Annotated in this window: 97 protein-coding genes and 5 pseudogenes; 54 read left to right on the forward strand and 48 right to left on the reverse strand. The window is 66.9% G+C overall.

Features of this window, described 5'->3' with window-relative positions:
* Nucleotides 1–315: 315 nt before the first annotated feature.
* Nucleotides 316–1,419: a hypothetical protein gene (locus tag AB0H93_RS31425; protein WP_358577402.1), complete on the reverse strand. Its 1,104-nt coding sequence runs from the start codon at nucleotides 1,417–1,419 to the stop codon at nucleotides 316–318.
* Between the two features lie 86 nt (nucleotides 1,420–1,505).
* Between AB0H93_RS31425 and AB0H93_RS31430 the strand changes: the two genes are divergently transcribed.
* Nucleotides 1,506–1,703: a hypothetical protein gene (locus AB0H93_RS31430; protein WP_358577404.1), complete on the forward strand. Its 198-nt coding sequence runs from the start codon at nucleotides 1,506–1,508 to the stop codon at nucleotides 1,701–1,703.
* A 650-nt stretch (nucleotides 1,704–2,353) separates the two neighbouring features.
* A pseudogene (locus tag AB0H93_RS31435) lies at nucleotides 2,354–2,583 on the forward strand (IS110 family transposase); the annotation flags it as partial.
* Here AB0H93_RS31435 and AB0H93_RS31440 read toward each other — a convergent pair.
* From AB0H93_RS31440 to AB0H93_RS31460, 5 genes are all read right to left on the reverse strand, one after another.
* On the reverse strand, nucleotides 2,581–3,399 hold the full coding sequence (locus AB0H93_RS31440; protein ID WP_358577406.1) for an SAM-dependent methyltransferase: 819 nt from the start codon (nucleotides 3,397–3,399) through the stop codon (nucleotides 2,581–2,583). The pseudogene AB0H93_RS31435 and the gene AB0H93_RS31440 sit on opposite strands and share 3 nt — an antisense overlap.
* 332 nt (nucleotides 3,400–3,731) lie before the next feature.
* Nucleotides 3,732–4,925 (reverse strand): ABC transporter permease, encoded by a 1,194-nt coding sequence (locus tag AB0H93_RS31445; protein ID WP_358577408.1) that lies wholly within the window; start codon nucleotides 4,923–4,925, stop codon nucleotides 3,732–3,734.
* A complete protein-coding gene (locus AB0H93_RS31450; RefSeq protein ID WP_358577610.1) occupies nucleotides 4,922–5,635 on the reverse strand; it encodes an ABC transporter ATP-binding protein in 714 nt (237 codons plus the stop codon). The genes AB0H93_RS31445 and AB0H93_RS31450 overlap by 4 nt, the downstream gene beginning before the upstream one ends.
* Before the next feature lie 5 nt (nucleotides 5,636–5,640).
* Nucleotides 5,641–6,687 (reverse strand): peptidoglycan-binding domain-containing protein, encoded by a 1,047-nt coding sequence (locus AB0H93_RS31455; RefSeq protein WP_358577410.1) that lies wholly within the window; start codon nucleotides 6,685–6,687, stop codon nucleotides 5,641–5,643.
* Nucleotides 6,688–6,722: 35 nt separating this feature from the next.
* The gene (locus AB0H93_RS31460; protein WP_358577413.1) at nucleotides 6,723–7,373 is read right to left on the reverse strand and encodes a hypothetical protein; all 651 of its coding nucleotides are present in this window, start codon (nucleotides 7,371–7,373) and stop codon (nucleotides 6,723–6,725) included.
* 103 nt (nucleotides 7,374–7,476) lie between these two features.
* On the opposite strand from AB0H93_RS31460, the gene AB0H93_RS31465 reads away from it, so the two are divergent.
* From AB0H93_RS31465 to AB0H93_RS31475, 3 genes are all read left to right on the forward strand, one after another.
* Nucleotides 7,477–8,163 carry a response regulator transcription factor gene (locus AB0H93_RS31465; protein WP_358577416.1) on the forward strand — a complete coding sequence of 229 codons (687 nt, stop codon included), beginning with the start codon at nucleotides 7,477–7,479 and terminating at the stop codon, nucleotides 8,161–8,163.
* An 80-nt stretch (nucleotides 8,164–8,243) separates the two neighbouring features.
* Nucleotides 8,244–9,671 (forward strand): ATP-binding protein, encoded by a 1,428-nt coding sequence (locus AB0H93_RS31470; protein WP_358577418.1) that lies wholly within the window; start codon nucleotides 8,244–8,246, stop codon nucleotides 9,669–9,671.
* Nucleotides 9,668–10,165, forward strand: coding sequence for a hypothetical protein (locus AB0H93_RS31475; RefSeq protein WP_358577420.1), 498 nt, complete (start codon nucleotides 9,668–9,670; stop codon nucleotides 10,163–10,165). The genes AB0H93_RS31470 and AB0H93_RS31475 overlap by 4 nt, the downstream gene beginning before the upstream one ends.
* Nucleotides 10,166–10,347: 182 nt before the next feature.
* Here AB0H93_RS31475 and AB0H93_RS31480 read toward each other — a convergent pair whose 3' ends face one another.
* Nucleotides 10,348–11,115: an IclR family transcriptional regulator gene (locus AB0H93_RS31480; protein ID WP_358577422.1), complete on the reverse strand. Its 768-nt coding sequence runs from the start codon at nucleotides 11,113–11,115 to the stop codon at nucleotides 10,348–10,350.
* A 476-nt stretch (nucleotides 11,116–11,591) separates the two neighbouring features.
* On the opposite strand from AB0H93_RS31480, the gene AB0H93_RS31485 reads away from it, so the two are divergent.
* The 6 genes from AB0H93_RS31485 (at nucleotide 11,592) to AB0H93_RS31510 (ending at nucleotide 18,042) form a co-directional block, all read left to right on the forward strand.
* The gene (locus AB0H93_RS31485; protein WP_358577424.1) at nucleotides 11,592–12,941 is read left to right on the forward strand and encodes an MFS transporter; all 1,350 of its coding nucleotides are present in this window, start codon (nucleotides 11,592–11,594) and stop codon (nucleotides 12,939–12,941) included.
* Between the two features lie 26 nt (nucleotides 12,942–12,967).
* Nucleotides 12,968–14,023 (forward strand): aromatic ring-hydroxylating dioxygenase subunit alpha, encoded by a 1,056-nt coding sequence (locus AB0H93_RS31490; protein WP_358577426.1) that lies wholly within the window; start codon nucleotides 12,968–12,970, stop codon nucleotides 14,021–14,023.
* Nucleotides 14,020–14,274, forward strand: coding sequence for a hypothetical protein (locus AB0H93_RS31495; protein ID WP_358577428.1), 255 nt, complete (start codon nucleotides 14,020–14,022; stop codon nucleotides 14,272–14,274). The genes AB0H93_RS31490 and AB0H93_RS31495 overlap by 4 nt, the downstream gene beginning before the upstream one ends.
* A complete protein-coding gene (locus tag AB0H93_RS31500; protein WP_358577431.1) occupies nucleotides 14,271–15,245 on the forward strand; it encodes a PDR/VanB family oxidoreductase in 975 nt (324 codons plus the stop codon). Before AB0H93_RS31495 ends, AB0H93_RS31500 begins: the two co-directional genes overlap by 4 nt.
* A 15-nt stretch (nucleotides 15,246–15,260) precedes the next feature.
* Entirely contained in the window at nucleotides 15,261–16,469 is a 1,209-nt protein-coding gene (locus AB0H93_RS31505) for a cytochrome P450 (protein ID WP_358577433.1), read from the forward strand.
* Nucleotides 16,470–16,971: 502 nt separating this feature from the next.
* Nucleotides 16,972–18,042 carry a glycoside hydrolase family 27 protein gene (locus AB0H93_RS31510; RefSeq protein WP_358577436.1) on the forward strand — a complete coding sequence of 357 codons (1,071 nt, stop codon included), beginning with the start codon at nucleotides 16,972–16,974 and terminating at the stop codon, nucleotides 18,040–18,042.
* Between the two features lie 76 nt (nucleotides 18,043–18,118).
* Here the strand turns inward: AB0H93_RS31510 and AB0H93_RS31515 are convergent, their stop codons facing one another.
* Together AB0H93_RS31515 and AB0H93_RS31520 are read right to left on the reverse strand one after the other, a co-directional pair.
* Nucleotides 18,119–18,955, reverse strand: a complete 837-nt coding sequence (locus tag AB0H93_RS31515) for an MBL fold metallo-hydrolase (RefSeq protein ID WP_358577439.1) — start codon at nucleotides 18,953–18,955, stop codon at nucleotides 18,119–18,121.
* Between the two features lie 37 nt (nucleotides 18,956–18,992).
* Complete coding sequence (locus AB0H93_RS31520; RefSeq protein ID WP_358577441.1) at nucleotides 18,993–20,276, reverse strand: MFS transporter; 1,284 nt, start codon at nucleotides 20,274–20,276, stop codon at nucleotides 18,993–18,995.
* 309 nt (nucleotides 20,277–20,585) lie between these two features.
* Here AB0H93_RS31520 and AB0H93_RS31525 point away from each other — a divergent pair, with 309 nt between their 5' ends.
* The 8 genes from AB0H93_RS31525 (at nucleotide 20,586) to AB0H93_RS31560 (ending at nucleotide 27,816) form a co-directional block, all read left to right on the forward strand.
* A complete protein-coding gene (locus tag AB0H93_RS31525; protein ID WP_358577443.1) occupies nucleotides 20,586–22,061 on the forward strand; it encodes a 2-hydroxymuconic semialdehyde dehydrogenase in 1,476 nt (491 codons plus the stop codon).
* Nucleotides 22,058–22,870 (forward strand): fumarylacetoacetate hydrolase family protein, encoded by an 813-nt coding sequence (locus tag AB0H93_RS31530; protein WP_358577445.1) that lies wholly within the window; start codon nucleotides 22,058–22,060, stop codon nucleotides 22,868–22,870. The genes AB0H93_RS31525 and AB0H93_RS31530 overlap by 4 nt, the downstream gene beginning before the upstream one ends.
* Complete coding sequence (locus AB0H93_RS31535; protein WP_358577448.1) at nucleotides 22,867–23,817, forward strand: acetaldehyde dehydrogenase (acetylating); 951 nt, start codon at nucleotides 22,867–22,869, stop codon at nucleotides 23,815–23,817. The genes AB0H93_RS31530 and AB0H93_RS31535 overlap by 4 nt, the downstream gene beginning before the upstream one ends.
* Entirely contained in the window at nucleotides 23,814–24,845 is a 1,032-nt protein-coding gene (gene dmpG / locus AB0H93_RS31540) for a 4-hydroxy-2-oxovalerate aldolase (RefSeq protein ID WP_358577450.1), read from the forward strand. Before AB0H93_RS31535 ends, dmpG begins: the two co-directional genes overlap by 4 nt.
* The gene (locus tag AB0H93_RS31545; RefSeq protein ID WP_358577453.1) at nucleotides 24,842–25,609 is read left to right on the forward strand and encodes a fumarylacetoacetate hydrolase family protein; all 768 of its coding nucleotides are present in this window, start codon (nucleotides 24,842–24,844) and stop codon (nucleotides 25,607–25,609) included. The genes dmpG and AB0H93_RS31545 overlap by 4 nt, the downstream gene beginning before the upstream one ends.
* On the forward strand, nucleotides 25,606–26,019 hold the full coding sequence (locus AB0H93_RS31550) for a RidA family protein (protein ID WP_358577455.1): 414 nt from the start codon (nucleotides 25,606–25,608) through the stop codon (nucleotides 26,017–26,019). Before AB0H93_RS31545 ends, AB0H93_RS31550 begins: the two co-directional genes overlap by 4 nt.
* 277 nt (nucleotides 26,020–26,296) lie before the next feature.
* Entirely contained in the window at nucleotides 26,297–26,818 is a 522-nt protein-coding gene (locus tag AB0H93_RS31555; RefSeq protein ID WP_358577458.1) for a 3-hydroxyanthranilate 3,4-dioxygenase, read from the forward strand.
* Nucleotides 26,819–26,820: 2 nt separating this feature from the next.
* Nucleotides 26,821–27,816, forward strand: a complete 996-nt coding sequence (locus AB0H93_RS31560) for an amidohydrolase family protein (protein WP_358577461.1) — start codon at nucleotides 26,821–26,823, stop codon at nucleotides 27,814–27,816.
* Nucleotides 27,817–27,951: 135 nt separating this feature from the next.
* Here AB0H93_RS31560 and AB0H93_RS31565 read toward each other — a convergent pair whose 3' ends face one another.
* From AB0H93_RS31565 to AB0H93_RS31575, 3 genes are all read right to left on the reverse strand, one after another.
* Entirely contained in the window at nucleotides 27,952–28,878 is a 927-nt protein-coding gene (locus AB0H93_RS31565; protein ID WP_358577463.1) for a LysR substrate-binding domain-containing protein, read from the reverse strand.
* A gap of 470 nt (nucleotides 28,879–29,348) precedes the next feature.
* Nucleotides 29,349–30,482, reverse strand: coding sequence for an acyltransferase (locus AB0H93_RS31570; RefSeq protein WP_358577466.1), 1,134 nt, complete (start codon nucleotides 30,480–30,482; stop codon nucleotides 29,349–29,351).
* Nucleotides 30,475–30,747: a hypothetical protein gene (locus tag AB0H93_RS31575; RefSeq protein ID WP_358577468.1), complete on the reverse strand. Its 273-nt coding sequence runs from the start codon at nucleotides 30,745–30,747 to the stop codon at nucleotides 30,475–30,477. The genes AB0H93_RS31570 and AB0H93_RS31575 overlap by 8 nt, the downstream gene beginning before the upstream one ends.
* A gap of 48 nt (nucleotides 30,748–30,795) precedes the next feature.
* Between AB0H93_RS31575 and AB0H93_RS31580 the strand changes: the two genes are divergently transcribed.
* Both AB0H93_RS31580 and AB0H93_RS31585 read left to right on the forward strand, forming a co-directional pair.
* Complete coding sequence (locus AB0H93_RS31580; protein ID WP_358577470.1) at nucleotides 30,796–30,984, forward strand: hypothetical protein; 189 nt, start codon at nucleotides 30,796–30,798, stop codon at nucleotides 30,982–30,984.
* A 228-nt stretch (nucleotides 30,985–31,212) separates the two neighbouring features.
* Nucleotides 31,213–32,004, forward strand: a complete 792-nt coding sequence (locus tag AB0H93_RS31585) for an SAM-dependent methyltransferase (protein WP_358577472.1) — start codon at nucleotides 31,213–31,215, stop codon at nucleotides 32,002–32,004.
* Nucleotides 32,005–32,123: 119 nt separating this feature from the next.
* On the opposite strand, the pseudogene AB0H93_RS31590 reads toward AB0H93_RS31585, so the two are convergent.
* The 6 genes and pseudogenes from AB0H93_RS31590 to AB0H93_RS31615 form a co-directional block, all read right to left on the reverse strand.
* A pseudogene (locus AB0H93_RS31590) lies at nucleotides 32,124–32,212 on the reverse strand (DUF397 domain-containing protein); the annotation flags it as partial.
* Between the two features lie 74 nt (nucleotides 32,213–32,286).
* A complete protein-coding gene (locus AB0H93_RS31595) occupies nucleotides 32,287–33,156 on the reverse strand; it encodes a helix-turn-helix transcriptional regulator (RefSeq protein WP_358577474.1) in 870 nt (289 codons plus the stop codon).
* A gap of 203 nt (nucleotides 33,157–33,359) precedes the next feature.
* Nucleotides 33,360–33,518 carry a hypothetical protein gene (locus AB0H93_RS31600; RefSeq protein WP_010694616.1) on the reverse strand — a complete coding sequence of 53 codons (159 nt, stop codon included), beginning with the start codon at nucleotides 33,516–33,518 and terminating at the stop codon, nucleotides 33,360–33,362.
* Nucleotides 33,519–34,349, reverse strand: coding sequence for a class E sortase (locus AB0H93_RS31605; protein WP_358577476.1), 831 nt, complete (start codon nucleotides 34,347–34,349; stop codon nucleotides 33,519–33,521).
* Nucleotides 34,350–34,447: 98 nt separating this feature from the next.
* Nucleotides 34,448–34,972 (reverse strand): DUF2020 domain-containing protein, encoded by a 525-nt coding sequence (locus AB0H93_RS31610; protein ID WP_358577479.1) that lies wholly within the window; start codon nucleotides 34,970–34,972, stop codon nucleotides 34,448–34,450.
* A gap of 387 nt (nucleotides 34,973–35,359) precedes the next feature.
* Nucleotides 35,360–36,511 (reverse strand): Dyp-type peroxidase, encoded by a 1,152-nt coding sequence (locus AB0H93_RS31615; RefSeq protein ID WP_358577481.1) that lies wholly within the window; start codon nucleotides 36,509–36,511, stop codon nucleotides 35,360–35,362.
* Nucleotides 36,512–36,593: 82 nt separating this feature from the next.
* On the opposite strand from AB0H93_RS31615, the gene AB0H93_RS31620 reads away from it, so the two are divergent.
* Nucleotides 36,594–37,916: a NosD domain-containing protein gene (locus tag AB0H93_RS31620; RefSeq protein WP_358577483.1), complete on the forward strand. Its 1,323-nt coding sequence runs from the start codon at nucleotides 36,594–36,596 to the stop codon at nucleotides 37,914–37,916.
* A 7-nt stretch (nucleotides 37,917–37,923) separates the two neighbouring features.
* On the opposite strand, the gene AB0H93_RS31625 is transcribed toward AB0H93_RS31620, so the two are convergent.
* On the reverse strand, nucleotides 37,924–38,637 hold the full coding sequence (locus tag AB0H93_RS31625) for a hypothetical protein (protein WP_358577486.1): 714 nt from the start codon (nucleotides 38,635–38,637) through the stop codon (nucleotides 37,924–37,926).
* A gap of 318 nt (nucleotides 38,638–38,955) precedes the next feature.
* On the opposite strand from AB0H93_RS31625, the gene AB0H93_RS31630 reads away from it, so the two are divergent.
* Nucleotides 38,956–41,394: an SdrD B-like domain-containing protein gene (locus AB0H93_RS31630; RefSeq protein WP_358577488.1), complete on the forward strand. Its 2,439-nt coding sequence runs from the start codon at nucleotides 38,956–38,958 to the stop codon at nucleotides 41,392–41,394.
* Nucleotides 41,395–41,693: 299 nt separating this feature from the next.
* On the opposite strand, the gene AB0H93_RS31635 is transcribed toward AB0H93_RS31630, so the two are convergent.
* From AB0H93_RS31635 to AB0H93_RS31650, 4 genes are all read right to left on the reverse strand, one after another.
* Nucleotides 41,694–43,352 carry a pyridoxal-dependent decarboxylase gene (locus tag AB0H93_RS31635; RefSeq protein ID WP_358577490.1) on the reverse strand — a complete coding sequence of 553 codons (1,659 nt, stop codon included), beginning with the start codon at nucleotides 43,350–43,352 and terminating at the stop codon, nucleotides 41,694–41,696.
* A 16-nt stretch (nucleotides 43,353–43,368) separates the two neighbouring features.
* A complete protein-coding gene (locus AB0H93_RS31640; protein ID WP_358577493.1) occupies nucleotides 43,369–44,730 on the reverse strand; it encodes a M20/M25/M40 family metallo-hydrolase in 1,362 nt (453 codons plus the stop codon).
* 397 nt (nucleotides 44,731–45,127) lie between these two features.
* Nucleotides 45,128–45,478 (reverse strand): hypothetical protein, encoded by a 351-nt coding sequence (locus AB0H93_RS31645; protein ID WP_358577495.1) that lies wholly within the window; start codon nucleotides 45,476–45,478, stop codon nucleotides 45,128–45,130.
* A 366-nt stretch (nucleotides 45,479–45,844) separates the two neighbouring features.
* Complete coding sequence (locus AB0H93_RS31650) at nucleotides 45,845–46,486, reverse strand: GntR family transcriptional regulator (protein WP_358577497.1); 642 nt, start codon at nucleotides 46,484–46,486, stop codon at nucleotides 45,845–45,847.
* A 116-nt stretch (nucleotides 46,487–46,602) separates the two neighbouring features.
* Here AB0H93_RS31650 and AB0H93_RS31655 point away from each other — a divergent pair, with 116 nt between their 5' ends.
* The 6 genes and pseudogenes from AB0H93_RS31655 (at nucleotide 46,603) to AB0H93_RS31680 (ending at nucleotide 53,892) form a co-directional block, all read left to right on the forward strand.
* Nucleotides 46,603–47,928 carry an MFS transporter gene (locus AB0H93_RS31655; RefSeq protein WP_358577500.1) on the forward strand — a complete coding sequence of 442 codons (1,326 nt, stop codon included), beginning with the start codon at nucleotides 46,603–46,605 and terminating at the stop codon, nucleotides 47,926–47,928.
* Entirely contained in the window at nucleotides 47,928–49,553 is a 1,626-nt protein-coding gene (locus AB0H93_RS31660; RefSeq protein ID WP_358577502.1) for an amidohydrolase family protein, read from the forward strand. The genes AB0H93_RS31655 and AB0H93_RS31660 overlap by 1 nt, the downstream gene beginning before the upstream one ends.
* A gap of 40 nt (nucleotides 49,554–49,593) precedes the next feature.
* Nucleotides 49,594–50,733 (forward strand): mandelate racemase/muconate lactonizing enzyme family protein, encoded by a 1,140-nt coding sequence (locus AB0H93_RS31665; RefSeq protein ID WP_358577505.1) that lies wholly within the window; start codon nucleotides 49,594–49,596, stop codon nucleotides 50,731–50,733.
* Between the two features lie 384 nt (nucleotides 50,734–51,117).
* Nucleotides 51,118–51,540 carry an SRPBCC family protein gene (locus tag AB0H93_RS31670; protein WP_358577507.1) on the forward strand — a complete coding sequence of 141 codons (423 nt, stop codon included), beginning with the start codon at nucleotides 51,118–51,120 and terminating at the stop codon, nucleotides 51,538–51,540.
* 337 nt (nucleotides 51,541–51,877) lie between these two features.
* Nucleotides 51,878–52,063, forward strand: a pseudogene (locus tag AB0H93_RS31675) (integrase core domain-containing protein); the annotation flags it as partial.
* 281 nt (nucleotides 52,064–52,344) lie between these two features.
* Complete coding sequence (locus AB0H93_RS31680; protein WP_358577510.1) at nucleotides 52,345–53,892, forward strand: hypothetical protein; 1,548 nt, start codon at nucleotides 52,345–52,347, stop codon at nucleotides 53,890–53,892.
* 134 nt (nucleotides 53,893–54,026) lie between these two features.
* Here AB0H93_RS31680 and AB0H93_RS31685 read toward each other — a convergent pair whose 3' ends face one another.
* Both AB0H93_RS31685 and AB0H93_RS31690 read right to left on the reverse strand, forming a co-directional pair.
* Nucleotides 54,027–55,169, reverse strand: a complete 1,143-nt coding sequence (locus AB0H93_RS31685) for a HAMP domain-containing sensor histidine kinase (RefSeq protein ID WP_358577612.1) — start codon at nucleotides 55,167–55,169, stop codon at nucleotides 54,027–54,029.
* 41 nt (nucleotides 55,170–55,210) lie between these two features.
* Nucleotides 55,211–55,867, reverse strand: coding sequence for a response regulator transcription factor (locus AB0H93_RS31690; RefSeq protein ID WP_358577512.1), 657 nt, complete (start codon nucleotides 55,865–55,867; stop codon nucleotides 55,211–55,213).
* 188 nt (nucleotides 55,868–56,055) lie between these two features.
* Between AB0H93_RS31690 and AB0H93_RS31695 the strand changes: the two genes are divergently transcribed.
* Nucleotides 56,056–56,460 (forward strand): hypothetical protein, encoded by a 405-nt coding sequence (locus tag AB0H93_RS31695; RefSeq protein WP_358577515.1) that lies wholly within the window; start codon nucleotides 56,056–56,058, stop codon nucleotides 56,458–56,460.
* A 284-nt stretch (nucleotides 56,461–56,744) separates the two neighbouring features.
* Here AB0H93_RS31695 and AB0H93_RS31700 read toward each other — a convergent pair whose 3' ends face one another.
* Nucleotides 56,745–56,888: a hypothetical protein gene (locus tag AB0H93_RS31700; protein ID WP_358577517.1), complete on the reverse strand. Its 144-nt coding sequence runs from the start codon at nucleotides 56,886–56,888 to the stop codon at nucleotides 56,745–56,747.
* Nucleotides 56,889–57,484: 596 nt separating this feature from the next.
* On the opposite strand from AB0H93_RS31700, the gene AB0H93_RS31705 reads away from it, so the two are divergent.
* From AB0H93_RS31705 to AB0H93_RS31730, 6 genes are all read left to right on the forward strand, one after another.
* Nucleotides 57,485–58,552 (forward strand): LacI family DNA-binding transcriptional regulator, encoded by a 1,068-nt coding sequence (locus AB0H93_RS31705; RefSeq protein ID WP_358577520.1) that lies wholly within the window; start codon nucleotides 57,485–57,487, stop codon nucleotides 58,550–58,552.
* A gap of 49 nt (nucleotides 58,553–58,601) precedes the next feature.
* Complete coding sequence (locus tag AB0H93_RS31710; protein WP_358577522.1) at nucleotides 58,602–60,230, forward strand: FAD-dependent oxidoreductase; 1,629 nt, start codon at nucleotides 58,602–58,604, stop codon at nucleotides 60,228–60,230.
* 88 nt (nucleotides 60,231–60,318) lie between these two features.
* On the forward strand, nucleotides 60,319–62,448 hold the full coding sequence (locus AB0H93_RS31715) for a hydantoinase/oxoprolinase family protein (RefSeq protein WP_358577524.1): 2,130 nt from the start codon (nucleotides 60,319–60,321) through the stop codon (nucleotides 62,446–62,448).
* A gap of 142 nt (nucleotides 62,449–62,590) precedes the next feature.
* Nucleotides 62,591–63,247: a hypothetical protein gene (locus AB0H93_RS31720; protein ID WP_235884087.1), complete on the forward strand. Its 657-nt coding sequence runs from the start codon at nucleotides 62,591–62,593 to the stop codon at nucleotides 63,245–63,247.
* 30 nt (nucleotides 63,248–63,277) lie between these two features.
* Nucleotides 63,278–64,546 carry a TRAP transporter large permease subunit gene (locus AB0H93_RS31725; RefSeq protein ID WP_358577526.1) on the forward strand — a complete coding sequence of 423 codons (1,269 nt, stop codon included), beginning with the start codon at nucleotides 63,278–63,280 and terminating at the stop codon, nucleotides 64,544–64,546.
* A 27-nt stretch (nucleotides 64,547–64,573) separates the two neighbouring features.
* Entirely contained in the window at nucleotides 64,574–65,557 is a 984-nt protein-coding gene (locus tag AB0H93_RS31730) for a twin-arginine translocation signal domain-containing protein (protein ID WP_358577528.1), read from the forward strand.
* Between the two features lie 176 nt (nucleotides 65,558–65,733).
* Here the strand turns inward: AB0H93_RS31730 and AB0H93_RS31735 are convergent, their stop codons facing one another.
* The 3 genes from AB0H93_RS31735 to AB0H93_RS31745 form a co-directional block, all read right to left on the reverse strand.
* Nucleotides 65,734–66,462, reverse strand: a complete 729-nt coding sequence (locus AB0H93_RS31735) for an alpha/beta fold hydrolase (RefSeq protein WP_358577530.1) — start codon at nucleotides 66,460–66,462, stop codon at nucleotides 65,734–65,736.
* A gap of 437 nt (nucleotides 66,463–66,899) precedes the next feature.
* Nucleotides 66,900–67,424, reverse strand: a complete 525-nt coding sequence (locus AB0H93_RS31740) for a DUF4232 domain-containing protein (RefSeq protein WP_358577532.1) — start codon at nucleotides 67,422–67,424, stop codon at nucleotides 66,900–66,902.
* Between the two features lie 564 nt (nucleotides 67,425–67,988).
* On the reverse strand, nucleotides 67,989–69,410 hold the full coding sequence (locus AB0H93_RS31745; RefSeq protein ID WP_358577534.1) for an MFS transporter: 1,422 nt from the start codon (nucleotides 69,408–69,410) through the stop codon (nucleotides 67,989–67,991).
* A 311-nt stretch (nucleotides 69,411–69,721) separates the two neighbouring features.
* On the opposite strand from AB0H93_RS31745, the gene AB0H93_RS31750 reads away from it, so the two are divergent.
* The 3 genes from AB0H93_RS31750 to AB0H93_RS31760 all read left to right on the forward strand — a co-directional run bounded on the left by AB0H93_RS31750 (nucleotide 69,722) and on the right by AB0H93_RS31760 (nucleotide 73,289).
* The gene (locus tag AB0H93_RS31750; RefSeq protein ID WP_358577537.1) at nucleotides 69,722–70,855 is read left to right on the forward strand and encodes a glycosyltransferase family 4 protein; all 1,134 of its coding nucleotides are present in this window, start codon (nucleotides 69,722–69,724) and stop codon (nucleotides 70,853–70,855) included.
* Between the two features lie 83 nt (nucleotides 70,856–70,938).
* Nucleotides 70,939–71,964 carry an NAD-dependent epimerase/dehydratase family protein gene (locus tag AB0H93_RS31755; protein WP_358577540.1) on the forward strand — a complete coding sequence of 342 codons (1,026 nt, stop codon included), beginning with the start codon at nucleotides 70,939–70,941 and terminating at the stop codon, nucleotides 71,962–71,964.
* Between the two features lie 32 nt (nucleotides 71,965–71,996).
* Nucleotides 71,997–73,289 (forward strand): D-arabinono-1,4-lactone oxidase, encoded by a 1,293-nt coding sequence (locus AB0H93_RS31760; RefSeq protein WP_358577614.1) that lies wholly within the window; start codon nucleotides 71,997–71,999, stop codon nucleotides 73,287–73,289.
* Nucleotides 73,290–73,386: 97 nt separating this feature from the next.
* Here the strand turns inward: AB0H93_RS31760 and AB0H93_RS31765 are convergent, their stop codons facing one another.
* Nucleotides 73,387–74,094 (reverse strand): DUF4232 domain-containing protein, encoded by a 708-nt coding sequence (locus AB0H93_RS31765; protein WP_358577542.1) that lies wholly within the window; start codon nucleotides 74,092–74,094, stop codon nucleotides 73,387–73,389.
* Nucleotides 74,095–74,500: 406 nt separating this feature from the next.
* Nucleotides 74,501–75,337: a LysR family transcriptional regulator gene (locus tag AB0H93_RS31770; RefSeq protein WP_358577545.1), complete on the reverse strand. Its 837-nt coding sequence runs from the start codon at nucleotides 75,335–75,337 to the stop codon at nucleotides 74,501–74,503.
* A 92-nt stretch (nucleotides 75,338–75,429) separates the two neighbouring features.
* Here AB0H93_RS31770 and AB0H93_RS31775 point away from each other — a divergent pair, with 92 nt between their 5' ends.
* Nucleotides 75,430–76,155: an SDR family oxidoreductase gene (locus tag AB0H93_RS31775; RefSeq protein WP_358577548.1), complete on the forward strand. Its 726-nt coding sequence runs from the start codon at nucleotides 75,430–75,432 to the stop codon at nucleotides 76,153–76,155.
* Between the two features lie 162 nt (nucleotides 76,156–76,317).
* Here AB0H93_RS31775 and AB0H93_RS31780 read toward each other — a convergent pair whose 3' ends face one another.
* From AB0H93_RS31780 to kdgD, 8 genes are all read right to left on the reverse strand, one after another.
* Nucleotides 76,318–76,545, reverse strand: a complete 228-nt coding sequence (locus tag AB0H93_RS31780; protein WP_358577550.1) for a hypothetical protein — start codon at nucleotides 76,543–76,545, stop codon at nucleotides 76,318–76,320.
* Nucleotides 76,546–76,845: 300 nt separating this feature from the next.
* Nucleotides 76,846–77,307 carry a RidA family protein gene (locus AB0H93_RS31785; RefSeq protein WP_358577552.1) on the reverse strand — a complete coding sequence of 154 codons (462 nt, stop codon included), beginning with the start codon at nucleotides 77,305–77,307 and terminating at the stop codon, nucleotides 76,846–76,848.
* A 103-nt stretch (nucleotides 77,308–77,410) separates the two neighbouring features.
* Nucleotides 77,411–79,060 (reverse strand): M24 family metallopeptidase, encoded by a 1,650-nt coding sequence (locus AB0H93_RS31790; RefSeq protein WP_358577555.1) that lies wholly within the window; start codon nucleotides 79,058–79,060, stop codon nucleotides 77,411–77,413.
* A gap of 49 nt (nucleotides 79,061–79,109) precedes the next feature.
* Nucleotides 79,110–79,889 carry an ABC transporter ATP-binding protein gene (locus AB0H93_RS31795; protein WP_358577558.1) on the reverse strand — a complete coding sequence of 260 codons (780 nt, stop codon included), beginning with the start codon at nucleotides 79,887–79,889 and terminating at the stop codon, nucleotides 79,110–79,112.
* 19 nt (nucleotides 79,890–79,908) lie between these two features.
* On the reverse strand, nucleotides 79,909–80,934 hold the full coding sequence (locus AB0H93_RS31800; protein WP_358577561.1) for an ABC transporter substrate-binding protein: 1,026 nt from the start codon (nucleotides 80,932–80,934) through the stop codon (nucleotides 79,909–79,911).
* A gap of 21 nt (nucleotides 80,935–80,955) precedes the next feature.
* A complete protein-coding gene (locus tag AB0H93_RS31805; RefSeq protein WP_358577564.1) occupies nucleotides 80,956–81,807 on the reverse strand; it encodes an ABC transporter permease in 852 nt (283 codons plus the stop codon).
* A gap of 248 nt (nucleotides 81,808–82,055) precedes the next feature.
* Nucleotides 82,056–83,678, reverse strand: a complete 1,623-nt coding sequence (locus AB0H93_RS31810; protein WP_358577566.1) for an aldehyde dehydrogenase (NADP(+)) — start codon at nucleotides 83,676–83,678, stop codon at nucleotides 82,056–82,058.
* 29 nt (nucleotides 83,679–83,707) lie between these two features.
* A complete protein-coding gene (gene kdgD / locus AB0H93_RS31815) occupies nucleotides 83,708–84,634 on the reverse strand; it encodes a 5-dehydro-4-deoxyglucarate dehydratase (protein ID WP_358577568.1) in 927 nt (308 codons plus the stop codon).
* Between the two features lie 110 nt (nucleotides 84,635–84,744).
* Here kdgD and AB0H93_RS31820 point away from each other — a divergent pair, with 110 nt between their 5' ends.
* On the forward strand, nucleotides 84,745–85,647 hold the full coding sequence (locus tag AB0H93_RS31820) for a LysR substrate-binding domain-containing protein (protein WP_358577570.1): 903 nt from the start codon (nucleotides 84,745–84,747) through the stop codon (nucleotides 85,645–85,647).
* 78 nt (nucleotides 85,648–85,725) lie between these two features.
* Here the strand turns inward: AB0H93_RS31820 and AB0H93_RS31825 are convergent, their stop codons facing one another.
* The 6 genes from AB0H93_RS31825 to AB0H93_RS31850 form a co-directional block, all read right to left on the reverse strand.
* Nucleotides 85,726–87,573 carry a ThiF family adenylyltransferase gene (locus AB0H93_RS31825; protein WP_358577572.1) on the reverse strand — a complete coding sequence of 616 codons (1,848 nt, stop codon included), beginning with the start codon at nucleotides 87,571–87,573 and terminating at the stop codon, nucleotides 85,726–85,728.
* A gap of 317 nt (nucleotides 87,574–87,890) precedes the next feature.
* Nucleotides 87,891–88,769 carry a cytochrome P450 gene (locus tag AB0H93_RS31830; protein WP_165968465.1) on the reverse strand — a complete coding sequence of 293 codons (879 nt, stop codon included), beginning with the start codon at nucleotides 88,767–88,769 and terminating at the stop codon, nucleotides 87,891–87,893.
* A gap of 450 nt (nucleotides 88,770–89,219) precedes the next feature.
* A complete protein-coding gene (locus AB0H93_RS31835) occupies nucleotides 89,220–90,323 on the reverse strand; it encodes a cytochrome P450 (protein WP_358577576.1) in 1,104 nt (367 codons plus the stop codon).
* 89 nt (nucleotides 90,324–90,412) lie between these two features.
* A complete protein-coding gene (locus AB0H93_RS31840; protein ID WP_358577578.1) occupies nucleotides 90,413–91,543 on the reverse strand; it encodes a terpene synthase family protein in 1,131 nt (376 codons plus the stop codon).
* An 82-nt stretch (nucleotides 91,544–91,625) separates the two neighbouring features.
* Nucleotides 91,626–92,924 carry an AMP-binding protein gene (locus AB0H93_RS31845; protein WP_358577580.1) on the reverse strand — a complete coding sequence of 433 codons (1,299 nt, stop codon included), beginning with the start codon at nucleotides 92,922–92,924 and terminating at the stop codon, nucleotides 91,626–91,628.
* Nucleotides 92,921–93,895 carry a 3-oxoacyl-[acyl-carrier-protein] synthase III C-terminal domain-containing protein gene (locus AB0H93_RS31850; RefSeq protein WP_358577582.1) on the reverse strand — a complete coding sequence of 325 codons (975 nt, stop codon included), beginning with the start codon at nucleotides 93,893–93,895 and terminating at the stop codon, nucleotides 92,921–92,923. Before AB0H93_RS31850 ends, AB0H93_RS31845 begins: the two co-directional genes overlap by 4 nt.
* 414 nt (nucleotides 93,896–94,309) lie before the next feature.
* Here AB0H93_RS31850 and AB0H93_RS31855 point away from each other — a divergent pair, with 414 nt between their 5' ends.
* Entirely contained in the window at nucleotides 94,310–95,605 is a 1,296-nt protein-coding gene (locus tag AB0H93_RS31855) for a lactate racemase domain-containing protein (RefSeq protein WP_358577584.1), read from the forward strand.
* Nucleotides 95,606–95,924: 319 nt separating this feature from the next.
* Here the strand turns inward: AB0H93_RS31855 and AB0H93_RS31860 are convergent, their stop codons facing one another.
* A complete protein-coding gene (locus AB0H93_RS31860; RefSeq protein ID WP_358577587.1) occupies nucleotides 95,925–96,779 on the reverse strand; it encodes an alpha/beta hydrolase-fold protein in 855 nt (284 codons plus the stop codon).
* Nucleotides 96,776–98,002, reverse strand: a complete 1,227-nt coding sequence (locus AB0H93_RS31865) for an amidohydrolase family protein (RefSeq protein WP_358577589.1) — start codon at nucleotides 98,000–98,002, stop codon at nucleotides 96,776–96,778. Before AB0H93_RS31865 ends, AB0H93_RS31860 begins: the two co-directional genes overlap by 4 nt.
* A 91-nt stretch (nucleotides 98,003–98,093) precedes the next feature.
* Here AB0H93_RS31865 and AB0H93_RS31870 point away from each other — a divergent pair, with 91 nt between their 5' ends.
* The 9 genes from AB0H93_RS31870 (at nucleotide 98,094) to AB0H93_RS31910 (ending at nucleotide 104,515) form a co-directional block, all read left to right on the forward strand.
* Nucleotides 98,094–98,690: a TetR/AcrR family transcriptional regulator gene (locus AB0H93_RS31870; RefSeq protein WP_358577591.1), complete on the forward strand. Its 597-nt coding sequence runs from the start codon at nucleotides 98,094–98,096 to the stop codon at nucleotides 98,688–98,690.
* Nucleotides 98,691–98,990: 300 nt separating this feature from the next.
* Nucleotides 98,991–99,437, forward strand: coding sequence for a hypothetical protein (locus tag AB0H93_RS31875; RefSeq protein ID WP_358577593.1), 447 nt, complete (start codon nucleotides 98,991–98,993; stop codon nucleotides 99,435–99,437).
* 135 nt (nucleotides 99,438–99,572) lie between these two features.
* Nucleotides 99,573–100,550 carry a hypothetical protein gene (locus tag AB0H93_RS31880; RefSeq protein WP_358577595.1) on the forward strand — a complete coding sequence of 326 codons (978 nt, stop codon included), beginning with the start codon at nucleotides 99,573–99,575 and terminating at the stop codon, nucleotides 100,548–100,550.
* A gap of 55 nt (nucleotides 100,551–100,605) precedes the next feature.
* Nucleotides 100,606–101,010 (forward strand): GntR family transcriptional regulator, encoded by a 405-nt coding sequence (locus AB0H93_RS31885; RefSeq protein WP_218157722.1) that lies wholly within the window; start codon nucleotides 100,606–100,608, stop codon nucleotides 101,008–101,010.
* A complete protein-coding gene (locus AB0H93_RS31890) occupies nucleotides 101,007–101,420 on the forward strand; it encodes an ATP-binding cassette domain-containing protein (RefSeq protein WP_358577598.1) in 414 nt (137 codons plus the stop codon). The genes AB0H93_RS31885 and AB0H93_RS31890 overlap by 4 nt, the downstream gene beginning before the upstream one ends.
* A 320-nt stretch (nucleotides 101,421–101,740) precedes the next feature.
* Nucleotides 101,741–102,097: a hypothetical protein gene (locus AB0H93_RS31895; RefSeq protein WP_358577601.1), complete on the forward strand. Its 357-nt coding sequence runs from the start codon at nucleotides 101,741–101,743 to the stop codon at nucleotides 102,095–102,097.
* 228 nt (nucleotides 102,098–102,325) lie between these two features.
* Nucleotides 102,326–102,754: an SsgA family sporulation/cell division regulator gene (locus tag AB0H93_RS31900; protein WP_358577616.1), complete on the forward strand. Its 429-nt coding sequence runs from the start codon at nucleotides 102,326–102,328 to the stop codon at nucleotides 102,752–102,754.
* Between the two features lie 181 nt (nucleotides 102,755–102,935).
* Complete coding sequence (locus tag AB0H93_RS31905; RefSeq protein ID WP_358577603.1) at nucleotides 102,936–103,556, forward strand: response regulator transcription factor; 621 nt, start codon at nucleotides 102,936–102,938, stop codon at nucleotides 103,554–103,556.
* Between the two features lie 323 nt (nucleotides 103,557–103,879).
* Nucleotides 103,880–104,515, forward strand: coding sequence for a DUF742 domain-containing protein (locus AB0H93_RS31910; RefSeq protein ID WP_358577605.1), 636 nt, complete (start codon nucleotides 103,880–103,882; stop codon nucleotides 104,513–104,515).
* On the opposite strand, the gene AB0H93_RS31915 is transcribed toward AB0H93_RS31910, so the two are convergent.
* Entirely contained in the window at nucleotides 104,427–105,623 is a 1,197-nt protein-coding gene (locus AB0H93_RS31915; RefSeq protein ID WP_358577607.1) for a PTS mannitol transporter subunit IICB, read from the reverse strand. The two genes, AB0H93_RS31910 and AB0H93_RS31915, sit on opposite strands and share 89 nt — an antisense overlap.
* A 612-nt stretch (nucleotides 105,624–106,235) precedes the next feature.
* Between AB0H93_RS31915 and AB0H93_RS31920 the strand changes: the two genes are divergently transcribed.
* From AB0H93_RS31920 to AB0H93_RS31930, 3 genes and pseudogenes are all read left to right on the forward strand, one after another.
* A complete protein-coding gene (locus tag AB0H93_RS31920) occupies nucleotides 106,236–107,153 on the forward strand; it encodes a glutaminase (RefSeq protein ID WP_358577618.1) in 918 nt (305 codons plus the stop codon).
* Nucleotides 107,154–107,229: 76 nt separating this feature from the next.
* Nucleotides 107,230–107,394: pseudogene (locus tag AB0H93_RS31925) on the forward strand (FAD-dependent monooxygenase); the annotation flags it as partial.
* A gap of 373 nt (nucleotides 107,395–107,767) precedes the next feature.
* Nucleotides 107,768–107,980 (forward strand): annotated as a pseudogene (locus AB0H93_RS31930) (hypothetical protein); the annotation flags it as partial.

Below are 107,980 nucleotides of genomic sequence, written 5' to 3' on the forward strand. Positions count from 1 at the left end.
AGATCGACGTTCGTCGCTCAAGGTTTATCCAGGCGCGATGAAAGTCCGGTGTTGTCTTGAAGAACAACGCACCACTTCCGGCGGACAACCCGAACGGGATTGCGAAAGATTCTCATGTGGAGAGCCGCTCGGGCCGTCGTCCGACGCGCCGCGCAAGCCATTCCGCGCAAGCTCTTGCTGCAACTGAACACGGGTGAAGTCTTTCTGCGGCGCGCCGAACTCACGGGTACCTGCCCGCGGTGCCGGATTTCGGCGAGTCAGATCGCGGGACTGGTGTTTCGCGTTGCCGGGGAAGTTGTCGGCTTCCCCGGCTGTTCAGCGGAGGTGGGGAAGGTCGAGCTCCTTCCACAGCTCTGCCAGTTTTTGCGTCTTCTCCTCGTTGCGCCAGTCGTCGACGTATTGGTGGAGCACGAGGATCAGTCTGCGGGCGCGTTCGTACCGTTCGTCGCTCCAGGCCTTCAACCGCTCCAGGGCTGCGTGCACCGGTTCGAAGTCCGCGGAAGCGGGGAACAGGTGGAGGCCGATATCGGCCAGTGCGGGCCGGCTCACCTTCTTGAAGCTGAGGGCGGATTCGAAGGGGAACCGGATCACGCTGCCCTCGCTCGTGTGGTTCTCCTCCACCTGGTCGACGACGATGTCCAGCCACGGGTTGCTCGCCAGGAACTCGCCGTACCGGATCAGGGCCCACGGGAGCAGTCCCTCGGTCCCGGAGCGGCTCGGGTGGGCCTCGTCGGCGGCGTAGAAGAGCGCCCGGCTCGCGCGTTCGTTCTCTCCCTGCTCGTGGAGCACGTGTCCTTCGAGATAGCTCGCGTAGGCCGCGAGCAGGCCGTCGCAATGCGATCTCGCACTGCTCAGCGGTTTGCGGGCCGCGGCCGAGTCGCCGGTCTGGATCAGGACGTTGCCCAGGAGGAGTTTGGTGATGTCCCGCTGGTTCAGGATGGCGCTGATGGCATCGTCGTCGTACTCGGACTCGTGCTCCCACGCTTCTTCGAGGTGGATGAGGGCTTGTTCGAATCCCTTCCGGGCGGCCGTCAGGTCTCCGGTGAGCTGGCTGGCGAGGTTGCTGAGCAGGGGCTCGGGTCCTGCGATGTGCTTCTCGAAGTCCGCGGAGAGCATCACCACGGCCAAGGGCCCGAGCCAGGGATCCTCGCCCGTGACGACCTGTTCCAGCCACTTCTTGCAGGTGGCGCTGAGGCCGTTCTCGGCGAGTTCGATCCCCGCCAGCGCCATGGCCGCGTGTCCGGACACGGCGGTGCGCCCCGATCCGGCGATCGTGCTCAGCGAGGTCTGCGCTTGCGCGACGTCGCCTGCCCGGTAGGCGGCCAGTTCGCGTTCGACTTCGTCCGGAATCGGGCTCAGGGGGTCGGGGGGAAGTGGCAGTGGTAATCGGTGGGAGTCCAGCAGGGATTGTTCGGTCATGCCGCTGCGTCCTTTCATCGGATCGTCGCAGCGCAGCTTGGCAGAACCGGCCGACAATCCGATCAACAATCGTCGAAGAAGCGGTGGTGCGATCACGGGCCACCACCAACCTGGCGGTGGGGATCGCGAAAGCGGCCGGGACGGAACTGCGTGCGTTTGCGGCGCACTTCGGGCTGACGCCGTCGACCGAGGCCGCCCTGTCCAAGGGGGCCGGGCGGCGACGAGGAGGACGACAACCCGTTCTGACCCGCAGCTGCCCGACGACGCCGAGCTGGCGCGGCTGAAACGCTCCCAGAGGTCGCCTGGTTCCTGCTCTCGAGCGGTGCCGGCGGAGCACCGTGTCCGGCCGGACCAGCAACCGCATCCGGTGCAGCACGTGCGTTGGCAGCTGGTGCAGTGGCGCGGCCAGGAAGGCGCGGTCGCCTGATTGGGATGGGTCCGCCGGTGGCGACAACGCAGCCGTGCAACGACAATCCCCTGCGCGAACCCCTCGATGACGGGGATCCGCCAGTGGGTGGGTGAGACCTTCTCAGAGCCTGTTGGTAGATAGCGCCTTCGGGGTCCACTCCCAGCAGATCGTCCATTTAGGACTCAGATCTACTGTTCGCCAACAGGCTCTGAGCCACTCGTCGCTAGGCATGTACGGCGTCAACCGGACTGGGATCGAGCCATCGCGGTCAGGGCGCTGTCGCGATGACTTAGCGCGGCGGCCACGAACGATGCGACCAGCGGTCGGCGGTCCCGCTCGTTCCAGGCGAGCACGAGGCGGCTGGACGTGCCGCTGTACCTCCTCCCGGGTGCACCTCCGGCGGAGCCGTGGCGAGTGCTCGAGGAGCGTCCCGAACTGCGGGGTCCTTTGTGGAGCTGGGCAGCGGAGACGGGCGGGCACGCCCTCCGGCTGGTTTTCGGCGGGGTCTTCGACAGACATCCCGGCGCGATGCCCGGTATCGGTGTCCTACTCGGCGCCGAATTCCTCGCCGCAACTGGAGACATGAGCCGATTCGCTTCTGCTGATCAACTCGCCAGCCTCGCCGGTGTAACACCGGTGCCCCGCGACTCCGGCCGTGTCAGCGCAACTTGCGCAGGCCCCAGCGCTACAGTCGGCCGCTGCAACGAGTCTTCTGCACCTCTGCCCTGATCAGCATCCAGACCTGCCCCGACTCAGGGCTTGCGGGAGATGGCGCCGTACATGGCGATGTCGGCCTCCGGGACGTCGAGGTCGGCGTCGGAGTCCGGGCGCCACTTGTGCATCTGGACGATCCCGGGCTCGACCAGTTCGAGGCCGTCGAAGAATCGGGCGGCCTGGGCCCGGGAGCGCCAGCGCAGGGTCTCGCCGTGCTCGTGGTAGGTCCGGCGGACCTCCGCCAGCATCTCCGGGGCGAAGTCGTCGGTGGCGATCGTGGCGGCCATGTAGCTGCCGGAGGGCAGCACGTCGATGATCCGCCGCACGACGTCCAGTGCCTCGTCGTCGTCTTCGATGAAGTGCACGACCGCGATGAGCATCAGCCCGATCGGCCGGCTCGGGTCCAAGGTCTCGCGGAACTCCTTGGAGGTCAGGATCGTGTCCGGGTCGCGTAGGTCGACGTCCACGTAAGCAGTGCAGCCCTGCTTGGTGCTGGACATCAGCGCGCGGGCGTGCACGAGCACGATGGGGTCGTTGTCGGTGTAGACGACGCGGGCCTCCGGCCGCACCTCCTGCACGACCTCATGCAAGTTCGGCGAGGTGGGAATGCCGGTACCGATGTCCAGGAACTGGTCGATGCCGCACTCGGCGGCCAGGTAGCGGCCGGCGCGGTGCATGAATTCGCGGTTGGCGCGCATGTGCACTGGAAGCGCGGGCCAGACCTGCTTGGTGGCCTCCGCGGCAGCCCGGTCGACGGCGTAGTTGTCCTTGCCGCCTAGGATGTAGTCGTAGATCCGCGCGCCGTGCGCCCGGTCGGTCCGCAGGTCGACGCTGCCGCGCCGAATCCCGTCGCTCATCGTGTTCCTCCCGATCGCAGCACCTCTGTGCTTTCAGCGATCAACATTTTCGTCCACGGATCCGATAGAGAGATGTGCTTGCCCGAGCAGCAACTCTACCGACGCGACTTGCACTCGTCGCAGCCTGCGATCAGGCAATGCGAAGAACGGTCAAGAGGACGCAGGTGTGTCGTGCGCTTGGTGTTGGTCGAGCGGCGACCTGGTCCTGGCCGCAATGACCGTCTGTCGGCTAATGCGGTTCACCAGATTGCCTGCGTGGGCGGGCGCCGGTCTTGGACTAGCCCCGCGCACGTTGGCGGGGCGGACACGCGGAGTTGGGCAGGTCCTGCGGTTCATGTGGTGTTGAGAGCGACCGTGGGATGCAGTCGTGAGGCGCGGATGGCCGGGTAGAGACCGGCGATGACGCCGATGACCAGTGTTGCCCCGATGCCGCCGCCCAGCGCCCACGCCGGGACGACTGCGGTCCATCCCTGTGCGGCGGCGAAGATGGCGGTTGCGATCGCTCCCAATGCCGCACCGGTCGCGCCGCCGAGCACGGACAGCAGCAGGGCTTCGGTGAGGAACTGCATCCGGATGTGGCCTTTGGTCGCGCCGAGGGCGCGACGCAGACCGATCTCCTGACGGCGTTCCAGAACGGAGATGATCATCGTGTTGGCGATGCCGACACCGCCGACGAGCAGCGCCACGGCGCCCAGCCCCAGCATGAGCGTGGTCAGTCCCTTGTCGGTGGCTGCGCGAGCGGCGAGCGCGTCGGAGGGCCGGCTGACGTGGACCGATTCCGGGGCGCCGGGGTTGACGGTGCGAGCGAGGACGCCGCGGACGGCTTCCACCGATTCGTCCGAGGATCGTTCGAAGACGGTGGTGGGGTGCCCGTCGAACCCGAGGTATCGCTCGGCGGCGGAGAACCCGACCATGGCTACCCGGTCCAACTGCGGCACGAGTTCAACCGGGGCGAGTACGCCGACGACGACGAACCAGGTGTCGTTGAGGAGGATTCTCTCACCGGCAACGGTCACCCCCAGGCGTTCGGCGGCGATGTGCCCGAGTACTGCTGCGGGCAGGTTCTCACTGGCCGGGGTGAACCAGGTTCCACTGTCAACCTGAGCGTTCAAGGCATCCAGCAGGTCCAAGCGAGCCGCTTGCACGGTCACGCCCGCGGGCATCTCCTTGGGGACCACGTCGCTGCGGCGTACCCGAGCATCGACTTCGGCGGTCGCGGTGGCCTTCTCGACAGGCCCGACCCGATTCACCATGGCGACCACGTTCTTGGGCAGTTTGACCGGATTGCCGTCCAGGTCCTTGCCTGCCTCGGCGGTGAGCAGGTTGGTGCCCAGCCGATCCAGTTGCGACATGAGATCCGCCCGGCTGGACGTGGACAGGCCGATGACGGCCACCATCGTCGCGATACCGATCGCGATGCCCAGGGCGGAAAGCACAACCCGGGTGCGCCGGGCTCGCAAGCCGGTCGCGCCGGTCCGCAGGATGTCGGCAGGCGACATGCGTGCGGCGGTAAGCCTCCCGCTCATCGGCTTACCTCCTGGCACGCGACAACCCCGGCGCCTGTGCACGCATCGGAGACGATCTCACCGTCCCGGAACCGGATCTGTCGTGGCATCGCATCGGCGATGTCGTTGTCGTGGGTGATCACGACGACGGTCGTGCCCGCCCGGTGAAGCTCGCGCAGCAGCTCCATGACCACCTCACCGGATGCGGTGTCCAGTGCGCCGGTGGGCTCGTCGGCCAAAAGCAGGTCCGGGGAGCCGACCAGGGCGCGGGCGATCGCCACCCGTTGCTTCTCCCCGCCGGAGAGCTGGTTCGGCTCGTGGCCGAGCCGGTGTCCCAGCCCTACCCGTTCCAGAGCGGTGCGGGCGCGGTCGCGACGCTGCCTGCGGGGGACGCCCGCGTAGAGCAGTCCGTCGGCCACGTTGGTCACCGCATCGCGTCCCGGGGCGAGGTGGAAGTGCTGGAAGACGAACCCGATGTGCCGGGCGCGCAGCGCTGAGAGCTCGGTGTCGGACAACCCGCCCACGTCGTACCCCGCGACCTTGACCTGGCCACTCGATGCCCTGTCCAGAGTGCCGATCAGGTTGAGCAGCGTCGACTTACCGGATCCGGATGGACCGACCATCGCCACCAGCTCGCCTTGGCACACCCGCATGTTCACGCGGCGAAGGGCATGGACGCCGCCGGGGTAGGTCTTGGTGGCTTCCCGCAGCTCGATGACGGCCGGTGCCAGGTTGTTCACGTCGTGGCCACCCCGACCTTCATACCTTCGGCCAAGCCTGGACCGGTCACTTCGATACGCCCGTCAGCGGTCATGCCGGGCTCGACCCGGACGACCCGAACCTGGTCGCCGGTCACGACCTGAAGTCCGTACCCGCCTTCCCGCAGCGCCACGATCGCCTCCACCGGGACCGTCAGTACGCCTTGGCGGCTTTCCTGGATGAACCGCACGCTCGCCGTGCCCTGGGCGCCTGCGTCCTGCACCGGCTCGGCCAGGGTGATCTCCACCTTGAGGCCCGACTGCGTGGAACTGCCGCTCGTCCCGCCGCTGCTGGGATCAGAGGTGGCGTCGGGCTGGATGGCTTTGGAGACCTCGCCGTGGACGGTCGTGCCTTCCGGCAGGGTGACCTCGACCTTGGTCCCGGTTCTGGCCAGGTCCTGATCGGACTGATCGAGGTCGGCCAGGATGATCGGTTGCGGAGATGCCACCGTGAGCACCGGCTTGTCCGGGCCGACCCGCTCGGCGAGCGGTGCGTCCGCGGACACCACCCGGACGGCCTCCGGCTGGAAGACGACATCGCCCTGGCCGACCACGCCGCTGGGATCGATGATGCCGAGGTCCTTCTGCCAGGACTTCACCGCGGCCTCGGTGGCGCCGTCGAACTCCTGGGTGGCCTTGAGCCCGCGGCCGTAGCCCAGAGCACGCAGGTTCTGGTTGAGCTGCCGGACATCCGGCCCTTTGTCACCGAGCTTCATGTCGCGGAAGACCGGCGTCGTGCCGTAGAGCAGCACGACCGGCCTGGCATTCAAGCTGTAGAGCGCCTGACCGCGCTCCACCGTCTTGCCCAGGGTGGCGGCCGTGGTCACGGTGCCGTCCACAGCCGCCTTCACCGCGCGGCGCGAGGCGAAGTCCCAGTGACCGTCCACGGTCTTGCTCTCTACCAGGTCGGTCCGGGTGATCTCGGTGGTGGAAGGAGGCAGTGCAGATGCCCTGTCCTCATTGGCCCCCCGGTTCCCGCAACCGGCCAGCACCAGCGTGCTGCCCCCCACCGCCGCTGCGGCCATCGCAACGGCGGCGCACTTGATTGCCGTGCGTCGATTCACTGCATGCCGTCCAGACCGTCGAGCAGCTTGTCCTTGCACGCCTCGCGAGCCTGCTTGTAGGCGGGCGAGTCCTGATCGATCGACAAGCCGGTGGGATTCGCGTCGCCACCGGGTATGACCTGGCCGCCCTGCATCGTGGGATTGGCGAAGGCGGACACGCCGTTGTTGCGCATGCACTTGGCGTGCTCCAACATCGACTCGTACTCCTGCTGGGCGTCCCGCTGGGGTTCAAGCGCATCCGCCGCCTGCATCTCCGGCATGCAGGTCCGCATGGCTTCAGTGAGCTTGTCCTGGCCCTGCCGGGCGTTCGGCCCGGACTGCAGTCTTGCCTGGACGACCTGGATCTTCGACCAGTCGGAATAGCCGCTCAGCTTGGGATCCGGCCAGTCCTCGATACCGCTCCTTCGCATGCACTGCACGTACTTGAGCTGCGCGTCGAAGAAGGCGCTCTTGCCGCCCTGCCGGCCAGTCGGGGCTGGCTCCCCAGCTGCCGGGGAAGTGGGCGGCGGGTCGCCGGCCGAGGCGATTCCGCCGCCGGGCTGGTCCTGCCCGCCGCATGCGGCCAGAAGCGTGGCAAGGGCGGCGATGATCAGGGTCGCAGCACGCAGGCCGGGGGGCTTGCGGCTCGCGCCGTCGAATCGGGTCATGGGATTCACCCTCGCGGCCCGATGTGATGGCACCTCCATGACGGTGTGATGAGCACGTAACAAAGATCGGAGGACGCAGGTCGTCGTGCCCATAATGGGCGTCATGCCGCACGTCCTGCTCATCGAAGACGACCACTCCGTGCGAAACGGCATAGAACTCGTCCTGCGCCGGCACAACCACCACGTGCACGCCGTCGGCACCGGTGAGGAAGGACTGGCCCTGCTGCGCTCACGGCCCGCCGGAAACCAGATCGAGATCGTGGTGCTCGACCTGATGCTGCCCGGTATGGACGGCTTCGAGGTGTGCCGCCGCACCCGGGCCCTGGGCGCGACACCGATCATCATGCTCACCGCCCGCAGCGACGACCTCGACATCGTCAGCGGCCTCGAGGCGGGCGCCGACGACTACGTCGTGAAACCGATCACCGCCCGCGTGCTGGAGGCTCGCATCCGCGCCGTGCTCCGTCGCGTCGAACCGGCCCGCACCGACACCACCGAGCTCGACGGCCTAGTGATCGACCGGGCCGCGCTGACCGTCACCAAACACGGCACGCCGATCGTGCTGCCGCCCACCGAACTGCGGCTGTTGCTGGAGCTCTCCGGTGCATCCGGCCGGGTCCTCGGTCGCGAACAGCTCCTCGAGTTGGTGTGGCAGCACGGCTTCCTGGGCGACTCCCGGCTGGTCGACGCCTGCGTCAGGCGGCTGCGCACCAAGATCGAGGACATCCCCGCACAACCCCGCTACATCCAGACCGTGCGCGGGTTCGGCTACCGCTTCGGACGGCCATGAGCCGGTTCGATTCCGGTCGAGGACTCCGCCCACGTGCACGCATCCGCTCCAGGCAGGCAGTCCAGGTGGCAAACCGGGCGATGCCGCTGCTCGGAAGCCTGCGCACCCGGCTGGTAGCCGCTTTCGTACTGGTCGCGGCGCTGAGCGCGATCACGGCCACCGCCCTGGCCTACCACGAGTCGCGGAACTTCATCGTGACCCGCACCCAAACCGCGCTCGAACAGGACTTCCGACAGCGCGTCAGCGGCCTCGCGCGGGAATTCGACGTTCCCCCCAGCCGGCAGACGCTCAAGCGCTTCGCCGATGACGTGTCCCAGGCCGGTCTCCGCGATGCCGACGTCATCGTCGGCTACCAGGGCCTCACCGCATCGTCCCGTCCCGGGGCGGACGAATCGCGCATCACGCCCGCCATGCGAGCCGCTGTCCGGACGGGGGACCGGCTCAACGTCCAACGCATCACGAAGGACGGGCGACCCTGGCTGGTGCTCGGCACCCCGGTCACCTTCGAGGAATCCCACCGCACGTCCGGACTCGAGGTCTACGCCATCGTGTCCCTCCAGGACGAGGAACGCGACGTCAGCGACCTGCTGCGCACGGTCCGCAACGGCACGATCCCCATCATCCTCCTCCTCGCCGCCGTCCTGGCTCTGCTTGCCGCACGCACCGTCCTGCGCCCGGTGCGGAACCTGGGCGACGCCACCCGCAGGCTCGCCGCCGGAGAACTCGGCGCCCGAGCCCAGCCGACCGGCCACGACGAACTGGCCGACCTGGCGCACACCTTCAACGCCACCGCCCAAGCCCTGCAGACCAGCGTCACCGACCTACGCGAGCAGGAGGCCACGGCACGCAGGTTCGCCGCGGACGTCTCCCATGAGCTGCGCACGCCACTCACCGCGATGACCATCGTGTCCAACGTGCTCGACGAAGAAGCCGACCAGCTCCCGCCAGACAGCGCGACCGCGATGCGCACCGTCAGCGCGGAAACCGCTAAGCTGGCACGACTCGTCGACGACCTCATCGAAATCTCCCGGTTCGACGCCAAAGCCATCCACCCCAATCGCAGTGAGATCGACGTCGGCGACACGATCCGCTCCACCCTCACCGTCCGCGGCTGGCATGACGATGTCCACACCGACCTACCCGACGAGAGCGTCCGCGCTCTGCTCGACCGCCGCCGCCTGGACGTGATCGTGGCCAACCTGGTCGGCAACGCCCTGCGCCACGGTGCGCACCCCGTCACCGTCACGCTGCGCGCATCCGACGCGGAGATCACCATCGAGGTCACCGACCACGGACCGGGGCTCAACCCGGAGGTCATCCGGCATGTGTTCGACCGCTTCTACAAAGCCGACACCGCACGCACCCGATCCGAAGGCAGCGGCCTGGGCATGGCCATCGCCCAGGAGAACGCCCACCTCCACGGTGGAACGATCCACGCTGACAACCGTCTCGAAGGCGGCGCCGTGTTCACCCTGCGCCTGCCCCGCAACGTGGAAGGAACACCGTGATCCGCAGTCGCGCAGTCCTGGCTGCCGTCGCCCCCCTCGTCGCGGCACTCGCCGGCTGTGGCGTCCAGCCCACCGACGTACTCGGTGCCGGCGAACCGGCCACCGGCCTTCCCCAGGGCATGCGCGTGTACTTCGCCTCCGATTCCGGACTGCGCGGCGTAGCGCGCCCCGGCGTGGAGATCAACGATCTCCGCGTGGCCATCAAACTGCTCCTTGGCGGCCCCAACGAGACCGAGCTGCACAGCGGGCTGTCCACCCTCTTGCGGGACGACCAGGAACTCCACGCGACCTCCGACCGAGGCCAGGTCACCGTCGAACTGCCCGACACGCCAGTCGAAACCTCCCCGGGAATCTTCACCGGGCAAGTGGTCTGCACCCTGGCCCGTGCCGAATCCCTCCTGCACGGGACCCGTCCCGACGAAGTCCAGGTCACCCTCGTCGGCCCCAACCGCACGGTGGGGCCGTACCGATGCCCCCAGTTCCTCACCCGTTGAACCCCACATGCCTCCCGCCGGGACCCCCTTCGGCAGGATGCGCAGTTCTCGCCGGCCAGGCGCAGCACCAGGGCGCGGACGGAGTCATGCCGAAGGAGTTTGGCTGCTGATCTGCCGATCAGCGGCCATTTTGGACGAGCTCTCCGGCGGTCGTGTTGGAATGCGTCGTTGCACCGCCGTTTTCAGGCTGGGCTGCTCAGCGCCCGGGAGATCGCGCGAGCACTCGTACGCACTAGCGGGACCAGGGCGTGCGGTGACGTGCCGCCGTTGCGGACGACCAGGGACACCGCGGCGACCACCTGCTCGTGTCCGCCGTAGATGGGGGCACCGACCGACAATGTGTCGAGTGAAATTTGCCCGTCACTGATGGAGAATCCATTCGTCCGAACGTCGGCGAGCATCCGGCGCAACTCGGCGGGGGCGGTGACCGTGTGGCTGGTGTAGCGCTCGATCGATCCGTTGATGACCTCGTCCTGCACGTCTGCGGGGGCGTGCGCGAGCAGGACCAAGCCGACACCGGTCGCGGTGAGTGCGAACCGTCCGCCCACCCGGGTCAGCACGGGCACCGCGCCGGAGCCCGCGATCCGCTCGATGAAGATGACCTCGGTGCCCTCCCTGATGGCCAGCTGTACGTTCTCCCGCGAGATTTGTGAAAGATCTTCAAGAAAGGGCAGTGCGAGTTCGCGCAGGCCCTGACCGCGCGGGGCGAGCGAGCCGAGCTCCCACAGCCGCAGCCCGATGCGGTACAGCCCGTCCTCGCCGCGTTCGAGGGCACCCCACCCGCACAGTTCGTGTATGAGCCGGTGCGCGGTGGCCACCGGCACCTCCGCCCGCCGAGCGATCTCGCTGAGGGACAGCTCAGGACGCTGCGCGCTGAACGCATCCAGCAGCCGCAGGGCACGGCCCACGACCGGGCCGGTGGAGCCGGCGGGGCGACCTCGACGCGCCACGTCACTCGTCCCCCATCAGATGACACGAACACCTTCGGCCGTGACCGGGTTCCGCTGCAAGGACAAGCCAGCGAGGTAGCCCGGTGAAAATCCGCTAGCGCAGGGACGGTACCAGGGGGCGAGCGCCGCCGGGTACCCCGTGACCAGGCAGTGCGTACCCGATCACCAGGTTTGATCGGTCCTGGGACAGCCGCGTAGGAGTCGACCACGCTCGGGCCGGCCGGCGGGCGAGCAAGCCTTCTGCCGTTGTCGCAGGGACGCGGTCCAGCTCACATTCGGTTTTTCATTTTATGGAAAGAGCGTTGGTTCGGGCGCTGCTCCCGAAGATGCTTTCCGGTACCGGATCGCAAGTCCATGAGCGACTACCCGGTCTCCGCGCCCGAACGGTGCGGCGGGAGTCGACGACCACGACGCAGTCAACAACGGAGTGCTGCCATGCGACTTTTGCCTCTGCACGGCTTCCGGAGTCCGATCCGATGACCGGCTCCCTGCGGAAAAGCCTCGACGAAGGCCCGATGAACCGCTTCCAGTGGGCGGCCGTTTCGGTCTGCGTGCTGCTCAACATGCTCGACGGGTTTGATGTGCTCGTCATGTCCTTCACGGGCAAGTCCGTCATGGCCGAGTGGGATCTCAGTGGCGCCCAGTTGGGTTTGCTGCTGTCGGCAGGACTGGTTGGCATGGCGGCCGGATCGATGTTGCTCGCGCCCTGGGCCGACCGCATTGGAAGACGCCCGATGATCCTGCTGTGCCTGGCGATTGCGAGTGCCGGCTTGCTGCTGTCCTCGGTTAGCCAGTCGGCGCCCCAGCTCGGTGCGCTGCGGATCGCAACCGGCGTCGGGATCGGTGGAATTCTGGCCAGCAGCAACGTCATCGCCAGCGAATACGCGTCCCGTCGCTGGCGCGGACTGGTGGTCAGCCTGAACTCGACGGGCTATGCGCTCGGCGCGACGTTGGGAGGTCTCGTTTCGGTCGTGCTGCTGGCCGAATTCGGCTGGCGAGCGGTGTTCCTGTTCGGGGGAGTGGCCACGGCTGTCGGGATTCCGGTGGTGTTCGCCTTGTTGCCGGAGTCGCTGGACTTCCTGCTCGCCCGCCGTCCCGCACGTGCACTTGACAAGGTCAACCAGTTGACCCGCAAGCTCGGCCTGCCGACGCTCGACCACCTGCCGGCGGCGCCCGTTGTTCAGGCCGGTGTCGGTGCCGGGTTCCGGAAGCTGCTGTCGCCCGATCTGCGACGCGCCAGCTTTCTGTTGTGGACGGCGTTCTTTCTGGTCATGGCCGGGTTCTACTTCGTCACCAGCTGGACGCCGACGTTGCTGACCAAGGCTGGGCTGTCCACCGCGCAGGGCGTTACGGGAGGCACCCTGCTCAACCTCGGCGGAATCTTCGGTGCCACGTTGCTCGGGTTGCTGGCCGCGCGCTTCGCATTGCGCTCGGTGTTGATCGCCTACGTGCTGTCGACAGCGGTCATGCTGGGTGTGTTCATCGCGGCCACGTCGTCTCTTGCCGCCGCGTTGGTCCTCGGTGCCGCTATCGGTGTGGCGGTCAACGGCTGCGTCGCCGGTCTTTACGCCCTCACGCCCATCATCTACGACTCCGGCATCCGTGCTACCGGAGTGGGCACCGCGATCGGGATCGGTCGTATCGGTGCCATCGCCGCGCCTGCGGTCGCCGGAGCGTTGCTCGACGTCGGTTGGACGCCGCAGAGCCTGTACCTGACCGTCGGTGTGGTTTTCGCCGCCACCGCCGTCCTCCTCCTGCTGCTCCGCCCGGCTGTTGCGGCCGAACCCAAGCCCGCGCCCGCGATCAGTGCGCAGAGCACGAACTGAGATTCCCCTTCGAAGAGGAGCTGATCATGTCAAGCATTCCGCGGAATCAGTGGTACGTAGCCGCCTACAGCTCTGAGATCGGTCAGGAATTGTTCTCCCGCACCATTTGCGGCGAACCGATCGTGTTCTGGCGCACCAGGAGTGGACAGGTGACCGCTGTGCCCGATCGGTGCGTGCATCGTCGATTCCCCTTGTCGCAGGCACCATCCCGGCTCGTGGACGACCAGGTGGTCTGCGGCTATCACGGATTCACCTACGGAGCTGACGGCAAATGCGTCTTCGTGCCCGGGCAGAGCCGGATTCCGCGCACGGCTCGGCTGCTGCCGTACCCGCTCGTCGAACAGGACTCGTTCGTGTGGGTGTTCATCGGGGACCCGGCGAAGGCCGATGTGTCGAGCATTCCGCGGGCGCCGTATTTGGCCTCGCCGGCATGCACCACCGTGGCCGGGATGGAACCGCTGCAGGCTCGGTTCTCCCTCTTGGTGGACAACCTTCTCGACCTCTCCCACGAGACCTACCTGCACGGCGGATACATCGGCACGCCGGAGGTCGCCGCGACCCCGATCACCACTGAGGTCGACGACGACGCCGGCATCGTCTACGTCTCCCGGCACATGGACGACGCCGAATGCCCGCCCTTCTACGCCAAGTCCACTGGTTTGCAGGGCCGCATCTCGCGCTGGCAGGACATCGAGTACACCCCACCGTGCCTGTACAAGCTGCACAGCCGGATCGCGCCGGTGGGGTCCGTTCCGAATCCCGACGGGAGCGACCCCGATGCTTTCCACGTCGAGGTGGTCTACGCGATTACGCCGGAGACCGAGCACTCCACGCACGATTTCTGGTCGGTGGCCCGAGACTTCGCACTCGGCGATGAGGAGGTCTCGAAGTTCCTCGCCGAGAACAACCGCACCGTCGTGCTGCAGGATGTGGAGGCCCTCAACGTGCTGGAGGGGGTCGTCTCGGCGGAACCCGCGGGCTACCAGGAGTTGTCGATCAACATCGATACCGGCGGGCTTGCGGCGCGTCGTTTGCTCCAGCGTCAGCTCGCGCAGCAGCCCACGTCTGCCGCGATCTCATGAGCCAGATCCCCGCCAATCTAACCATGCTCTCCGGCGACCGCGTATACCGCATCCATTGGGTGCTGGGTACTGATCGGTTGCGTGCCGTCTGCCACTGCGCCGCCGAGCGCGAGTTCGAGGACCCGGTGCAGCTCTGGGAATGGCTGCTGGCACACCCCGCCGGGCACCACCCTGCCGAATCCGGACCAAAACTTCCCGCAGGTGAACCGGTCCTGGTTCCAGCGGGAGATCAGGAAGAGAACATCCGATGAAGACCACCCCACATGACGAGCACGAACTGGACCTCGTGCTCGAACGAAAGGAAACCATCGCCGACGGCGTCGTCCGGCTCAGCCTGTGCCATCCCGACGGGAAGTCGTTGCCCTCCTGGGAACCGGGCGCGCATGTGGACCTCGTGCTCACCGAGGACCTGATCCGCCAGTACTCGCTGTGCGGGGACCCGCGGGATCTGTCCACCTTGCAGGTCGCCGTCCTCCGGGAGGAAGCCGGACGGGGAGGCTCGAAGCACGTCCACGACGAGCTGTCCGAGGGGCGACTGGTCCACGTCCGCGGGCCCCGCAACAACTTCCCTCTAGTGGACGCCAAGCGCTACTTGTTCATCGCCGGCGGCATCGGCATCACACCGATCCTGCCGATGATCGCTGAGGTCGCGGCGGCGGGGCGGGACTGGCGCCTGGTCTACGGTGGACGGACGCGGGATTCGATGGCATTCCGAAACGACCTCGAAACCCGGTATCCCGGCCACGTCGAGGTCCACCCGCAAGATGAACGCGGACTGCTCGACCTACCGAGTCTGCTCGCCGAGCCGGGACAGGACACCGCCGACACCGCGATCTACTGCTGTGGGCCGGAGGCCTTGTTGGCGGCCGTCGAGCAGCATTGCACCAGCTGGCCCGCCGGTGCCTTGCGCGTCGAGCGATTCACCCCGAAATCCGGCGCGACCGACGGTCCGCGGGAAGCCTTCGAAGTCGAGCTCACCCAGACCGGCGCAGTCCTGAACGTTCCTGCCGACCGATCCATTCTCGAGGTCGTCGAGGAGTCCGGCGTCGCCGTGCTCTCGTCCTGCCAGGAGGGCACCTGCGGCACCTGCGAGACCACCGTGCTCGACGGGATACCGGACCACCGCGATTCCGTGCTCACCGACGAGGAGAAGGCGGAAGCGGACACCATGATGATCTGCGTGTCCCGGTCGTGCTCCCCGCGTCTAGTCCTCGACCTCTGACCGACGGAGACACCGATGTCCACCACCGTCCCGAACAGCGCCGTCGCCGTCCTCGACGTCGATCCTTTCGCAGAACGCAATCTCGGCGATCCGTACCCGATGCACGAGCGCCTGCGTGACGCCGGCCCCGTGGTTTATCTCGACCGCTACCGGGTGTGGGCGATGGCCCGCCATCACGAGGTCTATTCCGCACTGACCGACCACGAGACCTTCTGCTCCAGCCGCGGTGTCGGGCTCAGCGATTTCCACGCGGAGAAGCCCTGGCGGGTGCCCAGCCTGCTGCTCGAAGCTGACCCGCCCGATCACACCGTCGCACGCCAGGCCATGGGCAAAGTGATTTCTGCGAGCACTGTGCGCGGTTTCCGCGACACGTTCCGAGCCGAAGCCGAGGCGCTCGCCGACGAATTGGTCGCTCGGGGGCACTTCGACGCTGTCACGGATCTCGCTGAGCGCTATCCGCTCAAGGTCTTCCCGGACGCGGTCGGGCTGCCGGCCGAGGGCCGGGAGCACCTGTTGCCCTACGGCGGGCTGGCGTTCAACGCCTTCGGCCCCCGCAACGATCTCCTCGAACAGGCTCTGGCCAAGGCTGCACCCGTTCAGGAATGGATCTGGGCCAGCTGCCAGCGAGATGCGCTTGCTCCAGGTGGCCTTGGAGCGCGTCTGTGGGATGCCGCCGACTGCGGCGAGATTTCCGCCGAGCAGGCACCCATGCTCGTGCGATCCTTGTTGTCCGCCGGTGTCGACACCACCGTCTACGGCATCGGCAACACCGTGCAGGCGCTTGCAGCCAACCCCGATCAATGGGCTCGGTTGCGCGAGAAGCCGGCGCTGGCGCGCTTCGCCTTCGACGAGGCACTGCGTTACGAGTCCCCGGTTCAAACCTTCTTCCGCACCACGACCCGCGAGGTCGAGGTGTCGGGTATCCGCATACCCGAAGGGGAAAAGGTCCTGTTGTTCCTGGGTGCGGCGAACCGCGACCCGCGCAAGTGGGGGCCGAGCGCCGACCGGATGGACGTCACCCGCAAAGCGGCCGGACATGTCGCCTTCGGCATGGGCATCCACCAATGCGTCGGCCAGCCCATCGCCCGGCTGGAAGTCGAACTCGTGCTCACCGCGCTCGCCCAGCGCATCGAAGGACTCGAACCGGCCGGCGCCCCGATTCCCAAGCTGAACAACACGCTCAAGGGCTGGAGCAGTGTGCCCGTCCGGGTCCACGCCGCTTGATCAACATCGCCCTGCCTATCGCAGAGCACTGGAGGCTTGACTGCGAGCACGCCCGGGCATCTCCGCCAGAGTCAATCCAACATAAATAAACATTCTGATGTAGGGGCGTGCGTCGCCGTCCACTGACTCCGCCGCATATGCGGATTGTCGGTATTTTCCTGTGGCAGAGCGGATTCCGTGTGTTGTGCCGGGTGTCCACGCTGCTTTCACTGTGGGAATTCCGGTAAATGTTGCCCGGCTTCGAACGGTTTGCTGATGTTGACCGTTGATCGGTGATGTGTGTGAATGGAGGTCTATGCTGACATGTCCTCGGTGAGGAGTGGCAATGAAGCTTGCGAAGCGCCCATTCGAAGAATCTCCGAGACGACGTAGGACTTGTGCTCGCAACAGACTGCTCGGTGGCCTGACCGTCGCCGTGCTGTGCAGTGCGGGACTGTCACTGGCCGGTCCTGCGCAGGCCGCCCCCGCTGAGGGCGGTGGCGGTCTCGCTTTGACGCCTCCCATGGGATTCAACAACTGGAACACGACCCACTGCGGGCCGGAGTTCAACGAGGAGATGGTGAAGGGGATCGCCGACATCTTCGTTGAGAAGGGGCTGAAGGACGCCGGCTACGAGTACGTCAACCTCGACGACTGCTGGGCGCTTCCCGTGCGGGACGTGAACGGCAAGCTGGTGCCCGACCCCCAGCGTTTCCCGAATGGCATCAAGGCCGTTGCCGACTACGTCCATTCCAAGGGGCTGAAGTTCGGCATCTACACCAGTGCCGGTACGAAGACCTGCAACGTGAACGGTTTCCCCGGTGGGCTCGGCCACGAGAAGTCCGATGCCCAGCAGTTCGCGGACTGGGGCGTGGACTACCTCAAGTACGACAACTGCAACAACTGGGGTGTGGACGCCCAGAAGCGCTACACCGACATGGCCAACGCGCTCAAGGAGACCGGGCGTCCCATCGTCTACAGCATCTGCGAGTGGGGCGAGAACAAGCCCTGGGAGTGGGCGGGAGATCTCGGCCAGCTGTGGCGCACGACCGGTGACATCAGCGACAGCTGGGACAGCATGCTGTCGATCATGAAGGCGAACCTGGAGCTCGACGAGTACGCGGGTCCCGGCCGCTGGAACGACCCTGACATGTTGGAAGTCGGCAATGGCGGGATGACCGACACCGAGTACCGCACGCACTTCTCGATGTGGTCGATCATGGCTGCGCCGCTGCTGATCGGCTCCGACCTGCGCCACGCGGACGAGGCGACGATGGAGATCCTGGGCAACCGCGAGGTCATCGCCGTCGACCAGGACCCGCTGGGCAAGCAGGGCAAGGTGATCTCCCAGCACGACGGCCGCTGGGTTGTGAGTAAGGAGATGCAGGACGGTTCCCGGGTGGTCGCCCTGTTCAACGAAACCGACGAGCAAGTGAAGATTTCCACCAAGGCCATCGATGTCGGTTTGCCGGTGGCCGACTCTTACGCGGTCCGCGACTTGTGGAAGCACGCGGACTCCACGGCGAACGGTGAGATCTCGGCCGACGTTCCAGCGCACGGCACGGTGCTGGTCCGCGTGGCGCCGCAGCAGTGAAACCCGGACTCGCCACGGACTCCTGCCAAATCCCCGAAGGTTGGCAGGAGTCCGCACCAGCGTCGGCTGTGGCGCCCTACTCGACGGGAATCCGCATCAGGTCCCGGGCGACGAGGATCTCGCCGTCGAAGTGGCGGCTCGCCTGCCTGATCCACTCGTCCTCGTCGAGGTCGTACGGGATGAGGTGCCAGAGGACGAGGGTGCGCACGCCCGCCTGCTTCGCGATCTTCCCGGCGCTTTCGGCATCGGTGTGCGCGCGGGCGAAGTGCCGCTGCAACTCGGCGACCCCGGCGTTCGTGCCCGCGAGCAGCCGGTCGAGGTGGTTCGGCGAGTACACCTCGTGCACGAGGACGTCGGCGCCCCTGGCGAGTTCGGCGACCTGCTCGGAGGCGGCGGTGTCACCGGACACGACCACCGAGGAGTCGTCGGCGTCGACCCGGTAGGCGAAGGCGGGCATCGGCGGATGCAGCGCCGTGCCGGCGGTGATGGTCATCGGCGGCGTGGTGATGACGACCCCGGGTTCCTCCACTTCGCGGAGGCGCAACAGCCCGGCGAGCTTCGGCCTGCCGAGCAGCTCGCGATGCTCGATGTCGGGCCTGCCGGCCTCCAGGAGCAGTTCGACCATTCGCGCCAGCGGCGGCGGTCCGCACACGTCGACGGGGCTGACCAGACCCGCGGTCCACGCCAGGTGGAGCAGGGCCCCGAGATCCGCGTTGTGATCGACGTGGTGGTGCGTCACGAGCACGGATCGAAGGTTCCGCAGGCGGAGGCCCGCCGCCACCAGCTGCCGCGCGACGCCGTTCCCGCAGTCGATCACGTGGATGTCGTCGCCGCGCACGATCGCCGTCGCGGGAGCGGATCGTTCGCGGTTCGGCTGCGGTCCGCCGGAGCTGCCCAGGATGACGAGTTCCATCTTCCCTCTTTCCAGAACGGTTGTTCGACGACGTGGTTCAGCGCACCTCGGTCGGAGCGCTCGCTTCGTGGACTGGTGCGGCATCCCGGCGCGGAATCGCGTTCGACGCCGCGAGGCTCACCACGGAGATCGCCAGGAGGTAGGCCGTCACCGACCACGACGATTGCGTCGTCGTGAACAGCGCGGAGGCCACCAACGGCGTGATGCCGCCGCCGAGCAGCGAACCGATCTGATAGCTGATCGAGGCACCGGAATATCTGACTTCCACGGGGAAGAACCCCGCGGTCAACGTGCCGATGGGTGCGTTGGTCACGGACAGGACGAGCCCCATCGACACCATGAACAGCAGGATGATCGGCTCGTTCCCGGTGTCGACGACGGGGAAGAAGGCCAGGCACCAGACGAGGCGGATGACCGATCCGTGCACGAACACGGCCCGCAGGCCGAACCTGTCACCGAGGCGCGCCCAGAACGGCACGGACACCAGCCACGCGGCCGAGCCGAGGATCACGCACCCGAGCACGAACGGCCGGCTCAGGTTCTGCGCAGTCGTGCCGTACGACAGCACGTAGACCATGAAGATGTACGCGGCGGTGCTGTTGCCGACGATGACGAGGGTCGCGTGGATGAGCGGCTTCCAGTGCCGGGAGAAGACGACCGCTGCCGGTGCTCGGTCGACCTGCTTGCGCTGCGCGGTCCGCACGTACTCCGGACTTTCCTGGACGTGCACGCGGAGGTAGAGACCGACCGCCACGAGCGCGATGCTGATCAGGAAGACGATGCGCCATCCCCATTGGACGAATTCCTCCTTCCCGACAACCGCGAGGCAGCCGAGGAACGCGCCGTTGGCGAGGATGAGCCCGGCCGGGGTGCCCAGTTGCGGGAACGAGCCGTAGAAACCCTTCCTGTCCTCGGGGGCGTGTTCGAGCGTGAGCACGATGGCTCCGCCCCATTCGCCGCCGAGACCGATCCCCTGGACCAGTCGCAGGAGCACCAGGAGGACCGGAGCCCAGATGCCGACGTCGGCATAGGTGGGCAGCGCTCCGACCATCGTGGTGGCCAGGCCCATGAGCAGCAGGGACACGATCAGCGTGTTGCGCCTGCCGGCGCGGTCCCCGAAGTGGCCGAAGATCACGCCACCCAACGGGCGAGCCAGGAATCCCGCGGTGAGCGTGCCGAACGCGGCGATGGTGCCCACTGCGGGATCCAGCTCGGGGAAGAACTGGCTGTCGAACACGAGCGCGGCCGCGGTGCCGTAGAGGAAGAAGTCGTACCACTCGATGGTGCTGCCGATCGCCGATGCCCAGGCGACCTTCCGCACTGAGCCGTTCCGCGATGTCGAGCGGCCGGGATCTGTTGTTGCCGAACACATCTCCAGGAACCTCCGTGGTGACGAGCCGGGATCAGGGAGCGTCGCCGGGTCGCGTCGAGGATGTGCTGAGGATCCGGCGGAAGCGAATGCCGATCTCGTCCGGCGCCATGTGGTGGATGCATAGCTGCAGGTCGCGACGATGTTGTCGGAGCGCCCGGGGCTGCCGTGGCGGCTTGACTTCCGGCTATGCGGACTGGGTATGGCTCGCGCTGAAAAGCGCATTTGATCGCTATGGGCACGGCGGTCAGATTGGAACGCATGACGGCACAGCACGGGCTCTGGACGCGCAACTTCGTCGACGGGCAGTTCGTCGAACCCGACACCGATCGGGGTTTCGAGCAGGTCGAACCGGCGACGGGGCGGCTGATCGCCCGCGTGCACGAGGCGGATGCCGCGCTCGTCGATCGCGCGGTCCAGGCCGCTCGCCGGGCCCTGGCCAACGGTTGGGCGGACACCGCGGTGCGCGAGCGGGCCGCGCTGCTGCGCCGCGCCGCCGACCGGATCGAGGAACGGTTCGAGGAGTTCGTCGCCGCGGAAGTCGCCGACACCGGCAAGCCCGTCACGCAGGCGCGAGAACTGGACGTCGCACGCGCGTTGACCAACTTCCGGACCTTCGCCGACGTGGTGGCCGCGGCGGGACTGGAATCCTTCCTCACCGATCTGGCGGGCGGCAGGCAGGCGCTCAACTACGCGGTGCGCAAGCCGCTGGGCGTGGTTGCGGTGATCGTGCCGTGGAACTTGCCGCTGTTGCTGCTGACCTGGAAGGTCGCGCCGGCGCTGGCGTGCGGCAACGCGGTCGTGGTCAAGCCGAGCGAGGAGACCCCTGCCACGGCGACGCTGCTGGCCGAGGTCCTCGCCGAGGTCGGACTGCCGCCGGGCGTCTACAACGTGGTGCACGGCTTCGGCCAGGACTCCGCCGGCGAGCACCTCGTCACGCACCCCGGCATCGATGGCGTGACCTTCACCGGATCATCGGCTACCGGTTCGCACGTGATGAAGGCGGTTGCGCCGCGGGTGCGTCCGGTGTCCTTCGAACTCGGCGGGAAGAACGCCGCGATCGTGTTCGACGACGCCGATCTCGACGAGGCGTTGACCGGGTTGACCAAGTCGGTGTTCACCAACACCGGTCAGGTTTGCCTGTGCACCGAACGGGTTTACGTCCAGCGAGGCGTTTTCGACGACATCGCGGCCGGACTGGTCGAGCGCGCCCGAGGGCTGCGGCTGGGACCACCGGAGGACCCGCAGACCACCACCGGCCCGTTGATCTCGCATGCGCACCGCAAGAAGGTGCTCGACTACTTCGCACTGGCCGAACAGGACGGCGCCACCGTGCTCACCGGCGGAGGGGTGCCCGCGCTCGGCACCGAACTCGGTGGGGGATCGTGGATCGAGCCGACCATCTGGACCGGGCTGACCAATGCCCATCGTCCCGTGCGGGAGGAGATCTTCGGCCCGGTGGCCGCGCTGATTCCCTTCGGCACCGAGGAGGAAGCGATCGCGCTGGCCAACGACACCGATTACGGTCTCGCGGCTTCGGTGTGGACGAACGACCTGCGCCGTGGACATCGGGTCGCGCAACGGATGGACGTCGGCATGTCCTGGGTCAACACCTGGTTCCTGCGCGATCTCCGGTCGCCCTTCGGCGGTGTCGGCCTCTCCGGCATCGGCCGCGAAGGTGGCGAATCCTCCCTCCACTTCTACACCGAACCGACGAATGTGTGCGTGCAGCTATGACAGTTCTCCATGCCGTGATCGACAACCGGATCGACGCGGCCGCAACGCGGTTGATCGCCGCGGCCGAAACTCGAACCCCGTGTTCACCGGTCCGCGACCTGGTCGGCGACACCGATGTCGACGCCGCCTACCAGGTGCAGCGCCGGGTGGTCGATGCCAAGGTCGACGCCGGTGCCCGGGTGGTAGGGGCCAAGATCGGTCTCACGGCCGCGGCCGTGCAGCAGCAGTTCGGCGTGTTCCAGCCGGACTTCGGCGTGCTGCTCGACGACATGGTGTTCGCCCACGCGCAGCCGTTGCCGAGAAGTCGTTTCCTCCAGCCACGAGCGGAGGGGGAGATCGCCTTCGTCCTCGGTCGGGGAATCGATTTTCCCGGCGCGACCGTCGCGGACGTGCTGCGGGCGACCGAATTCGTGCTTCCCGCGATCGAGATCGTGGACTCGCGGATCGCGAACTGGGACCTGACCATCACCGACACCGTGGCCGACAACGCGTCGAGTGGAGCCGTCGTGCTCGGGACCACGCCTTTTCCGTTGCTGGGCAAGGACCTGTCGCAGGTGGGCATGACGCTTGAGCGCGAAGGGGAGCCGGTCTCGTTCGGTGCCGGACACGCCTGCCTCGGTTCGCCGGTCGTGGCCGTGGCATGGCTGGCCCGCGAGCTGGTCCGGCGAGAACAGCCGCTGCGCGCGGGCGATGTGGTCATGTCCGGCGCGATCGGCCCCATGGTGCCGATCGACGAGCCGGGGCGGTTCCGGCTGAAGCTGGACGGGCTGGGCGAGGTCGAGGCCGTGATCGAAGAGGCAGGCGAATGAGCATCGACGCCGGCAGCATCCCGGTGGCCGTCATCGGATCCGGCAACATCGGAACGGATCTGATGTTCAAGGTCGTGCGGGTTTCCGAGACGTTGCGCATGGGCGCGATGGTGGGGATCGATCCGAAGTCGGACGGACTGGCCCGCGCCGGGCGCCTCAAGATCGCGACCACGCATCGTGGCATCGACGGACTGGTCGAACTGCCGGAGTTCGCCGACATCAAGGTGATCTTCGACGCCACCTCGGCCAAGGCGCATGTGCGCAACGCGGAGATCGCCCGCGAGCACGGGAAGCTGATGGTCGACCTGACCCCGGCCGCCCATGGCCCGTTCGTGGTGCCCCCGGTGAACCTCGACGAGCACCTGGACGCTCCGGACGTCAACATGGTCACCTGCGGTGGCCAGGCCACCATCCCGATCGTCGCGGCGATCGCCAGGGTCGCGCCGGTCGCCTACGGCGAGATCGTCGCGTCGATCTCCTCGAAGTCGGCAGGACCGGGTACCCGCGCCAACATCGATGAGTTCACCGAAACGACCAGCGAAGCCATCAGACTGGTCGGCGGTGCGGAGGTCGGCAAGGCCATCATCGTGCTGAACCCGGCCGACCCGCCGATCGTCATGCGCGACACGGTGTTCTGCCTCGTCGAGGGAGTCGATGCAGGGCTCGACGAGGACGAGATCGCCGCCTCGGTGCGACGAATGGTCGAGTCCGTGCGGGAGTACGTGCCCGGGTACCGGCTCAAGCAGGAAGTGCAGTTCGACGCGGTCGACACCTTCGTCCCCGCCCTCGGGCGAACGGTCACCGGGGTCAAGGTCTCGGTCTTCCTCGAAGTGCTCGGGGCCGGCCACTACCTGCCCGACTACGCCGGGAACCTCGACATCATGACCTCCGCTGCGCTTCGCACCGCGGAGCGGATCGCCGAACTCCGAGGATGGGTGCGCCCATGAAGATCTACGTGCAAGACGTGACCCTGCGCGACGGGATGCACGCCATGGGGCACATGTACACCGTCGACCAGGTCCGGGAGGTCGTCCGCGCGTTGGACGCCGCAGGGGTCGCGGCCATCGAGGTGGCGCACGGCGACGGCCTCGGCGGATCGAGTGCGAACTACGGATTCGGTGCGCACACCGACGAGCGGTGGATCGAGGCGGCGGCAGAGGCCGTCGAGAATGCGACGCTGACCACCTTGCTGCTGCCCGGAATCGGAACCATCGAGCACCTGCGCAGGGCGCACGCGCTGGGTGTCCGCAGCGTTCGGGTGGCAACGCACTGCACCGAGGCTGACGTCAGCGCGCAACACATCGCGTGGGCGCGGGAGCACGGCATGGACGTGTCCGGCTTCCTGATGATGAGCCACCTCAATTCGCCCGGCAAGCTCGCCGAACAAGCGTCGCTGATGGAGTCCTACGGCGCGCATTGCGTGTACGTCACCGACTCCGGCGGACGGCTGACCATGTCCGACGTCGCCGAGCGGATCGACGCATACCGTGAGATTCTCGATGACCGCACGGAAATCGGCATTCACGCGCACGAGAACCTCTCGCTCTCGGTCGCCAACAGCGTGACCGCGGTCGAACACGGCGCCTACCGGGTCGACGTCGCCCTGGCCGGGCAAGGAGCCGGTGCCGGGAACTGCCCGGCGGAGGCGTTCGTGGCGGTCGCCGACCTGCTGGGCTGGGAACACGGCTGCGATCTGTTCGCGCTGCAGGACGCAGCGGACGACATCATCCGGCCGTTGCGGAACCGACCCGTGCAGGTGGACCGCGAAACGCTCACCTTGGGATATGCCGGTGTTTATTCGAGTTTCCTGCTGCACGCCGAGCGGGCGGCCAGGCGCTACGGGCTCGACGCCAGGGAGATCCTGCTCGAGGCCGGCAGACGACACATGGTCGGCGGCCAGGAGGACATGATCGTCGACATCGCGCTCGATCTCGCCGCGCGGCGCGACGCGGCAGCAGCGGGGAGCAACGAATGATCTCTGCCGAGAAGGTCGAGGCACTGGCCGACCGACTGCACGCCGCGGAGGCGAACCGCCAGGACACGCCGAGTCTCGCGGACGACCACGAGTTCGGCATCGAGGAGGCCTACGCGATCCAGGCCGCGCTGATCGCCCGCCGGGAGTCGCGAGGTGAACGAGTCGTCGGAGTGAAGCTCGGTTTCACCAGCAAGGCCAAGATGGCTCAGATGGGCGTCTCCGACGTGATCGTGGGCAGGCTCACCGATGCCATGCGCATCGCGGACGGCGCCGACGTCGACCTATCCCGCTTCATTCACCCGAAGATCGAGCCCGAGATCGCCTACCGGCTGAGCCGCGACGTCGACGTGGACGACCCGACGACGGAGATCGAGTCCTGTGTGGACGCGCTCGCCCCCGCACTGGAGATCATCGATTCCCGCTACCGGGATTTCCGGTTCACCTACACCGACGTGGTCGCCGACAACACCTCGGCCTCGGCTTGTGCGGTGGGGCCCTGGCGTCCGCTCGAAGACGTGTCGAACCGCGCCGTGAAACTGCGGGTGGGGAACACCGAGGTGGTCGGATCGACCGCTGCCGTTCTCGGGAACCCCGTCCGCGCGTTGCACGCCTTGCTGGATGTGTGCCGCCGTCGCCGGATCCCGCTGAGGGCAGGACAGGTCGTGCTCGCCGGGGCGGCGACCGCGGCAGCAACGCTCACGCCGGGAGTCGCGGAATGCCGGGTTGCGGGAATCGGATCGGTATCGGTGAAGGGACGAGCATGAACACCGCACGCGTTGTCGAAGGACGTGCCAGACCGCGGGGGCGGTTTCCGCACGTGAAGGTCGTCGGGGACCTGATCTTCGTCTCCGGCACGAGCTCCAGGCGACCGGACAACACGTTCGCCGGCGTCGAGGTGGACGAATTCGGCACGACCAACCTGGACATCCGCGAGCAGACGAGAGCCGTGATCGAGAACATCCGCGAGATCCTGCGCGACGTCGGTGCGGACCTGTCCGATATCGCGCAGATCACCACGTTCCTGGTCTCCATGAACGACTTCGGCGGATACAACGAGGTTTACGGCGAGTACTTCGACGAGCAGGGCCCCACCCGCACGACGGTGGCCGTGCACCAATTGCCGCACCCGCACCTGCTGATCGAGATCCAGGCCATCGCACACCGGAAGCAATGAAGGTTTCCAGCCTCGATTCGCGTGGCGGTGCGGGTGGCGGAACCTCAGAGGCTCCCTGGTCTGTGGGTGCCCCTCCTGATGTATGTCCAATACACGGCGGAGGGGCCGTCCTCGCAAGGGAACCCCGGAGGGGTGGGCACCGTGAACCCGCGGCGGTGCCAGTGTCGTAGGTGGGCTATGCGCCTGCGGCGCATGCGACACCCCATCGACGTGCAGCTTTGCGACCCGCGACTGCGGGCCGACCAGGATTAAAAACGCTCAATGAGGAGAGATCGCTATGACGAGCCTGCCGCGGACCATCAACTTCCAAGAGTGGATCAAAGAGCACGAACACCTGCTCAAGCCGCCGGTGAACAACCGCACGATGGCGCTCGGAAAGGACTTCATCGTTCAGATCGTCGGCGGCCCGAACCAGCGGACGGATTACCACTTCGACCCGTACGAGGAATGGTTCTTCCAGGTCAAGGGCGACATGCACGTCGATGTCATGACCGAGGACGGGAAGGAGACGGTGCACATCCGGGAGGGCGAGACCTGGCTGCTTCCCGGAAACGTCCCGCACTCGCCGCAGCGGCCCGACCCGGACTCGATCGGACTGGTCATCGAACGGGTTCGAGAGGAAGGAACGCTCGAACGCTTCCAGTGGTACTGCCTCGAATGTGACTCGTTGCTCCACGAGATCGAGTTGCAGGTCCGGGACATCGTCGAGGACCTGCCTCCGGTGTTCGCCGAGTTCTACGCCGACGAGACGGCGCGGACCTGCCGGAAGTGCGGCGCGCTGCACCCGGGTAAGGGCTGATCGTGGACGGCATCATCGATGTGCACAGCCACTACGTCCCGAACGGGTGGCCGGATCTGACGACCGAAGCCGGCCCGGGTGCGCCATGGCTGAAGGTCGAATCGGAGTCCGAAGCGGTGATCATGGTGGGGACCGAGGAGTTCCGCCGGATCCGGTCCGACTGCTGGGATGCCGGGAGGAGGCTGGCCGACATGGACGCCGACGGCGTGCAGGCGCAAGTGGTCTCTCCGACCCCGGCGTTCTTCAACTACGGCCGCACCGGTGCGCAAGCCGCGAAGATCTCCCGCATCTTCAACGACCTGGCCCTGGACATCGTCGCGCCCGCGCCTGACCGGCTCATCCCGTTCTGCCAAGTTCCTCTGCAGGACACCGACGCGGCCTGCAGGGAACTGGAACGCTCCGTGGCGAACGGGCACCGCGGCGTCGAGATCGGCAACCACGTCGGAGATCTCGACCTGGACAGCGAAGGCGTCGTCACGTTCCTGCAGCACTGCGCCTCGTTGAACGTTCCAGTTTTCGTGCACCCGTGGGACATGGCCAGCTCGCCGCGGCTGGACCGCTGGATGGCGCAATGGCTCACGGGAATGCCCGCCGAGACGCACCTGTCCATCCTCGCGTTGATCCTCGGCGGCGTCTTCGACAGGATCGACGACAGCCTGAAGATCTGCTTCGCGCACGGCGGCGGGTCCTTCGCGTTCTGGCTCGGCCGGATGGAGAACGCCTGGCACGGCCGCAACGACATCATCGGCACGTCGGAATTCCCGCCGACGCACTACCTGGACCGGTTCTCCGTCGATTCGGTGGTGTTCGACGAGCGCGCGCTCCGGTTGCTGGTCGACACGCTGGGCACGGACGGGGTCATGGTGGGCAGCGACTACCCGTACCCACTGGGCGAGCGCCCGGTGGGGGACGTCGTGCGCAAGAGCGCGTTCCTCGACGACGCGGCGCGGGAACAGATCGTCAGGCAGAACGCCGAGCGATTCCTCGGGATTTCCTAGCCGAGCCGGTGTTCGGGGGGATTCCCGCGGACACTCGCGATACCAGTTCCCCGCCGAACCGTCCATACTGGACAAATGCCTGCTGTGGGATCAAATTCCCAACGTGGATCGTTGACGCAATCGCAGGGGTGGGGCCTACTTGTCGGCCATGGTCGCCGACACGCTCCGCAGCTCCGTCACCAACGCGAGGCCGGACGGGTTCAGCCGCCGTCCGGCCGAGAGGGTGATCCCCACGCTGTGGCCGACGTGCTCCAGCGTGACCGGCAGGGTGGTCAGCCGCATGTCGTCGCGCGGGATCAGCGTCGGCAGGGCCGCGATGACATCGGTTTCGAGCAGCAGGTGGCGCACGGTGAGGAACGAGGTGCACTCGACGCGGTTCTCCGGCAGGGGCACGCCGTGCCTGGTGAAGAACTCCTCCAGTTCGCGGCGCAGGGCCGTCTCGACTCCCGGCAGGATCCACGGGTAGTCCAACAGCTCGCCCAGGCCCGGCTCGCGCTTGGCGGTGAGCGGGTGCTCCGCGCGGACGACGAGTTGGACCGACTCGTGGTAGAGCGGCGTGCGGGTCACCGATTCGCTGCTCGGCGCGGTCAGGCGCCCGATTATCAGGTCGATCCGCCCGGCTTCGAGCTCGATCAGCAGGCTCTCCGGGGTGCCCTCCCGCACCACGACGGTGAGCAGCGGCCGTTCTGCTTTCAGCCTGGCGATCGCCGCTGGCAGCAGCACGTTCGATCCGGCCAGATGGGTGCCGACGACCACCGTGCCCCGGGATGCGTCGGCGAGCTCACCGACGTGGCGGCTGGCCTGGGTGAGTTGGGCGAGCACAGCGCGGGCGTGCTCGGTGAACGCCTCGCCGTACACGGTCGGCGTCACGCCCCGCGGGCCCCGCTCGTAGAGCTGCACCCCGAGGATCTCCTCGAGTTCGTGCAGACTCCTGGTCGCCACCGGTTGCGTAACGTGCAGAGCTGCCGCCGCACCCACCACGCTCCGCTGCTTGCTCAGAGCGTCCATGAGGACGAGGTGTCGAAGCTTGAGCCGGCCGTCGAGGAGTCGGGGCAAATCCATCAGAAGTCCTACCGGAGGCAGCGGGATCGGTGGCGGCGCCGCCTGCCGCGCAATGCCCGGAGTCGACGAATGCGTCGACTATGTATGCCTGAAAGGCTATGCGTCAAGGCTTCTGTCGCGGCTCAGGGGCCCCAACCGGTTGAGTCGTTCTTGAGTTCGTGCCCGCCGGTACACGCCCAGTCCGGAGCCGTGCTCGGTGCCGCGCCTGGCGAATTGGGGACGGATTCCCTTGGTGCGTACGAGCTTTGCGGTGCTTGTCGTAGTAGCAGGCGCGGTGGCCGGTCATCTCGGCCTGCAAGCCCCGTTCGAGCACGGCGTTGACCGGGCAGGAAACCGCGTTGCCCGGTCAACGCCAACCCAATTCGTCCTCTTTGGACATCATATCGCGAAGTGGACCAGCCTCGACCGTCTCGTTGACCGTCTGCTGCGCTGACGATGGCTGCGTGGGCGCAGCCGGCCCGAACAGGCTGTCATCCGGAAGCTGTGAATCTGGGTGCGCGCCGGCGTTCGAATGGCTTCTCGACATATCGTCGGCTCAGTGCTGCGATGGTGATCGTCGGTGCGATGGCGAGCAGGCCGCCGATGCCGGGGAGATAGGCGCGAAGCCACAGAGTTATCGGGTAGTCCCAGAGGTAGGCGCCGTAGGAGATGGTCCCGAGCCACACGAGTGCACGCGACGGCCACGCCCGGACGTGGGTCCAGGTTCGCCACGCGATCACGAGCACCGCTGTGAGCATGGCGATGGCGGGGCCTGCGACGAGGTAGGTGAGCGCGTGTCCGCGCAACGGGACCACGCTCAGCACCGCCAGCCCTGCCAGCGCCGCGGGTGCCGTCCATGTCGGCGCGATGAGCCGGTACCGCGATTGCAGCACCCGGGTGGCGCCGCCGATCACGAAGCAGACCGCCCAGCTGGTCGGCAGCGAATAGGCGAGGTCGGGGGCATGGCGGAACCACACGACGGTGGCGACCAGCGCCGAGACCGTCCCCAGGGCGGCCACCACCAGCCCGCGTCGCGGGGCGAGCACCAGCAACAGCGCTGGCCAGACGAGGTAGAACTGTTCCTCGGTGGCCAGGGTCCACAGGTGGAATGTTGCGTCGCTGGCGTGTCCGAACGGCAGGTTTCCGGTCCAGGTCAGCGCGAACAGCACGGTGCGGCCAAGCTCGCTCCGATCGCCCAATGGGTCGAACACCAAGGTCACCACGGCGATCACGGCGACCAGCGCGACCATCGCGGGGACGACTCGCCGCGAGCGGCGAAGGTAGAACTGCCGCAAGTCGATCCGCCCGGTGCGTGCGTGTTCGTCGACCAGTAGGCCGGTGATGAGGTAGCCGCTGAGCGCGAAGAACATCACCACCCCGACCACGCCCGCACCCGTGAACAGGTCGGGCAGTGCGTGCCGCAGCATCACCAGCCCGACGGCGATCCCGCGCACCAGGTCGAGCCCGGCGATCCGGCCGGCAACGGCGGGTCGAACATGCCGCTGGGGTCGGTGACCACCGTGATAGGCGCCGGGCGCGGCACGATGGTGGTCGATGGGGCGGTGCGGGCCAAGCGGGTGCCGGTACGGCGGATCGTGTGGGGGGTGGGCGGGTGGCTCAGCCATGGACACCGGCCGCGTCGCGGACCAGCAGATCGACAAGCTCCGGGTAGGACATGCCGGCGGCGGCGAACATCTTGGGTGCCTGCGACTGCTCGGTGAACCCCGGCATCGTGTTGACCTCGTTGAGCACCGGACCGCCAGCGGTGAGGAAGAAGTCGACTCGGCCCAGGCCGCGGCAGCCGAGCGCGTCGTACATCACGACGGCGGCGTCCTCGAGCGCCGTGCGGTCGGTCTCGGCCAGTTCCGCGGGAACGCGGAAGTCGGCCACCGTGGTTCGATGGCCCCGGACGTCCGCCCCGTCCCACCAGGAGGTCAGGTGAGTGCCACCCGTGCCGGCTGGCGTGTCTGGATCCCCAAGGGGGCAGCAGCGCTGGTCGTGCTGATCGCCGGGGCCGTCGAGGCACTGATCAGTGCCCACTACGACATGTTCCCCAACCGCGGCACGATCGTCCCCATCGTCGTCGGCACCACGGTGGCGCCGGAGTGCGCATTCAGCCGCCGTTGACACGGTCATGTGGTGCGAGCCAGGGCACCGCGGTTGATGTCCAGGTCAGCGAGTTCCCGCAGGTGTGAGCGCCTCGCGCGTCGTGGGTCGTGGGTCGCCGGATTCCGGCGTACCGCTGCAAGAGGTGCAGGTGGTCTGGAGACGCTGGTGGGGACGGAAAGTCGTTCGGGGTGGAACCGTCACGCTAAGGTACGGGTGGAGGCCCCGTGACGAGAATCGGAGTACCTGGTGGCTGATAGCGCTGACATCGACTACACCGCACCGTCATCGCCGCGGATCTGGAACTACTGGCAGGGCGGCAAGGACTACTACGCCGTCGACCGGGCTGCGGGGGATGAGTGGATTGCTCTCCAGCCGGAGATCGTGCAGATTGCCAAGGAATCCCGGCAGTTCTTGATGAGGGCGGTGCACTATCTGGCGGCCGAGGCCGGTGTCCGTCAGTTCCTCGATATCGGTACCGGCCTGCCGACTCTGCAGAACACCCACGAGGTGGCCCAGGCGGCCGCACCGGAGTCGAGGATCGTCTACGTCGACAATGACCCGCTGGTGCTGTCGCACGCCCGAGCGTTGATGACGAACACCAGCGACGAGGGCGTGACCGCCTATGTCGACGCTGACTATCACGAGCCCGAGGTGATCATTGCGGATGCCCGGTCCACGCTGAACTTCACACAGCCGATCGCGGTGATGTTCATGGGCGTGCTCGGGCATGTCCCCGAGTACGAGGAGGCGTTGTCGATTACGCGCCGGGTGATGGCGGCGGTTCCGTCCGGCAGCTACTTGGTGTTGTGGGAGAACACCAACCTCAGCGAGACGGCGCGCAAAGCCGCTGAGGAGTACGCGAAGAGCGGCGCGATCCCGTACCGGCTGTGTTCGGTGGAGCAGGTGACCACGTTCTTCGACGGGCTGGAGCTGGTCAGCCCTGGTCTGACCCCGATCAACCAGTGGCGGCCGGGCGCTGACCAGACAGGCGCGGGAGAGCCGTTGGATGCCTACTGCGCGGTAGGTCGTAAGCCGTAGTGGCGTGGTCCTGCCTGCCGGGGAGCTGATCGTTTCCTGGCGGCAGGGGCTTTCTCCGAAGCGTTGACGGCTCCGCGGCGGAGCGTCGGGACGGCTCGTCAGACGAGGTCGTCGAACTCGTAGACCAGTGCTGGACCCTCGGGTAGCGCGAGTTTCTGACGGCGATGCCGCCGTCGACCAACGGTGCCAATTCAACGCAGTTGCCCACCGCTCCGCTGTGGCGGCTCCATCACCAGGCCGCACATCATCTCCTGCGTCCCCGCGATGTGCGGACACATGCCGTTAAGAAAAGCGGTTCAGCGCGGCTTTCAAAGTCTTGCGGGTGTCTTCTGGAGTGAGAGCGTCGGAGGTGAGGCGGTGCAGAGCGGCGCTGTAGACCTCAACGTCCTCGGACTTGTCGAGATAGAGGGCGCCGCAGAGATGCTCCAGGTAGACGATGTCGGGAATTTCCGGCTGAGCGAAACGCAACAGGGTGAAGGGGCCCTCCGCGCCGGAGCGACCGACGTCGAACGGCAGGACCTGCAGCGAAACCGCGGACATGGTAGTCGCCTCGAGCAGGTGCTCGATCTGTTCCCGGAGCACTTCCCGGCCGCCGATCGGCCGGTACAGCACGGACTCGTCGATGACCGCCCACAGCCGCGGCGGCTCCGGCCGCGTGAACAGCTTCTGGCGCTGCAAACGCAGCCGTACTCGCCGGGCCACCTCGTCGTCCGGGAAATCCGGACGGCCCTGCGTGGCGACCGCACGGGCGTACTTCTCGGTCTGCAGCAGCCCAGGCACGAACTGAATCTCGAAGGTCTGAATGCGGGAGGCCGACTCCTCCAGACCGACGTAGTCCTGGAACCACGACGGCATCAGGTCGTTGAAGCGGTGCCACCAGCCCGGCTCGTTGGACCGGCGCACCATGTCGAGGAAGGACTCGCGCTCAGCAGCGGCCGCGACGCCGTAGAGGGTCAGCAAGTCGGCGACGTCGCGTTCCTTGAAACCAACCCGGCCCAGCTCCAGCCGGCTGATCTTCGATCCGGAACCGCGGATGGCGTATCCGGCGTCCTCCCGGGAAATCCCTTTTGCCTCGCGCAACCTGCGCAGCTGGTTACCCAGCACAAGCCGCCGAGCGGTGGGGCCGCCCTCCGTGGCACTGTCCTCGGCCACGCGAGACCTCCTCCACAACGGACTACTCCGCCAACATGGTAACCAACGCCCGCAGCTGACAGCCTTATTCATCATAGCTGGCGTAGCCGGCGGAGCATGCCGCGCACGAAGACCAGGGCCAACGGTGGCGGTGGCCGCGGGGCTCACTTCTGGTCCCCGGAGCGCAGTCGTGAGAGGCAGGCGTGGCAGCAGCCCGAACGCTCCTAGTTCGGGACCGAGACCTGGTTGAACGGGAGCATCGGTTCCAGCCAGGGGAAGACCACGAACAGCAACAGCGCGATCACTCCCAGGGCCAGTAGCAGCGCGAGCACCAGCTTCGCGCCCAGCGGCCCGGGGAGGTGACGCCAGATCCAGCCGTACATCTATGCCTCCCCGATGGCCTGCAACAACTGGGCATACGTGGCGTCGGCCGTCTTCGGGAACTGTTCGGTCAGCACCGCGTGCACGATCAGCCGTTGCCGATCGGAGAACTGCGGGTGGCACGTGGTCAGCGTGAGCAGTGCGACCTGCTGTGCGGGCGGCAGGATGTCGGGCGGTTCGTGCGGCACCGGCGCCACGACATCGCCCTCGTTCGGGCTGACGATCTCGCGGCCGTAGGTCTCGCCGTATGGGCCGCCGTCGGCCGCGTTCGTCCGCAGCGTGCCGACATGCGAGCACTGCGGTTGCGCGCCCTTCCCGGTCGACCAGTTCGCGATCTCGTCGGAGTGCGGCAGTACGCGGTAGACGAGGAAGTCGGTCTGCGTCTCCACTACGATCGCGTCGCAGGAGCTCAGCAAGTCCAGGTCGTTGAAGGGCGCACCCTTGCCGACCCGATGCCCGGCGACCGCGAAGTTGCCTGCCTCGCCGGGCAGCGCGGTGCCCTTGTAGTGCCCCGGCCCGACCTCCAGTGCCGCCGCTTCGGTGCCTTCCTGGATGGTGAAGTGGTAGTCGGCGCCGAAGGTCGGGATGTACAGCTTGGCGAACGCTTTGCCATCGATCAGTTCGGGATGCGGCTGCCGGCCCTGCGCCCAGTCCTCGTTGAGCGTCGTCGTCGCGCTGGCCTGTTTCTTCGCCGAGAAGAGGCCGGTCACGTACAGCTCGTAGAAGACGAACAGCAGGACGATCAGCCCGGCGGTGATCAGCAGCTCGCCGAAGGTTCGCACGATCTTCGCGCCGAGTCCCCCCGATGACTTCGGCGCTTTCGGGATCGCCACGCGTGCTCCTTTCTAGTACTCGCTTACGTTAACGTGTCGGGTGCAGGTCGCTGCGGCCCTTGGCGCACCGGATCCGGGTGCTGGTCCTCCCGGCCGACCTAGAGTGCGAGAGCGGCAATCGCCTGCCTGGCAACGCTTCTCGCCTTCACGGTCTGCTTCTGATTGGTCGTAACGATGACCGCCGCACCGCCTTTGACCACGGCATACACCGCGCCGGCTTCCGTCGACTGGTAGCCGCCCTGCCAGCCTGCCGGGTCGGTCGCGGGGTTGCTCGTGTCCACCGGCGCCGCCTCGTCGACGAGTGCCTTCGCCACGGCCGGGTCGCCGGAATACACCCGAACGGTGAGTTGGAGCTTCCCGGTGAGCGCAGAGAAGAAGCACGTCGGGTGTGGCTTGTCCGCCGAGGTCTGGACCTTCGACACGCGCTGCCCGTTCGCGTCGGCCACGAAGGTGCTGGTCAGGTAGGGGCACGGTCCGGCACCGGTGGGTTGCGGATCGGGCGGGAGCTGGACCGGTGTGGTCGTGGTGGTCGGCGTAGTGCTGGTGGGCGCGGACTGGCTTGTCTGCGAGCAGGCCGTTGTGAGGGCGGCGGTGATCCCGAGGGCAAGCACGGTTCGTCGCATGGCCGCATTCTCCCGACCGAAGGCGGGTTGTCGGGTGTGGCCCCTCTAGCAGGCTGGGACCTGTACCGTGCCGATATTCGCGGCTCTGCCTGTGGGCTGGTGGTTTGCGGCCTGTTTCAGGCCGGTATTCGTTGATCACGCCGCCGAGGGCACGGCGGCGGGTCGGGGCGTCGAGCGGGATGACGGCGGAGGGCTCGTGGTTGGGTGGGCGGTGCTCCCGGCCTTGTTGGGGCCGGTGACCGTTGAAGTGGCTTAGAGCTTGGTGTGCTCCAACGCGCATGTGGAAGGTGGGCGCTTGGCCGCACCCGAAGGTGCGGCCAAGCTGGTACCGCAACGGCACCAGCATCTCGACCGAACGTGCAGAACTGTCTACTGTGGACGACCGGTTCAGTGGAACAGCGTGGCGCCAAGCGGGTGTTGCTGGTCGAAACCGGGGAGTATCAGGAAGGTCGCGCTGGCGGTAGTGGTGGTGAATTCCAGCAGTGCGTCGGAATGATCCATTCGGGTCAGGGTGCTGGTGAATGTTCGTACGTCGTTCTGGAAGCTGATGAAAAGCAGGCCGGGGGCGGGTTCGTCGGTGCTGTAGGAACGACGGAGCATGAGGCCGACGCCAACGACGTTGGAGTGCGCTCTGCGGACGTGGGCGTCCGCCGGGATGAGGTAGCGTCCGTCCGGCGTTTTGGCGCCGAGGTTCGGGTCCGAGGTGATGGCGCCACCGGAGAGAGGCACGCCGGTGGCTCGGTACCGGCCGAAGACCGCCTCCTGGTCGGCAACGGACAGCTTGGCGAACCGCGGCAGATCGAGTTCCATGCGCCGCAGTACGGCAATGGTTCCGCCGGCGACTGGAGCCGGTCCGGCCAGCCACAGGTCTCGTTGTTCTTGGACGGTGGTGTGCGGGCCCACGATGCCGTCGATGAAACCGAACAGGTTTCGCGGCGCGGTAAGGCCCTGATCTACGGGAATGTTCGAGCCGCGGCGCCCGGACTGCCGCCAGCGTTCGTGCATCCGGTCGCCAGCCTGGTCCAAGAGCGCGGCGGCGAGGATCGGTAATACCAAGGCGTCGCTGGCGCAGATCTGCACCAGCAGGTCACCGCCGCGTGCCTGCGGGGCGATCTGCTCGCGGGAGAACTGTGGGAGATCCACGGCGCCGGGTAGGGAAGGATCGACCATGCGCACCAGTCGGGGGCCCACTCCGATCGTCACGGTGAGATCGCCCGGCGGTAGGCCCAGCAGTCGTGCATCGGTCCCCGCGGTGAGCGTGAGGATGGCCTGGCCGAGGTCGGCCAATAATGGGCCGACGGCCACGGCCTGGCCGAGGTCGGCCACCACGGCCAGCAGATTGGGCTGGGCCGGCTGCGGGAGCGTGATGCCCGCCTGATGCTGGCCCGTCGGTGACACCGGCGTGGTTGAGGCGGGGGCATCGAGTTGGCTCGACTGAGGGGATCCCGATTCGCACCCGGCGGCGAGGCCGGCGGCCATTGCGGTACCGGTGACACCGAGGAACGCGCGGCGTGACGGGCGATGATCGGCTCGGCTCACGGTATGGAGAGTGCCATATCCGCCCTCCCACAGGTTCCGGCGTCCATGCCAAACTGCGATCATGCCTCGTTTCGGTCTTCGCGTGACAGTCGCGGTGCTGGGTACGCTGACGCTCGTCTTGGCCGGCTGCGGCGCCGGCGATGACGGATCGGGCCAGGGCCGACGACCGACCGGTGCGCACGTGACGATCCGAGTGCCGGCTGACGCCCCGACGATCTCGGCCGCCGTGTCTCTCGCTCAGCCCGGTGACCTCGTGTTGGTCGCGCCGGGCGTTTACCAGGAGTCCGTGAAGATCGCCACGGCTCGAATTACTCTTCGTGGCGAGTCCCGGGACAAGGTCATTATCGACGGGCGGTTGCAGCAGCCGAACGGCATCGTCGTCGCCGCACCCGGGGTGGCCGTCGAGAACCTGACCGTGGAGAACAACACGCAGAACGGGGTACTGGTCACCGGTTCGGCGAAAGCGGTCGCCGGATTGCCGGGAACGAGCGGCGGCTACGACACCGGCGACGAGCCCGTCACTTTCCTGAAATCGTTCTTGGTCTCCCATGTGACCGCGACCCGCAACGGGCTGTACGGCATCTACGCGTTCTCCGCGCAGGACGGTGTCATCGAGCGCTCGTACGCGTCAGGTTCGGCTGACTCGGGGATCTATGTCGGGCAGTGCAAGCCGTGCAATATCGTGGTGCGGGACAACATCGCCGAACTCAACGCGGTCGGTTACGAAGGTACCAACGCCAGTGGCGACATGTACGTGGTCGGTAACCGCTTTGCCGGGAACCGGGTAGGACTCACCATCAACTCCGACCACCAGGAGAAGCTGCTCCCGCAACAGGGCTCCGTCGTCGCCGGCAACCTGGTCGCGGGCAACCAGCAGACAGCGACCCCCGAGCAGGCCGACGGCGGGTGGGGCATCGGCATCGGCATCGATGGCGGCAGCGGGAATCAGTTCAGCCGCAACCGAATCGCCGACAACATCAACGCTGGGCTGGTGATCACCGCAACCGCCGACCTACCGCCGGACGGAAACCAGATCGTGGAAAACACTTTCGCCGCCAACGGCATTGACGTCGGCTGGACGTTTCCCACCGCCACGCAGGGACGGGGTAACTGCGTGCACGCCAATGATCTGCGCACGACGGTGCCCGCTCAGCTCGTGACGATCGCGTCCTGCCCGGTTCCTGCCCAGTCGCCCACGCCTTCCGGCACGTGGGCGATGCCGAAGGCACCCGGCGGTATCCCGTTCACCGATGTGGCTGTGCCTGACGCACAGCCACAGTTCCCGAATGCCGCCACCACCGGTGCCACGGCTGTTCCGGCCGTTCCGGCGCTACCGGACACCGCAAGCATCCCGCTGCCGTCAGCGTCACTGCTCGCCGGCAGTGCGCTGGTGCAGACATCCTGAGCGGCGGCTACGGCGGCGGGCTGACTCCGGGTACCGGCTGAACCGGAACATATTTCTCGGTGTCGAAATCGATGACCACTGGCTGCGGTTCGGAAGCCACCTCGACCTGAACGCGATACATGGTGCCGTCCGAGCCGATCCAGTAGCGCACGGTGCCCGCCGTACCGGGCTTGGCACCGGCGTCCGGCCCGGTCATGACGTCCACCTGGTGGCCGTCCACCTGGTCCTGTCCAGTCCAGGTGGCGCCGTTCTGCGGCAGTAGTGCGGCGTTGTCAGGCCGGTCGCTGCCGAGACTGAGCGCGATGGCCAACGAGGTGTCCAGCGCACTGCCGGTCGTTCGCAGCGGACGGCTGTACCAGTCCGACCCGGGCGGCGATGCCGGTGCTTCCGCCGGGGCGTTCGCCATCGGGTGGACGAGCACGGTGGCGGCCGTCCATTCGATCAGCCCGTTGCTGGACGTATCGCGCCCGGTGCCGTGCACCACGCCGTAACCGAGTTTGGCGCGGTAGTCGATGGACCCTGTGATGACCAGCCCACCGGCGGTGCTCGGCACGGTGATCGTCACCGCGCGGCCCCCCGCTTGGTAATTGCGAAACCGCGTGATCGCCAGCCGGTTCGCCTCATCCGAGGTCAATGCACGTGGACCGGTAGGGCCTGAGCCGTTGCCAGTGACCAGAAACGCGACCACTGCGGCAGCCGCAATGCCGATGACGGCTGCCACCCAGCGTGGCCGCAGCCATTGGCGTCGGCCGGCCGCGCGCCGCGGGAGACCTCGCCGGATTCTCATGCTCCGCACGCGGCGCGACGCTAACAGGTCCGCTGATGCGCCCCTAAAACACCCATCTTGGCAGTCGCACGGCTTTCTGGTTATATAAAGCGGTTCGGGATGATCTCTCGGGGTCGGCTGTCACCTGGGCTATGAAGCGGTTGTTCAGCCCGAAGAGGGCTTGTTCATCATGACAAGGGGGCAGCGATAGCTATGAGCCGATCCGGAAGAGGATCGAGCCGGACAGCCGGGAAGCGGCTGGTGCGGTTGGGCTTGAGCATTCTGTTGCTGGTAGGCAGCGCCACGGGCCCGATTGTGGGGACGGCTTGGGCGGCCGACGATTCGGCAATTGACGGCACACTGACGGTTCAGGTTCTGCGAGATTTCTTCGGCACAGGCGTGATCAACACGACGATGGACGTGCCGCAGCAGGGTATGAAGGTTGATGTTTCCGACCCGGCCGGCCATCGCGTCACCGGCATCACGGATACCACCGGAAAAGTCGTGGTGTCGCCGTCGACCGTGCTGACCGGCGGCCAGTACCGCGTCGACGTCACTGTTCCGGCGCCCTACAGCAATTATTTGCGGGCGGCGCCGGCCTCGACCGCAGCGAACCACTTCGACAGCTTCACCACCTTCGTGGACGTGTCAGGCGGCAAGAATGCCTCGGTGATCACCGGGGTCTGGGATGCGGCCGACTACACGCTGCCCGATTCGCGGTATTTCGTGCCGATCCAGAATGGTGCTAGTGGGACCGACACCCGGGCATTGGTGGCGTTCGGGGTGAACACCCGGGGTACGTGTCCCAGCGACGTGGCGTGTCCGACCACGCTCACCACGCAATCCCAGGTGGGCACGACGTTCGGGCTGGCCTACGACAGGTACCGGCAGCGGCTGTTCCAGAGCGCGTTCGCCCGGCGGTACGCCCCGTACGGGCCGGATGGTGGTGATGCGATCTACACCGTGCCGGCCGACGGTGGGGGCGCGCCAACCTTGTTCGCGAAGGTGCCATTCGCCACGGTGACGCCGCACGACACCGCCAACATGAACAAGGACGCTGGGTTCACCAACGCGCCGGGCAAAGAGAGCATCGGCAGCCTGGCCCTGTCGGAGGACGGCGCGACCCTGTACGCGGTGAACCTGCTGACGCGGACCCTGGTGAGCTTCGATGCGACCGGGGCCACCGCATCAGTACCCGAAGCGACGGTGCCGATCCCGGACCCGGGCTGCGCGGCGCCCACCGACTGGCGGCCGTTCGGGCTTGAAACGCACAACAACACGCTCTACGTCGGTGGCGTGTGCTCCGCGGAGAGCACGCAGAACCGGGCGGACCTGAAGGCTGTTGTCTACGCCTACGACGGCAAGCAATTCAGCACGGTGCTGACCCAGCCGCTTACTGCCGAGCGCGGTGACGTCTTTACCGGTAGCCCGAGCGCGGAACAGAGCAACCACTGGAACCCGTGGAACACCAACCTGTCGACCTGGGACGAGTTGCGCCTGGGCAACGCCTTCATCAACCCGCAGCCGGAGTTGGCCAGCCTCGCCTTCGCCCGTGACGGTTCGATGATCCTGGGTTTCCGCGACCGGTTCATGGACGTTCTCAGTGCGAGGGGGCTGGACCCTCGGCCGGGCAACAACACCCCGGAACTCGGCATGTCCGGTGGTGACATCAACATGGCCTGCGCCAATCCCGCCGGTGGATACTCGTGGGAAGGCACCGGAAACTGCCCCAACCACGCGAAACCCGCCACCGACGGCGGGCAGGGCGATGGTGTCGTCGAATACTTCCCGGGTGAATTCTTTTCCGCCGGGCACCAGGAAACCGCGCTAGGCTCCGTGGCCTACATTCCGCAGCAGCAATGGGTCATCAGCACGGAGTTCGACCCGACCGTCAACATCGAAACCAGCGGAACCGGTTACCACAACATCAGGACCGGTGAGGGTCCCGGTAACAACCCGGCCGCCAACGCCTACCAGTTCGTCGGTCAGGCGGAGAACGGATTCGGTAAGGCCGGTGGGCTCGGCGATATCGCGTATGCGGCGGCGAATGCGCCGATCCAGATCGGCAACCTGGTGTGGTTCGACGGCGACCACAACGGGATCCAGGACCCCGGACAGGTACCGCTGCCGGGTGCGACGATCAACCTGTTGGACGCCAGCGGTAAGCAGGTCGCCACGACCAAGACCGATGCCGCCGGCGAGTACTACTTTGGTGGTGTCGGCGCCGCCTACGAGCTCACGCCGGGTGCGAAGTACACGGTGCAGTTCGACGTGTGTACCGCGAACACCAGCAAGGCGCCAAGCCAGCCGCCGGCAACCGAGCTGCGGTTCACACTCCCATCGGCTGGTGAGGACCGGGTACATGACTCCAACGTGATCCCGCCGACCACCGGGCAGCTGTGCAACGGATACGCACCCGTCACCGCGCCTGCCAACCCAGGAGGAGTTGATCACACGATCGACGCCGGGGTGTACATCCCACAGGCACCGCCGACGCCTACGCCTACGCCGCCGACGTCTACGCCGCCGACGTCCACGCCGCCGACGCCCCCGATGCCTACCAATCCGCCCCCATCCAACACGCGGCCGGGCTCGCTGGCCTCCACCGGTATTTCCAACCTGGCAGAGATGATCTTCCTCGGTGCAGTGCTCCTCGGTGCGGGCGCGGCCTTCGTGTTCGTGAGCCGGAAGCGTCGCGCCAAGCAACGCTGAAAAACGGGTGGTCTGCCCGCCTGCGATCCGGAACAGCGCGGGCGGGCGGACAATGCCTGTCGGATGCCTCGACGAGAGCAGCCACGAGGCCTACTTCGTCGCGGCTGAACGGCCCGTACTTGGTCAGCCCGCGCCAGGCGAACTGCTCTGTTCGGTGCGCGCCGGGTCTGTCGCTGCGTGATCTCAGGACATGCGATGCTGCAGCTGCCGCGGAGTTCCAAAGCGTCGACACGGTCTACAGCCGCGGGCTTGCGGCCGGGGCGGAAGCAGGGCGGCCCGCCCCGGCCGGGGTCAGCGGGTCACATGAACCCGCGGTCGGTGCCCAGCAGTGCCTGCCATTCGGCGGTCTCCGATGCCTGGTAGTCCACGGGCGGCGAGGCCTGGCCCCCGGTGCCGTCCTGCTCGAACGCCGTGCCGTCGGTCTCCAGGTCTTCCAGGAGGTTCTTCAGCGCGCCGCCGTCGGTGACGTGCGGCATGACGAACATGTGGCACATCGTGGTCGTCTCGTCGATCGGGACGCTCGCCAGCGAGTACTTGCGGACGATGTGCTTGTTCGGTTGCAGGAACTGCACGCTGAGCGTTTCCGGCGTGTAGCCGGGGCGCAGGTCCTTGCCGAGCTGCTTCCCGAGTTCCTTGAGCTTGTGGTAGGTCTGGCGGGCGAGCTTGACGCTCTGGGCGATGCGGCGGACCTGCTCCTCCTCGGGGTGCTTGGCGAGCTGGTTCCACAGCACGATGGGCGAGAAACCGTTGCGAGATCCGCCGAACGTAGTGTCCGGCGAGGCCACGTAGGCGGCCATCGGCGGTGGCTGGATCTGGAACTTGCGGCGCGTCATGTAGATCCCGCACGCCCACGGTGATCCGGGGTACTTGTGGCCGCTGGTGACGATGGAGCTGACCTGCTCGACGCGGAAGTCGAAGTCCGGGATGTCGACCTGCTCTCCGTCCAGCAGACCGGCGTCATGCGCCTTCTTCAGGTACGGCAGGTAGGAGGCGCCCAGCGCGCCGTCCACGTGGATCCAGAACGCCCGCCGTTTGCCCTTGATCGGCTTGCCGCCCTTGGTGTTGACGGTGAACTCCCGCTCGCCCATCGAGTAGTGGTCGAACACTTCCTTCTGGAGGCGCTGGGCGATGTGCCCCACGTTGTCGTAGGCGCCTTTGAACGTGGTGCCCAGATTGCAGACCACCAGCACCGGGTGCCCCCGCCGGGCGAAGAAGTCCACAGTGGTCACGAGCCGCTCGACGTTGATGCTGCCGTCCTCGTTGGACGGGATCTCGGCGGGCCAGCAGTCCTGGTAACCGCAGGTCTCGTACTCGCGGAACTCGCTGTAGTACTTGTTGCCGACCTCACCGAAGGTCGGGATGGCGAGCGTGTGCGCGGCTTTGGCGACCGAGTAGTGGCTGTCCTGCGAGAAGAACGCCACCGGCTGCAATGCGTTGGCCCGCTTGATCGGCGTGTCCAGGTAGGGCGCGCTGACCGCGGCCTGCGACATGAGCAGACCCGGGTCCGCGCCGGGGTTGGCGAGCAGGATCTTGCCGGACAGGTAGTCCCGGGCGTTGAGCAGCCCGTAGACGTTGCCCTCGGAAGAGCCCATGGACAGCACATAGCCCCACGCGCTCTTCCACGCCTGCGCGCTGGTGGACGCGTCGTGCGGCCCGATGCCCCACAGCTCCGCATACCGCTTGAGCACCGCCTTCTCCAGCGGCTTGGTGTGCGTGGCGAGGTTGGAGTCGACGTAGGGATCGCCGATGTTGTTCGTGTGCACGCCGAGGAAGTGCGACAGGTCATCCCGGATCTCGTGCAAGTCCTGGTTCACCTGGTAGCCGAGGAAGTGCTCCTGGTAGTAGTCCAGGTACTTCTTCAGCTCCCCGAGCCGGGCCGTGCGTTCCTTGTCGCTGAGCCCCTTGCGGGACAGCTCGAACGACTTGTCGTCCAGCTTGGGCGGTTCCTGCGCGGTCATCTCATCCTCCTCGTGATCACTGCTGGGACAGGGCTTTGAGGAACAGGGCCTGGGCGAGCGTCATCCGCTCCAGTTCGCCGAGGTGGACGCTCTCGCCGGGTGCGTGGATGCGGGCAGCGGGCTCCTCGCAGCCCCATAGCAGCACCGGCGCGTTGGGATTGCGGGCCTGGAGCAGGTTGACGAGCGGGATAGAGCCGCCTTGGCCGAGCGTGGTGGGGTCCTGCCCGTACGCCTCCTGCAACGCCGCCTGGGCCTTGGCGAAGGTGGTCGAGTCGGTCCGGGCCTCGAAGCCCTCGCCGCCACCGGCGTAGGTCACCTCGACCGGCAGGAACCACGGGCGATGCTGGTCGATGTGCCTGCGCAGCGCCGCGACCGCGTCGGCGGGCTTCTGCCCCGGCACCAGCCGGATGCTCACGCGGGCGGTGGCCTCGGACTGCAGCGCGTTGAGCGACTGGTGGACGGGTGGCGGAGCCCCGTCGAGCCCGGTCACGTTGATCGACGGCTTGAAGTAGAGCCGTTGCGCCACGGACCCGGTGCCGATCAGCGGTACGCCGCAGCGCACACCCGCGTTCTGCCGGTAGGTCGTCTCGTCAGGATGGTCGGCACCGGTCCACGGCTTGCTGAGCAGGCCCTCGACCGCCACGTCTCCCTTGTCGTCGTGCAGCGTCGCCAGGATGCGTGTCAACGCCATGAACGCGTCCGGGGCCGGACCGCCGTACATCCCCGAGTGCACGGGCGCGTCGAGCGTCCGCACCGTGACGTCGGCCTGGGCGATCCCGCGCAGCGTGGCGGTCAGCGCCGGACGGCCGACCGCGATACCGCCGGTGTCGGCGACGACGTAGGCGTCGGCCTTGAACCTGTCCTTGTTCTCCGGCTTCGCCAGGTACTCCTCCAGTGAGCCGGTACCGCTCTCCTCCTCGCCCTCGATGAGGATCTCCAGGTTCACCGGCGGGTTTTCGTCGAATGCCCGCAGCGCGCCGACGTGCATCATGATCCCGGACTTGTCGTCGGCCGCGCCACGCCCCCGCAGGCGGCCGTCCACCTCCGTGGGCGTGAAGGCTTCCGTCTCGTTCCACGACCCGGCCGGTTGCACGTCGTAGTGCGCGTAGAGCAGGACCGTCGGCTTGCCCGCCCGGCCGGTGACCGTGCCGTGCACCAGTGGTGCCCTGCCGGATCCGATTTGCACGGTCGTGGCGTCGCGGACCCCGGCCCCCTTCAGCAGTGACACGACCTTGTTGGCCGCTTCCGTGGTGGCGCCGCCCGCCGTGGACCTGATCCTGACCAGGTCGCACAGGTCGGACTTCAGGGTGCTCATGAGCGACGACACCTTCTGCTTCAGCGCGGTGTCGCCGGACGTCGTGGCGGTGTCGGTGACCATCGGACTCCTCGTGTCGCACGCACGGGACCACGCCGTCCGCGCGTGGCGCGAGCGGCGGAGAACCAGTTCGTTCTGGGAAGATCCCCGGCTGGGGTGGGACTCGGGTCAGGTGCTTCGCACGGTCAATGTGATCGTCCACAGAGGACTAGATGCTGCCGTGCGCGGCGCCGGTGGACGACCGGCTCGCCGTGGGGTGGATGGGGAAACGCGCGCACCCTGACCTCTCGAACGTTGACGAAGGGGACGACCCCTGTATCCCACAGCCGCGGAACCGCTGGCGACCGGAACGGGACACCTTCACTCCCCGGTGGCCAAGAACCCGCGTTCAGCCCAAAGTAATTTCACGATCCGTGTCTCTCGACTCCGACGAATGGTTGATCAAGCAGCAGACGAGTGATCAATTCCCGCCGAGCGTCGAAAAGGCCGACAGTGAAACGAAAAAGCTCTGTTGATCTATGTGGGGTGCGGTCGGGAAGTTCGAGGCGGTAGCCGTCGCATGGGCGAGGGAGATCGGTCCTTCCAGGTGTTTGAACCCGAAGGCCAGGCAGGTCAGCAGCCGGATCTTGGTGTTGTCGATTCGATCAACGCGTTGGACAAGCCGGGAGCCGCACGGATGGCCGAGAGCTGAGATCGGGTCGTCCGTGCAAGCTTGACGAGCTCGGGTGTCCGGCGTCGCGGCACGACGCCGCGGCGCTTCTTTGCCGGCCTCGCCGCCGAACGCGAAGACGCTGAAGGCATCGGGGACCACTGCCCAGCTGCATGGGCTCAGCGCAGCTGACAGCGGTACCAGCCGATTGTGGGGGCCGAGCGAGACTCGTGATGAAGGCTTGATGGCCGTGTTGTCCAGCCCTGGCTCGGTTCAGAATTGGCGCGCGAACTCCTGCCGCAGCGGACGGACCGCGGCACCGTCCGCACGGCCATGGCTCGGGGCCTTGGGCCTCAATGTCGCGGGGGAGTGACGAGATCGGGAGGTCTTGGCGGAATCGCACTGCACTGAACGGCGTTGAACCGTCCACAGCAGAATCGCCCTGCCAGCGCGCTGCGGCCGTTCGTCATCGGCAGGTCGCAACGATCGCACTCGCTGGCGTCTCGGTAACCCTTTTGATCGGCATCGTCAGTCGTCGAGGTAGGTGCCGATGTGCTCGGTGATCTCGGCCTCGGCGCGTTGCGGGTCGCCGGAGCCGAGGGCGTCGAGGAGTGCGCGATGCTGTTCGACCACGGCGTGCGGGCTGTCGTGGTGCGGGGCGTCGCGGAGGAAGTACGCCCGCACCCGAGGCTGGATCGTGCGCCAGATCTGTAGCGACTGCGTGTGCCGCATGGCCGCGATCACGGTCTCGTGGAACGCGACATCGAGGTCCGCGAGACGTCGTGCGTCGAGCGGGTCGGCCGCTGATTCCATTTGCTGAACGATCACCTCGAGCGCGGCGCGGAGCTCCTCGTTCCCCGCCTTCGCCGCATCGCGGAACGCGACTTTCTCGATGACGAGACGGATCGGCACGAGAATCTCGGAGATCTCCGTCTGGGGGACCTCTGCGACGACGGCACCGCGATAGGGGTGCGAGACGACGAGACCCTCTCGTTCGAGGACCATGATCGCTTCGCGGACCGGTCCCCGGCTGATTCCGTAGTGCGCGGAGATGTCGCGCTCGACGAGCCTTTCGCCGGCAGCGAGTTCACCCGAGGCGATGCGTTCGCGCAGGTTGCGCAGGATCCAGTCGCGCCTTGACTCGGGCGGCGAAGCAGGCAGTGCCGACATCGTGCAGGACTCCTTGGTTGGGCGCCTCAGCCTAGCAGATGGCCGATGGTTGACCATCTGCCATTTGCGACCTACTGTCAGCGTCTCGTCAGGGAGTCCCGTGGAGAGGCTGGGCAATGAAGCTAGGGACATCAGCACGGCAGAGGCGCACGGACACCGGACATCGAGTACCGGGCAAGGTCACGACCGCGGCGGTGCTGGGAACGGTGCTCGAGTGGTACGACTTCGCGATCTACGGCGCGATGGCCGCTGTCATCGGACGCCTTTTCTTCCCGGCGGACGATCCGACGGTCTCGCTGCTGGTGGCCCTCGCCTCGTATGCGGTGGGGTTCGTGTGCCGCCCTCTCGGTGCGATCTTCTTCGGTCGTCTCGGCGACCGTGCCGGCCGTCGGAGCATGCTCGCTCTGACGATGGTGATCGTCGGTGTCTCGAGCCTGCTCATCGGTCTGCTCCCGACGTACGCCTCGGCCGGTTTGCTCGCCCCGGCGCTGCTCGTGGCGTTGCGGATGATCCAGGGCCTGGCAGTGGGCGCCGAGTGGACCGGCGGGGCGACGTATCTCCTCGAGCACGCACGCACTGGCCGGCGTGGGTTGTTCTCAGGCATCGTGCAGGCATCGACGGTTACCGGGTTCCTGCTCGGGACCGGCATTGCCACCGTCATCGTCCGAGTCGTACCTGAGCAGACAGTCGACGCGTGGGGGTGGCGCGTCCCGTTCCTCGTCGGCGGCGTCGTCGCGGCGATCGGGCTGTTCGTCCGCCTCAAGCTCGACGAGTCCCCGGCCTACCGAGAGCTCGGCGAAGACGTGCGCTCGGATCAGGAGGGGACGAACGATGTCCCTGCCACCGACGACGAGCGGCGAACACCAACGCGCCGCAACTGGCTGCTCGTGCTCGGCATCGTCTTCGGCGTGACCCTCTACGGGTACACGGCGACCAGTTTCCCGGCGTTCCTGGCCGGTATCGACGCCCTTCCGCTGGCGGACGCCCTGACGACCAACGTCGTAGCTCTGCTGATCGAAGTGCCGCTGATCATCGCAGCGGGTGCCCTGTCCGACCGTGTCGGACGAAAGAAGCTGATGATGGGCGCCATGGCGCTCTTCGCGCTCGGCACCTACCCGGTCTTCGCGCTCGTCGCCAGCGGCACCATCGCCGGTGCCCTCCTCGGCCAGGTCGTCTTCGTCGCCTTGTTCGCCACGGTCTCGGGCCCGATGGCAGCGATGTTCATCGAGTTGTTCCCCACTCGGGTCCGTTCGACCGCGTTCTCCAGCTCGTACAACATCGGCGTGGCGGTCTTCGGTGGCACCGCGCCCTTCGTGAACACGTTCCTCGCGACATCGACCGGTGTCGACGTCGCCCCAGCGTTCTACCTCACCTTCGGGGCGCTGATCTCGCTCGCCTTCCTCAGCCGCGTGCGCGACCGTCACGACCAGGAGCTCCGCTGATGCCCGCGGTCATCGCTCCCGCCGTCGACCTCGTCCTGCTCGGCGGGAAGCTCGTCGACGGCACGGGCGCACCCGCATGGGTCGCCGACGTCGCTGTCAAGGACGGGCGAGTAGTCGCCGTCGAGAGCGGCCTGCGCGCCGAGGCGGGGCAACGCATCGATGTCACGGGGCTGACCGTTGTCCCCGGCTTCATCGACCCGCACAGCCACAGCGACTGGTCGGTCCTCGGCAACCGCGATGCCCAGAGCACCATCCGTCAGGGCGTGACGACCGAGGTCGTCGGCAACTGCGGCGTCACGTACGCACCCGTCCCTCCAGCCGGCGTCGATGCAGCCCGCAACGCGCTGAGCGCGTACGGGTACGACGGAGAGGTCACGTGGCGCCGCTTCGCAGATCTGCTCGACGTCGTGCATCGCCACGGCGGGGGAACGTCTCAGAACCTGGCGTGGTTCGTTGGGCACACGGCTCTGCGCGATGCAGCCGAGGTACGCGGTACCGGCGCCGATGCTGACGGCATCACGCGGATGGTCCGACACCTCGAGGAGGCGATGGACGCGGGGGCGCTCGGGATGTCGAGCGGCCTGGAGTACGGCTCCGGGCGTGATGCGACCACCGATGAGCTCACCGGCGTCGCCGCCGCGCTCTCCCGGTACGACGGCATATACGCCAGCCACATCCGCAACCGCGACGCCCACCTCCTCGACGCCGTGGATGAGTTCCTCGCCATCGCGCGGCGCAACGACCTTCGTGCGCAGCTGTCGCATCTCAACGTTCGCCACGACACCGGCGCGTCGCCGGATGCCTGGCACGACGCGGTCGGCCGACTCGCCGCCGAGCGGAAGGCAGGGATGGACGTGCTCGCCGACATGACCCCCTACCCGCACGGCATCGGCCTCGCCACCGGCCTGCTGCCGGGATGGGTTCTCGCCGACGGTCCTGCCCGGACCGCACGGCTACTGGATGACGCCGAGGTTCGGGGCCGGCTGCGCGGCGATTGCGACCGGTACTGGCGGTTCGTGCACAAGGGCCAGTGGGACCGGGTCGTCCTCGCGACCAGTCCGGCGACACCGGAACTGGAGGGCTTGTCCTTCCCGCAGATCGCCGAGCTCCGGGGACAGGACTGCTGGGACGCGTTCTTCGATGTCCTCCAGGCAGCCGGGGCGGACATGCACGCCGTACAGCTGATGGGTCGATTGTTCACCCCCGAGCACGTCGCCGAGGCGATCGCCCATCCGCTGTTCTGCCTCGGCGTCGACGGGTTCACCAGCCGCACCGACGGACCTCTCGCCGAACGCACGCGCCACCCGCTCTTCTTCACCGGCCACACCCATTACATCGCCCACCACGTCCTGCAGGCCGGCACCCTCACCCTCGAGGAGGCAGTGCGGAAGATGACCTCGATGGTCGCCGACCGCTTCGCACTGCACGGGCGTGGGCGCGTCCAGGTGGGGGCACACGCCGATCTCGCCGTGCTCGATCTCAAGGCCCTCGCAGCCCAGGACACGTTCGCGTTCACCGGGCGCTACGCGGCTGGGGTACCCCACGTCATCGTCAACGGCCGGCTCGTCGTCCACAACGGACAGCACCTCGGCACCCGTGCAGGGCAGTACCTGCCGCGAAGCTGACCACGCACCAGAACACCACTACACCCCGAAAAGGAAGACAGTGAAGATCATCGACGTCAGGGCCACCGGACTGCGCGGCGCGACGCCTGAAGGAGGCTGGCAAGAGGAGCTGACGCAGGACGACGTGGTGCACACCCTCGTCACCGTCCACGCCGAGGACGGATTGATCGGCATCGGCAGCGTCTTCACCAGCGAGAACTTGGTGCGAGGCGCGCTTGAGGTGCTGCGTCCCCTGATCATCGGTTCCAACGCGCTGGAGCCCGAGCGCACCAGCGAACGGCTGCACCGCACCACGTTCTGGATGGGGCGTGGCGGATCGATCACACACGCCATCAGCGGCATCGACACCGCGCTGTGGGACATCCTCGGCAAGGTCACCGGCCAACCGGTTGGCCGCCTCCTCGGCGGCCGCTATCGCGAGCGCGTCCGCCCGTACGCCTCCCTGCTCATGGACCAGCCCGAACCGCTGCGCGACCACCTGCTCCAACTGCGGAACGCCGGCTGGACGGCGTTCAAGATCGGCTGGGGACCGTTCGGCCGTGCCGATGAGCGCCTCGACGAGCGCATCGTCGCGGCCGCCCGCGAGGCCATCGGTCCCGACGCGATGCTCATGGTCGACGCCGGCGGCAGCGACAGCGCTTGGGCCCAGGGCTACAAGTGGGCACTGCGCACCGCACACATGCTGCGCGACTACGACGTCGCCTGGTTCGAGGAACCCCTGCCTCCGGACGCGCTCGACGACTACACCCACCTGCGCCGCCTCGCCCCCGTCGCGATCTCCGGGGGAGAGGTGCTGACCCGCCGGCAGTCGTTCCACCCGTGGATCGAGGCCGGCGCGCTCGACATCGTCCAGCCCGACGTCACCAAGGTCGGCGGCACCAGCGAGCTGAGGCGCATCGGCTGGGCGGCCCACGACCACGGTGTCAAGCTCATCCCGCACGGCTGGAACACCGCCGTCGGCCTCGCGACCGATCTCCAGCTCGCGTCCGCGCTGCCCGACACGGACCTCGTCGAGTACGTCACCGGATCGCCGTACATCGACGACATCACCGCTCGGCCCTGGCAACTCGACGACGACGGCATGCTCGCCATCCCCGACGAACCCGGCCTCGGCATCGACCTCGACGCCGGCAAACTCGCCCAGTACACCGACGCCGCCCACCTGCTGGGCGCAGCATGACGCGCCCGGTCCGCACATCAGACAGGAGAGCACGAACCGCCCCGGTTCTGGTGGAGACCGATTAGTTGAGTGCTCCAGCCGGTGTGGCGGTAGTAGACACCCCGCCGGTCGGTCCGAAGTCCGAAGGGCCAAGGACTCCGCAGCCGAGCCGACCGCGGTGGGCGACGGTCGCACCGTCTGACGGTGCGAGCGCGAAGCGGTGCGCGGGAAATACTTCCCGCGCACCGCTTCTTCGCTTCCGGCGTCGGCTCCCGCGCTCGTCGGGTCACGCGGCCACCCGCGTCCACTGCTCTGCCGCCCGCGGCGCAGGCGCGACGTCTGGCCCTGCGGCGAGGTTTCGCGAAGTCGGCCGGAACGTGGTCGTTCGGCGGTACGGTGCCAGTGATGCGACACGAGACCACCGTGGCGATCGCCGCATCTCCAGCCGAGGTGTGGGCGGTGCTGGCGGACGTGCTGAACTGGCCCGAGTGGACACCCACTGCGACCTCGATCGCGGCGCTGGACGGTGAACTGCGGGTCGGCCACCGATTCCTGGTCAAGCAGCCGGGGGTCGCCGCCGCCGTCTGGGCCGTGGTCGAGCTCGAACCGGGCGCTTCGTTCGTCTGGGCGACCCGATTCGGGGGCAGCCGGATGGTCGCCACGCACCGGATCGAGGCCACGGACGCTGGCAGCGAAGTGCGGTTGCGGATCGACTTCACCGGCGGTTTCGCCTTGCTGCTGGCGCCGGTGATGGCGGGCCGCATCCGCCGGTTCGTCGAGGCCGAGGGCGCCGCCCTGAAGCGGACCTGCGAAGCACCGGATCACTGATTCGCCCGCCGGAGCCGACTTTCAGGGGCTTTCCTCGGAGGACGATCGGGCAGCCGCACGTGCCCGAACGTCGCCGCATGGCGGCGGTTTCCCTTTTGCGGTTGAAGTTTTCGGTTGAATCGGTGGGGCAATCTGGTTAGGTTGGTTCGGCTCGCCTCGCGGCCCGGCCGATCGTGGCGGGCCGCGGCCCGGATCGCCGCGCTGGCCCACCGCAGCCGTCGGTTGTACGAGGAGTTCGAGCACGACGAGAAGGTCTACTTCGGACTGTGCGATGCCGGAACGCTTGCGGTGAGCCGGGAAACGAAGGTGCTGCGGGCGCATCACCGCAGCGCCGACCCGGCTCGTCGGAGCCGGGATCCAGCCCTCGGTCGGCGCAGTCGGGTCGTCGTATGCCAACGCCCTCGGCGAAACTATCAACGGTCTCTGCAAGACAGAAGTGATCAAACCAGGTGGCCCGTGGCGCACTCCCGAACAAGTCGAGTTCGCCACCGCGGAATGGGTCGACTGGTACAACCACAGGCGCCCTCTCTACGAGTACTGCGGCGACACACTACCCGCAGCACTCGAAGAAGCCCTCTACGATCAACACCCAGCCCGGAAACCGGCCAAGCTATCACACGAGCAAACGTCTCCAGACCTGCCGGGACGATTCGCTGCCCCTTTTGGCCGTTCGCTGAGGTATGTCGAGGCAGTTGTCCTTGGATGCGGCGAGCCAGGAGTGGCGAGGCGGCTACCGTCGTCTCGTCGTGTGTCGCCAGCATCCGTTTTTGGTGCTGTGGTGGGTGAGGAGGCTTTGTGCGGCCGGTGTCGGATGACGCGTCTGTGTTCACCTTTCGTCTGCGGCAGCGCGCGTGGGACCGCGCGGAGTGGCTGCCGCGATCACGGCTGCTGGTGCACGTGGCCGGCGGGGGGATCGCGGTGCTGGAGCAGCTGTCCTGGGGTACGGAGGACGGTGCGCAGTCCGCAGTCGGCTTCTCTCCGGATATGGCGTGGTGTTACGGCCATCGCCGCACCGCCGACGGTGATGTGGTGGAGATGCGGGGCGAACTCGACGGCCAGCGAGACTACTCGGAGGGCGCTGACGGTGCTCGTGGGTACGAGTTCGACACGGAGGTCGAGGACGCTGGTGGTGGGCATCCGGCGGGACGGCTACGGTTGCTGATCGACGACGGTGGCGAGGCGCCCCTGCGGTGGGTGGCCTGGCGTGACCGGTTAGGAAACGCCTATTCGGTCGCCTTGCGTTCGGAAAGTCCTTCCGGTAAAGCGGATGTCACCGACCTGGTTGCCGTCGTGTGGACCAGTGCCGAGCACACCGACGAAGGTGAGGTCGCCGCGAACCTCGCAGAAGGATCGACCAGCAAATGGTTCGCACCAAACAACCGTGCGTCCCTTGAATTCCAGCTGCCCCAGCCGGTCGCGGTTGATCGGTACGTTCTCACCTCCGCCGATGACGCCCCTGATCGTGACCCGGCGGCATGGACACTGTTCGGCTCAACCGACGGGAACCTGTGGCGGACCCTCGACACCCGCACCGGCCAGTCGTTCGCCGACCGGCACCAGTCCAGGACGTACCGGATCCCCGAGCCAGGATCCTATGACCACTACCGCCTCGACATCACCGACAACAACGGCTCCCCGGACCTGCAACTCGAAGCCGTCCGGTTCTTCGCCGACGGCAGCGGTTTCGTCGGCTACCGCCAAGGCGCAGGCCACACCCCCATCGCCTACCGGGGCACCCGCATAGTGCGGGAGTCGACGGATGTGCCGACCGCGCCGTTGTCCGGAAAGTTGCCCGACAGGTGCATGCGCCGACTGGAGGAGTTCCACCCGCTTCCTGCTGAGGCGGAGTTGGCGTCGCCTTCGGGCACCCGCCTCCCACGCGCGGTTCCGCCCGCCGCCCTCGAGATACTGCTCAACGCCGCTTCCACGCCGATCGTGCGCACAGACTTCTCTGACGACCAAGCCTGGGAGACCGCCTGGCGCGACATCACCACGCACCGCGAGTACCACGATGGCGACGTCGTCCTCGACGTCACACTGGTCGACCGGCCCGAGTTCGAAGGCTGGACAGGCGAAGAACTCGCCACATTGCTGCCACACACCACTCAGGTGCGGGTCTTGGTTGCCGACGCGGTCACACTCGCCTCCCCAGAACACCCCGTGCTCGTCATGGAGGTCGCACGCGAACAACCACGGTTCTTTCGCGCCACCCCGAATGCCCTGGTAGACGTCGAAATCCAACTCTCGATCGACAACATGGGCTGGGAAGACTTCAGCGACTCCGTCGATCCCGACGGTGTATTCCGGACTTCTACCACGGACCAGATTCCCCCGTTACCCAATGAGTACTGAACGGTCCGCGGCGAGTGGAGGAAGCCTTCCCGTGAACCGACCGCAGCAAGGCAAGATCGTGCGACGCTCGATCTGGATAGCACTGGCCCTCGGCGTCGACTTTCCCGGTGCCGCCGGTCCATCGCGCAGATGTGTCATGCGGCCGGCAAGCAAACCCGGACCACGAGCCCGCCCTCGTCACGTGGCCGAGCAGAGACGGAGCCGCCATGTGCTTCGGCGATCGCTCGCACTACCGAGAGGCCGAGGCCGCTGCCCGGGGGTGGGTCTGCCCTGTTGAAGCACAACCGCCTGAACGGTTCGAACAACTGGCCGGCCTTGGTGGTGTCGATGTGGTTGCCGCCGTTCGCGATTTCTAGGACGGATTCGGTCGTCGTGCCGATGGTGCGTACTGATACCCAGCCGCAGGGTTCATTGTGGACGAAAGCGTTGTCGATGAGGTTGCGGATCAGTTGCTCGAGCAGGGCGGCGTCACCACGGACCTTGGCCACGTCGAGTTCCGAGATGGGCTTGATCTGTTCGTCGTTACGGGCGATTCGCTCGTGCAGGATGTCGTCGGTGAGGTCGGCCAGGTTGACGGTGTCTTTCCTCTCGACGGTTTCAGCGTTCTGGGCCAACGCGAACAGGCCGGTGAGTACGCGCTGTTGATGGTCCAGGCTGGCGAGGAGTTTGCGGCCCAATTCCTTGGTCCCGATTCCGGCGTCAGGTCGGGTCATCGCCACCTCGGTGACCGCTCGCTGCGCCGCTACGGGGGTTTTCAGCTCGTGAGCGGCGTTCGCGAGGAATCTGCGCTGGCTGGCGAACGATCGTTCCAGCCGCGCCAGCATGTGGTCGAAGGCATCGGCGAGTTCCTTGATCTCGTCGTTGGGCCCGGATAGCCAGATGCGGGTGCTCAACTCCTGGTCAGCGGCCCGTTGAGCTGCGCTCGTGATGGACCGGATCGGGCGCAGCGCACGCCGGGCCGTCAACCACCCGAGGACAGCGGCCAACGCCATGACGACCACCAGGGCGACGACACCGCTTTCGAGTACGGACGAATAGGTCACGGTGCCTGCAACGTCGACGAGTTCCGGGGCTCCTGGGTCGACGAGTTCCGGGTCTCCAGCGTCGACGAGTTCCGGGTCTCCTGGGTCAGCCGGCGTCACCGGAAGCTCAGGGGCGACATCCGATGGCGACGAGGCAGGAACCGGGGGTTCGCTCGCGGTACCCATCGGGATTACCGGCTGCGTCATCAGCAGGATCAGGCCGAGCAGTATCGCGCCCGTGACCGCTGTCAGCATCACGTACGCGAGGGTCAGCTTGACCCGTAGCGGCCAGCGTTTCACGGGATCCGGTACCCAACACCGGAAACGGTCTCGACAGGTGACGGGTCGCCCAGCTTGCGCCGCAGTGTTGCCATGGTTACGCGCACGACGTTGGTAAAGGGATCGATGTTCTCGTCCCATGCCGTTTCCAACAGTTTCTCAGCCGAAACGACCGCACCATCCGCACGTAGCAACTCTTCGAGGACGGTGAATTCCTTTTTGGTCAAGGAAATCGGGTGATCGTGACGCGTGACCCGGTGCCGCGCCGGGTCCAAGACGATGCGTGCGCGTTGCAGTATAGGCGGTACAGCCGGCCTGCTTCGCCGTCCCAGCGAGCGCACCCTGGCGACGAGTTCGGTGAAGGCGAACGGTTTGGGCAGATAGTCATCGGCCCCGAGTTCGAGTCCAGCGACTCGGTCGGCGACCGCGGACGCAGCGGTGAGCAGCAGGATTCGTGTCTCGCGACGCTCCGCGATGAGCGAGCGGCATACTTCGTCGCCGTGCACCAGTGGTAGTCCGCGGTCGAGTACAACGACGTCGTAGTCGGTGCTGACGCATCGCTCGAGCGCGGCGGCACCGTCATAGACGACGTCCACGGCGAGTCCGTTATCCCGCAAACCCTCACCCACCGCGTCCGCCATCATTTTCTCATCCTCGGCCACCAGTACGCGCATAGCGCTTCTATACCACAGCGCGCGCCCTCGACGAGCGGAAAAGCCCATACGGGCAACACGGTCTGCACTTTCCGCTCTAAAGAAAAGATAAGGCGCTACCTGACGCTCCACTAACGCCAGATCAGGAACTCTAGTGCTCGTTCCGATGGACATTCGGAATAAACCGCAACGCATTCGGAGATTTTCACATGAAGGCAATTCGAATCGTGCAGTCACTCACGCTGGCCGGCCTGGCCGTTGGTGGTCTCGTCACCACGTCCGCAGCCGCTCTCGCCGAAGGCGCTACCGAGAGCCCCATGCCGACCCTGCCCATCACCTGCACGCCGGACGGCGTGCCGGCGCCGACCGTGCCGACCCTGTCCACCTCTGGTGTCCCCGCCGGTGAGCCGGGTGTTCCGGCCGGCGACCCCATCGACTGCGTGCCGGCTGGAGACCCAGGCGTTCCGCCTGTCGACTGCACGCCGGACGGCGTGCCGGCACCGACGCTGCCCACTGCCGGCATCCCCGCCGGTGAGCCGGGTGTTCCGGCCGGCGACCCCATCGACTGCGTGCCCGCCGGAGAGCCGGGCGTTCCGCCCCTGCCGGCGGCATGACACGCGGATAGGTCAGTTGTTGCCGGGCGGGCCCCGACCGCCCGGCAACAACTCATCCGGCTCATCGCGGCAAGCTGATCCGACCCGGTCCGTGGGCAACCCCGCAGCGGCATCGCCGACCTGGCCCTTCGCCACCGTGGTGCACCAGGGCGTGCACCACGGTGGAGTCCGTGGTGGAGAGTCGGCTGTATCTGCCCGAGCACAGCCCGCCGCGTCCCGCCCCGAAGAGGCGGTCTCACCGCTCACCAACCGACGTCCCGGTGGCACGGCCTTCCTTCGGCGGCCTACGCTTCGTCGTTCCGCCAGTCGCTTCGTCTCCGCCAGTCGTCGATGTCCTGGTTGCCCAGCGCCAGGTTGACCACCATGATCCCCACGACCTCGGGGTGCACCCGGAAGGCGAACCCGACCTGGTCTCTCAGAGGGATCACCAGGACGCGGTGCCCAGGTCGGGCGCCAATCCGCATTGCGCACGGTGCGGTCGTCGGTCAGCACCAGCAGGATCCCGGGCACACGGGACTCACCGTCGCCGAGGGGCAGCGGAAGCGGGGGGACGCATCGGCAGACACCTCATCGAATCGGGGACGAATCACCGTAGTCCCAATGCCACGAACCTTGCTGCACCAACGCGAGATTCCGAATAGCTCGCCCCTGTGGGCAACGGTCAGTGCCCTCGTATACCTATGCCATCCGTATCGGCCACGCGTCCGCACGCTGAATCCGCAGTGCACAGAACACGCCGGGGTGTGACTGTGGTGGAACTCAAGGCCGTGCCTTGCAACCTGATCAGCCCCAACGCCGATCGCTTGCGGCGGTTGAGGATGTCCCGCGTCCGCGGGCCCGCGCACGTCCAGCTCCAGCTGCTCAGCCCGCGACCACCTGACGGAATTCCCGAAATTAGCTGGATATTAGCCGTCGACAGCTCTTGACGGTGCCGGAAACTTGGCGCAATGTGCTCGCTAATCCGCATTCACAGCCAGATCGCCTGACGCAGTCAACGGCTAATGCGTATTACTCAGGAGCAACCATGGCGGAAAAGGCATCCACACCAGGGCGCAGGGGAAGGCCGAGGCAAGCGGAGGTCGCCCGACTGGCCGGGGTGTCGCAGACGACGGTGTCGTTGGTGCTCGGCGGCAACAAGCAGGGCATCGCGCTGCACAAGGACACCCGGGCCCGGGTGCTCGCCGCCGCCCGCGAACTCGGTTACGTGCCCGATCCGGCAGCCCGGCGGATGGCCAGGGCTCGTAACAACCTGCTCGGCGTCTTCAGCTTCACCGCGACCTTCCCGGTCGACGTCGAGCACTCTTACTACCCGATCTTGGTCGGCGTCGAGCGGGAGGCAGTAGCCCGCGGCTACGACCTGGTGCTGTTCACCGGCTCCAGCTCGGGAGCCGCGCAAGCCGTCGCGCCCGGCGCGCTGCAACGGGTGCGGATGGCCGACGGTTGCCTGTTTCTCGGTCGGCACATCCCGGAAGGTGAACTGCGCCGCTTGGTGGAGGACGACTACCCGGCCGTGCACATCGGACGCCGTGACGAGCTCGAGGGCCTGGCTTGGGTGGGTGTCGACTACGTCAGCGCCAGCGCCGAGATCGTGCGCCACCTGGCCGGTCTCGGGCACCGGCGGATCGTGCTGGTCCGCGAGGCCGATGACGCTCCAGCTTCCGCCGATCGCGAGCGCGGATTCCGCATGGCGCTCGCCGAGCTGGGCGGTTCAGCCGGCGCGGTCGTGCGCACCGCCCGGCCTGGCGCCGACATCACGCCGACCTGGGCGCGAGCCCGGGTTGCCGAGGGGGTCACCGCGTTCGTCGCCGAGGAGACCGACACGGGCGCCGCGTGGCGGCAGTTGCTCGCGGCCGTCGAGGGCGCCGGGCTCGACGTGCCGGGCGAGGTCTCCCTGGCACTGCTCGGTTCTCCGCCGGCCGACCTCGCCGGACGGCCGCAGCCCACCGGCTTCGACGTTCCCCGCGCCGAGCTCGGATCGGCCGCGGTTCGGATGGCCACCGCGCTGCTAGCCGGCGAGGAGGCCGCCGAGCCCCGGGTGGCCTGCACCTTCCGCCCGGGTCGCACGGCCGACCGGGCGACCGTTCGGCCTTGAGCCGCAACCACATTCGACACATCACACGTGCCCGAGGAGGCAGCACCACATGCCCACTCCCATCGCCACCCCTGCGGAGACCGAAGTCCTGATCGTGGGCGGCGGACTCGGCGGTGTGGCTGCCGCCCTGGCCGCCTGCCGGGCAGGGCGGACTGCCGTTCTGACCGAGGAGACCGACTGGGTCGGTGGCCAGCTCACCGCCCAGGCCGTGCCGCCCGACGAACACCCGTGGGTCGAGCAGTTCGGCGTCACCGCCTCCTACCGGGCGCTGCGCGAGGGCATCCGCGCCCACTACCGCCAGTGGTACCCGCTGCGGGCGCAGGCCAGAGACCTGGTGCGCCTCAACCCCGGCGCCGGGCGGGTCAGCAAGCTCTGCCACGAGCCGCGTGTCGCGCTCGCCGTGATCGAGGCGATGCTCGCGCCGCACCGCGCCGCCGGGCGGCTGACCGTGCTCACCGAGCACCGGCCCGTCGCCGCCGAGACCGAAGGCGATGTGGTCCGGGCAGTCACCGTCGAGGACGTCCGTGACGGCACCCGCCAGACCATCGCGGCACCGTACATCATCGACGCCACCGAGACCGGCGAGCTGCTGGAGCTGGCCGGTGTCGAGCACGCGATCGGCGCCGAGGCGCGCAGCGAACACGTCGAGCCGCACGCCCCCGAGATCGCCGATCCCCTCAACCAGCAGGGCATCACCGTCTGCTTCGCGCTCTCGCATTATGACGGCGAGGACCACACCATCGACCGGCCCGCCAACTACGAATTCTGGCGCTCCTACCGGCCGGACTTCTGGCCCGGTCCGCTGATCGGCTTCCTCGCCCCGGACCCGCGCACCCTCGAAGCCGTGCCGCGCACGTTCCAGCCGAACCCGGACGATGATCCGCTCGACGTCGACGCCGACCAGAGCGCGGACGCGGGCGACAAGGAGCTCTGGGCATTCCGGCGCATCCTCGCCCGCAACTTGCACCGGCCCGGGGCCTTCGACTCCGACATCACCCTGGTCAACTGGCCGCTCAACGACTACTGGCTCAAGCCGCTGCTCGGGGCCGGCGAGGAGACCGCCCGGCAGGCGCTCGCCGAGGCCCGGCAGTTGTCCCTTTCCGTCCTGTACTGGTTGCAGACCGAGGCGCCGCGTCCCGACGGGGGAACGGGTTTCCCCGGCCTGAAGCTCCGGCCCGACGTCACCGGCACCGCAGACGGTCTGGCCAAGGCCGCCTACATCCGCGAATCCCGCCGCATCAAGGCCGTCACCACCGTTACCGAGCGCGACGTCGCCATCGAGCTGGTCGGCCCCTACGGCGGCACCCGCCACGCCGACTCCGTCGGTATCGGTGGCTACCGCATCGACCTGCACCCGTCCACCGGCGGCGACAACTACATCGACATCGGGTCGGTGCCGTTCGAGATTCCGCTGGGTGCGTTGCTGCCGCGCCGCGTCCGCAATTTGTTGCCAGCTGGCAAGAACATCGGTACCACCCACATCACCAACGGCTGCTACCGCCTGCACCCCGTGGAGTGGAACGTCGGCGAGGTCGCGGGCGCGCTCGCCGCGCACTGCCTGGACGAGGGCGTGCGGCCGCACCAGGTGCAGGAGGAGGAGAAGAGGTTCGAGGAGTTCGCCCGCGTGCTCGACAGGGCAGGTGTCCAGCGTCACTGGCCCGACGTCCGCGGCTACTGAAAAGACCGGTCGGGACAGTTCTTTCCCACCCGGAAGCACCCACCCACGTCATTCGCTCGACCTGCGTACGACACAAGGAGGTGTCCCTATGACCCGGCACCGCATCCGCGTCGGCATCGATGTGGGTGGAACCTTCACCGACGCCGTGGCGGTCGACTCGGCCACGCTGGCGCTCGTCGCCCAGGTCAAGGTCCCCACCACCCACCACCATCCCGACGGCGTCGCGCACGGCATCGTGGCGGCGCTGAACCGGCTGCTCGAAGACGTCGGCTGCGTCCCCGAGGACGTCGCTTTTCTCGCGCACGGCACCACTCAGGCGACTAACGCCCTGCTCGAGGGCGATGTGGCCCCGGTCGGGCTGCTCGGCATCGGCACCGGCCCGGGCGCGGTCTCCACCAAGCGCCTCGCCGCCCTCGGAAACCTCGAACTCACCCCGGGTAAACGGCTGCCGTTGCACTACGCGCACGTCCGGGATCCCGACGATCCCGCGGGGGTCCGCGCCGCCGTCGAGCAGGTCACCGCCGCCGGAGCCGAAGTGCTGGTCGCCAGCGAGCCGTTCAGCGTCGACCTGCCCGACGGCGAACAGGCGGTGCTGGCGGTCGCGGGCTCCTACGGGCTGCCCATGACCGCCGCGAACGAGATCACGTCGCTGTACGGGCTGCGCAAGCGCACCCGCACCGCTGTGGTCAACGCGGCCATCCTGCCGAAGATGCTGGCCACCGCGGACCTGGTCGACTCGAGCATCGCCGCGTCCGGTATGACCGCTCCGCTGATGGTGATGCGTTGCGACGGCGGGGTGATGTCGCTGGAGGAGATGCGGCGGCGTCCGCTGCTGACCGTGCTGTCGGGCCCCGCCGCCGGAGTGGCCGGTGCTCTGATGCAGGAGCGGGTCAGCGATGGCGTGTTCCTGGAAACGGGTGGCACCTCCACCGACATCAGCGTCATCCGCCGCGGCAAAGTCGCGGTCCGGCACGCCACCATCCTGGGCAAATCCTCGTACCTGTCCGCATTGGACGTCCGCACCGTCGGTGTCGGCGGCGGCTCGATGGTGCGGCTCGCCGGTGGCGGGGTGCGCGCGGTCGGGCCGCGCAGCGCCCACATCGCCGGGTTGCCGTACGCCTGCTATGCGACTCCAGGGGATTTGCGGGACGCGAAGCTCGTCGCCATCAGCCCGTTGGACGGCGACCCGGGCGACTACGTGGTCCTCGAAGCCGCGGGCGGCCGCTTCGCCATCACCATGACCTGCGCGGCCAACGCGCTGGGCCGGGTCCCAGAAGGCGACTTCGCCGCGTGCGAACCGGAGGTGGCTCACACCGCGTTGGCACCGCTTGCCGAGGCACTGGACACCGACGTGGCGGGTGCCGCGATGCGGGTCTTGGATGCGGGGGTAAAGCAGGTTCAAACCGTTGTGGACGCGGTGGTCCGCGACTACCGCCTCGACCGCGACACCGCCGTCCTCGTCGGTGGGGGAGGGGGCGCGGCCGCCGTCACCCCGCACCTGGCTGCCAGCACCGGGCTGACCGGCCGGATCGCCAAGCACAACGAAGTGATCAGCCCGGTCGGTGTGGCTCTCGCGCTGGTCCGGGAGCAGATCGAACGGATCATCCCCGGCGCCACCCAGGAACACATCCTCGGCGTGCGCAACGAAGCCGAAGCGGCCGTCGTCGCGCAAGGGGCCGCACCCGGCGCGGTCGAAGTGGAGGTGACCGTCGACCCGCAGACCAGCACCGTGCGGGCCATCGCCACCGGCGCCACCGAACTGCGCACTCAGGACCGCGCCCGCCGCGCCGACGACAGCGAACTCCTCTCCGTCGCCGCGGCCAGCCTCAAGACTGATCCGCAGAAGGTCGAGGTGCTTGCCGCCACCGACGCCCACACCGTCTACGGAACCTTGCAACGTCGCCGCTTCCGCAAACCGCACCACCCAGTGCGCGTCCTCGACGCCGACGGCGTCGTGCGCCTGCACGCCGCCAACGCCCGTGTTGCCACGACTACCGTGGGGCAGGCGCCGGAGCTGCTGGCGGAGCTGATCCGCGAGACCACGACCTACGGGGATGGCGGTGTCCGAGCGCCGTCGCTGCGTCTGCTGCTCGGCTCGCGGATCGCCGATCTTTCCGGCGTGCTCGAGGCGGGGCCGCTGCTGGCCCTGGCCCGCAGCGAGCTGCGCTCGCGCACGGCTGACGAGCCGGTGGTGGCGGTGCTGGAGGTGCGCTCATGACCGCACAGTTCCGCCTCTCCGCGATTTGCAGTGGTGGTTGCGTTCGGCCCGAATCTCGCGTTTCGGGGTTTCTTATGGCTGGTTTGCGTCACGGTCCCCTGGGGTGCGGTTGATGAGGGCTGAGGTTGAGAGAAGGTGTCTCATGGCTGGTCCGCGAACCGCGTTCCGCCGCTCGCGCTTGGCCGATCTGTCCGCCGCACGCCGGGATTCGCTGGCCGCAGAGTGCGAGCGGCTGGCAGCGCTCACCGACGCCGAACTCGCCGCCCGGCTGCTGGCCGGCACTCCCACCCACGAGGCGCGCGACTCGGCAATGCTGGCCCGCTGGGCGGAGGTGTCCACCGGGTTCGGTGCCGAACTCGCCCGCTCCGGCGCCGGGCTCGACGACCCGCCGAGGGTGATCGAGCGCGACGGCGGGCTGGACCGTCGGCTGATGGCCCGTTACCGGTCCCGGCCAGTGTCCACTGTGGAGCTTTACGTCGACGCGCTCGCCCTCGGCGAGGAACTGGTCGTGTTCCTCGGTTGGCAGGCGTGGTTTCCGCCCGGCTCGTTGCGCGCGACCGCGCTGGCCCACGAAGAGGCGCACGCGCGCCTGCACGACACTGCAGTCCGCCGAGCGCTTCGCCACCGCCTGGGACACATCTCCCTGCGCCTCGGCCGCTTCCGCATCCTCGGGCACGTCGCGGGTGCCGATGAGGTCGCCGCGCACGGGTACGCCGGCGCCGCCGTCGGCCTGGGCCGGACCCCGATCCTGCTCACCGCCGCGCTGACCGGCGCGGTCCTGGCCCTCGGAGAGGACTGAGGCCCAATGGGAGTCGTCATCCTTGTGCTCATGCTTGCCGGCGTCGGGCTGATGCTCGCCCGCAAGCTGCCCACCGCTTTCGCCCTCGTCCTGCTCGGGGTGGCCATCGCGATCGCGGCGGGCGCCCCGTTCACCGGCGAGGACAGCATCATCGACACCGTGCTCCAGAAGGGCTCGGCGGCGCTGGCCTCCACCATGCTGGCCGTGCTGATCGGCTCGTGGCTGGGCAAGCTCATGGAGGAAACCGGCATCGCCGCGACCCTCGTCCGCAAGATCGTCGAGTTCGGCGGCGACCACCCGACCATCGTCGCGCTCGGAGTGCTGGCCGTCTCCGCGCTCGTCGGTACGGTCACCGGCTCGGCTCCCGCCGCGATGATGGCGGGCATCGTCGGCATCCCCGCGATGATCGCCGTAGGGGTGCCCAAGACGACCGCGGCCGGGACCATCCTCATGGGGATCGCCGTCGGCGTGCCGTTCGAGCTGCCAGTCTGGCAGTTCTTCTCCACCGCCCTGGAACTGCCGATCGACACCGTGCGCGGCTTCATGGTCAAGCTGTTCCCCTTCGCCCTGCTATTCGCAGTTCTGTTCGTGCTCGTGGAGACCCGGCGCAAGGGGGTGGAGCACTCCTGGTCGCTGACCTCGGGCGTGGCCCGGCCGGAGCGCCGTGGGCGCGGGCGTGCCCGCCGGATGGGCGACGCGCCCTGGTACGCGCTGCTCGCCCCTGCCATCCCACTGGTCCTGGCGCTCGGCTTCGACCTAGCGATCATCCCGTCGATGCTCGCCGGTGTGCTCTACGCGCTGGTGACGACGACACGCCCGGCCGAGATGAACCAGCGGATGCTGCGCACGCTCTACGCCGCCTTCGAGGTCGCTGCTCCACCCATCGTGCTGTTCGTCGCCATCGGCATCCTGCTTGCGGCGGTCAAGCTGCCCGGCGCGATCGAGGCGCTCAACCCGCTGGTCGGGGCCGTCGCCCCGGGGCACCCGGTCGTCTTCGTGCTGGTCTTCACGCTGCTGGTGCCGCTGTGCCTGTACCGGGGGCCGCTCAACGTCTTCGGCCTCGGCGCCGGGATCGCGGGTGTGCTGATCGCGGCGGGCATCTACCCGGCGGTCGCCGTGCTGGGCCTGACCGCCTCGTACAACCAGGTTTTCGGCGTTTCCGACCCGACGAGCACCCAAACGGTGTGGGCGGCGCAGTACTCCGGCGTCAGCCCGCAGCGGGTGATGCTGCGCACCCTGCCCTACGTGTGGTGCGTCGCGCTCGGCGGCTTGTGCGTCACTGCCGCCACCTACCTCTAACCCACCGTCCGAAATGGAGTCTCCTTCATGGAACTGGACCGTCGTAGTTTCCTGCGCACCGCGACGGCGGGCGGCGTCCTACTCGCAGTTGGCGGCGCCCTGCCCGCATCCGCCGCCCCCGGTGGCTTCCCCGACTACCGCTACGTGCGTACCCTTCTCAAGCCGGAGCAGCTCAAGTACAACCCCACCGGCGAAATCATCTTCCCCTGCGTTCGCGGCGTCTACGACCGGCTGAGCAACCCGATCGGCCGCTACTACCTCTATTACGCCCCACACGACGCCCCTGGTGGCATCTGCCTGGCCTACGCCGATTCGCTGGAGGGCCCGTTCACCGAGTACCCGCACAACCCGATCGTCGCCAACGAGTGGCAGCCGCACTACAGCGTCAAGCACGTCTCGTCCCCGCACGTGCTGTGGCACCGCGAGGCCCGGGAGATGTGGCTGTACTTCCACGGCGACAACAACACGACTCGCCTCGCACGCTCGAAAGACGGCATCCACTTCACCTATGACAAAGCCGTGCTGACCACCTCGATGATGCCCGCGGGCACCACCGAGACCTCCTACGCCAGGGTCTTCCGCCACCACCTGCCCTCCCGGGGTGCCCGCTACGTGATGGTCTTCATGCGCAACACCACCGCCAACCACCGCGACATCTGCTGGGGCTGGTCGCCCGAGGGCCGCAACTGGACCTTCGACCACGAGCCGCTGATCGACCACGCCGAGGTCGGCGCGGTCAACGTCGGCGGCCCGCACTTGCTGCACAAGAACGGCACCACGTACGTCGTCTACAACAGCGACAAGGAGAGCGGCGGCAACATCCTCATCACGGAGGTCGGCAACGACTTCTCCCGGCGCGACCACCTCGGTGTCTTCTACGACTCGCGTTCCACCGCGCCGGAAAACGGCCGCGCGGCCGCGCCGGCCTTCGGGACGGACAGGGGAGTGCCGTACATGATCTACGAGGCCGGGGAGCGGTTGTCCGGCGTTATCGCCATGGCCCGCGGTTGACCGCAGCCCGCATGGCGGGCAACGTCCGAAGTGGCCATTCGTCGTGGATGTCTCAGCCCAACCAGTCGAGCAGAGTCACCGCGTCGTGGCGGAGTCTCAAGGACGAGTCGTCCTTGACGAACTCCAGCAGCGCCTGGCGTCGGCGGCCGTCCCCGTGCAACTCGCGGAATGCTGTTTTAGTGGGCAGCCTGGCCGAGAAGCCACGACACTGTCACGTCGATGACTTCGCTCCCCATGTCCCGGAAGCCATGTCCGCCGCCTTGAACGCGGTGCCAGTCCGTGCGCAGCCGCCGGGCTGCCACTTCATGGGCCACCTCGTAGGAGACGTGCTCATCCGCATCGCCATGCACGACGAGCGCCGGTACGTCGCTCGCGAGAAAGGCAGCTCGCGGGTCGAGCTCCGCGAACTCTTCGAAGAGCCGCGCGCCCAGTTCGAACCGTCCCTCGATGTCGAGGAAACCCTGCTGCTGCAAGGAGGTCAAGTCGCCGTAGAGCTGCCGCCCGCGCGGCAGCTCCGGTTGCAGGAAAGTCCGACGTAGATCGAGCACCGGCTGCCACAGCACCACCGAGTCGATGGGCAATTCGCCCAAGGAGAGCGTGGTGCTCACCGCGCCGAAGCTCGACGCCACCACCGACACCGGGTGCCCCGCCGACTCCACGGCCGCCTGCAAATCCAACCGCTCTCCCGCGATCGTCATGTCGCGTGGCCTGCCCTCGCTGCGGCCGTGCCCACGGAAAGAGAACCGCAGCACCGAGAACCCCGCAGTCGCAAGCCGATCCGCCAGAATCGGGAACAGTCCTTGCTCTCCGAGGTCGGCGGTGATTCCGTGTGCCAGTACCACAGCATCCGCACCGCCCTGATGCCACACAGCCTCAAGGCGGACACCGTCGGACGTGGTGATCACAGGTGAACCTCGGTCCGGATCGGACCGGCCGCTGCAACCACCTTCGTGCAGGCAAGGAAGGAGAGGTCTTCTGCGGTCGCGATCCGGGCGATGCCCGCCTGTCGTACGCTGAGCCCCGCTGCCACTGCAGTACCTCCCTGTCGAAAACGCGGATCAGGCACCGAGACTGAATGACACATGCCGCGTGGATCAAGCCCCTGGTCGGTTTTTGTCCAACAGGACTAATAAGTATTAGCGACTTGACAAAAGCGATGGCGACGACGGCTCCGCCCACTCCCACAAGTCCTCTGGCGCCAACTCCTGATCATCTGAGCAGCATCCCAAAACGTGATCAGCACCAGAATCAGGCGCACCGATCATTTTGACGGGGCATTGCGAAGGCCCGCACCCCTAGCGGTGCGGGCCTTCGGCTCAGGCATCGGTGCTTGGGGTGACGCTCAGTCCGCTGCGCTCTGGGTGATCGGGGTGGCGTACGGCGCGGAACCCTTGATCGGCTCACCGGCCGGCCACGCGGCGACCTCGTGGGCGCCCTGACCGTTCGGAACACCGGGGAGTTCGAATTCGACCGAGGCGGGAATCACCGGGTTGGGGGGATTCGCGGTCCGCTGCGAGATCCGCGAGATCCCGAACAGGGACCCGTCCACGATGACCGGTTCCCCCGGGCTGTCGTCCGACCCCACCACGACCCCCGGGACCGGGCCCGATTCGCTGTACAAGCCCACCTTGAGGGGAGGCCCCTGCAGCGTGCACTTGGTGGTCGGGTTCGCTGCGGTGTACTTGATGAGGAACGCTTCGAACTCACCGGGTTCGGCGAGATCCTTGGTCACCGTGACGTTGATGTCGTCGCTGGTGCACGGGGCGTCGCTGGGGTTGGCGACCGCCGAACCAGCGGTCAGCGCGGAAAGGCCGGCGGCACTTGCGACGGCGGTCGTGGCGATGATGCGGCGGAACTTGGCGGTCATGATCTGCCTCCTGTTCGATCGTCTTCTCAAAACGCAGGACGTTCACCGGCCGCTCGGGATGCTCGCGGGTGCGATTGGTCACCGAAAAGCAACCTCGGCCGATCTGTGACGTCGTTCGTCCAGTGCGCGGGTCACGCACGCAGCCGGGTGGGAAAACAAGGGGAGTACGACTTGTTCGCGTCGGCCGAAGTTTCCTTGACGTCAACGGGATCCGAGTTCCGATTCCCACGATGGAAGCGCTGAAAGTGGCTTGACGAGTCCAATCCCTGGACGGCAGCGGCCTGCTTGTGAAACGAAACCGCCCTTTTATGCCGCTCGCCCGGCAGGAACTTTGCCCATCTTGGACGCCCGTTGTTACGGTCCGCCCGGTTAGATCGACGCGGCGACAGCGGCGCACTCGTGAAGCCCGCCGCCATGCATACCTCTCGGCGCCCGGAGACGAGGGCGGCCGAATATCAACGGTGGGAAGGGCGAATCTGATGGAAGGCCGGGGCACCCCAGTGCCGCCGCTTCGTCCGGCGGCAGGGGCTCCCGATTTTGCCTAAAAATTGGGGAATCCCTGCGTCAGCCGACACCTGCAGGGCGCGGCGGACGGATTGTGCGCACGGCGTTGCCGGCATGCGGGTGGAGGCGTAACGCCCCGGCGGTGGCGATCAGCGCGGTCAGCCCGAGCAGGGTGAAGGCCACGGTGTAAGCGGCTCCGCCGCGGGCACCGAACACCAGCTCACCCAAGGGCTCGCCGAGCCGCAGGGCCACCGTGGCCACCGCGATGGCCAGCCCGGTAGACAGCTGCTGCGTGGTGGCGGCCAGCGTGTTGGCATCGCGCATCTGCTCGGGCGGGACATCGCTGAGCCCGATCGTGGCGTAAGCGGTCAGCCCTACCGAGCGGGCGACCCCGGACAGCAGGGCCAGCCCGGCGAGCATCGGCCACGGGGTGGACGAGGTGGTGAAACCGAGACCGGTCATGCACAGAGCGAGGGTGATCGTGGCGGCGAGCAGCACCGGCCGGAAGCCGAAGCGGTTGAGCAGCGGAGTGGTCGCCGGTTTGATCGCCAGATTACCGACGAAGATGAACAGCACCAATGCGCCCGAGCCGGTCGCGCTGTAGCCGAACACCTCCTGGCACATCAGCGAAAACAAGAACGGTGCGGCTCCGACCACGATCCAGAACAGGAACCCACTGGACTGGGAGAGCCGGAAGGTCGGCACGCGCAGCGTGTGCAGGGTGACCAACGGGCTCGGGGTGCGCAGCAGGTGCCAGCCGGCAACGGCGAGCACGGCGAGGCACAGCGCGGTCAGAGTGGCGGTCACCGGCCAGCCCGCGTCGGTGTCCGAAATCAGGTGCGCGGCATAGGTGATCCCGCCGAGCCCGCCGCAGGTGAGCAGCAGGCCGAGCCAGTCCAGCGGCCTCCGGGCGGTGCCGCTGTCGGCTTCCCCGATCAGCTTCCAGGCCACGGCAAAGGCGAACACACCTAGTGGCACGTTGATCAGGAACAGCCACTGCCAGGACGCATACGTGGTGATCAGCGCGCCGGCCAGCGGTGCGACGACCGGTGCCAGCAGACCGGGCCACACGATGTAGGCCATCACCCGCAGCAGGTCCGGTTTATCCGTCCTGGACAGCACCACCATTCGCCCGACCGGCACCATCATCGCGCCGCCGACGCCCTGCGCCACCCGCATGGCCACCAGCACCGGAAGGCTGCCGCTCGCCGCGCAACCGAGCGAGGCCAGGGTGAAGATCGCGATGGCGGCCAGGAATACCGGCCGGACACCCAATCTGCTGGTCAGCCAGGCGCTCAGCGGGATCAGCACGGAGAGGGTGAGCAGATAGGCCGTCATCACCAGGCCGACTGCGGTCGGTGGGACACCGAGCGACTCGCCGATGCTCGGGGCGGCCGTGGTGACGATCGTGCCGTCCAGGTTCTCCATGAAGAAGCAGCCGGCAACCAGGAATGCGGTATTCCGGTGGCGGGCGTCGATCATGGCTGTCCGAGTCCTCAGGCGTGCATTTTCATGGGTTGGCGAACGCGCACCGCGCCTCGATCCGCTCACGAGCCTCGGTGCTGACCGTGACATCACACTGTCCAGCCCTGTCGGGGAGACAGACAACACGGCGCGAGTCGGGCACGACAGAGATCCGGTGGAAAAGGGCAGAGAATAGTGCACTTTTTCCCTGGTTCGCTGGGCTCGATGCGCTGCTCCCGAGTAGGAAGTGAGGACGCCGACCGCAGCGCTCTTGGGCCGCACGGCATCCGGAGGTCATCATCGCCAGTCAACGCGCCGCACGCATAGTTGTGCACGATTACCTGGGACATCCCTTCCAAGCCGAACTCAGCCGCGAACTGGCCCGGCGAGGACATTGTGTCCGCCACGTGTACTGCTCGACGATCGCAGTCGGACAAGGGAAGTTGCGGGTCGGCGAAACGGATTCCGACCGCCTGTCGATCACCGGCATGCCTCGGCAAGGACACCGCGGTTCGGGTCCCGGCACGTACGGGCAGGACGTCGGCGGACTCATCAGGGACTTCGCGCCCCACGTGGTGATTTCGGGGAATAGCCCGGTCCCGGTTCAGCGGCACATCCAGCAAACCTGCGCTGAGCGGGGAATCCGGTTCGTGTACTGGTTGCAGGATGTCTACTCCGCGCGTGCACCCAGCGGCGTGACCGGCCACCACGACGAGTGGGAACGCACTGCACGGTGCGAGAAAGCCACTTTGCTGAGCAGCGATGCGGTTGTCGCCATCGCAGAGCCGTTCGCGGTTTTCGTTCGCCAATGCGGGGTGCCGTCGGAGAACATCACGGTGATCGAGAACTGGGCGCCGCTTGCGGAAATGGAATGCGACAGCGACGACTGGGCACCGGCGAGGTCCGACCGCAGCTCCGGAAAGCACATCTTCCTCTACTCCGGCACGCTGGACGATCGCCACGGCGCAGACCTGCTGGTGCGGCTGGCGAAGGCCTGCGACGCCCGGAACAGCGGCGTCTTGTACGTCGTCAGCGAGGGAACTGGCCGGCTTGCCTTGGAAAGGGCGCGCCAACTGGGAATACGTCGGCTGCGGTTGTACGACTTCCAGCCCTACGACCGGGTCCCGTCCATGTTCGCAGCAGCTGACGTGCTGCTCGCTGGGCTCAGCACAGAAGCGGGTCAGATGTCGGTTCCCTCGAAGGTGCTGGCCTACCTTTGCGCCGGGCGCCCGGTGCTCGCTGCCATCCCTTCGACGAATCGTGCCGCGCAGCTGCTGGAGGAAACCGGAGCGGGGCTCGTAGTCAACCCAGATGACCCGGATGAGTACGTGGCGGCAGCGTTCGCCCTGCTCGCTGACTCCGCACGTCGTCAGCGCATGGGTGAGGCGGGACAGCAGTACGCCCGCCGCGCTTTTGCGATCGAACCTATAGCCACCCGCTTCGAGGAGGTTCTCGTGCCCTGACGGCCCAGCGAAACTCGCCAGGCAGGTCTGCGGATGGCCGGTCGAACTGTCGAAGCAGTCGCCCTTGTCCAGATCGATTACACATGTTCATCCTGACCAGGGAGTTGGTTGCCATGAGTGACCACAGGAGTTCAGCCCTCGTAGCTGGCGGGGGAGGTTTCATCGGCGGGCACTTGGCCGCTCGACTGCTGCGCGAGGGCTACCGCGTACGAGTGGTCGACTGCAAACCGGTTGACGAGTGGTTCCAGGTGCATCCCGACGCGGAAAACGTCGTGGCCGACCTATCGCTTCTCGACGCGGCACGTGCGGCGGTCGACGGGGTGGACGAGGTTTACAACCTAGCCGCCGACATGGGCGGCATCGGTTTCATCGAAGGCAACAAGGCGCGCTGCATGTTGTCAGTGCTGATCAACACGCACCTGCTCATGGCCAGCCGCGATGCCGGCGTGGACCGGTTCTTCTTCTCCTCCTCCGCCTGCGTCTACGCCGCTGCCCACCAGGTCGCCCCGGATCTCGAACCATTGCGGGAAGAGATGGCTTATCCGGCGATGCCCGAAGACGGTTACGGGTGGGAGAAGCTCTTCGACGAGCGCATGTGCCGACACTTCGCTGAGGACTTCGGCCTGCGCACCCGGGTAGCCCGCTTCCACAACATCTACGGCCCGCATGGAACGTGGGACGGCGGACGCGAGAAAGCCCCGGCCGCGATCTGCCGGAAAGTTGCCGCTGCGGTCATCAACAACGACGACAAGATCGAGATCTGGGGCGACGGGGAGCAGTCCAGGAGTTTCACCTACGTAGACGACTGCGTCGAGGGCATTCGCCGCATCATGCGCAGCGACTGCGACCAGCCGCTCAACCTGGGTAGCGACGAGCTTGTCACCATCAACGAACTCGTCGATCTGGTCCAGGAAATCGCCGGCAGCTCGCTGAAACGGCGCTACAACCTTTCCGCTGCCCAAGGTGTGCGGGGACGAAACAGCGACAACACGCTGATCCGCGAACAGCTCGGCTGGGCACCATCCGTCTCGCTGCGGGAGGGAATGTCCGAGACTTACAGTTGGATTTACAAGCAGGTCGGCTACGCCTCGCACAGGTTCCTGCCATGACTGGCATCGCAGAGCGCCCCGACGCCCGATCGATGTGGACGAACTGGGCTGGGTCCGCCCGATGCACCCCGGCCCGTCGCGTCAGTCCGCGTAGTGAGGACGAGTTGGCCCAGTACGTGCGAGACGCATGTGCCACCGGTCAGCCGCTGCGCCTCGCCGGATCCGGGCACTCCTTCGCGCCGCTGGTCAGCACGGATAGCACCCTCGTTGATCTGCACGAGTACGCCGATGTCATCGCGGTGGACCCCGTCGGCATGACGGTCACGGTCCAAGCCGGCACACCGCTCTGGCGCATCAACGCCGAGTTGGACCGGTACGGACTCGCGCTCGAGAACATGGGGACCATCAACGTTCAAACCGCGGCCGGCCTGGTCTCGACGGGGACTCACGGTTCGGGCACCCGGTATGGCTGCCTGTCGAGTCAGATCGCGAGTATGCGGCTCATCACAGGGCACGGGGAACTCGTGGAGTGTTCGGCGACGTCCGAACCAGACGTGTTCTCGGCCGCTCGTCTGGGCTTGGGCGCACTGGGGGTTATCTCTACGATCACATTTCGTTGCGTACCGGCATTTTCGCTCGGCCTTGAGGAGAGAACGGAGTCATTCGCCCGGCTGATTGGGCGCCTGCCCGAACTCATCGCGAACGTTGATCACCCAATCTTCTTCTGGCCGATGTGGAGCGACTCGGTACACATCCGGGCCATGTCGCGCACGACGGCGCCGCGCAGGCCCCCGTCGCGGTGGCAGGCCTGGCGAGATCACTATCTGGCGGGCCATGTCGGGCTGCATGGCGTGCTCCGGACCCACCGGCGCAATGCCGCGCTCGTGCCATTTGCTTCCAAAGTCCTGACGCGCCGCCCGCTTCGGTCCTTCGTCGACGTGAGCCATCGGGTTTTCACGTTTCCACAACGCGTCCGGGTGGTGGCGATGGAGTACGCCGTGCCACTCGAGGCGTTGGGGCAGGCGTTGCAAGAATTGCGTCGAGCACTACCGTCGGCCGGCGAGGTGGTTTCGCTGCCCCTGGAGATACGGGTAGCGCCCGGAAGTGACATCCCGCTCAGTCCGGCTTACGGGCGCCCAACCGGTTACGTCAACCTGGCGACCGATGCGCACAGCCCGCACGACAAGATATTTCATTGCGCTGAAAGGGTTCTCGGCGACTTTGATGGTCGCCCGCACTGGGCGAAGCTGCATTCCCACACCGCGCGCAGCCTCGCACCCCGCTATCCACGCTGGCATGACGTACAACGGATTCGCCATTCTCTTGATCCGGAAGGAATCCTGATCAACCCCTACTTGGAGCAGGTCCTCACTGGCACGGCTTGAGTGCACAACCGCGGGCTGACCCCGCGGGCGATGCGGTGCGGGGGCACCCGTGACCAAGTATCCCGGTCATGGGTGCCCCTCACCGGCGTTTACCGGATCAGAAGACGGTGACGCCTTGGGTGGTGGGCTGCAGGGTGCCGGCCTTCATCGACTTGAGCGGGAACTCAGCGTAGAGACCGCCGTTCTCGGTGCTGGTGCCGTCGGTGCCGACGATGTTGGCGTTCACCGGGCCGTCGACGCCCGGCACGCTGACGCTGAAACCGGTGGCGACCACGGTGTTCGGGTCCGCCTTGTCGCCGCGCTCGACGAGTACGCCGGCGAACGCGGTCTCGCCCGGGTTGAGCGTGACCTCCGTCGGGCCGCCCGGGATCTCGACCTTCTGAACGGGCACTTCGGTGTGCGCCTTGCCGGACATGTCGACGGGCGCGATGTCCGCCCAGCCGTTGACGTGGCAGTCCTGCTTCGACTTGTTCGTGACGGCCATCAACAGGACTCCGGGGCGGTTCGGCTGGACGGTCAGGTCGACCGCGAAGTCCGATGCCGCGCACTCGGTGGTGGACTGGTGGCCGCTGCCCGCCCCGCTGGACTCGCGGGCCGTCTCGCCCGTCGCCTTGCTGACCGATTCGTCGGCCGGCTGGGGGTTCGAATCGCCGGGAGCGATCCCGGCGGCCGTTGCCGGCGTGTTCACGGCCCCCAGCGTAGGTGCGGCGGGGGCCGACGCCGGCTGGCCGCATCCGGCGAGCAGCAGCGCCCCGCTGAACAGTCCGGCGATTGCACCCAGCGTCCGGGTCCGGTTGAGCATCATTCTTGATCCTTTCGTGCCGCGCGTTGAGCGCGTTGTGGTCTTCGTTCCTGAAGACGTGCGCCTTCCGGTGCGGTTGCCCATTGCACCAAAGTTGTTTCGAGGCGCGCCGCCGACTAGACACTTCGTTCCTCCGATCATGCCCTTTAGGGCAATCGGGGGTTCGACGAGAGAGATCTGCGACACCCACACGCACGTCGACTTACCCGGCGCACGGTCCGCGCATCCTTCACGAGCTCGGTTCGCGAATCCCAACCCAGGGTTGGAGTTCCGCAACCAAAACCGTGCGCCAACCATACGCAGAACAAAAATCGTATGGATAGCAAGGATTATCGGTATGCCGCCGGGCGATTGCGGTGCCACAACAGGAACTCCGCGAACGGAGGGGCGGGGTTGCGAGAGCGAAGGCTCAGAGGCGTGTGGCTACGCGGACTAGATCGGCGAGTGCTCGGGAGCGGCTGTGTGGCGGCCAGGCGATGACTGTCGTCACGGTCGGCGCGTCTAGAACCGGCACGGCGGCCAGGCCTTCGAGCAGGTTGGCGCGGCAGGATTCGGGCATGACCACGGTAGTGCGGCCGAGCGCGATCAGCTGGAAGAGCTGCGTTTGGTTGCGTACTTCCGCGCCGGGGCCCTCGGGATAGACGCCGCCGGGACCGGGCCAGCGGGCAAGCGGGAGGTCCGGCAGTGAACTGACATCCGCCGTCCGGACGTGGGATCTGCCGGCGAGCGGATGCGAGGTGGGAAGAATGGCGACCTGTCCCTCGGCGTTCAGAATTTCGGTGTCGAGCTCGGCCGTCGAGTCGAAGGGTTGATGCAGCAGCGCCACGTCGGCCTGGCCGTCATGCAGCGTTTGCTGGGGCTGGGATTCGCAGAGCAGCAGGTCGACGGCGACGGCACCCGGTTCGGCGGCGTACGCGTCGAGCAACTTTGCCAGCAGTTCGCCGGAGGCGCCGGCCTTGGTGGCCAGGACGAGCGAGGGCTGACTCGTCGCGGCACGCTGGGTGCGCCGCTCGGCTGCGGCCAGCGCGCCGAGGATCGCCCGGCCTTCGGTCAGCAGCACTGATCCGGCTTCGGTGAGCGAGACTTTGCGGCTGGTGCGTTCCAGCAACGCGACTCCGAGCCGTCGCTCAAGCTGAGTGATCGTCCGCGACAGCGGCGGCTGGGCGATGCCCAGGCGCTGGGCGGCTCGGCCGAAGTGCAACTCCTCGGCGACCGCGACGAAGTACCGCAACTCCCGCGCTTCCACCCGTTCAGGCTACCGAATCCATACCAGCTGGGTATCGTTGCGTGACTCAGACGGTGTTGGTTCCCCGCCCGTGCCCGGCCACGATCAAAGGCATGAGCGAACAGACGATTGCGCTGGTTACCGGCGCGAACAAGGGAATCGGATACGAGATCGCGGCCGGGCTCGGCGCGCTGGGCTGGAGCGTCGGAATCGGGGCACGGGACGAGCAGCGCCGGGAGGATGCCGTGGCGAAGCTGCGCGCGGCCGGCGTCGACGCGTTCGGTGTGCTTCTCGACGTGACCGACGACGCGAGCGTTGCGGCCGCCGCTGCACTGATCGAGGAGCGCGCTGGGCGGCTCGACGTGCTGGTCAACAACGCCGGTATCGCTGGGGCATGGCCGGAGGAGCCCTCGACCGTCACGCCGGAGAGCATGCGGGCGGTGGTGGAGACCAACGTGATCGGCGTCGTCCGGGTCATCAACGCGATGCTGCCGCTCCTGCGCCGCTCCGAGCGTCCGCGGATCGTCAACCAGTCCAGCCACGTCGCTTCCCTGACCTTGCAGACCACGCCGGGCGTCGACCTCGGCGGGGTCAGCGGGGCCTACTCACCGTCGAAGACGTTCCTCAACGCGGTCACCATCCAGTACGCCAAGGAGCTGAGCGGCACCAACATCAAAATCAACAACGCCTGCCCCGGCTACGTCGCGACCGATCTCAACGGCTTCCACGGAACCAGCACGCCCGCAGAAGGCGCCAAGATCGCCATTCGGCTCGCCACGCTGCCGGACGACGGCCCGACCGGAGGGCTGTTCGACGACGCCGGGAATGTGCCCTGGTGAGACGCTCCACGAAGTCTCTGGGCTGTGCGGGACCTGCGCGAGCGGCGACCGGAGGCGAGCCCGGAGGAACTCGCGGAGTTAGCGGGATTCCTTCAGAACCCTGGAAACCGCAGCGAACGGGGGCGCGTCCACAACGGACGCGCCCCCGCACCACGCACCGGATCAGTACTTCGGCTGCACCCACAGCAGGTACTGGCCGTTGTGCAGGTTCTCGCAGCGCCAGCCGACCCAGCGGCCCTGCGGGAAGCCCGCGTTGCCCGCGTTGGCGCAGGCGGAGCTCGACGGGTAGACCCCGGCCGGGACGAACGTGGCTGCGGACGCCACACCCTGGGTGGCGGCGGCGACCCCCAGGGTGAGCAGGGCGGCCGCGGCCAGCTTTCGAATCATCATCATCGAGCTCCATTCGCATCGAGACGGAGGTGACGTCGAAAGGGGAGATTCGACGCAGTGCCTGTGAGCCTAAGCAGCGGCATCAGTCGTGACCAGGTCATCCGAGGCGATGGGGCGTGCGCGACCCGTGAATGTTGCCCAAAGGCGCAAGTTGAATATTTTTGGATGTGGGCGTGCCAGTTGAGCTCGCACGTGGTGACCCGGACTTTTCGCGGTGGGCAACGTATTGGGTGCTGGCCAGCACTGATTCTTGTGCGATCACTCGTCAACTGAGACGTCGAGACGCTCAACTCTTACGGTCTAGCTGCGAAGGGCGATCGTGGCGTCGAGTTCCACGAGCGCACCTTGGGGGAGCACGTGGGCCGGCAGGGCGGTCCGTGCGTGGCGACCCGCGTCGCCCAGAACGTCGAGCAACAGCTGCGAAGCCCCATCGATCACCGTCGGCTGGTCCACGAAGTCTCGTGAACTCGTGGCCCAGGCATTGAGCTTCAGCACCTGCTGCACGTTGCCGAGGCCGACTGCGTCATGTATGCGCGCCAGTAGGTTGAGCGCAGAGGTTCTCGCGGCGGTCACTCCGTCAGCCACGGTCGCATCGTCTCCCAGACAGCCTTGCAGGATCTCGCCCGAGGCGGTCCGTGAGATTTGGCCGGACACATAGAGGAGATCGCCGCATCGTACGGTCGCCTCATACGCGTAGCGGGGCGCACTGAGCGCAGGGAGCTCGATGGACAGCGCTTTAAGACGCTCTTGCACGTCAGTCATGTTGCATCCCAATTCGATATGCCGGGCAAGCGATGCGGGTTGGATCGTGCGTCTCGGCCCCGCGTTGCACCCGCTCCGCACGCACGATTTGGCTGTTCAGCCGTCATCGTTTGCTCACGATGTAGGTCCGGTCGCGTCCGATGTACCAGAGGTCCTCGGTGCCGATTGCCGCGTTCTCGTAGCGCCACGGGATTTCGGCGGCACCATACGAGCCGACTTCAAGGACGTGCTTGTAGCCAGGCCGGAGTTCGTTCGCGAACGACTCCTGCTTGCCCATGAGGTGGCCGACGTTGCGCTTGCGGTATTCGCTGTTGAAATCGACGTCCGCTCCGAGCATCCCTATCGCGACCATCCGGTCCAGGTGGGGCGCCAGGTAGCGCAAGGTTCCCTCGTGCACGTCCTCGCACACCACGCCGGGCTTGAGCTGCCCGATGATGCCCTCGCGCACCACGTCGAAGAAGAAGCTGTACGCCTCCTTCGCCGCCGCGGTGCGGGGCAGGGAGCGGGCCATGTCGGAGGTGGCGACGGTGACCCCGTCGACGACGATGCGCACCCCGGCGTCGAGCTGGATGCAGGTCGTCTCGTCGTTGATCGGGTAGTCGACGGGTGGGCCGGGGAAGAGCATCCGGTTGGACGAGTGCAGGTTGGTGAAGTAGGGCTCGATGCCGAAGGGGATCTCGTTCACCGTGCGGAATTCGGCGATCTTGTCGAGGTACACGGCGTTGATGTCGAGTTCGGAGAACGAGCGTCCGGCGTTGAGGCCTTCCTCCGCCCAGGCCAGGGCCTCCTCGATGGCGAACACACTCGCCCGGGCGGCGAGGACCTGGAACGCGAGGTCCTCGTGGTCGCGGGTGTCCCGCCAGTGGCCGAGGTCTGTCGAGACCGGAATCAGTTCCGCTCCCTCGCGCTCGAGTTCGCGGGCAAGGCCGACGCTGATCCACTCGTCCTCGACACCGGTCCGCACGCCGCCGGCCAGCGCCTGGACGGCGGCACCGATGGACGGGAACCGGCCGACGGGCACCCCGGAGACCCCGGAGGCTCCATCGGGCGCCAGCACGACCAGCCTGTCCGATCCGGCAAGCCACAGGGCGACTGTTCCGTCCGGCTGCGCGAACCCGGTGGCCTCGGTGAAGTTGGGCGGTGCAGCGAGGAGCAGGGCGTCGAGAGAGCGGTCGGCGGCGAGCGTCTTCAGCGCCGAGAACCGGCTGTCCTCGCCGGCGGTGAACTCCTCCGCCAGGCCTGAAAGGTGTGCGACGTCCTCGATCAGCCGCCGCGCGGTGTGGACGCCCGTCTCGCGCCAGGCCGCGAACCTCGCCAGGACCTCCTCGAGGTCGAGTTCGTATGCGGTGACCGGGGTGGAGTCCTGGTCGGAGACGACGAGTTCGACTGAGCCGGAGAGCGTGCGGTAGTGGCTGTAGACGACGTCGGCAGCGAGGCTCACCGCCGCGCCGCCGGCGAGTTCCTTCACCAGGCTCGTCAGCGACGCCGAGGCGGGGGTGTCGGCGACGATTCGGGGGTCGATCGTGACCCAGGGTGCGTAGAACTTGATCTGGTCCTTCGGGACTCCGGCTGAGAGGGCGTTGCCCTGCTCTTGTTGGCGCACGAGCAGGTACTGGCCGTTGTCGGTCTGTGCGATCAGTGGTGCGACGAGCGGGTAGGAGTCGAGGCGGATCGCGGAGAACAGCAAGCTCTTGCGTGCATTGAGACCGTAGGTTCGTTCGACCTGCGAGGCGTCTGCGGTGAGGCTCAGCATTGGTATTCCCTGATGTCGATTTCGGGTCGGGAGGCCGGGCTGGCGGCGGTCAGCTGATTCCGGTCATGACACCGATGTGGGATTCGATTTCCGTCGTGTAGTCGGAGAAGGCTGCGGAGAACCGGTGCTCTTTGCCCCGGGGCCGCGGGAGGTCGATCGCGATGTCGGCGACGATACGGCCGGGGCGGCCGCCGACGACGACCACCCGGTCACCGAGCCAGACCGCCTCGGAGATGCTGTGCGTGACGAACAGGACGCTGCACCCGGTGGTCTGCCAGATGCGCTGGATCTCGAAGTTCATCGAGTCGCGGGTCATGGCGTCGAGCGCGCCGAAGGGCTCGTCCATGAGCAGCAGTTCGGGGTGGGAGACCAGCGCGCGGCAGATGGCCACCCGTTGCTGCATCCCGCCGCTGAGCTCGTAGGAGTAGTGCTCGGCTTTGCCGCCCAGCCCGACCATCTCGAGCAGTTCGTGGGCGTAGCGGCGTGACTCGTCGGTGCGGGTGCCGCGGAACTCCAGGGGCAGGAGCACGTTGTCGATGTTGTTGCGCCACGGCAGGAGCACGGGGCTCTGGAACACCATCGCGATGTCCTCGAGCCCGTCGCGGATCGGCCGTCCCTTGACCAGGATTTCGCCCTCGGTGGGCTCCTGCAGGCCGGAGATCGTTTTGAGCAGCGTGGTTTTCCCGCTTCCCGACTGGCCGACGATCGAGACGAACTGTCCCGGCTTCACGTGGAAGTCCAGTCCCTTGAGCACCGGGTTGTCCTGGCCGTCCCGGGATCGGTAGGTCTTTCCCACGTTGTTGACCGAGATGGCGTACTCGTTGTTCATGTGACTCTCCGTTCGGCCGTCACGGTGCCTGGATGGTCTCGTTGCGGTGCAGCGGTTCGAGGTAGGCGTTGCTGTACACGTCGGCTGGGGTGAGGTGGCTCGCCGGGTTCAGGCCGAGGAACTGGCGGGCGACGTCGATCATTTTCTGGACGCCGGCGTCGTCCATGACACCGAACTGGTCCGCCGCCTCACCGGTGCCCCAGTTGAGGGCGCATTGCTCGCCGATTGCGAGGGTGATGGTCTTGGTCTCGAAGCCCGAGACCTCTTTCTGGAAGTCCTGGGCGGCTTCGGCCGGGTGCTGGCACGCCCACAGGAAGCCCTTCTGCATCGCCCGGTTGAACCTCCGCACCTGCTCGGGATCGTTTCTGAGCTTCTCGTCGGAGACGACGATCCCGTTGCCGTAGAGGTCGATGCCCAGGTCGGACCACTTCAGCACAACGGCTTTCCGGTCGAGCGCGTCAATGGCCGGCTCGTCGGAGACGTACAGGGCGAGGTTGGCGTCCCACTGTCCGGCCAGCAGTCCGGGGATCTTCGATCCGCTCGTGGCGTGGACGACGTTGACATCGCCCTCCTTGAGCCCGAGCCTGCTCATCGCGTACGGCCACATCGCGGTCATCGCGCCCCCGCCCTCGGTGGCGACTGTCTTGCCCGGGAGATCGGCCCATCCGTTGATTCCGGTGCCCGCGAGGGCGACGACCGCGTAGGCGGACCTGGCCTGCAGGAGGTTGACCTGTTTGACTTTGGCGCCCCTGCCCTGGCTGGTGACCGTGGCGCCGAAGTCCGCCCAGCCGGCGTCGACCTTGCCGGTGTCGACGGAGGTGACGGTGTTGGTCGATCCCGACCCTGGCATGACTGTGAGGTCGATGCCTTCCGCTTTGAAGAAGCCCCGCTCGACGGCCGAGATGAACGGGGCGTGCTTCGGCAGGTAGGCCACGTCGAGCATGAGGGTCATCGAGTTCTTTCCGCTGCCGCTCGTGCAGCCCGACAGGGCCACGAGCAGCACCGCCCCGACCATCGCGGCGATCTTACGAGTGGAGTTCCGCATTCGAGTCTCCGATCCCCGCGGTCACTTCGCGTGGTTCTTCCACGGGACCAGCTTTCGTCCCGCGAAGTCGACGATGAAGAACAACGCCAGGGCGATGGCGGCGAGCACGATGAAGGCCGCGAACATCGACGGCAGGTCGACCTGGCTGTTGGCGAGGAGGATGACATATCCCAACCCCTTCGAGCCGGCGATGAACTCACCGACGACCGCCCCACCCACAGCGAGCGAGATGGAGATCTTCGCTCCGGAGAAGATCGACGGGATCGCGTAGATGAACTCGATCTTCGTCATCTTCTTCCACTGCGACGCCTTGTTGATCCGTGCCAGCTCCTGCAGTTCGTGGGGTACCGAGCTCAGGCCGTCATAGGTGTTGATCACCAGGGGGAAGAACGCGATGGCCATCGCGACGAACGCCTTGGACTCGAAGCCGAACCCGAACCACACGATGAACAGCGGTGCGAGCGCAACCTTGGGGATGGTGTCGATTGCGATGAGCGCGGGGTAGAGGAAACTGCGCACGGTCGTCGAGTAGTGCAGTGCCGCGCCGCACAGAACCCCGAGCGCGGTGCCGAGCGCGAAGCCGGCAAGCGCCTCCTGCAGCGTGACGAAGGTGTTGCTCGCGAAGTACCCGGGCCGTTCGATCAGCTCGGCGAAGGCCGAGATCGGCCCGACGAGCAGGAATTCCGGCGGATCGAAGATGATCACCAGCAGCTGCCAGACGACGAAGAGCCCGACGATCCCCGCGACTGCCTTCACGCCGGCCGCGATCGAGTCACGGCTGGGTCCTCTCGGCCGGGGTGCCGCCTGTCCACCGAGCGGTGCCTCGGGCGAGGACTGGCGCAGGCCGTCCGAACTGACTTCAGGAGTGGCCATGGCGGGAGCTCCCATCGAAAGGCGCGCCGTGCGCGGACAGCGCCGCGGGACGAGCATCGACGACTTCCGACTGCGGATGTGGACGCCAGTGGGAGCCCGTGGCGGGGAGAGGTGGCAGTGACGACGTGAACGATCGCGGTGTCATTAGGTCCTCACAACATTGGAAGGGTTGCGACCGGGCGGTCGCGGGAATGGTCGGCGAGGGCCGGATCTGGCCGGGGGTAACCCGTCACACATGGCCACACTGGTTAATCGGCGCTGTCGGCGGCGAGCGCGTCTCGACCGGGTTCACCGTCGAGTCGACGCCATACGCCAACCGGATTGTCGTCACGAACCTCGGCCGGCAGCAATGCCGCCGGTACGTCTTGATAGGCGACGGGTCGCAGGAAGCGCTCGATCGCGAGCGTCCCGACCGAGGTGCTGCGCGGGTCTGTCGTGGCCGGGAACGGGCCGCCGTGCACCATCGCGTGTCCGACCTCGACTCCGGTGGGCCAGCCATCGAACAGGATGCGCCCGGCCCGCTCCTCCAACAGCGGCAGCAGCTTCGCGGCGAGTGGATGATCGGCCTCATCGGCGTGCACGGTCGCGGTGAGCTGACCTTCCAGCGCGCATACCGCTGCGGTCAGCTCGGTGGTGTCCGCGCATCGGACGAGCAGCGACGTCGCACCGAAAACCTCGGCCTGCAGCTCCGGATCGGCGACGAACCGGGCACCGTCGACGGTCAGCAGCCGGGCGCAACCACCAGCCGCACCGCCGGGCCGGCTGCCGCGTGCGAGCTCCTCGACGCCGTCCCGGGCAGCAAGGGCATCACCGGCGGTGGCGTAGTGGTCGGCGATGCCGGTGGTGAGCATGGTGGCTCCGGGGTTGGTGGCGACGGCGTCAATGGCGGCCTTGGTGAACGCGTCGAGGCCCGGTCCGTCGATCGCAAGCACCAAGCCAGGGTTGGTGCAGAACTGTCCGGCGCCGAGAGTCAGCGATCCGGCGAACGCCTCGCCCAGCTCGGCGCCGCGGGATCCGAGCGCTGCGGGTAGCAGCAGCACCGGATTGATGCTGCTCATCTCGGCGTACACCGGGATCGGCACTGGCCGCGCCGCAGCTGCGGCCGCGATCGCAAGCCCGCCGCTGCGGGACCCGGTGAAGCCCACGGCACGAATCCGCGGATCGCTGACGAGCCGGGCACCGATTTCGGTCCCGCTGCCGACGAGCTGGGAGAACACGCCCTCGGGCATCCCCGTCTCGGCCGCTGCGTCGGCGATCGCCCGTGCCGCCAGTTCTGCGGTACCCAGATGTGCCGGATGCGCCTTGACAACGACCGGGCACCCCGCGGCCAGCGCCGACGCCGTGTCGCCCCCAGCGGTGGAGAAGGCCAACGGAAAATTGCTCGCGCCGAACACCGCGACCGGGCCGAGCGCGATCCGGCGCTGCCGGATATCGGGGCGTGGCAGCGGGGCGCGGTCGGGCCGTGCCGGATCGATCCGGGCGCCCTGCCAGGTCCCGGCCCGCAGCTCCGCGGCGAACAGGCGCAGCTGACCGCTGGTGCGACCGACTTCGCCGGTGAGCCGCGGACGGGGCAGCGCGGTCTCGGCGTGAGCGCGCTCGACCAGTGCCTCCCGGCGCTCGTCGAGCAGATCGGCGATGCACTCGAGGAACTCGGCACGCCGCTCGGCGGTGGTCGCCCGAAACACCGGAAACGCCTGCGCTGCCAGCGCACAAGCCCGCTCGACCTGCTCGACCGACGCCGCCGAGTAGGCGGGGCCGAGAGCCGCGCCAGTACGGGGATCGGCGGACCGGACCTGCTCGCCCGTGCCGATGACGGGTTCAGCTCCGATGACCATGGCGCCGGTCGGGCAGGTTTGTGGGGGAGCGGGCACGAGTGTCTCCTTCAGCTTCATCGCTGTGCTCAGATGGTGGCGGTGCGCGAGGTTTCGACGACGTCGACCAACAGTGCGTTCTCGGCGTCATCCAGGTCAGTCAGCGGAGGCCGGACCGGACCGGCTGGGTGCCCGACGAGATTCATGCCAGCCTTGACGATGCTCACCGCGTAGCCCGCCTTGCGGTCACGAATCGCGGTATAGGGCAGCACGACGTCGTCGAGCAGTCGACGCACCTTCGTTCGGTCCCCTGCCCGCACCGCGCGGTAGAAGGTCAGGGCGAACTCGGGCAGGAAGTTGAAGATCGCCGAGCTGTAGGTCGTGACACCCAACTCCAGGTACGGCAGCGCGAACGTCTCCGCCGTCGGCAGCCCACCGATGTACACCAAGCGGTCACCGAGACGCGAGTGAATCCGAGTGATCGCCTCCAGGTCACCGACACCGTCCTTGAAACCGACCAGGTTCGGGCACGCGTCAGCAAGCGTGGCCACCGTCTCCGATGTGTACACAGCGTTCGCCCGGCTATAGAGCACCACGCCCAGCGAAGTGGACTCGCAGACCGCGCGCACATGAGCGCTGAGGCCGTCGGGGGAGGCCTCAGTGAGGTAGGGCGGGAACAGCAGCAGGCCGTCGGCGCCGGCCGCCTCGGCGTCGCGGGCCATCTCGACCGCCTGCGCGGTGCCGTGCCCGGCCGGAGCGAGGATCGGGGTGCCCTCCGGCGCGCTGCCGACGGCCGCCCGGACGACGTTGCCGACCTCCTTCGGGGTCAGGGAGAAGAACTCCCCAGTCCCGCCAGCGGCGAACAGGCCGGCGACCTCGTACTTGCCGAGGCGGATGATGTTCTCCCGGTAGGCGGGCTCGTCGAACGCCAGGTCCCGGGTGAAGTGGGTGACCGGGAACGAAAGCAGCCCGGAGCCGAGGCGCTCGGCGAGCTCGGTCGGGGTGAAGGCGGGCATCAGCTTTTCCTCCTGGGGGCATCCGCTAGGGCGATTGGGATCCACCGTAAGAACCAAAACGATGCGCGTCCAACACTGTTTCAGCATTGACTGATACCTATAATGAATCCGTGTTTACGCTGAGCCAGCTGGAGAGCTTCGTCGCTGTCGCCGAGACCCTGCACTACGGCCGCGCGGCGGAACGACTGTCGATGACCCAGCCCCCGCTGTCCCGGCGGATCCAGCTGCTGGAGCGCGAGCTGGACGTCGAGCTGTTCGACCGAGCCGGCCGGGCCGTCCGGCTCACCGCCGCCGGGCGGGCGTTCCTGGGCGACGCCCGGCGCATCCTCGGGCTGTCCGAGCAGGCGACGCTGTCGGTGCGCCGGGTGCCCGCGGGCGAGATCGGGACGGTGGCGCTGGGTTTCACGGCGTCGTCGGCGCACTCGGTGCTCGACGCCGTCGTCGGCGCCATTCGCACCCGACTGCCGGGCGTCGACCTGGTGCTACGCGAGCGGGTTTCCGGAATCCAGCTGGAGGAGCTGCGGTCCGGGGAACTGGACCTGGGCCTGGTCCGTCCCCCGGTCCCCGGCACCGGGCTGGAGCACTGCCCGCTGCACCAGGAGGCCTTGCTGGCCGCGATCCCGGCCGGACATCCGCTGGCCGCGCCGGGCCGGGTGCTGCACGTGCGCGACCTCGACGGCCAACCGTTCGTCATGTACTCGCCGACTGAGGCCCGCTACTTCCACGAGGTGCTGGTTGGCGTGTTCCGCAGCGCAGGAGTCGCGCCCCGGTACGTTCACCACCTAACCCAGGTGCACACGATCCTGGCCCTGGTGCGGGCCGGGCTCGGCTTGGCGCTCGTACCGCAAGCAGCCGAGGCGCTCGGGCTGGACGGCGTCGCGCTGCGCCCGGTGGCCGGGATCGACGGCGAGCCGGTCGAACTCGTCGCCGCCTGGCGGGCGAACGACGACAACCCTGCCCTGCACGCCGTCCGGGACCTGGTGATCGACGTGGCCAGCCGAGGCTTCTCCTGATCTAGCCGATCGACTATGTGGGGACCCCGGCCCGCGCCGCCGCAGGCGGCGCCCGGACCTGAGTTCAGCGGGAGTGTGCTATTCGACCCATTTCACCGACGTCGCCAGCGGACAGCGCGCCACTCTCGTGGTCGGTGGTCTGGTTCCCTTGCCGACACGCAGGACCGCCAGCACGGCATTGTCGCCGGAGGTGTCTTTGGTCGAAGGGATCCCGAGTCCGCCGAATTCTCCCAGCAACGGTTGAGCCGCGTATCCCTGCTCAACCAGGGCCAGCCACAGTCGCATCAACGTCTCACCCGCGTTGATGCGGTCAGCTACGCTCTGACGTGGGCCGCGCAGCACGAGTAGCGCGCCGCAATTGCGCAGCTGTCGGGCACGTCTGTGCTCGACGACCCCGGCCAGCACGCGGCGTCTGACCACGTCCGGTATCGCCGACCCCGCCAGAGCCGATGCAAGACGTCCGGCGACACCGGAGATTCCGAGCAGGTCGTGAGGTGTGCCGAACGAACTGAGGCCGAACTCGGTATCGGCCCGCTTGCGCACCCACGCCCACAGTTCGTCCTCGTGGCCGATCAACGTGGACCTATCGCGTTCGGTCCGGCCGAGGAGCCTGCTTCGGGCTTGCGAGCTGCTCATCGTCTCCAGCTCGACATTTCGGTCGGCACACAGTTTTTCGACCTGCTTCAGGGTCGTGCAGTCGATCGGGGTCGACAGCATGTCGCCTCGGTGCGTCGAACGTGCCCCCAGAACACCCTGGCGGGTCAAGAAGTCATCACGCAGGCGATCGAGGCGGAATCGGCCTGCGAACCAGCTCTGGTCCGTGAGCGCACCGTCGTGCGCCTCCCACTCGCCGTGCGAGAGATAAGAAAGAGCTCCCAGCGCGCATCCGAGGTTCTCGGCCCAGCCCAGCTCGTCCGGATGCACTGCCGGCCAGCGTTCCCCGTTGCGCGCGAGCCGGACGGTGTGGTGGTCGACGATTCCGAAACGCCACGGCTGGGAGTTGTACGTGGAGGGAGCGAGACGGGCGCCGTCCAGGACAGCGGCGAGTTCCGGGGGCAGTTCGCGCTCCCGTTGCCCGCTCCGCACGGGCCGAGAACCGCCTTTTCGCGTCACCTGGTGAACGGTCCACAGAGTTCGGGCGAGTTCCAGCGGCATGCGCACCCGGTGTGCCAACGCCGCGGCTCTCGGCATGGCCGCAGCATGGAGGTCCACCGTCACAACGGGTTTCACCCGTCGGTTCATCAGCAAGTTGAGCACAACCCTGCTGCCGAGCGCACCGAGACCCATCACGCAGTACGAAATCTGCGGCCAGGTACCGCCGTTGGCCAGCCGGTCGGACATGACCGGGAGATAGTCGCTGGGGAAGTGGGTCCTGCCGAACCAGCGCACGGAGTCCCACAGACGGTTGTCCCGGTGCGCTTCCGCGGTCGCCTTCCCGTGGAACGGCAGCGGGTTGCGGCGGTAGTCGAAGACGAACACGGCCGGTTTTCCGCCCCAGTCGACTCCGGCGACGACGGGAATGCCGCGTCGGGAGGCGCGTTCGTGCAGCTGGTACTTGACCCACGCGGACATCGCGGGATCGATCGCGTCGAAGGCGACATGCGCGCCGTCGAGCGCCTCGTCGAGGTTTTCCAGGGTGAGACCGTCCAGGTAGGTGCGCACCTCGGCGGTGGGACTGATCGCGACTACCCGGCGGGCGAGCACCTCGGGTTTCGGCAGGCCGACATCAGCGACCACGCACGCCTGCCGGTTGAGGTTCGACACGTCGAAGCTGTCCGGGTCGGCGAGCCGGAAACGGGTGACACCCATTCGCGCCAGCGGCTCGACCACGGCACCACCCACGCTGCCGCAGCCGGCCACCAGCACGGTCGCGGCCCGCAGTACCGCTTGCTCACGCTCGGTGAGAATGTCCAGGTTGCGGCTCACGGCCTCCGCACCGAAACTCGCCGTGCCAGCGGCGAGCGGATCAGGACCTCTGAAATTCGAATGCACGATCTTTCTCCAGCGCTCGCCGGAAGTTCATCTTCCGTATTTCCTGAAGTTTCGCCGTTACGTAGCGGTAGCTTTGCTGGTCTGGACGGTCTCGTTGAATAGGATGGGGTGGCTTGAGCTGCGGTGGCTTCGGTTATCCGAGCGCGCCGAGGACGAGGATCGTCAGGTTCGCCAGGCCGAGGGGTGTGGCATCAGTTTCTGCAAATTGTCCCAAGATCGGTACGACAGCGGGCAGTTGCGGACGGAGTCCGCTACCCGCTGTGGGTCGCGCTCTTGAAGCGCACCGGGAGGCTCCTGAGGCAGCGCACTTTCCCCTGACGCCATTGCAACTCGCGGGGGTGGACTGCAAGTTCGATGTTGATCGGTGCGTGTAGCAGCGCAGTCACGACGGTCTGTGTCAACAATGTGGCGAGCGGGGCGCCGGGACACCGGTGGATTCCATGGCCGAACCCGAGGTGGTGGTTGGGGTGTCTGTCTATAAGGACAGTGTCGGGTTGTGTGAAGCGTCGCTCGTCCCGGTTGGCGCTGGCCAGACACAGAAAGACGCGATCGCCCTCTTTGATGGTGTTGTCTCCCAAGGTGAGTTCTTCGGTTGCCACACGGTGGACGGGGGCCAGGGCCGGGCCCTCGTAGCGCAGTATTTCCTCTATCGCTTTGGGTATCGTGCCCGGAGATTGGTAGAGGAGTCGGCGGCGGTCTGCGTGACACAGAAGATGCAGGAGGGTGCTGGAGATCAGGCTGATGCTGGTATCAAGGCCTGCAACAAGAAGCAGCATCACCATGGTCAGGATCTCGGTCGCGTGTAGTCGGTTGGTATCGGCGGCCAGGAGTTTGCCGATTAGTCCGTCGGTCGTTGCTTGTTCGGGGTTCCGCAGGAGCCAGGCGGTGTATTCGCGCAGCGCTTTATGGCCATTGGCGCTGACGCAGCGCGCGTTATCGTCCAGTTGCTCGGTCCAGAGATCATGGGACCAACGCACGATCTTGTCTAGATCGGCCTTGGGCACGCCGAGAAGTTTGCCGATAGTCAAGGCGGAGATCGGTTCCGCGATCTCCGCTACGGCATCGACCACCCCGCGCTTCGTGACGGTGCTGATCAGTGAGCGCGTTGTGTGGTCGATGAACGGGCGCATGAGTTCGGCTTGGCGGTGGGTCAAGTAGCGGGCGACGCTCTTGCGCAGGCGAGTGTGCTTGGGCGGATCCGTTGTGAACAGACTCTGGGGGAACGCGGCGCGCGAAATGTGCTGCTGTAGGTCGGGGTCGGCTGGGCACCTGCCCTTGGAGGGGTCGCTGCTGAGCCGAGTGTCTGTGAGGGCCTGTACGGTTTCTCGATACCGGGCTACAAACCAGGTGCTGTCGGAGATCCGGTTCACAGCGCCTGTGCTGCGTATTTCGGACAGCAACTGGTGGAGGTCACGGAGTTGTGTGAGGCCCTGGGGGAACCCTGCAGGAAAAAGGTTTCTGTGCTCGGATTGTGGAGGCCTGTCGGATGGGTGTTGCAGCATCGGTTGTTCACTCCGTCACGGCAGCATGGGATAGGGGAGATGACGCCACAGCGTGCTATATGGGCTCCTTGAGAGTGGTTACCAGGTGACGGGTAGTGAGGTGGGGGCGCGTAGGATCGATCCGGAGCGCCAGGTCACTTCTAGATCCGGGACTGCCTTCTGGAGGCCCGGTATGCCCTCGATGAGCGTTTTGAGAGCGACCTGGATTTCCATGCGTGCCAGGCTGGCACCGACGCAATGGTGTGGCCCGTGGCCAAACGCGAGATGGTGGTTGTCCGGCCTCGTGAGCTTGAGGGTCTCCGGGGCGGCGAAAACCGCTTCGTCGCGGTTGGCCGACGGAATGGAGACCAGCACGGCGTCGCCCTTGCGGATGAGCACGCCGCCCAGCGAGACGTCTTCCGTGGCGACGCGGGCGAAATCGGCTCCGTTATTGAGGGGGGTGTATCGCAGTAGTTCTTCGACCGCTTTCGGGATGGCTTCTGGGTGTGCCAAAAGCCAGTGCATGTGCTCGGGGTGGGTAATGAGGAGGTAGACGAAGTTGGCGATCTGGCACGTCGTCGTCTCCCAGCCCACGACCAGGAGGGCCGTTGTGATGTCGAGTAGCTCGGCGTCGGTCAGTCGCTCGCCGGCTTCGTGCGCGCTGACGAGCGTGCCCAGGAGATCGTCGGTTGGGTTTTCGCGGCGGGCGGCGATGTGCTGATTGATGACTTGAGCCAGGTCCTGACGCGCCCGGGTTACGTCCTCGGCTGTATGGGAGGTGCTGGTCATCACCACGTCGGCAGCGGCTACCAGGCGGTGGGTGTCTTCGGTGGTGACACCGAGTAGTTTCAGCAGGACGTTGATGGGGAGGGGGACAGCGAAGTCTGCGACGATGTCGCAGGGCGGGCCGTTGGCCACCATGGCGGCTACGAGTTCTTGAGCGATTTTCTTCGTATGCGCGCGGAGTTGCTCGGTACGTCGCTTGGTGAGACTGGGGGCGATCAGTCGCCTCAGTCGAGTGTGCTCGGGCGGGTCCATAGCCATGATCGAGGTTTCTTTGGCAGGCCGCGGTCGCATGCGGGGTACGTCTTTGCCTGCGGCGGCCGCACGACTGAACCGGGGATCACAGAAGACCAGTTTCGCGTCCTCATAGCGGGTGACCAGCCATCCCCTTCCTCCGTAAGGCATCTGCACCTCGACCACGGGCTGCGTGGATCGCAGCGACGCGTACTGGGGTGGGACTGCGAGCGCGGGGGGTGGCTCGAACGGGTAACGCAGTACATGCTCGGTGTTCATCGGGTGGCCTCTTCCACCCACGGATGGATGATCGTGCGTTCCGTGTCAATGGTGACCAGGCCACCACCGATCTCTGACCAGTCGTGGTCAACGCCGTGGTATCGCGGGGAGCATCGCGTATAGAAAGCGGTTCCGGACGCGATGTCTCCCAGGCACTCCAGGTAGCGCAGCAGGCCACTCGTGAGCTCCGGATGTGTTGCGATGAACTGTTCGCGGCAGGCGATGAACTCTTCTTCTGCCGATTCCGCCAGATCCACTACCTTGCGGACCGCGTCACTGATCCGCACATGCTCCGTGTTGCACTGTGCCGCGATGGAGTTGGTGAGATCCTTGCCTGCCATGTACTCCTTCCGGAAGGAGTACAAGTCATTCACGAGGGAGGTATATCGGCGAAGGATTCGCCATATTTTGGAGATGGCATCGGCGTGGGCTTCGAGTTCACTGTGGAGATCTACTTCCAGCATGAGCTCAAGGATGGGGAAGTCGACGTCGATCCCTACGTTGACATCCCTGCGCTCGAGAAACTCATCCAGAGTCAGAGATCTGCCGCTGCGCCTGTCAGACGCCTCGGCCTTCCAAGATTCCAAGGTCCCTTGCAGTGCACGGGCGATGCGCGCGCGGATCGAGGGCGGTGCCAAACGGCACAGGCGGTACCAGACGTCTGACAGGCAGCGTCCCAGGACAAGCACATCGGCTGTGTCGGACGATGGCTGGTTCCTGTCGAACTCCTGCCCGTCTCCGTTCAGGATTTCAATGGCCCGGTCCAATGCCCGATTACGCGTGGCCTCATCGGCGTCCCGGAACGGCCCTGGCGCGCTGTGAACATCGTCGGTCATCACCATCCAGCCGCCCAGGTCACAGATGATTCTGAATGTATCTACGTTTCCGCACGTGAATTGGTGAGAAATCCACACATCTGCGAAGCCCTGCGCCAGCCACAAGTCGATATCCCCTCGCGGCGCACAGAAATGGGCCCAATTCCGGATTTCCGGGAACCCTTTGATCCATGCCCTCGTCTCGCCCAGGGTGCGTGCAACGCCTGAGTGCTGCCGCAGGGGAAGCCGTGTCTTGAGGTCGGGAAGGTAGTACTGGTCCTCGCCGCAGTCGAAGAGGGTCGTCCTGGCCATTTTTTTCCTTGTCTTATTCATTTTCACCGTGGCGAGTTTTTCTTCGCCGAGGAGCAGGAAACTGCCCGTCCAGGGCCTCGTCCTATGGAGCCACGCGCTCGTCGAGCAGCCGGACGATCTTGCCGCTGCGGGGGTTCACCTTGATCATGTCGGCCGGGACGAACTCGACCACCAGAGGGTTGATCAGCCCGGCGCGCACGTGTTCGCCGAACATCGGGCGCAACTCTTCGAACCGCGCGGATATCGCCTCGGCAAGCGGCTGTGGATCGTCGACCTGCCCACCGATCCGCAGCACGAGTTCGTCCTTGGAGTCCCGTCGACGTTGCACCGCCTGGAATCCCGCGATGGGCTGATCGCCGGCCAGTTCCTCGATCACCACACGCAGGTCCTCCAGGTAAACGGTGACCGGACCGACCCTGGCTCCGTCGTCGGCGCGGCCCAGCAGGCGGAACCGGCGATCGTCGTAGTCGACCCACGCAGCGCGGTCACCGACCGGATACCGGATGAGCGGCATCAGCCGCCGGACGAGGTCCGTGGCGAGCAGCCTGCCGGGGCGGCCTGGTTCCCTGATCGGATCACCGGTTTCGTCGTCGACGATCTCCACCAGTTTGTGGAGCCGGTGGACACGATGCACGCGCGCGTCCGGCTCGTCCTGGACGGGCGCGGCCAGCACCCCCGCGTCCACCGAGGCGTACCCCAGCGAGCGGACAACGGCGTTGGGGAACGCCTCGGTGATCAGTCGGCGCTGATCCTCGTAGAACGCCTCCCCGCCGAAGAGGAAGAGGTGGACCGCGGGCGCCGAGTCACCTCGCGCGGTCAGCCGCGATGCGACTTGGCTGGCCGTGGTGGGCGTGGCCAGCAGCACGGTCGCCTCCTGCTCGATGATCAGGTCCGCCATGACCTCAGGCGACGGGCTTCCCGCGATCGGCAGGTGCACCACGGGGACGCACGTCTCCTGCAGGCACAGGACGTTGAACAGGAAACTGGCGTACAACTCCCCGGCGTAAAAGAGGTTGGCAACCCGGTCACCGGTCCGCAGTCCCGCCGCCGCGTACCCGTCGCCCTGCAGCCGGGCCATGGCGTGCAGTTCCGCCCTGGTGTACACGGTCAGTTTGGGGCTGTTGGTCGTCCCACCGGTTTTGAACACGACACCGTCATTGTGGCCAGCCGTCAGCACCCGGTTGTCCTGCACCGTGTTGGCCTTCCAGAAGCCGATGTGGTCGACGATCGGCAAGTCCTCCGCCCGGATCGGTCCGTCGGTGGCAACACCGGCGTACAGGTCCCGGTAATAGGGAGAATTGCGGCGGGCGAAGTCGACCAGTTCGGTGAGATCCGGTTCCAGCATCACGTGTCCCCGTTCGTCGGCGAAGACGTCCGTCATTCCGTGATCTCCAGGAGCGCGCAGATGAAGCGGAAGCCGGCACCGATCCCGATCACGAGGACGGTGTCCGAAGGCTCGAGGGACTCTTCCCGGAGGAAGTGGTCCAGGCCGAGGAGCTGGTCGCACGGGCCGACATGGCCCAGTGTCCGGTGCAGGGGCCAACTGGTCCGGTCGCTGGGTATGCCCAGGGGATCGAGGAGGAGAACGGTCAGCTGCGCCAACCCCAATCCGGTGACCGCGAACCGGGAAACCTTGTCGAGCGACACGCCGGCTTCCTGGAGGACCTGCTCGACCGCGGCGCGGGCGGCTGTCTGGAGAGTGCCGACGTGGGGCAGGACGCCGACCGTCTCCGCCTGTGTCATCATGCGGCTTCCGTCTTCCGCGGGGACGGTGGGCGTGGCCAGGTCTTCGAGTTCGGGCACCGCAGTGCAGGAGGTGGCGACCAGCCGGGCCCGCCCGGCTCCCCGGCTCAGCACGGCGGCAGCGGCGCCATCGGACAGGAAGTGCCCCAGCCCGGGCAGCCACCTCGGCCAGCGCGGCGCGACGAACCGGCCCGCCGCCGTCACCAGCGCGGAGGTGGCGGAGGGATCGGCGGCGAGGTGCGAGGCGGCCAGCACGAGTCCCGCAGCGCCACCGCAGCTGCCCGCGCCCGCCTCGACCGCAAGCGCCCGGGAGGCACCCACAACCCGCTGTACGTAACAGGCGGGCGCGTAGTGCTCCTGGTCATCGAAGGCGGCGTGGATCACCGTGGCGATGTCGGCACCCTCGTGCCCGGAGCGGCGGAGGGCGTCGGTCGCTGCGCTCGCGGCCATCTCCGCAGCGGTGAACCCGTGCGAGGCGGTAAAGGACTCGAAGTCGGACATCTCGAGTGCTTGGCGGTCGATCGTGCCGTCACCAACGAGGTCGGTGGCGCTGGCGCGGGGCGGCAGGTACCGGCCGGTGCCGCTGACGAATATGTCGTTCCAGAGCATGGTGTTCTTCTTTCGTTGCGGATCACGCCGCTTCGCGCAAGTATTGTTCCGAGAAAATGAGTGCCATTGAACGCCGATTCGCGTGCAGGCAACGGGATCGCCAGGAAAGTCTGGCGGCATCCAGAGAATTGTTTTTAGGTGCTCCTCGGTCTCCGCGTCCGGTCACATGCTCCGTTTTCGGCCTGCGGAAATCGGTCTACGCTGGGTGTTGCGTCTGGGGTATTGATTCTGTCGCCAATCGGACCCAAATGTTGTTGATCGTAAATTCTGTGGCGAATTCTGACTCTTTTGCCGACAAGGGCGACACCGTTCAGTTATGACCGTGCCCTTATGGACACCCGACACGTGTCCATTCGGGCAGGCGAGATCGTCGAAGTCGATCCGGGCCGTGACTGATTAGTAAGGATGGGACGCATGTTCAACGTCGAGAAGGTCCGGTTGGCCGGAGCCGACATCGAACTCCCCAGGATGATCCCGGTCGAGCAGCGGTTCGCCGCCGAGGCGGTCGAGGACCTCGAAGCCGCGATCCGCGGCCAGGTCGCCGAGCACGACCACAACCGCCCGGTCAGCGGCAAGCGGATCGCCATCACCGTGGGAAGCCGCGGGATTGCCCAGATCGACCGCATCGTGGCCACGCTCGTCGACGCCCTGCTCGGCTGCGGCGCCAAGCCGTTCGTGGTGCCCACGATGGGCAGCCATGGTGGCGGCACCGCGGAGGGCCAGCGGCAGGTGCTGGCCGAGTACGGGATCACCGAGGAGAGCATCGGCGCCCCGATCGTCTCGTCCATGGAGACGGTCGTGGTCGCCGAGTTGGACGACGGCACCCCGGTGCACTTCGACGCCGAGGCCGCCCAGGCCGACAGCGTCATCGTGCTCGGCCGGGTCAAGCCGCACACCGACTTCCGGGGCACGCACGAGAGCGGTCTGGCGAAGATGCTCGCCATCGGCCTGGGCAAGCACCGCGGCGCGACAACCCTGCACGCCCACGGCATGGCTGCGTTCGACACGCTCATCCCGGCGGTGGCCGAGGCGATGCTCGGCGTGGTCCCGATCGAGTTCGGGATGGCCGTGGTGGAGAACGCCTACGAGCACGTCGCCCGCATCGAGTTGGTCCCGACCGCGAAACTGCTGGAACGCGAGGCGGAACTGCTGGTCGAAGCCAAGCAGCTGATGCCGAGGCTGTTGATGTCCGACATCGACGTGCTGGTCGTCGACGAGATCGGCAAGGACATCAGCGGCACCGGGATGGACCCCAACATCACCGGCCGCGCCCAGGTCAACGCGGACAAGTTCCACGCGGTGCCGATCAAGCGGCTGGTGGTGCTGGGCCTGACCGAGCACACCAACGGCAACGCCTGTGGCCTGGGCTTGGCGGACGTGACCACCCAGCGCTGCGTGGACCAGATCGAGTTCGGCTCGTTCTACACCAACTCGCTGACCGCAGGCCTGCCCGACAGCGCCCGGATCCCGATGGCCCTGGCCAACGACCGGGACGCCATCGTTGCCGCCCTGCACATGTCCCGCGGCCCCGCGGAACGACCGGCGAAGGTGGTGCGCATCCGAAACACCCTGTCGATGCCCCGCATCGAGGTCTCCGAGGCCTACGCCCAGGAGGTCGCCGACCACCCCGACATGGTCGCGCTCGGCGAGCCGCACGACTGGGACTTCGACGCCACGGGAACCCTCCAGCCCCTCCCTGCCGCCCGCTGAAGGACCGCGGTGGGTCGGGACCTGGAGACCGGCGCCAAGCACTACGGCGCGGAGCAGCGCTCACGGACCGTGCAGCGAGGAATCGAGGATTTCTGACAGCAGATCCAGAAGGGAATACCCTATTGCGGAGCCGAATCTCTCCGGCATAGCTTCACGGCGCAATTTCCATGCGACCGCGGCAATAGTGATTCGGCACAGAGGCACCGAGGCGACCCGTCAGAACCCGTCCAGCATCCGGTGCTCTCCGCGATCTTCGCCACCGCACTCTAGGGCCAACACTGCAACGCGGCACTCGCGTGGGTAGTGGAGGCGTTCGCGCTTACCGGGCCCGGCAGGTCCTGAGGTAGCTGAGGAACGATGCCTGCAGGCCAGTCACGTGCGTTTCGCGCAGGACCGCGCTGGTGACGGCTCCGCCGCGTGAGGTGAGGCGGTGAAGGACGGTGGCCGTGTTCTTCGTGATGTTTTGGTAGATGGCCAGGTCTCCGAGCAGCTCTCGCTCGTTGAGGGTCACGTGAAGCTTGGCGGCATGCCGCCTGTCACCCATCTCTTGGAGCTGGGCGAAGATCTGACTGTCTTCACCGGCGACGCCGGGACTGCCCGCTCCGATGCTCTCGAAGAGCGTGCTGCCGGTGAGCCAGGTGTAGAGGCTGAAAAGTCCGCCGTAGGAGTAGCCGAAAAGGCCGTGACCGTTCGTGGCTGTGCCGTAGTCGCGTTCGATCCGCGGGTGCAGTTCCGCGGTGAGGAAGCCCAGGAACGCATCGGCGTGGGTGTCGCGCAGTTCGGCGAGGTAGGCGTCGGCTTCCTCGCGTGTCCTCACGCCCGTTTGAACTCCTGCCTCCACGGCATCGATGAGCTCCTTGGCGATGGGCTCGCCGGGTGGCACGAGGTCTCTGTTGCGCAGCCGATCCCAGTGCTGTGCGTCTTCGCCCGCGTAGCCGACGCTGACCTGGATGTAGGGCTGGATCCGCTGCATGGGGTCCGCCTGGGTGACGATGAGCGGAGCCGTCATGCCCACGGCCCAGTTGCCGTCGAGCACATACACGGCAGGCGCTCGCGTCGTGGCGGGGTCGTAGCCCGGTGGCGTGGTGACCCAGACGCCGTAGTCGTGCCCACCGCTGGAGCGCATCTCGAAGTAGTCGGTGTCGGCGAGGCAGCCCTGCCACATGGTGCTCATCGGAGGTCCTTCACAACACGTCCGGCTTGGACGACGAGTACGGCGTTGGCGGGGTCGGCGAAGAGCTTCGGATCTTCGAGCGGATTGCCGTTCCAGAGCACGAGATCCGCCTGCATGCCGGGAGCGATGACCCCCACTTGGCTGGATACGCCAAGGATCTCGGCGTTGGTCTTCGTGGCCGCCACGAGTGCTTCCATCGGCGTCTCCAGCTCTGCGCGCAACTTGAGTTCTTCGCCTCGACGGTCCTGAGCCGGACCGATGAGATCGGAACCCAGCCCGATCCGCACTCCGGCCTCCTTGGCGACGGCAAGCGCCTCGGTCATCCGCTCACGAACACCCAGCACACGATCGCGGGTCGACTCGCCGAGGCCGGCTCCAGCGGTGTCATGCAGCAGTTGCTCGACGACAGCGAACGTCGGCACAAGGGCGACCTCGCGAGTGGCCATCAGGGTGGCCGTGGACTCATCGAGGTCGGTGCCGTGCTCGACACAGCGCACGCCGGCCTTGACCGCGTTCCGAATGCCTTCGTTGTTGTGGGCGTGAACCGTCACATAGGTGCCCCGTGCCGCGGCTTCCTGAACAGCGACGGCGATCTCTTCCACGGTGAACTGGGTGTCGGTCAGCCGGTCGTGCTCGCCGACCACTCCGCCGGTCACACAGAGCTTCAGGAAGGAGGCTCCGCGACGGAAGGCCTCGCGCACGTTGCCGCGCAGCTCGCCTGCGTTGCCCGCCATCATGGACAGGGCGCACAGACCGGGAACGTGATGGCTGCTCCACAGCTCGGTGGGTTCCCACTCGGCTCCGTAGTAGCCGTGCCCACCGGTCTGGCACTGAACAGGTCCGCACGACAGGACGCGTGGCCCCCTGACCTTGCCCTTGGCGATCGTGGTGACGACGCCGCCGTCGATCCCGCCGGTGTCCCGAACGGTCGTGAAGCCGGCGTCGAGCGTCGCGCCGGCCGTGGCGAAGATGTCTGCAGCGATCTCCGCGGCACTGATCCGAAACGAGAACTGCGGCTGGATCGGGCTCGACAGGCCCAGGTGAACGTGAGCGTCGATCAGGCCAGGCGTCATCGTCAGTCCCCCGGCATCGAAGCGCTCGCCGTGTGCGCCGGAGGCACCGAGCTGGGTGATACGCCCGTCTTCGATGGTGACGTTGACGTCGACGGGGTCGCGACCCGACCCGTCGACGACCGCCGCGCCGGTTATCTGAAAAGGTCCCACGAGTCATGTCCTCCGCCGTCGGTGAGCTGACTGCAACCATGGTTGAAGCACCACGGCACCGTCAGTCTTTTCCAATGGATAAACTGTGGGAGTGATCCTGTCAAGCACGGAACGCACCGGCGACGCACGCGAGCGCCTCCTGGCTCGGCTTCTCGACGCCTTCGACGAGGCCCTTCCCGCACCGGAGGTGTCACTCCGTGAGATCGCCGCCCGGATCGGGACCAGCCACGCCCTCCTGCGATACCACTTCGGGTCGCTCCCGGGCGTCCTGGCAGCCATGCTCAAGGCGCAGCGATCCCGTGACAACGAGGCGCTTTTCGAGGCCGCCCAGCAAGGCACCTTCGACGACCTCGTCGTGGCGATCTGGCGGACCTACACCCGCCCGGAGCAGCTGTCGCGTGTCCGCGGCTTCTTTCACGTCGTAGGTCTGGCCGCGTACAGCCCGGAGAACTTTCGTGAGTTCATAGACTCACTCGACGACCTGACCAAGATTCTGGCCTCGCTCGCGGAACGCGAAGGGCTCGATACCAAGGAAGCGCTGACCACGGCCTCCGTCACCATCGCCGCGATTCGTGGCCTGCTCCTCCAGGAGGTCCTGACTCCGGCAGTCCACTCGGAGGACGCGGTGGCCTTGATCCTGCGCATGAGCAAGGGCCAATCCGTTCCACGGACACATCCGGGGCCTTGAGCAGGTAGTACTGCAACGACGGCGTGCCAGGCCCGGTCGTGGCGGGCCTGGCACTCCCACATCACTCTGGCCATGCTCGCCGCCGTCTACCTCGCTGCCACCCGCGCCCAGGAGGCCGAAAAGGGGCACCTGGGACCGGCATCGACGGGTTGATCCCATTATCGGGCAACGAGATCCGCCCCTGATCGCCGAGTGCCGTTGCAGTACTAGCCCCGCCCGCTGAACAGGTTTGGACGCTGAGTCGGCGGCGTTTCGCCCAAACCTGTTGGCGCGCCGATTTCTTCAGGGGCAGCAATAGCTATGCCGGAACCGCCGATCGGCCCGGTCGCGGTGCTGGGCGCGGACGATTTCGCCGTCCGCCGCGGGCACCGCTATGGCACTGTCATGGTCGACCTCGACACGCGCAAGCCGGTCGACCTTATCGACGGCCGTGACGGTGAGGACCCGGCCGTCTGGCTCGCCGCCAGGCCTGGCTCGACGGCCACGTCGAAGACCGATCCGAGCATCACGAGAAGACCGCGCCAGAGCCCGGATTTTGACGCGGATGGCGTCGATGAGTGTCATCGGAGAGATCCGGTCGAGCGGTCGGTTGGACCACTCGGTTATCGGTGGGGGCAGGCCAGGGCGAGGTCCACTGTTGATCAGGCGGACTTCCCGGCGATGCGTTCGGTGGCGGTGAGCCGGGCGGCGTCCGCCTTGCTGGAGCTACGTGCCGAAGCATGGGGAAGCCCCTCGATTGCTTCGTGAGGCGGCGCGGTGTTTTAGGGGCCTTGCTTCTCCGGGGCTGGACTTCTACCGCAAAGAACTATATAACTAGTGAAAGTCTTTTTTAGGAAGACATCGCCTCGCATACATGCGCAGGGACAACGTGGAGGTAGCAGCATGACCTGGGTGGCGTGGCGGCAGCACCGCGCGCAGTTGTTGCTGATGGCAGCGGTATTGCTGCTCGGCGTGGTCGCGGTCCTGGTGCTGCATACGAGCATGTTGCAGCAGATTCAGGCGCAGGGGCTGGAGCGGTGCCTCGCGGTGGGGGGCCAAGGCCCGGGCTGCGCGACCGGGGTGAGTGATTTCCGCGACGAGTGGTTCGATCTGCTCAGAGTCGGCCAACTCGTGATCGTGGTCCTCCCGGTGCTGCTGGGGGTGTTCAGCGGGGCGCCGCTGTTCGCCCGCGAGATCGAGCACGGCACCCACGTGCTGGCGTTCGCGCAATCGGTGACCCGGGTCGGCTGGATGGCGGCCAAGCTGGTGATGCTGGTGGTGCCCTCGCTGGTCGTACTGGTGGTCCTGCAGTTGCTGGTGAGTTCCTGGGTCGCGGACGCCGGGCTGATGGGGCCGCTGGTGGACGGCCCGTTCTCGTTCCTGAACTTCGAGAGCATGGGGTGGGTGCCGGCCGTCCACCTGCTTTTCGGCTACGCGTTGGGCGCGCTGCTGGGGGCGGTGCTGGGGCGGTCGTTGCCGGCGATGATCAGCACCCTGGCCGGGCTGGTGGCGGTGCGCGGTGCCGTCGGATTGGCGGGACCGGCTCTGATGCCGTCGCAGCTGCGGACCTCGGCCGACCCGATGAGTGCTCCCGAGTCCGGTGTGGACGAGGTGGTCCAGGTGGGTTTCCTGGGTGCCGACGGGCGGACCATACCGGAAGGCGGCTTCAACGCCACCGTGTGCGGTTCGCGGGGCGATGTTCCAGTCTCGACCTTCGACCCGGCTCAGTGCTATGCGCAGCACGGGGTGGTCGGCCAGTATGCCGAGGTGGTTCCGGCCTCGTACGCCCCGATGCTGCAGCTGATCGAGTTCGGCGTTCTCGGCGTGGTTGCGGTCCTTCTGTTGGGAGGAACCGCGTGGACGCTGCGCAGGAAGCATTGATGACGCTGCGTGGAGCGCGCGCCTTCGGCGATGGCCGCCCCATATGCTGGGCGATATGATCGAGTTCCGGATCGACCGTCGCTCCGGGGTCTCCACGTACATGCAGATCGTCCAGCAGGTCACGCAGGCCATGCGGTTGGGACTGCTGGGGCCCGGTGACCGGTTGCCCACTGCGCGCGAGGTGGTGGAGGCCACGGCGGTCAATCCGAATACCGTGTTGAAGGCGTATCGAGAGCTGGAGCGGGACGGCCTGGTGGAGGCTCGGCGTGGGGTCGGTACCTTCGTAACTCGATCGCTGGCGAGCGGCCGGACCTCGGTCGAAGCCCCGATGCGACGCGACCTGGCGGACTGGATGAGCCGTGCCAGGAGCGGCGGGCTCACGGTCGAAGAGGTCGATGCGCTGTTCGCTGCCGTCCGTGACGAGTACTTCCCGGCCGGAGGACTGGAACACCCATCATGAGCGCGCTGAGCACCATCGGTTTGTTCAAGCGCTACGGCGACCGCCGGGGGATCGAGGACTGTACGGTCGAGCTCCCCGAAGGCAAGGTGGTCGCGCTGGTTGGTGCCAACGGTGCGGGCAAGAGCACGTTCTTGGCGTTGGCGGCCGGCCTGGTCGAGCCGTCGTCGGGTGCCGTGCGGGTGTTCGGCGACGAGGTCCGCGGCCGCATCCACCCTGACCTGGTGGGGCCCGCCGATGCGGGGCCCCCGGAGATCGGGACGGTCGTACACGCGAGGAAATCCGGGAGGCAGCAGCGGATGCTGGTGCGCGCCCCCGGGGTACTCGCCGCGGGCTGGGAGTCTCGGCAACCGGACCTGGAATCGCTCGTGACCGATTACCTGCGCGCCGGCCGCGAGCGCGCGGGAGTCTGAGAACCGCTCGCCAGCCCCGCTGATCCCCGTCGCCGAGCCGGGGCGGCGGGGCTTCGTCGTTTTCGGGCCTCCGGCGGGGGATTCGTTGCGTGTTGCCGCGTCGGCTCGGCCCCCTGCGGGAGCCCTCTTCCGTGCTGCTGACGCGATCGGCTCGTTCTGCTCCTGGTGAGGCGTCTGCTGGCGTGATCCAACGTGATCCATCCAGTCGGTGCCCTTTCGTCCCGCTTTCCCAGACCCGGCCTTGTCCGCGATCCGCACCACTGCTAGTCTTCAGTCATTCCACTAGATAACTAGTGGAATGACTCAGAAGGGTAGTGAACATGGGCTTCACCTTTGGCAAGCGCGAAATGATCGTTGGACTGCTGGCTGCGGGAGCACTTGCCGGCACTGGCGGCATCGCTGCCGCGGTGCCAGCGGAGAACGTGCCGGAACTGCGGATCAGCTCGGCCGGCTACGCGCTGGAGTACACCGTGGTGAACGGCAATGGCGACGGCTTCTCCTCCGTCCTGGAGCCGAACTCCACCCGTGAGAGGCAGGCCGAGGGCTTCACGACGGTGCGGTTCTCCGTGAACGGCAAGGTCGTGAACGCCTACGGCCCGCTCGAGGCTGGTCGCACGCTGGTCTGCAATGCGGGAGGGACCGCGGCCGCGCCGAATGTGGAGTGCGCCTTCGCCTGACCCGGAACTGCGCGCTGGGAGCGTGCAGTTTTGCCGGCGGAGTCCGGGAGGTGGCTGCCACCCGGACTCCGCCGGCGCCGGCAGGTTGACCTGCTGAGCTGTTCCACGGCTTGCGGCGGGCGGTCGTCGGTGGGTTGCGACGAGCTGAAGACGTCGTGAAGAAGCTGTAGATCCAGGACGGCCATGCTGTGTGTCGTGCAGGACCCGACATTGAGGAGCGCAGGCATGATGAGCAGCCAGAACCACAAGACGATCCGCTCTACCGCGGTTTTCGACCTGACGGCCCCGGCAGGCGTGAGGACGCCGGTTGGGGTGGAGCTGCGGTACGACAGCCGTGAGCCGTACGCGGTGAACATGAGCTTCCGCGCGGGGATGAGTGGTCAGGTCGACTGGTTGATCGCTCGAGACTTGCTGGCGGACGGGCTGGTCATTGCGAGTGGCGAGGGTGACGTGCAGATCATCCCCCAACCCGACGACCACGAGCGCGTCGTCATCGCGTTGAGCTCGCCGTCCGGGCAGGCCACCTTCGAAGCGCCCGCTGCCGAACTGGCGGAGTTCCTGAACGAGACCTACGACGTCGTCGCCCCCGGTAGCGAGAACCACTGGATGAGCTTCGATGAGGAACTGAGTCGACTACTGCAGGATGATATGCACTGATCGACATGAACCGAAGCCGTGTGGTGCCAGTTCGACGCTTTATGCCGCGGAGCGGTTCGAGGCGGCACTACGGGTGTGCGGATTTACTTGTGCCCAGCTGATCTAGAGAAGACGTAGAGACGTTGTGGAGTCGGCGCCGGCAGATTGTTCGGTGCAGAGATAGAAACCACGGGAGTGTGCGATGGAACGAGTTCGCGTGGCTGTGCTTGCCTCAGATGCCATCACGCATGCTGGTCTTGCAAGCCACCTCGACTCTCGCGCCGAGGTGTTGGTGGTGCCGAATCGAAACCTGGTCGAGGTGGACGTCGTCGTCCTGGCCGCCGAGCGGCTGACTGATGGCGTGACCGCCTTGCGCGCCTTGGGCGCTGAGTTCGAGCGTCGTGCAGTCCTGGTGATCGACCAGCTAGATCCGGCTGGTCTGCTTGCGGCGGTGGAATGTGGTGCGGCGGCGGTGGTCCCGCGCAGTGCCGCCACCGCGGAGCACTTGATAAAGGTCATCCAGGTCGCCGCGACCGGAGGTGGAGTGCTGCCGCCGGAATTGATCGGAGAGCTGCTCCGCGAGTTTGCTCGTCTGAAGCGGGACGTTCTGGCGCCGCGAGGAATCAGCGTTTCCGGGCTGACGCCTCGCGAGCTTGATGTCGTCCGGTTGCTGGCCGAGGGCTTGGATACCGTTGATATCGCCGAGAAGCTGGCCTACTCGGAGCGCACCGTGAAGAACGTCATCTACGGGATGACCACCAGGCTCAATTTGCGCAACCGGCCGCATGCCGTCGCCTACGCGATGCGTGCAGGCGTGATCTGAAACGCGAGTGCTCATGGTCTTGCCCGTTCGATCGCCGCGGCGGAGTACGGATGGGCAAGAACTGCTGACATCCGCTCACTGATGTCGGAGAGTCTGTTCGCTGCGAACGAGAAAGCCCGCTAGGGAACGATTCAGCCACGGCAGTGGCCGATCGGCTTGTGATCGGCAGATTTCGCACGTACCGTCCTGGGCGGCATCAGATGTTGTGGTGATCGACGCAGCCGCACTGCCACTGGCGGGCAACGCTCTTCCGACACCCACCTGACCGGTGCGCTCCCACTCGCCGCTCGACGACATTCGAGCCTCATGATCCCGGAGTTGTCATGAGCTCGCACAAGAAGAACACCGGCCCCTCATTTCACCCGCTCGCCTTCGGCGGCTGGGGGAACTACCAAGAATGGGCCGACCACCAGTTCCAGCCACGGCCCGCCGCGCCGGAGGCCGGCGACGGAGATGCGTCCGAGCCTGGCCAGGAAATGCACGACCAACCGGCCGAGCCGATCGACGCGGCACCCGATACTCGCGAACCGGACCAGGCCACTGCTACCGATCGAGCTGAACGCGACCCAGCGGAGCAGGCCGGAGCAACCGTTTTCGTCGAGGCCGAGGAATCGGGGGCCAGCGTGGCGATGCTGCGCCCGTACGTCCGCACCGGCGGCCGCGCCGAGCCCGAGTACGAGTTCCGGGTGGAAACGCTGGTGTCGGCAACTTCGCAATGGCTGGCTGGCACGTCGATCAACCCTGATCTGGACGAGATCCGTTCGATGTGCGCGTCACCGCATTCGGTTGCCGAGATCTCATCCCGCCTCGGGGTTCCGCTGACCGTCGCCCGCGTTCTCATCGGCGACGCCATCAAGGCCGGACTGGTCGTCATCCACGGCGGCGCGTCGAATCGCGGTGCAGGTCCTTCCCTCGACACTCTGCAGCGGGTGTACGAAGGGTTGCTGAAGCTGGCGTGACGTAGTCGGTTCGGGGTGATTCGGCCGTCTTCTTCCGTCCGACCTTCACCAGGAAAGCTGCGAGGACGAACGAGACGGCGGCCGACACCGCCACACCCGTGATCACGCTCAGGTGGCCACCCCGCGGCGTGACTGCCATCAGTGCGATGATGCTTCCGGGAGAAGGAGTCGCGAACAGTCCCGCTCCGGTGGCGATGAAGGTGAAAATCCCCGCGGCACCGCCTGCGATGGCCGCCAGGATCAACTGCGGCTTGGCGAGGACGTAGGGGAAGTAGATCTCATGAATACCGCCGAGGAAGTGGATTGCCAACGCGCCTGGCGCGCTGGCCCGTTCCGGTGCGGATCCGAAGCACGCGCAGGCGAGCAGAATACCGAGCCCAGGGCCGGGGTTGGTCTCCAACAGGAACTCGATCGCCTTGCCGTTCTCCGCCTGTGCGGTGACGCCCAGCGGGCCCAGGACGCCGTGGTTGATCGCGTTGTTGAGGAACAGCACCTTGCCGGGTTCGATGATCAGGGCTGCCAGTGGTAGCAGGCCGAGGTCGATCAGCGCCTGCACCCCGCCGGCCAGCGTTCTGGCCAGCCCGCTGATCGCGGGCCCGATCCCGACCATGCCCAGAATCGCCACGCTGCCACCGATGATGCCCGCGCTGAAGTTGTCCACGAGCATCTTGAAGGCCGGACCCACGCGTGCGCCCACGGCTTGATCGAACCATTTCATCAGCAGTGCCGTAGCGGGGCCGAGCAGCATGGCGCCAAGGAGCATGGGGGTATTCGCTCCGACCACGAGGCCAAGTGTGGCGACCGCGCCGACGACGCCGCCGCGTTGCCCGTGGACCACCCTGCCCCCGGTGTAACCGATCAGGATTGGCAGCAGTGTGGTGATCATCGGTTGGATGATCACGGCCAGCGTCGCGTTGGGCAGCCATCCCTCGGGCATGAACAGTGCGGTCGCGAGGCCCCATGCGATGAACGCCCCGATGTTGGGCATCACGACGCTGGCCAGATGCCCGCCCCATCGTCGGAGTGCCGACCCGATCTCCCGGCTCGAAGAAGCTCCTTCGTTGCTACGTGACATCGCTGTGAGCACATCCCAGGTCGTCGTTGACATCGTGGTTTCTGCGGCCTTGGCGAGAAAGTCGGCATGGCGTACTCGGGTCGGCTTTGCGACCCGGACGCGTTTGGGATCTCCGAATTAAACACCACGTTCCACCGGGCCGGAACGGAAACGTCACGACAGTGCACTTCCTTCTCCGGCAAGTGTGCCCGTTCAGGCAGCTGGCGTATTCGCGTACCGCGATAGCGCTCATTTGGGCAGGATCGGCCGAGCTGCGTAACTGCGGATCACCTGATGTCTTCGCCGGTTTCCGCTCAAATCCGCCCCATTTGGCAGCTAGGTGCGTGCTGACGCTAGAGGAGGGGAACAAGATTCTCGGACGGATCACGTAAATCGTTGCGACCGAGAGTGATGTCGTGATTATGTGCTGGTAAGGTTGGCGGAAGGATCGTCTGCTGGTACGTTCCTGGTTCTGCGAAGGGGATTTCATCGTAAGCTCGGTTGTTCTTGTTGGGAGCAACGAGTGGTTGGCGTGAACACCGCCGAGGTGAAGGGGCCCGTGTTGGCGCGCTACATCCGGCACGCGAGGAGAGTTCAGTGCGAGATGTGGCCAGTGCGTGCGTTCGCACGAACCTGCGCCAGTCCAATGAGGATATTGCCGAGCAGATCGCTGGGGAGTTGAGTCAGTTGCTCGAGCAGATCGCGGACGAGGTCGCGCCGCTGCGCGTGGCGGGAGCGGTCGCGGATTACATCCCGGCGCTCGCGCGAGTCGATCCCGGCCACTTCGGCATCGCGCTGGCCGATCTCGACGGCCGCGTCCACGGGGTCGGTGACTGGGAGACGCCGTTTTCGGTGCAGAGCATCTCGAAGGTCTTCACCCTTGCGCTCGTGCTGGCCGGCAGCGATGAGACGCTCTGGCAGCGCGTAGGCCGGGAGCCCTCAGGCAGCGCCTTCAACTCGCTGGTCCAGTTGGAGCACGAACACGGGATTCCCAGGAACCCCTTCATCAACGCGGGCGCGCTGACGGTCACCGATGAGCTGATCTCCCTGGTCGGCGACGCCACCGGGGAGCTGCTCGCGTTCCTGCGCGCTGAATGCGGCAACCCCGCTCTGCGGGTCGACGAGGAGGTCGCTGCCTCCGAAGCGGCCCACGCGGACCGCAACCTGGCCCTGACCCATTTCATGGCGTCCTACGGCAACATGCGCAACCCGGTGGCGACCGTGCTCGACCACTACGTCCGGCAGTGCTCGATCGAGATGAGCTGCCGCGACCTGGCCCTGGCGGGGCTGTTCCTCGCCGCGCACGGTGTCCGCCGCGACGGTTCGCAGCTGGTCTCCTGTCGGCAGGCCAAGCGGATCAACGCGATCATGCTCACCTGCGGGACTTACGACGCCGCTGGGGATTTCGCCTACCGGGTCGGCGTCCCGGGCAAGAGCGGGGTCGGCGGCGGGATCCTCGCGATCGTGCCGGGCCGGTGCGCGATCGCGGTGTGGAGCCCGGGGCTGGACAAGCGCGGCAATTCCGTGGCCGGCGTGGCCGCGCTCGATCACTTCACCACGATGACCGGATGGTCGGTCTTCTGACCGAATGCTCCACATCTACATCGCACCGCACCGCGCCGGAGTAATGATCATCCACAGTAGACTGCGATGATGCGAGCTGATCGCCTACTCCGGTGGTGCGCTGGAGCCCAGGCTGATCTACGCCCTGCCGGTGGGGCGCGGCTGGGATCGTGTCCCCGGTGGCACGCTGCTCTGCGACGTGATTTCCCCGTTCGTCAGCGAGGGCGTAGACCTCGCCATGCTCGACGCGGCAGAGTACGGCAGAGGCGAGGCGGGTTCTTCGTCTATGGTCTGCACCAAATCCGCGACTGCGACATGGTGGTCGTTGGGCTTGGCCACCGCGTTGGCCGCGGTGCGGAATCGACGAATCCGGCGGCGTCCTCCCGCGTGAATTGATGTCCCAGGTTAAGGGGCTTGCGAATATCCCGCGAATCGACGGGTCGTTAGAAGTCAATTGCGAGGCTGGTTCAGGGTTGCCCCTTTGGGTGGCCGTATCGTCTCGACTTGACTCGCGCGGCTCGTGGAATGCGCCGCACGGCTGACTCGAGGGGTCTCTGCGGAAGTCGCTCACTTCGCTGGCGATCCGCTCTGCCCGGGCGAGTCCTCGAAATTGGAGAAGAGATTCAGTGACGCAGATCGTCAAGGGCGACGGCGAGCGCAGTGCCAAGGCTCGGGTCGACGCCGGGGACGAGGGCTACAGCAAGGCCCTCAAAGCCAGGCACATCAACATGATCGCGATCGGCGGCGCCATCGGCTGGCGGTGGTGCTCACGCTGAACCTGGTGTCGGTGAAGGTCTTCGGCGAGATGGAGTTCTGGTTCGCCATCATCAAGGTCGGCGCGCTGGTGC

The organism is Saccharopolyspora sp. NPDC050642 (assembly GCF_040654735.1).
Taxonomy (GTDB): Bacteria; Actinomycetota; Actinomycetes; order Mycobacteriales; family Pseudonocardiaceae; genus Saccharopolyspora; species Saccharopolyspora elongata.

Excerpts from the sequence above, each read along its gene's own strand:
- AB0H93_RS31425 (WP_358577402.1), bottom strand. The coding sequence starts at position 1,419 with ATGACCGAACAATCCCTGCTGGACTCCCACCGATTACCACTGCCACTT.
- AB0H93_RS31440 (WP_358577406.1), bottom strand. The coding sequence starts at position 3,399 with ATGAGCGACGGGATTCGGCGCGGCAGCGTCGACCTGCGGACCGACCGG.
- AB0H93_RS31445 (WP_358577408.1), bottom strand. The coding sequence starts at position 4,925 with ATGAGCGGGAGGCTTACCGCCGCACGCATGTCGCCTGCCGACATCCTG.
- AB0H93_RS31455 (WP_358577410.1), bottom strand. The coding sequence starts at position 6,687 with ATGGCCGCAGCGGCGGTGGGGGGCAGCACGCTGGTGCTGGCCGGTTGC.
- AB0H93_RS31460 (WP_358577413.1), bottom strand. The coding sequence starts at position 7,373 with ATGACCCGATTCGACGGCGCGAGCCGCAAGCCCCCCGGCCTGCGTGCT.
- AB0H93_RS31465 (WP_358577416.1), top strand. The coding sequence starts at position 7,477 with ATGCCGCACGTCCTGCTCATCGAAGACGACCACTCCGTGCGAAACGGC.
- AB0H93_RS31470 (WP_358577418.1), top strand. The coding sequence starts at position 8,244 with ATGCCGCTGCTCGGAAGCCTGCGCACCCGGCTGGTAGCCGCTTTCGTA.
- AB0H93_RS31485 (WP_358577424.1), top strand. The coding sequence starts at position 11,592 with ATGACCGGCTCCCTGCGGAAAAGCCTCGACGAAGGCCCGATGAACCGC.
- AB0H93_RS31490 (WP_358577426.1), top strand. The coding sequence starts at position 12,968 with ATGTCAAGCATTCCGCGGAATCAGTGGTACGTAGCCGCCTACAGCTCT.
- AB0H93_RS31495 (WP_358577428.1), top strand. The coding sequence starts at position 14,020 with ATGAGCCAGATCCCCGCCAATCTAACCATGCTCTCCGGCGACCGCGTA.
- AB0H93_RS31500 (WP_358577431.1), top strand. The coding sequence starts at position 14,271 with ATGAAGACCACCCCACATGACGAGCACGAACTGGACCTCGTGCTCGAA.
- AB0H93_RS31505 (WP_358577433.1), top strand. The coding sequence starts at position 15,261 with ATGTCCACCACCGTCCCGAACAGCGCCGTCGCCGTCCTCGACGTCGAT.
- AB0H93_RS31510 (WP_358577436.1), top strand. The coding sequence starts at position 16,972 with ATGGGATTCAACAACTGGAACACGACCCACTGCGGGCCGGAGTTCAAC.
- AB0H93_RS31515 (WP_358577439.1), bottom strand. The coding sequence starts at position 18,955 with ATGGAACTCGTCATCCTGGGCAGCTCCGGCGGACCGCAGCCGAACCGC.
- AB0H93_RS31525 (WP_358577443.1), top strand. The coding sequence starts at position 20,586 with ATGACGGCACAGCACGGGCTCTGGACGCGCAACTTCGTCGACGGGCAG.
- AB0H93_RS31530 (WP_358577445.1), top strand. The coding sequence starts at position 22,058 with ATGACAGTTCTCCATGCCGTGATCGACAACCGGATCGACGCGGCCGCA.
- AB0H93_RS31535 (WP_358577448.1), top strand. The coding sequence starts at position 22,867 with ATGAGCATCGACGCCGGCAGCATCCCGGTGGCCGTCATCGGATCCGGC.
- dmpG (WP_358577450.1), top strand. The coding sequence starts at position 23,814 with ATGAAGATCTACGTGCAAGACGTGACCCTGCGCGACGGGATGCACGCC.
- AB0H93_RS31545 (WP_358577453.1), top strand. The coding sequence starts at position 24,842 with ATGATCTCTGCCGAGAAGGTCGAGGCACTGGCCGACCGACTGCACGCC.
- AB0H93_RS31550 (WP_358577455.1), top strand. The coding sequence starts at position 25,606 with ATGAACACCGCACGCGTTGTCGAAGGACGTGCCAGACCGCGGGGGCGG.
- AB0H93_RS31555 (WP_358577458.1), top strand. The coding sequence starts at position 26,297 with ATGACGAGCCTGCCGCGGACCATCAACTTCCAAGAGTGGATCAAAGAG.
- AB0H93_RS31565 (WP_358577463.1), bottom strand. The coding sequence starts at position 28,878 with ATGGATTTGCCCCGACTCCTCGACGGCCGGCTCAAGCTTCGACACCTC.
- AB0H93_RS31570 (WP_358577466.1), bottom strand. The coding sequence starts at position 30,482 with ATGGCTGAGCCACCCGCCCACCCCCCACACGATCCGCCGTACCGGCAC.
- AB0H93_RS31600 (WP_010694616.1), bottom strand. The coding sequence starts at position 33,518 with ATGTACGGCTGGATCTGGCGTCACCTCCCCGGGCCGCTGGGCGCGAAG.
- AB0H93_RS31610 (WP_358577479.1), bottom strand. The coding sequence starts at position 34,972 with ATGCGACGAACCGTGCTTGCCCTCGGGATCACCGCCGCCCTCACAACG.
- AB0H93_RS31635 (WP_358577490.1), bottom strand. The coding sequence starts at position 43,352 with ATGACCGCGCAGGAACCGCCCAAGCTGGACGACAAGTCGTTCGAGCTG.
- AB0H93_RS31640 (WP_358577493.1), bottom strand. The coding sequence starts at position 44,730 with ATGGTCACCGACACCGCCACGACGTCCGGCGACACCGCGCTGAAGCAG.
- AB0H93_RS31650 (WP_358577497.1), bottom strand. The coding sequence starts at position 46,486 with ATGTCGGCACTGCCTGCTTCGCCGCCCGAGTCAAGGCGCGACTGGATC.
- AB0H93_RS31655 (WP_358577500.1), top strand. The coding sequence starts at position 46,603 with ATGAAGCTAGGGACATCAGCACGGCAGAGGCGCACGGACACCGGACAT.
- AB0H93_RS31660 (WP_358577502.1), top strand. The coding sequence starts at position 47,928 with ATGCCCGCGGTCATCGCTCCCGCCGTCGACCTCGTCCTGCTCGGCGGG.
- AB0H93_RS31670 (WP_358577507.1), top strand. The coding sequence starts at position 51,118 with ATGCGACACGAGACCACCGTGGCGATCGCCGCATCTCCAGCCGAGGTG.
- AB0H93_RS31685 (WP_358577612.1), bottom strand. The coding sequence starts at position 55,169 with ATGCTGACAGCGGTCACGGGCGCGATACTGCTCGGCCTGATCCTGCTG.
- AB0H93_RS31690 (WP_358577512.1), bottom strand. The coding sequence starts at position 55,867 with ATGCGCGTACTGGTGGCCGAGGATGAGAAAATGATGGCGGACGCGGTG.
- AB0H93_RS31695 (WP_358577515.1), top strand. The coding sequence starts at position 56,056 with ATGAAGGCAATTCGAATCGTGCAGTCACTCACGCTGGCCGGCCTGGCC.
- AB0H93_RS31705 (WP_358577520.1), top strand. The coding sequence starts at position 57,485 with ATGGCGGAAAAGGCATCCACACCAGGGCGCAGGGGAAGGCCGAGGCAA.
- AB0H93_RS31710 (WP_358577522.1), top strand. The coding sequence starts at position 58,602 with ATGCCCACTCCCATCGCCACCCCTGCGGAGACCGAAGTCCTGATCGTG.
- AB0H93_RS31715 (WP_358577524.1), top strand. The coding sequence starts at position 60,319 with ATGACCCGGCACCGCATCCGCGTCGGCATCGATGTGGGTGGAACCTTC.
- AB0H93_RS31720 (WP_235884087.1), top strand. The coding sequence starts at position 62,591 with ATGGCTGGTCCGCGAACCGCGTTCCGCCGCTCGCGCTTGGCCGATCTG.
- AB0H93_RS31725 (WP_358577526.1), top strand. The coding sequence starts at position 63,278 with ATGCTTGCCGGCGTCGGGCTGATGCTCGCCCGCAAGCTGCCCACCGCT.
- AB0H93_RS31730 (WP_358577528.1), top strand. The coding sequence starts at position 64,574 with ATGGAACTGGACCGTCGTAGTTTCCTGCGCACCGCGACGGCGGGCGGC.
- AB0H93_RS31740 (WP_358577532.1), bottom strand. The coding sequence starts at position 67,424 with ATGACCGCCAAGTTCCGCCGCATCATCGCCACGACCGCCGTCGCAAGT.
- AB0H93_RS31745 (WP_358577534.1), bottom strand. The coding sequence starts at position 69,410 with ATGATCGACGCCCGCCACCGGAATACCGCATTCCTGGTTGCCGGCTGC.
- AB0H93_RS31755 (WP_358577540.1), top strand. The coding sequence starts at position 70,939 with ATGTTCATCCTGACCAGGGAGTTGGTTGCCATGAGTGACCACAGGAGT.
- AB0H93_RS31760 (WP_358577614.1), top strand. The coding sequence starts at position 71,997 with ATGTGGACGAACTGGGCTGGGTCCGCCCGATGCACCCCGGCCCGTCGC.
- AB0H93_RS31765 (WP_358577542.1), bottom strand. The coding sequence starts at position 74,094 with ATGATGCTCAACCGGACCCGGACGCTGGGTGCAATCGCCGGACTGTTC.
- AB0H93_RS31775 (WP_358577548.1), top strand. The coding sequence starts at position 75,430 with ATGAGCGAACAGACGATTGCGCTGGTTACCGGCGCGAACAAGGGAATC.
- AB0H93_RS31780 (WP_358577550.1), bottom strand. The coding sequence starts at position 76,545 with ATGATGATTCGAAAGCTGGCCGCGGCCGCCCTGCTCACCCTGGGGGTC.
- AB0H93_RS31785 (WP_358577552.1), bottom strand. The coding sequence starts at position 77,307 with ATGACTGACGTGCAAGAGCGTCTTAAAGCGCTGTCCATCGAGCTCCCT.
- AB0H93_RS31790 (WP_358577555.1), bottom strand. The coding sequence starts at position 79,060 with ATGCTGAGCCTCACCGCAGACGCCTCGCAGGTCGAACGAACCTACGGT.
- AB0H93_RS31795 (WP_358577558.1), bottom strand. The coding sequence starts at position 79,889 with ATGAACAACGAGTACGCCATCTCGGTCAACAACGTGGGAAAGACCTAC.
- AB0H93_RS31800 (WP_358577561.1), bottom strand. The coding sequence starts at position 80,934 with ATGCGGAACTCCACTCGTAAGATCGCCGCGATGGTCGGGGCGGTGCTG.
- AB0H93_RS31805 (WP_358577564.1), bottom strand. The coding sequence starts at position 81,807 with ATGGCCACTCCTGAAGTCAGTTCGGACGGCCTGCGCCAGTCCTCGCCC.
- kdgD (WP_358577568.1), bottom strand. The coding sequence starts at position 84,634 with ATGCCCGCCTTCACCCCGACCGAGCTCGCCGAGCGCCTCGGCTCCGGG.
- AB0H93_RS31830 (WP_165968465.1), bottom strand. The coding sequence starts at position 88,769 with ATGCGCCCGTTCATCGACCACACAACGCGCTCACTGATCAGCACCGTC.
- AB0H93_RS31840 (WP_358577578.1), bottom strand. The coding sequence starts at position 91,543 with ATGGCCAGGACGACCCTCTTCGACTGCGGCGAGGACCAGTACTACCTT.
- AB0H93_RS31845 (WP_358577580.1), bottom strand. The coding sequence starts at position 92,924 with ATGACGGACGTCTTCGCCGACGAACGGGGACACGTGATGCTGGAACCG.
- AB0H93_RS31850 (WP_358577582.1), bottom strand. The coding sequence starts at position 93,895 with ATGCTCTGGAACGACATATTCGTCAGCGGCACCGGCCGGTACCTGCCG.
- AB0H93_RS31855 (WP_358577584.1), top strand. The coding sequence starts at position 94,310 with ATGTTCAACGTCGAGAAGGTCCGGTTGGCCGGAGCCGACATCGAACTC.
- AB0H93_RS31860 (WP_358577587.1), bottom strand. The coding sequence starts at position 96,779 with ATGAGCACCATGTGGCAGGGCTGCCTCGCCGACACCGACTACTTCGAG.
- AB0H93_RS31875 (WP_358577593.1), top strand. The coding sequence starts at position 98,991 with ATGCCGGAACCGCCGATCGGCCCGGTCGCGGTGCTGGGCGCGGACGAT.
- AB0H93_RS31880 (WP_358577595.1), top strand. The coding sequence starts at position 99,573 with ATGACCTGGGTGGCGTGGCGGCAGCACCGCGCGCAGTTGTTGCTGATG.
- AB0H93_RS31885 (WP_218157722.1), top strand. The coding sequence starts at position 100,606 with ATGATCGAGTTCCGGATCGACCGTCGCTCCGGGGTCTCCACGTACATG.
- AB0H93_RS31890 (WP_358577598.1), top strand. The coding sequence starts at position 101,007 with ATGAGCGCGCTGAGCACCATCGGTTTGTTCAAGCGCTACGGCGACCGC.
- AB0H93_RS31895 (WP_358577601.1), top strand. The coding sequence starts at position 101,741 with ATGGGCTTCACCTTTGGCAAGCGCGAAATGATCGTTGGACTGCTGGCT.
- AB0H93_RS31900 (WP_358577616.1), top strand. The coding sequence starts at position 102,326 with ATGAGCAGCCAGAACCACAAGACGATCCGCTCTACCGCGGTTTTCGAC.
- AB0H93_RS31905 (WP_358577603.1), top strand. The coding sequence starts at position 102,936 with ATGGAACGAGTTCGCGTGGCTGTGCTTGCCTCAGATGCCATCACGCAT.
- AB0H93_RS31910 (WP_358577605.1), top strand. The coding sequence starts at position 103,880 with ATGAGCTCGCACAAGAAGAACACCGGCCCCTCATTTCACCCGCTCGCC.
- AB0H93_RS31915 (WP_358577607.1), bottom strand. The coding sequence starts at position 105,623 with ATGTCAACGACGACCTGGGATGTGCTCACAGCGATGTCACGTAGCAAC.